The following is a 115,343-nucleotide window of genomic DNA, read 5'->3' on the forward strand; positions in this document are numbered from 1 at the left end:
ATTGAGGATTAAATTAAATTTAATCGATTAGTTAATTTCAATTAATTGCTTTCGTCTGCAACCTTTGTAAGATGAATATTCTTTGGCTAATTCAACCAAAACCGATGCGGCTTTTTTAATACGATAGTTTTTTGACCATATTGCGGCGTAGCGCGCAATGGGTAACGATTCTTCAACAGGGAGAGTAATAAACTGGTTCGAACCAAAAGGTGCCGCCATATCGCACGGAATCACTGTCAGAAAATCAGCATTGAGAACAAGATTATAAATGGTCACAACAGAGTCGGTTTTAACGATGTTTTCGATGCTGATGCCATTTCGTTGCAGGGTGGTGAGGAGTTCGCTGTAGTAGCCCATATTCGTTTGTGGCAACACCCACTGTTCGTTCTGCAACGATTCCAGTGTGGTGGTGCCGGTGCATGTTCGGGACTTATTCGCCACCAGCACGAACTCCGACTCAAAGAGCGGCTCGACGTGCAGATCCTGCAATTTCATTTCATCGCTGAGCGTACCAATCGCAAAGTCCAGTCGCCCGTCCCGGATCGCCGGCAGGAATGAGGAGAGCTGCGCCTCATACATGGAGACCTGCGATTTTGGGTAGACCTCTTTGAACTTCTGGATCATATCGGACATAAAGGTAAAGCCAATCAGCGAAGGAAACCCGAATGAGATATCAACCACCGTGTTGTCGGTCATGCTGTTCATCTCATTCACCATGTTTTTCATCTCACGGGTGATGGATTCGGACCAGGAGAGTAAAACCTGCCCGGCATGGGTTAAGGTGACGCCAGTATTTTTGCGAACCACCAACTCAACGCCGAAATAAGCTTCAATATCGTTAATGATTTTACTCACAGCCGGCTGAGTTAACCCTAATTCTTTTGCCGCAGAACCGATAGAACCACTTCTGATGACTTCCTGAAAGACCACTAACTGCTGTGTTTTAGGGAGAGCGAACGTATTCATATCGACCTGCGTTAATAACTTTGTTGACGGCGTGAAGTGTAACAAATTACGTGAAGCAGGATATGTGCGACCACTCACAAATTGCCTGACCTTATATTTCAAGTGGTTATTGAAAAATAAATAAATCGTTCTAATTCAATGCGCTACATAAATACTATGTCACTTTAGTCTGATTTTTGTCAAAAAAAGAGGGGGGGATAACAATATTTTATGGCGATAACACCCGTTATTTTCACCTCCTGTTTTAAAATGAGGAATGACGATATTTCAAGCAATTATCGAGCAGTTAATGGTCAAATTGTTCATTAAATTTAATAAGTAATTTATCAAATATAATTATATTCAGAGCATAAGTTGGGTTAAATAACGTTATACATCACGTTTTTTTGCCTTATTTGTTTGTAAAGAAACATTGGATTTATCATTAATTAAATATTAACACACAAATAGCTATCATTTTCAACAACACATTAACACTGACGTTTTCCATTTTTGCAGCAAGTAATTTCACCTAAGAGAACGTTTGCTTTTCATTTCTTTCGCCAAAATAACCACTGGCAGCGTTTTGTGTTGCCGCTCACAGAACCAGAATTATCTTATCTGCGAGCAGCTCAATACCATGCCGGATGGCGATGCTGTCGCATCTTATCCGGCCTACAGGATTCCGTGTGCTGCTCGTAGGCCTGATAAGCGAAGCGCCATCAGGCAACAGCGTTGTCGCAGCCTGTAAAAGCAAAAACCCGCCGCAGCGGGTTTATACATAAAGAGGTGAAGCTGACCGATAAGCCGCTTTCTTTTTGGTATAGCGTCGTGGACAGTCATTTTGCGAGCAACTCAACACCATGCCGGATGGCGATGCTGCCGCATCTTATCCGGCCTACAGCAGCGGGGTCGATGTTCGTAGGCCTGATAAGCAAAGCGCCATCAGGCAACAGCGTTGCCGCTACCTGTAAAAGCAAAAAACCCGCCGCAGCGGGTTTATACATAAAGAGGTGAAGCTGACCGATAAGCCGCTTTCTTTTTGGTATAGCGTCATGGACAGTCATTCTTGCGAGCAGCTCAAAACCATGCCGGATGGCGATGCTGTCGCATCTTATCCGGCCTACAGGAGCGGGTTCGATGTGCGTAGGCCTGATAAGCGAAGCGCCATCAGGCAACAGCGTTGCCGCTACCTGTAAAAGCAAAAAACCCGCCGCAGCGGGTTTATACATAAAGAGGTGAAGCTGACCGATAAGCCGCTTTCTTTTTGGTATAGCGTCGTGGACAGTCATTTTGCGAGCAACTCAACACCATGCCGGATGGCGATGCTGCCGCATCTTATCCGGCCTACAGCAGCGGGGTCGATGTTCGTAGGCCTGATAAGCAAAGCGCCATCAGGCAACAGCGTTGCCGCTACCTGTAAAAGCAAAAAACCCGCCGCAGCGGGTTTATACATAAAGAGGTGAAGCTGACCGATAAGCCGCTTTCTTTTTGGTATAGCGTCGTGGACAGTCATTTTGCGAGCAACTCAACACCATGCCGGATGGCGATGCTGTCGCATCTTATCCGGCCTACAGCAGCGGGGTCGATGTTCGTAGGCCTGATAAGCAAAGCGCCATCAGGCAACAGCGTTGCCGCTACCTGTAAAAGCAAAAAACCCGCCGGAGCGGGTTTATACATAAAGAGGTGAAGCTGACCGATAAGCCGGGTTCTGTCGTGGACAGTCATTCATCTAGGCCAGCAATCGCTCACTGGCTCAAGCAGCCTACCCGGGTTCAGTACGGGCCGTACCTTATGAACCCCTATTTGGCCTTGCTCCGGGTGGAGTTTACCGTGCCACGGACTGTTGCCAGCCGCGCGGTGCGCTCTTACCGCACCCTTTCACCCTTACCTGATCCCACTTGCGTGGGCCATCGGCGGTTTGCTCTCTGTTGCACTGGTCGTGGGTTTCCCCCCCAGGCGTTACCTGGCACCCTGCCCTATGGAGCCCGGACTTTCCTCCCCTCCGCCTGTCTCCCCCGAAAGGGACGACGACGAAGCGGCGACTGTCTGGTCAGCTTCGGCGCGCAGTATAGAGGGTTTGCACGCCCTTGTCACCCCGCACTGCGCATTCCCACCGCCAGCGTCGCCGCAATGTTTCGCGATGCCCGGTAAATGTTGTCAAATGCGCCGCGAAAAGCCTCTTCCAGAGTACCAATACTGGTTAATACGCTGAACACGGCATCAATTCCATATTGATGCACCACGCCGACATCCCGCGTCAGACTGCCCGCAATACCAATCACCGGCTTGTGATATTTCTTCGCGACGTTCGCCACGCCAACCGGCACTTTGCCGTGAATGCTCTGGCTGTCGATACGCCCTTCGCCGGTAACAACCAGCGTACAGTCGTGAATATGTTCTTCCAGGTTGAGCGCCTGGGTGACTATCTCAATCCCGCTTTTTAACTCCGCGCCGAGGAATGCCGTCAGCGCCGCCCCCATACCGCCTGCCGCACCTGCGCCAGGCACGTTTTTCACATCCACACCCAGCGACTTTTTAATGATGTCCGCGTAGTGAGCCAGATTGCGGTCCAGTTCGAGAATCAACGCCTCCGTCGCCCCTTTTTGCGGACCAAAGATCCGCGAAGCTCCCAGCTCGCCCACCAGTGGATTAGTCACGTCACAGGCGACGCGAATAGCACAGTGTTTTATGCGCGGATCCAAGCCAGACACATCAATGGTGTTGAGACTATTCAGGCTGCCGCCGCCGTAGCCAACTTCAGTGCCGTTGGCATCACACAATTTCGCCCCCAGCGCCTGAACCATCCCGGCCCCGCCGTCATTGGTCGCACTGCCGCCAATGCCGATAATAATATTGCGCGCCCCACTGTCCAGCGCCTGCAAAATAAGCTCCCCGGTGCCGCGCGAAGTGGTAATCAGTGGGTTACGTTTTTCGGGGGGAACCAGCGCCAGTCCGCTGGCGGCCGCCATTTCAATAAACGCGGTCTTTCCATCGCCTGACATGCCCCAGCTGGCATTCACTTTTTCACCCAGCGGTCCGGTCACCAGAGCGGAATGTGCAGAACCGTGCGTGGCGGCAATCATGGCTTCAACCGTCCCCTCTCCCCCATCGGCGAGCGGAACGGAAACATACTGCGCATCGGGGAAAATTTCCCGAAATCCTTTTTCTATCGCCTGAGCTACCTCAGTAGCAGAAAGGCTTTCTTTATAAGAGTCTGGGGCAATTACGATTTTCATGATGATCGCCTGTTACTGCACAACGCCGGATGGCGTTTTACTTATCCGGCCTACAATCCAGGCCCGGATCGCGATGCGCCATCCGGGCACAAGGTCATTAGCGAGTGACTTCCACTTTCGCCAGTTTTTCGTAATAACATGCCAGCGCACTGTGGTCGGCGGTTCCCAGGCCGTCAGCACGCAGCGCCTGCATCATTTCCATAACGGCTGCGGTTAGCGGAAGCTGAGCGCCAACCCCGTGAGACGTATCCAGCGCGTTAGCCAGATCTTTAATGTGCAGGTCGATACGGAAACCTGGCTTGAAGTTACGATCCATCACCATCGGCGCTTTCGCATCCAGTACGGTGCTGCCCGCCAGGCCGCCACGAATCGCCTGATAGACCAGGTCCGGATTCACACCGGCTTTGGTTGCCAGCGTCAGCGCTTCGGACATCGCCGCAATGTTCAGCGCCACAATCACCTGGTTTGCCAGCTTGGTGACGTTACCCGCACCGATATCACCGGTATGCACAACGGAACCCGCCATGGCTTTCAGCATCTCGTAGTACTTATCGAAAATCGCCTTGTCGCCGCCAACCATCACCGACAGCGTGCCGTCGATAGCCTTTGGTTCACCGCCGCTCACCGGCGCGTCCAGCATATCGATGCCTTTGGCTTTCAGCGCGTCGCTGATCTCACGGCTCGCCAGCGGCGCGATGGAACTCATGTCGATCAGCACCGTACCCGGTTTCGCCCCTTCGATAATGCCGCCTTCGCCCAGCGCAACCTCTTTCACATGCGGAGAGTTCGGCAGCATGGTGATGATCACATCGCACTGCTCAGCAATCGCTTTAGCGTTAGGAGCGGTTTCTGCGCCTGCCGCGATGACGTCAGCGATCGCTTCAGGATTACGGTCAGAAACCACCAGCGAGTAACCTGCTTTCAGGAGGTTTTTACTCATTGGTTTACCCATGATACCCAGACCAATAAAACCAACTTTCATAGTCATATCAATTATCTCTCTTGTTTCGGTGGTGGTTATTTCTTAAAGGAATCAGCCAGTTTCTGCGTGGCGGAACGGAACACGCCCAGGTCGCTGCCGACGGCAACAAACGTGGCGCCCCACTCCAGATAGCGACGCGCGTCGGCATCAACCGGCGCCAGAATGCCACTCGGTTTGCCGTGCGCTTTCGCGCGGGCAAAGATGTGCTGAATGGCTTTTTGCACCTCAGGATGAGACGCATTGCCGAGGTGGCCTAACGCCGCCGCCAGATCGCTTGGGCCAACGAAAATGCCGTCGACACCTTCGGTGGCAGCGATGGCATCGACGTTATCCACGCCCTGCTGGCTCTCAATCTGCACAATAATGGTGATGTTCTTGTTGGACTGCGCGAAGTAATCCGGGACGGTGCCAAACATGTTGGCGCGATGCGATACGGACACCCCGCGGATCCCTTCTGGCGGATAGCGCGTTGACGCAACAGCATTCACCGCCTCTTCTTCCGTTTCAACAAACGGGATCAGGAAGTTGTAAAAACCGATATCCAGCAGGCGCTTGATAATGACCGGCTCATTGGTCGGCACACGCACAACCGGCGCGCTGGCACTGCCTTTCAGCGCCATCAACTGCGGAATAAAGGTGGAGACATCGTTTGGCGCATGTTCGCCATCCAGCACCAGCCAGTCGAAGCCCGCCAACCCTAAGACTTCGGTGCTGATTGGGCTTGCCAGCGCTGACCAGCAGCCAATCTGAATCTGATGTGCAGCCAGCGCTGCTTTGAATTTGTTCGGGAAGATGTCGTTATTCATCACTTTTACCTTGTCACTTAACCGTTAATTATTTCTGCAGTTCCATACGCTTGATGTCACCGACAATAAACAGGTAGCACACCATTGCCATCAGCGCGGAACAACCAACGAAGACCAGCGCAGCGTTGAAAGAGTGCAGTTCACTTACCAGGTAACCGATAACCAGTGGCGTAACGATAGACGCCACGTTGCCAAAGACGTTAAATACCCCACCACACAGACCAACAATCTCTTTCGGCGCGGTATCCGAGATAACCGGCCAGCCCAGTGCGCCAAATCCTTTACCAAAGAAAGCCAGCGCCATCAGCGTCACCACCAGCGCGGTGTTGTCGGTGTAGTTGCACAGAATGATGGTGGAGGCCAGCAGCATTCCCAGCACAATCGGCAGCTTACGTGCAACGGTGATAGAAAAACCGCGCTTAATCAGGTAATCCGAGAACACACCGCCCAGCACGCCGCCAGCGAAACCACACAGCGCCGGAATCGAGGCCACCAGACCCACTTTCAGGATCGACATCCCTTTTTCCTGTACCAGGTAAATCGGGAACCAGGTCAGGAAAAACCAGGTGATGGTGTTGATGAAATACTGTCCGAAGAACACGCCAAGCATCATGCGGTTGGTCAATAACTGCTTGATGTAATGCAGTTTCGGACCACTGGCCACTGCGCTGCCAGGTTTTTTGTGGTCCATATCCACGACCGCACCGTTGTCAGAGATGAACTTCAACTCTTCTGCGGACATTCGCGGGTGGTCAGTCGGGTTATGAATCAGTTTGACCCACAGCGCCGTCAGGACAAACCCGATAACGCCCATCACGGTAAAGACGTGTTCCCAGCCCCAGGCAAAGGTCAGCCAACCCAGCAGCGGCGAGAACAGTGCCAGTGAAAAATACTGGGCAGAGTTAAAGATGGCCGACGCGGTTCCACGCTCTTTGGTCGGGAACCAGGCCGCCACGATACGGGCGTTTGCCGGGAATGAAGGCGCTTCCGAGAAACCCAGCATAAAGCGCATAAAGAACATCGACACTCCCGCCCAGGCCAGCGGGAACATATCCACGAAGCCTTGCAGGAAGGTGAACAGCGACCAAAAGAACAGGCTGTATGTGTAAACTTTTTTCGAGCCAAACTTATCGAGCAGCCAGCCGCCAGGGATTTGCATCAGCAGGTAGGCCCAGCCAAATGCAGAGAAGATGTAACCCATTGACACGGCGCTCAGTTGCAACTCTTTGGCGACTTCGGTTCCGGCAATGGATAGCGTCGCCCGATCCGCATAGTTAACCGCTGTGACAATAAAAATTATCAGCAGAATTAAATAGCGTGTATGCATACCTTTCTTTTTTTCTTCAACTGTATCCATGATCATTTTATTTACCTCAGGAACTTAAGCAGACATATTTATTATTATTGGTTGATGACAGACGCTATCGCTTATTAATTAATGCAGATACTCATTTCGTGATTCAGTATAATCAGGCGGGAAGCATTAAGCATTGTGCAGATGCTCATTAACAATACCTATTACAAATAATATCTTGAGCATATGCACATAACGCTGGGCGCTGATGCACATATTTACGCTTTACTACCCTTGATAGCAGGGCTTTCGCCATAACGAGTGATCTGGATCACATTCTTAATTTTGAACTCCTGACATCCTTATTTCACGACAGGACATCCTTATTTTAATAATCAGATTCGTAGAACTCTCTATATTAATATCACCCCCGGCTGGAGAATACTGGACAATGGCCAACATCGAAATCAGACAAGAATCGCCGAGCGCATTTTATATAAAGGTCCACGAGACAGATAATGTGGCGATCATTGTTAATGACAATGGTTTAAAAGCCGGGACTCGATTCCCGGATGGACTGGAGCTTATTGAGCATATTCCACAGGGACATAAAGTCGCGCTGGTGGATATTCCGGTTCATGGCGAAATCGTACGTTATGGTGAAGTGATTGGCTACGCCATGCGCGACATTCCGCGCGGAAGCTGGATTGATGAATCCATGGTTGAGCTGCCGAAAGCCCCACCGTTGAACACGCTGCCGCTGGCGACCAAAGTCCCGGAACCCCTGCCGCCGCTGGAAGGCTATACCTTTGAAGGGTATCGCAACGCCGATGGCAGCGTGGGCACCAAGAATCTGCTCGGCATCACCACCAGTGTGCATTGCGTGGCGGGCGTGGTGGATTATGTCGTCAAAATCATCGAGCGCGATCTGCTGCCCAAATACCCGAATGTCGATGGCGTGGTTGGACTAAACCATCTGTATGGCTGCGGCGTCGCCATTAACGCCCCGGCAGCCGTGGTGCCAATCCGCACCATTCATAACATCTCACTGAACCCAAACTTTGGCGGCGAAGTGATGGTCATTGGCCTGGGTTGCGAAAAGCTGCAACCGGAACGTTTACTGGAAGGCACCGACGATGTGCAAAGTATTCCCGTAGATAGCGCCAGCATCGTCAGCCTGCAGGACGAGAAGCACGTGGGCTTTCGCTCCATGGTCGATGATATCCTGCAGGTTGCTGAGCGCCATCTGGCTAAGCTGAACCTGCGCCAGCGCGAAACCTGTCCGGCCTCTGAACTGGTCGTCGGGATGCAGTGCGGCGGCAGCGATGCGTTTTCCGGCGTGACGGCGAACCCGGCGGTGGGCTACGCCTCTGACCTGCTGGTACGCTGCGGTGCCACGGTGATGTTCTCTGAAGTCACCGAAGTACGTGATGCGATTCATCTGCTGACACCGCGCACCATCAACGAAGAGGTGGGTAAACGTCTGCTGGAAGAGATGGCCTGGTACGACAACTATCTCGATATGGGGAAAACCGACCGCAGCGCTAACCCCTCTCCGGGTAACAAAAAGGGCGGTCTGGCGAACGTCGTGGAAAAAGCGCTGGGCTCGATTGCGAAATCTGGCAAAAGCGCGATTGTCGAGGTGCTCTCTCCGGGCCAGCGTCCGACCAAACGCGGTCTGATTTATGCCGCGACGCCCGCCAGCGATTTTGTCTGCGGCACACAGCAGGTGGCTTCCGGGATCACCGTGCAGGTGTTCACCACTGGTCGTGGTACCCCGTATGGCCTGATGGCCGTGCCGGTGATTAAGATGGCGACCCGTACCGAACTGGCAAACCGCTGGTACGACTTAATGGATATCAATGCGGGCACCATCGCCACAGGCGAAGAGACGATTGAGGACGTCGGTCAGAAGCTGTTCGAATTTATTCTCGATGTCGCCAGCGGCCGTAAGAAAACCTTCTCCGACCAATGGGGACTCCACAACCAACTGGCGGTGTTTAACCCGGCGCCAGTGACCTGATATTTTCGAAACGAAAGCCACCGGGAAAACGGGGAGCCCTCCCCGTTTTTCTTTTCTGTCCGCGAAAGATAAAGTGATAGTGCTCGCAGTTTTGAAGGTTAATTTTTCACCCGCCCTTTTTCGATTTTCCACGCTAGAAAAAACCTAACTCCTTGAAAGAAAGAGCAACACCTGAAGTCGCCCTTTCCGCCCTCTTTTCGTTTTGATAAAAGAGAAACCTACCGAAAGTACCTCCGGTTTTAATGCGATAATTCCCTTATTTTTCCCCCTTTGACTTTCCCCTTTGTTAAACAGACTATTCAATGGCTTCTGTAATTTACCTCACCGACATTCTGACCCGAATAAAGAGGGAAGTTATGTATACCTTGAATAAGAATAATGTCGCCCTGGCATGCCTTTTTTCCTGTTTACTGACAGCACCGGCTATCGCCAGTGCTGAAGGCCAGACGACAGATAAACCTGTTAAATTACGCTACACGCTGTGGGATCGAAATCAACTTCCCGGCGAACAGCAACTGGTTAATGAGTTTGAAAAAAATAACCCCGGAGTAAAAATTGAAATCGAGTTAACGCCTTATGATCAATATTTCATAAAACTCAGTTCAGCGGTCGGGGGAAATGTTGCACCGGATGTATTCTGGATGAATATGCCGAATTTTCAGCAATACGTTAAGAACGGTATGCTGGAACCACTGACCCCTTATTTAAACGATAAATCATCACCGAACCTTGATGACTTTGTGAAAAGCTCCGTTGATGCTTATCAGTACCAGTCTACGCAATATGCTATACCGCGTGATATCGATGCGATTGCCGTCTGGTATAACAAAAAAATATTCGATCAGGCGGGCGTAGCCTATCCCGATAAAAACTGGACGTGGGACGATTTAAAACAGAAATCAGAACAGCTACGTAAAAAACTGGATCAGCAGTCTTATCCACTGGCGATGGAATTCAGCAGCGGTCAGGACAGCTATTTTAACCTGCTGCTCCAGGCCGGCGATAAGATAGTCCTGCCCGAGGGAAAAACGGATGTTGCCAATGACAACGCGATCGCCATGTATCGCGACGTTCAGGGGATGTTGAAAGCAGGACTGATCCAGCCACCAGGTGAAATGGAAGCATCCGATGTCTTCCAGTCCAGCAGAGTCGCAATGGTCTACGCAGGCTCATGGTGGGCGCTGCCGTTCTCGCAGAACGAACTGATCAAAGATCATATTGGCGTAGTGCCGATGCCTAAGATGGCGGAGCAGGCAGGCGTCTCCCACAGTCTCGCCTTTGCGATGTCGGCCAAAAGCCAACATAAAGAAGCGGCCTGGAAGTTTATTGAATTTATGAGTTCTGAACATGCACAGCAAACGCTGGCCGCGGGCAAAGTGGTGATTCCGGCCAATCAGAAAGTCGCCAAAGCGTGGGCTGAAGGCTTTAAGGATATCGATGTTTCCGCCTATATCGATTCACTGGCGTTTTCCCATAAATATCCCACAGCCGGTTCCAATACCGCGAAATGGAATAGCATTCTCAATGACGGGCTGAAGAAAGTCTGGATGGGGAATGATCCGCAACAAGTCATGCCCGGTGTCGCAAAACGTGTTGAGCGTGAAATGCAGAAATAATATTGAGGGAGCCTTGCTCCCTCTCACCTCTCCTGCGTTAACCATTTATTGTTTGTAAAGTGAGCATCCCGGAGTCTGTATGAGCTATTCAGATGAAGCGACATCTCCGCCGTTATCGGCCAGGGAACCCAATAAGAAATCGCTGACCCGACTGGAAAAAGAAGAACGTTTCTGGGGGTGGATAATGATTCTGCCGCTGCTGGCGGGATTAGTTATTTTTTACTTTACGCCATTCTTCCAGAACGTATTTTATAGTTTTACCGATCTGGGCGAGTTTCAAATCTGGACGACAATCAGTCTGGATAATTACATTAATTTATTCAGCGACGATGAATTCCGCTCGGCGATATTTAATACGCTGGTCTACGTCTTTATTTGTGTCCCGGTGATCACGGTACTGTCTTTACTGCTGGCCATTGGTTTAAACCAGGCGATTCGCGGTCAATGGTTGTTCCGTACGCTGTTATTTCTTCCGGCCGTCACGATGCCTGCAGCCATTGCGATGGTCTGGCAATGGTTGATGAATCGTAATTTCGGTTTGCTCAATCAGATCCTGGCCTATTTCGATATCCCCGCCATCGGTTGGTTGTCTGATCCGGACATTGTCCGCCTGAGCGCTTCGCTGGTCATTATCTGGTCGGCTATCGCCCTGAAGATGATCATTCTGCTCGCCGGATTGCAGGGGATCCCGAAGCAGATCTATGAAGCCATGTCTCTGGATGGCATCAGCAAACTGCGTGGCTTCTGGTCGATCACCCTGCCGTTGATGATCCCGACGCTGTTCTTCGTTCTGGTGATCTCGTTCATCGAAACGCTGCAAATATTCGATGTGGTGTATCTGCTGTTTGGCAGTTCTTCCATGGTGGACGATCAGACCATGACCATCGCTTATCTCTTTTATAAATATGCCTTTATCTACCATGAAAAAGGGTACGCCTCAGCGATTGCCGTGGTGATTTTTGTTATCACGATGGTACTGACCCTGCTGCAAATATGGATAGGCAAACGGCTTAAAGCACAGTAAGGCAACCACTATGTTCATGACAAAACGTGAAAAATGGCTGATTTATGGCCTGATGATCCTGGCGACGCTGGTCACGGTGGTTCCCTTTATCTGGATGGTCATCACCTCGTTTAAAACCCAGGCGGAAAGTATTGCCTTTCCGCCGATCCTGCTGCCCGCCAATCCGGGGTTTCAGGCGTACGATAAAATCTTGCATGAGATGCCGTTTGGCAGCTTTTATTTTAACTCGATCGTCTCGACGCTGGTGATCGTCATTTTGCAGACGCTGATTGCCGCGATGGCGGCGTATGGTTTCTCCCGCCTGCGTTTTAAAGGGCGCGATCTCCTCTTTACGCTCTGCATTTCGATTCTGATGGTGCCAGGACAGATCTTTTTGATCCCGCAGTTTTTAACGATCGAAAAAATAGGCCTGCTGAACTCGATTCCAGGTCTGGTGCTGCCGGGGTTATTCAGTATTTATAGCGCCTTTTTATTGCGTCAGTTTTTTCTGTCTGTACCGAAAGAACTGGAAGAAGCAGCAATTATGGATGGTTATAACCATTTAACGATCTTTTTCAAAATCATGCTGCCGCTGATTAAACCCGGGCTTATCGCCTGCGTCATTATTAACGGGTTGTGGAGCTGGAATAACTTAATGTGGCCGCTCATCGTCAATACCTCGATGAACAAAATGACGCTGCCAGTCGGGCTGGCCTCGCTTTCCGGCCGTTCAGGAGTGGAGTACCCCATGCTTATGGCGGGGGCGTTACTCGCGATTATCCCTATGTTGTTACTTTATATTTTCTTCCAGCGCTATTTCATTCGTGGCATCGCCGGTGCCGGAATTAAAGGATAAGGGGCATTGTTATGTCAGGCATTCAATTACAGTCAGTAGGCAAAATCTATCCGAATGGCTTCCAGGCGATTCATGGCGTTGATCTTGAAATTCACGATGGCGAATTTATGGTTTTTGTCGGGCCATCCGGCTGCGCAAAATCAACGTTACTGCGCATGATCGCCGGGCTGGAAGAGATTACTCATGGCCATATTTCTATTGGCGAACGCTGCGTTAACGATCTGCTGCCAAAAGAGCGCGGCGTGGCGATGGTCTTTCAAAATTACGCCCTCTATCCCCATATGACTATCTACAAAAATATGGCGTTCAGCCTGCAGGGCAAAATGAACAAGCAGGAGATTGATGTTCGCGTACGGGATGCCGCACGCAAACTGGAAATCGAAACGCTACTCGACAAAAAGCCCGGTCAACTTTCGGGGGGACAGTGCCAGCGCGTTGCCGTTGGCAGGGCCATTGTTCGTAAGCCTGAAGTGTTTTTGTTTGATGAGCCGCTGTCCAATCTCGACGCCAAACTGCGCGTATCGATGCGCGTGCGTCTGACAGAACTTCATCGCCAGTTGCGTCACGAAGGGGTGAACGCGACGATGGTGTACGTCACGCACGATCAGATTGAAGCGATGACCATGGGTGACCGCATTTGTGTGCTCAACGGCGGACGGATTATGCAGGTCGACACCCCGGGCAATATCTACCATCAGCCAAAAAATAAATTCGTGGCGGGTTTCATCGGTAACCCGGCAATGAACATTCATCTGCTGGCACTCGACCCCGATACGCACGGGCTCCGTCTGGATGACGCGCTGACCCTGCCCTTAACCGCACGACTCGCCTCCCAACTGACAAATTATCCGCATGACAGCGTCTGGTTTGGCATCCGGCCAGAGGCGATTCAACTGGCGCAGCACAACGATCCTGCGGCCTTCGACGCCCGGATAACCAACGTGGAAAGAATGGGCAATGAAGATCTCCTGCATTTCGACATCGGCGCACAGCCAATGATCCTGCGAGTCAATTCGTCACCGGACTGGAGCCCTCTCCCCGGCGAATCGATCAGGGTGAAATTCAATCTTGACGCCGCTTTTTTATTCGACAAGCAGGATGAAGAAAATTTAGCCGGGTCCTGATGTCGCGAACGTCATCGGCAGGCGCAAAAAATAACAGTTTGTTTTTTTCATGCCCCACGGCGCAGAACAATGCGAATTCAGGCGAGGGCAAAATGAGAGGTTTATATGTGTGCAAAGAAAGTGACCGTGTTAGTGGTTGGCGCAGGCGCGCGCGGCGAAATATATTCTCGTTACGCGCTTGAACATCCGGATCGCATGCAGGTTGTCGGTGTGGCAGAACCCAGAGAGGCGTACCGCCAACAATTTGTCACTCAGCATAAGATTGTTCAGGAAAACATCTTTAGCGACTGGAAGGAGGCCGCGGCCCGCCCGCGAATGGCGGACGTCGTGCTGATCTGTACTCAGGATACAATGCACAAAGAGCCCGCCGTCGCGCTTGCCGATCTCGGCTATCACATCCTACTGGAAAAGCCTCTCGCCCCCACGCCGGAAGATTGCCGCACCATCATTGCGGCGGTGAAACGCAACAACGTTTTATTGGGTGTCGCTCACGTTCTGCGCTACACCCGTTACACGCAAAAACTCAAGTCCCTGCTCGACAGCGGAGTGATTGGCGACATCGTCAGCATGCAGCATCTCGAGCCCGTAGGTTACTGGCACCAGGCGCACTCCTTCGTTCGCGGTAACTGGCGTAATGAAGCAGAATCGTCGTTTATGCTGCTACAGAAATCCTGCCACGATATGGACTGGATCCGCTACATCATGGGCGACCACTGTCAGGATGTGACCTCATTCGGTAACCTGAGCCATTTCGTGAAGGAGAACCAGCCGGAGGGCGCCGCCGATCGCTGCCTGGATTGCCAGGTTGAAGCGACCTGCCCCTGGTCAGCCTGTAAGATTTACCTCGGCGAGGATCACAAATGCACGCCGCACTTCCGTCGCGTGCTGACGGCGGATCCCACGGAGGAAAACGTTCGCCAGGCGCTGCGCGAAGGTCCGTATGGCCGCTGCGTTTATCGCTGTGATAACGACGTGGTGGATCATCAGGTGGTGAACTTACGCTTTGCCCATCAGCAAACCGTCACGTTCACCATGACCGCCTTTACCCGCATGGAAGATCGAAAGACGCGGCTTTTCGGTACGAAAGGCTATCTCGAGGGCAATGGCGAGCAGATCCGGGTGTTTGATTTTCTGACGGATAGCGAGACAGTTTACGCGATCGAAGAGATCGCCGCTGGCACACAAACCCAGATGGGAGGCCACGGCGGTGGTGACTACTATCTGATGGATCGCTTTATCCACGCCGTGATGGCAGGCGATCAAAGTATGATTCTCTCCGGCCCCGATGAATCACTGGAAAGTCACTTAATGGTCTTTGCCGCTGAGCGCGCTCGCAAGGAAAACTGTCTGGTTACACTGTGAAATTCGAGGAGATGTGGCATGTTTTACGGTGTTGATATTGGCGGCACAAAAACTGAAATTGTCGCCTTTGATAAGGAAATGCAGGTTTGCTGGCGCAAGCGCGTGGCCACGCCGGTTCAGGATTACGAACTCTTTCTCTCGACGTTTACCTCGCTTATCGATACAGCCGACTGGGCAACGGGGATGCAGGGCAAAATCGGCATTGGTATGCCCGGATTGATGGACAGGCATACCGGAAAGCTGCTGTCGTCGAATGTCCCCTGCCTGACCGGGCGTCAGGTAATGAACGATCTGGCGCATCGACTCAACCGCTCGGTGGCGCTGGATAATGACTGCTGCTGCTTCGCGCTGTCGGAAGCGCATACTCATCAGGCTCGTCAGTTCTCACGAATTTTTGGGGCGATTATCGGCACCGGCATGGGCGGAGGACTGGTGATCGACGGACAGTTGTATCGTGGGCGCAACCGGATGGCCAGCGAGTTTGGTCATTTACCGCTACCGGCCACCTTTATGCGTCGCTATAACCTGCCGGAAATCAAGTGCGGCTGCGGCCTTCAGGGCTGTCTGGAGCGCTACCAGTCCGGGCCAGGCTTACTCTGGCTGCATAAGCACTTAAGCGGTGAGTCGCTCAAAATGGAGACGCTGCTGGAAAACTATCGTCATGGCAACGCCAGCGCCGTCGCCACCGTTGAGGCGTGGATTGACATGCTGGGCTGTACGCTGGCGCAGTTGCAACTGATTCTTGACGTCGACGCCTTTGTACTGGGGGGAGGCGTCTCTAACATTGAGGAAATTTACACCCTACTGCCGGGCGCCATGTCGCGCTACCTCTTCCCCGGCCTAGCCCCCGCGAATGTCTTCCCGGCCGTGCATGGCGCGTCCAGCGGCGTACGCGGTGCCGCCCTGTTGCTGGTCGAACAGGATGCGTTAATGCACTAAGACATCGCCGGCAAAAACGCGTTTTGCCGGCGATGTTCCTCATTCATCCACGATAACGACATCCACCCCCATCTGGCTGAGCGCCTGATGGTAATGCGCCGGGATACCGCTGTCGGTAATCACCCGATCAATACCGTTGATTTCACTGATCATGCAAAAACTCTTGCGGCCAAACTTACTGGAATCCGCAACCACCGTGACCTCCTGCGCCACCTGGCACATCACCTGGTTAAGGTGCGCTTCTCCCGGATGTGGCGTGGTGATCCCGGCTTCCAGACAAAATCCATCGACGCCCAAAAAGAGCTTATCAAACCGATACTGTCTGAGCTGATGTTCCGCCGAAGGGCCATACAGCGAGTAAACGCTTTGCCTGACATTTCCCCCCAGGATCATGACATCCACGCGTTCAAAATTGGCAAGTTCCCAGGCAATGTTAAGCGCATTGGTCATCACCACCAGATCGCGGCGGCTTTTCAGCAGCGGTGGAATAAGCGTGGTGGTCGAGCCGGAATCGAGAATCAATGTGTCGCCATCTTTCACAAAGCTGGCCGCTTTTTCCGCAATGCGCGATTTCACATCGCGATTCAGTCGGTCTTTGTCCTGTAAGGGACGATCGAGGGCAAAGTGTTGATTTAACACGGCTCCGCCATAGGAGCGCATGACGCAGCCTTTCTGCTCGAGATAACGTAAGTCATTGCGGATCGTGACGCTTGAGACGCCGAAATGCACACTCAGGGGTTCGACACGAACGCTGCCTTGATCGCATAACAGGTCAATTATTTGTTCGCGACGTCTTAAGTTATCCAGCATTGCTTTTGCTCCATTGCATATTGTTATGTTTTAGCGATTTATCGCTTTCGTTTTCTTTTAAATATATTAAATCAGAAGACTTAAGGCGAATTTGTGAACACGTCTACAGCGCGGATTTTGGCAAAAACACCTCGTTTTCTTTCGTTTTATCTAAACTGAAAATGGGAAAGGCGAAAGATCGAAAAGCGTGCAGGACAGGTGAGCGGGAGTCTGGGACGAAAAATCAGTGAAAAAACGAAAGCGGGTTCGTAAAAAACCCGCTGGCATTTTTCTTTTTGTTTAATTGAAGGACATCACAATTTTGAATTTTAACGACGCCGCCTAAACGATAATGACCTCAACGCCGCTGCGATGAAATTCCTTCAGGCTCTCTTCCGGGATACCTTCATCGACGATGATGGTATGAATACGCTGGGTATCAATAATTTTATGCAGGCTCGAGCGGTTAAATTTGCTGGAGTCGGTGACCACGATAATCCGTTCCGCCACTTCACACATCCGGCGATTCAGTCGGGCTTCGTCCTCGTTATGGGTACTGACGCCCCGCTCTAAATCAATGGCGTCGACGCCCAGGAACAGCATATCGAAGTGATAATTCTGCAACGATTGTTCGGCCTGATCGCCGTAAAACGACTGCGACTGCCGACGCAGATGACCACCGGTCATCAACAACTCCACGCCCTCCGCTTCCAGTAAGGCATTAGCGACGTTCATTCCGTTAGTCATCGCAATCACATCGGTATGCTGGCGCATCAGGCACGCAATCTCATACGTCGTCGTGCCGGAGTCCAGGATCACGCGGTGACCCGGTTTGATAAGCCCCACGGCCGCTTTGGCGATACTGCGTTTCACCGCCGTGTTCAGCGAACTTTTATCTTCGACGGAAGGCTCCGCGCCCGGGGTATTGCTGTCGCAAATCAACGCGCCGCCATAGGCGCGAACGGCGATCCCCTGCTTTTCCAGGAACGCCAGATCGTTGCGGATCGTCACCGTGGAAACGCCAAACAATCCCGAAAGATCGCTTACCTGCACGCTTCCTTGCTGCCGCAACCGCTGGATAATCTGCTCACGCCTTTCGCTGGTGCCTGACACTCGCTTGTCTCCAGAAGCATCGGTATTGCTCATAAGAAATCCTTTGGCTAATTCTTTCGTTTCATTTCGTTTCGCCTATTAACGCCTTTCTTTTGTCGGAATGCAAGCCGAAAAAAGCCGACAAGAAGGGCAAAAACGTCGGCTGAATGCTTTCATTATGTTTCTTTTGTGAAACAGATCGGAAAACTATTATCTTTCGTTTTATTTTTATAAGACCATGATGCAGTATCAATTGAAACAAAACGAAAGATTGCAAGTCGCAGTTACCTGATCTGGAGAGGAAAGTGAAACATCTGACTGATATGGTGGAGCAGCATAAACGAGGTAAGGCAAACGGAATTTACGCCGTTTGTTCCGCGCATCCGCTGGTACTGGAATCCGCAATACGTTACGCGCAGGCAAATCACTCGCCGCTGCTGATTGAAGCAACCTCGAATCAGGTTGACCAGTTTGGCGGTTACACCGGCATGACCCCAGCCGATTTTCGCCATTTTGTCTGCCAACTGGCCGACTCGCTTGATTTCCCTCAGGAGCAGTTGATTCTGGGGGGTGACCACCTTGGGCCCAACCGTTGGCAAAATCTGGCCGCAGAACCGGCAATGGCCCATGCCGACGAACTGATCAGAAGCTATGTCGCCGCCGGATTCAAAAAAATTCACCTTGATTGCAGCATGTCCTGCCAGGGCGATCCCGTGCCATTGACCGATGCCATCGTCGCGGAACGCGCCGCGCGTCTGGCGAAGGTAGCCGAAGAGACCTGCATCGCCCACTTTGGTGAGTCAGATCTCGTCTATGTGATTGGCACTGAAGTACCGGTACCGGGCGGTGCCCATGAGACGTTAACCGAACTGGCGGTCACCACGCCTGAAGCCGCGCGCACAACGCTGGAAGCCCATCGCCACGCCTTTGAAAAACAGGGACTCGACAATATGTGGTCGCGCATCATCGCGCTGGTGGTGCAACCCGGCGTTGAGTTCGATCATACCCACATCATTGATTATCAACCGCAGAAAGCCGTCGCGTTAAGCAAGATGGTTGAAGCCTATGACACGCTGGTCTTTGAAGCGCACTCCACGGATTATCAAACGCCGCAGTCACTGCGCCAGTTAGTGAAAGATCACTTTGCCATCCTGAAAGTCGGTCCGGCCCTAACCTTCGCCCTGCGCGAAGCGCTGTTCTCGCTGGCCGCTATCGAAGAAGAGTTGCTCCCGGCAAAAGCCTGTTCCGACCTGCGTCATGTCCTTGAGAGCGTCATGCTCGATCGTCCGGAATACTGGCAAAGCCACTACCACGGCGATGGCAACACCCGTCGTCTGGCACGCGGCTACAGCTATTCCGATCGTGTTCGTTACTACTGGCCGGACAGCCAGATTGATGACGCGTTTGAACGACTGGTGCGCAATCTGGCGGATGACCCGATTCCGCTGCCGCTCATTAGCCAGTATATGCCGTTACAGTACGTGAAAGTGCGCGAGGGAGATCTCAATGCCACACCGCGAGAACTCATCATCAACCACATTCAGGACATACTGCAGCAGTACCATGCCGCCTGCCAGGGCGTAACGTCCCAGAACGGATAACAAAAAAGAGGAATACGCTATGCCAAATATTGTACTCAGCCGTATCGACGAAAGGCTCATTCATGGTCAGGTCGGGGTGCAGTGGGTCGGATTTGCGGGGGCGAATCTGGTACTGGTCGCCAACGATGAGGTGGCGGAAGACACCGTGCAACAGAACCTGATGGAGATGGTGCTGGCGGAAGGGATTGCCGTGCGTTTCTGGTCACTGCAAAAAGTGATCGACAACATTCACCGCGCCGCTGACCGACAGAAGATTTTGCTGGTCTGCAAGTCCCCCACCGATTTCCTCAGGCTGGTCGAAGGTGGGGTTCCTGTGACACGGATCAACGTAGGAAATATGCACTACGCCAATGGCAAGCAGCAGATTGCCAAAACGGTCTCTGTCGACGCGACCGATATTACGGCGTTTAACGGCCTGAAAGCCGCCGGGGTGGAATGTTTCGTTCAGGGCGTTCCGACAGAACCCGCGCAGGATCTCTTTAAACTCATCTGAGGCCTTCACCATGGAAATTAGTCTGTTACAGGCTTTTGCATTAGGTATCCTCGCCTTTATTGCCGGCCTGGATATGTTCAACGGATTAACACACATGCACCGCCCGGTGGTGCTTGGGCCGCTGGTCGGCCTGATTCTGGGCGACTTGCATACCGGTATTTTAACCGGCGGTACGCTGGAGCTGGTGTGGATGGGGCTCGCACCGCTCGCGGGCGCACAACCGCCAAACGTCATTATCGGCACCATCGTGGGCACGACGTTCGCCATTACGACAGGGGTGAAACCGGATGTCGCCGTGGGCGTCGCCGTGCCGTTTGCCGTCGCAGTACAGATGGGGATTACGTTCCTGTTCTCCGTGATGTCTGGGGTGATGTCCCGCTGCGATCGCATGGCGGCGAATGCCGATACCGCCGGCATTGAACGGGTTAACTATCTGGCGTTACTGGCTCTGGGGATTTTCTATTTTCTGTGCGCGTTCCTGCCGATCTACTTCGGTGCAGAGCACGCGAAAACGGCCATTGATGTCCTGCCGGAACGTCTGATTGACGGTCTCGGCGTCGCAGGCGGCATCATGCCAGCCATCGGCTTTGCCGTACTGCTGAAAATCATGATGAAAAACGTCTATATCCCTTACTTTATCATCGGTTTCGTGGGGGCCGCCTGGCTCAAACTACCGGTACTGGCTATCGCCGCTGCCGCGCTGGCAATGGCGCTGATCGACCTGCTGCGTAAATCGCCAGAACCGACCCAACCTGAGGCCCAGAAAGAGGAATTCGAAGATGGCATCTAATCAACAAACTCTTCCGACTGTTTCCGACAGCGAAGAAACGCTGCTTTCCGGCGTAAACGAAAACATCTATGAAGATCAGAGCATTGGCGCCGAGCTGACCAAAAAAGATATCAACCGGGTCGCCTGGCGTTCCATGCTGTTGCAGGCGTCGTTTAACTACGAGCGTATGCAGGCTTCCGGTTGGTTGTACGGTCTACTGCCAGCGCTGAAAAAAATCCACACCAATAAACGCGACCTGGCGCGCGCCATGAAAGGCCACATGGGGTTCTTCAATACCCATCCCTTCCTGGTGACGTTTGTCATTGGCATCATCCTGGCGATGGAGCGCTCAAAGCAGGACGTTAACAGTATTCAGAGCACCAAAATTGCCGTTGGCGCACCGCTCGGCGGGATTGGTGATGCGATGTTCTGGCTGACACTCCTGCCTATTTGCGGCGGCATCGGGGCCAGTCTGGCCTTGCAGGGTTCCATCCTCGGCGCGGTGGTCTTTATTGTACTGTTTAACGTGGTCCATCTGGCTCTGCGTTTTGGCCTGGCGCACTATGCTTATCGTATGGGGGTCGCCGCTATTCCACTCATCAAGGCCAACACGAAGAAAGTGGGCCACGCGGCGTCTATCGTCGGGATGACGGTGATTGGCGCGCTCGTCGCGACCTATGTGCGCCTGAACACCACGCTCGAAATCAAGGCGGGTGATGCCGTCGTCAAGCTCCAGGCTGACGTTATCGATAAGCTGATGCCCGCTTTTTTACCGCTGGTCTATACCCTGACGATGTTCTGGTTGGTCCGTCGCGGCTGGAGTCCGCTGCGCCTCATCGGTATCACCGTGGTGCTGGGTGTCGTCGGCAAGTTCTGTCACTTCCTGTAAAGCAAAGAGGTTTTCGATGTTAGGTATTATTTTGACGGGGCACGGTGGGTTTGCCAGCGGTATGGAAAAAGCGATGAAACAGATCCTTGGCGAGCAGTCGCAGTTTATCGCCATCGATTTTCCGGAAACGTCCACTACCGCGCTGCTCACCTCGCAGCTTGAGCAGGCGATTGAACAACTGGACGGCGAGGAAGATATCGTTTTCCTGACCGACCTGCTCGGCGGCACACCGTTTCGCGTCGCCTCAACGCTTGCGATGCTGAAACCCGGCCGGGAGGTGATCACCGGCACTAACCTGCAACTGCTGCTGGAAATGGTGCTGGATCGCGAAGGGCTCAGCAGCGAAGCATTTCGAGTGCAGGCGCTGGAGTGCGGGCATCGCGGTCTGACAAGCCTGGTGGATGAACTGGGCCGCTGCCGCGAGGAGCACCCCATCGAGGAAGGAATATGACGCAGGTTTTGCGCGCCAGACGCCTGCTCACCGAGCAGGGCTGGCGGGACGATCACCAGTTGCGCGTTGAAGAAGGTGTCATCACGGCCATCGAACCGATTCCGGCAGGCGTCACCGCGCGCGATGCCGAGCTACTGTGTCCCGCCTATATCGACATTCACGTCCACGGTGGCGCGGGGGTCGATGTGATGGACGATGAACCGGATGCGCTCGATAAGCTGGCGATGCACAAAGCACGTGAAGGGGTTGCCAGTTGGCTCCCCACCACCGTCACCGCGCCGCTAAAGACGATTCACCGCGCGCTGGAGCGTATTGCTCAGCGCTATCACTGCGGTGGACCTGGCGCACAGGTGCTGGGAAGCTACCTGGAAGGGCCGTACTTCACGCCGCAGAATAAAGGCGCCCATCCCCCGGAGCTGTTTCGGGAACTGGACCTTGCGGAGCTGGATGAACTGATCGCCATTTCACGACAGACCCTGCGCGTGGTGGCGCTGGCACCGGAAAAACCGGGGGCATTGCAGGCGATTCGCCATCTCAGGCAACAGGGTGTGCGGGTGATGCTGGGACATAGCGCGGCAAGCTGGGCGCAAACCCGTGCCGCCTTTGACGCGGGCGCGGATGGACTTGTGCACTGCTACAACGGCATGACCGGGCTTCATCACCGGGAGCCCGGGATGGTCGGCGCAGGACTCACCGATCCCCGTGCGTGGCTGGAACTTATTGCCGATGGACACCACGTCCATCCGGCGGCCATGAAGCTCTGTTGCTGCTGTGCAAAAGAGAGGCTGGTGTTGATAACCGATGCGATGCAGGCCGCCGGTATGCCCGACGGAAACTACACGCTGTGCGGTGAACAGGTCGAAATGCACGGAGGAATCGTGCGAACGGCATCCGGTGGACTGGCGGGCAGCACGCTATCGGTTGATGCGGCAGTGCGCAATATGGTCGAACTGACAGGGACAGCCCCCGAGGATGCTATCCATATGGCTTCGCTTCATCCAGCGCGTCTGCTGGGGATCGACAGCCACCTGGGATCGTTAGCCCCAGGCAAACGCGCCAGCGCGATCGCCCTCGACGGCGGACTGCATTTACACCAGATTTGGATTCAGGGTCAGATCCTCCCCCTTTGACCCTTTTTTTCCTCTCAGGCCTTCGATCATGAATCGCGAGGCCTTTCTTTTCCTTTCGATTAAGAAAACCCGTACTCCAGAGAGATAACGGGGAATCTTTACTAATCAGTAAGATAAAAAACCTCTCCGTACAATTGATCACACTTTTCGTTTTATTTCATTTTGCATTGTTGAACTTTCGATTTCTTTCCTATAAATTTTAATCAATCGATCATGTGAACAAGTGAAACGAAACGAAAGATAGCGACATTTTGCCAGCGTCTGATGTGGAATTCACAAGACTAAGGACTTACGTTATGCCAGAAACCTATACCCCTGCTGCTGCAACAACCGGAACCTGGACTGAAGAAGAGATCCGCCAGCAGCCTGCCAGTTGGATCCGCTCGCTGACGAACATCGACGCGATTCGTACCGCGATCGACAATTTTCTCGCGCCACTGCTGCGTAAAGACGATCTGCGGATCGTCCTGACCGGGGCAGGCACCTCGGCATTCATTGGTGAGATAATCGCTCCCTGGCTTGCCAGCCACACCGGGCAAAACATCAGCGCAGTACCGACCACCGATCTGGTCACCAATCCGATGGATTATCTGAATCCGGCGCATCCGCTGCTGCTGGTTTCGTTTGCCCGTTCCGGCAACAGCCCGGAAAGCGTTGCCGCAGTGGAGCTTGCAAATCAGTTCGTCCCTGAGTGCTACCACCTTTCGATCACCTGCAATGAAGCGGGCAGCCTGTACCAGAACGCCGCGGCGAGCGATAACGCCTTTGCCCTGCTGATGCCGACAGAAACGCACGATCGCGGTTTTGCGATGACCAGCAGTATTACCACCATGATGGCCAGTTGCCTGGCGGTGTTCGCACCGAAACTCATCAACAGCCGGACCTTCCGCGATGTTGCGGATCGCTGTCAGACGATCCTGTCGTCACTGGGTGATTTCAGCCACGGCGTGTTTGGCAATGGCGCCTGGAAACGGATCGTCTATCTCGGCAGCGGCGGATTACAGGGTGCTGCGCGTGAATCGGCCCTGAAAGTACTTGAGCTGACCGCCGGTAAGCTGGCCGCGTTTTACGACTCGCCAACCGGCTTCCGCCACGGCCCGAAATCACTGGTGGATAACGAAACGCTGATCGTGGTGTACATCTCCAGCCACCCTTACACACGGCAGTACGATCTCGATCTGCTGGCGGAGTTACGCCGCGATGGTCAGGCAATGCGCGTTGTTGCGATTGCGGCCGAAAGCGATTCGATCATCGAAGCTGGCCCGCACATTCTGCTGCCACCCGCGCGTCATTTTATCGATAGCGAACTGGCATTCTGCTACCTGATGTATGCCCAGGTCTTTGCGCTCACCCAGTCCATTAATGTCGGTAATACGCCGGATACCCCTTCCCGCAGCGGTACAGTCAACCGCGTCGTGCAGGGCGTCGTTATTCACCCGTGGCAGGCCTAAGAGGATCCGATCATGAGCATCATTTCCACGAAGTATCTCCTGCAGGATGCCCAGGCAAAAGGCTACGCTGTACCGGCCTTCAACATCCATAATGCTGAGACTATCCAGGCGATCCTCGAAGTGTGTAGCGAAATGCAATCACCGGTGATCCTCGCCGGTACGCCTGGCACCTTTAAACATATCGCGCTGGAAGAGCTTTACGCGCTGTGCACCGCCTACTCCACCACCTACGGCATGCCGCTGGCGCTGCATCTCGATCATCATGAATCGCTGGACGACATTCGCCATAAAGTGAACGCCGGGGTACGCAGCGCCATGATCGACGGCAGCCATTTCCCGTTTGAGGAAAACGTGAAGCTGGTGAAATCGGTGGTGGATTTTTGCCACGCCCGCGATTGCAGCGTAGAAGCAGAACTGGGACGACTGGGTGGCGTCGAAGACGACATGAGCGTTGATGCAGAAAGCGCCTTTCTGACCGATCCGCAGGAGGCCAAACGCTTTGTTGAGCTGACCGGCGTCGACAGCCTTGCTGTCGCTATCGGCACCGCACACGGCCTCTACACCAAAAAACCGAAAATCGATTTCCAGCGCCTGGCTGAAATCCGTGCAGTGGTGGATATTCCGCTGGTGCTGCACGGCGCGAGCGATGTGCCTGACGAGTATGTACGCCGCACGATTGAACTGGGCGTCTGTAAGGTTAACGTCGCCACCGAACTGAAAATTGCCTTCGCCGATGCCGTGAAAGCGTGGTTTGCTGACAACCCACAGGGCAACGATCCGCGCTATTACATGCGTGTCGGTATGGATGCAATGAAAGAGGTCGTGAGAAGTAAAATCACGGTTTGCGGTTCAGCCAACAAATTAGTGGCTGATTCCGATTTAACTTAAAAACATACTGTTTCAACATTATATTCAGAAGCGTTATCTGATTAATATCAGGTAGCGCTTTCTGACCAGATAGCGGGGGAGAATAACGAGATTACATCACGCTGAATAAATTCATGAATGCGATATGTAACAATAATATATTTCAACAAGTTCTGTCATTCTATTATTTTATGGTGAGGATTTAAGAATGGGTAGTCCAAATATCCTGTTAACGCGTATTGATAACCGACTGGTGCATGGTCAGGTGGGTGTCACCTGGACATCGACAATCGGAGCCAATCTGCTGGTTGTCGTGGATGATGATGTCGCTCAGGATGAGATTCAGCAGAAATTAATGGGCATCACCGCAGAAACCTACGGTTTCGGCATCCGTTTCTTTTCTATAGAAAAAACCATCAATGTCATCGGTAAGGCCGCGCCGCACCAGAAGATATTCCTGATTTGCCGCACCCCGCAAACGGTCAGAAAACTGCTCGAAGGCGGTATCACGCTCAACGACGTGAATGTCGGCAATATGCACTTCTCGGAAGGCAAAAAGCAGATCAGCAGCAAGGTTTATGTCAATGAGCAGGATCTTCAGGACCTGCAGTTCATTAAGAAACACGGCGTAAACATTTTTATTCAGGATGTCCCTGGCGATCAAAAAGAAGCGATCCCGGAGTAAATAACAAGCCAATGTTTTCATATTAAAGGGACTTATTTATATGAGGTGTCAAAATGCATGAAATAACACTTTTACAAGGGATATCCCTTGCTGCATTAGTCTTCTTTCTGGGAATCGATTTTTGGCTGGAAGCCCTATTCTTATTCAGACCGATAATTGTCTGTACGCTCACTGGCGCCATTCTTGGCGACATTCATATTGGTTTGATCACCGGCGGTCTGACCGAGCTGGCTTTTGCCGGTCTGACGCCCGCTGGTGGCGTACAACCGCCAAACCCCATCATGGCGGGGCTGATGACCACGGTGATCGCCTGGTCTACCGGCGTGGATGCCAAAACCGCCATCGGCCTCGGCTTGCCGTTCAGCCTGCTGATGCAATATGTGATTCTGTTCTTCTATTCCGCCTTCTCCCTGTTTATGTCCAGGGCCGACAACTGCGCTAAAGAAGCCAACACCCGCGCATTTGCCCGTCTGAACTGGCTGACAACGCTGATTGTCGCCTGCTCATACGCCATTATTGCGTTTCTGTGTACCTATCTGGCGCAAGGTGCCATGCAGGCGCTGGTGAAAGCCATGCCGGCCTGGCTTACTCATGGTTTCGAAGTCGCGGGCGGTATTCTGCCTGCCGTCGGTTTTGGTCTGCTGCTGCGCGTGATGTTCAAAGCGCAGTACATTCCTTACCTGATCGCTGGCTTCCTCTTTGTGTGCTACATCCAGGTCAACAACCTGCTCCCGGTCGCCGTCCTCGGCGCGGGTTTCGCCGTGTACGAATTTTTCAATGCCAAAGCTAAACAGCAGGCACAACCCCAGCCTGTCGCCCGTAAAAATGATGATGAAGAGGATTACAGCAATGGGATCTGAAATCAGTAAAAAAGACATTACCCGTCTCGGCTTCCGCTCTTCCCTTCTTCAGGCGAGCTTTAACTATGAAAGGATGCAGGCGGGCGGCTTTACCTGGGCGATGCTGCCGATTCTGAAAAAAATCTATAAAGATGATAAGCCGGGCCTGAGTGCGGCCATGAAAGATCATCTGGAATTTATCAATACCCACCCGAACCTCGTCGGTTTCCTGATGGGCTTGCTTATCTCAATGGAAGAGAAAGGAGAAAACCGCGACACCATTAAAGGTCTGAAAGTGGCGCTGTTTGGCCCCATCGCCGGGATTGGCGATGCTATTTTCTGGTTCACCTTGCTGCCGATTATGGCGGGGATTTGTTCCTCTTTCGCCAGCCAGGGCAACTTACTGGGGCCGATTCTGTTCTTCGCCGTCTATCTGATGATCTTTTTCCTGCGCGTCGGCTGGACTCACGTCGGTTATTCGGTCGGGGTAAAAGCCATTGATAAGGTGAGGGAAAACTCGCAGATGATCGCCCGTTCGGCGACGATCCTCGGGATCACGGTGATTGGCGGTCTGATCGCCTCCTATGTCCATATTGATGTCGTGACCTCTTTCGCCATCGACAGTACGCACAACGTGGCCCTGCAAAAGGACTTCTTTGATAAGGTCTTCCCGAACATTTTACCGATGGGCTACACGCTGCTGATGTACTACCTGCTGCGGGTGAAAAAAGCGCATCCGGTATTGTTAATCGGCGTCACCTTTGTGCTTTCTATCGTCTCTTCCGCACTGGGCATTTTGTAAACCGAACGGGCGCGACGGTACGTGCGCCCCTCGTCAAAAGGATGACTGACAAATGCAATGCATACAGTACTGCGACCATTATGACGCACTCAGCGATCGCGCCAGCGAACGGTTAATTCAGGTCATACAGGACAAACCTGACGCGACGATCTGCCTGGCGACCGGCGCGACACCTGAACTGACCTATCGTTTCTTTGTCGAGAAAATACAGCAGCATCACGTTGATATCCGCAACGTGACCTTCGTGAAGCTCGATGAGTGGGTGGGGATTCCCTTACACGCGCCGGGTACCTGTGAATCCTTCCTGCAACAGCACATCGTGCAGCCGCTTGGTCTGCGCCCGGAACAGCTGATCGGTTTTCAGTCGGAAAATATCGACGAGGCAGAGTGCGAGCGCGTGACGGATTTGATTGCCAGTCGCGGTGGTCTCGATTTATGCGTATTGGGCATCGGCAAAAATGGTCATCTGGGGCTGAACGAACCGGGGACCGCGCTGGAACCGTTTTGCCATATCAGCAGGCTTGATGAACAAACGCGTCACCACGACATGCTTAAATCGGCCGGTCGTCCGGTGACGCACGGTATCACGCTGGGCCTGAAGGAGATCCTCAATGCAAAGGAAATTTTGCTGCTGATTGCCGGAGAAGGAAAACAGGCTGCTGTCGAAAAATACCTGACCACTGCCGTGACGACCGCCATTCCAGCCTCATTTTTATGGCTGCATGACAATACAACATGTTTACTGGATGGTTCGCGTTATTCAGATCGGTAACACCCCATCTCATCTGGCACGCTGCAGTTTTTCTTTTGCTGCAGCGTGTTTCCAGGATTACCCCTGCTGCTCCAGCGCATATTTGTACAGCGCGTTCTTTTTCACGCCGTGGATTTCCGCCGCCAGCGCCGCGGCTTTCTTCAGCGGCAACTCGGCCTGTAACAACCCGAGGGTGCGCAGGGCATCGGCAGGCAGGTCGTCCTCCTGCGCTTTGTGCCCTTCCACAATCAGCACCATTTCGCCTTTACGCCGATTTTCGTCCTCTTTAACCCACGCCAGCAGTTCACCCACCGGTGCGCCGTGAATCGTCTCCCAGGTTTTGGTCAGTTCACGCGCCAGCACCACATAGCGGGATTCGCCCCACACCGCGACCATATCTTCCAGACTGTCCAGCAGGCGATGCGTGGATTCATAGAAAATCAGCGTGCGCGGTTCAGTTTCGATAGCTTTCAGCGCGTCACGACGTCCTTTTGATTTCGCGGGTAAAAAGCCTTCATAGCAGAAGCGATCGGACGGCAACCCCGCCGCGCTTAAGGCGGTAATCGCCGCACAGGGCCCCGGCAACGGCACGACACGGATACCCTGCTCACGGCAGATGCGTACCAGGTGGTAACCCGGATCGTTGATCAGCGGCGTCCCGGCATCGGAGACCAGCGCGATGTTCTGCCCTTCTTTCAACTTCGCCACCAGCGTTTCTGCTTTTTGCTGCTCGTTATGATCGTGCAGGGCGAACAATCGGGCATTAATCGCGAAATGCTGCAATAATAATCCGGTATGGCGAGTATCTTCAGCGGCAATTAAATCAACAGCTTGTAACACTTCGAGCGCACGCTGGGTAATATCAGACAAATTCCCGATAGGAGTAGGTACAATAAAGAGTTGGCCGCGAGAATTATCCGCCGATTCGTGTTGTGTCATTGTGTCGTCCGTATTGCCGATTTAATATTGAGCACTGCGTATAAAAAATATCACTGGATACAGTATGGTACCCTTAACATTCTCTCGTTTAAAAGCCGCGCGCTGTCTGCCCATCGTTCTGGCAGCCCTGATTTTCGCCGGCTGTGGCACCCAGGCGCCCGATCAGAGCACTGCCCATATGCAGGGCACAGCGCAAGCTGATTCCGGCTTTTATCTGCAACAGATGCAGCAAAGCGCAAATGATAGCAAGACCAACTGGCAATTACTCGCCATTCGTGCGCTGCTGAAAGAAGGCAAAAGCCAGCAGGCTATCGAACTGTTTAACCAACTGCCGCAGGATCTGAATGATACCCAGCGTCGGGAACAGTCGCTGCTGTCGGCAGAAATAAAAATCGCCCAGCAGGATTATGCGGGCGCACTCAAGGCGTTGGGCAATATTGACGTTGCCGCACTGGATAAAAACCAGCAAATCCGCTTCTGGCAAATGGGCATCGCCGCTGAGCAAGGTCGTCCTTCTCTGGCCCTGCTTCGCGCCCTGATTGCGCAGGAACCGCTGCTTGACGCGAAAGAGAAACAAGCCAACATCGACGCCACCTGGCAAGCGTTGTCTGCCATGACGCAGGAGCAAGCTCAGGCGTTGGTTATCAATGCCGATGAAAACGTGTTGCAGGGCTGGCTGGATCTGCAACGTGTCTGGTTTGATAACCGTAGCGATCCGGACATGATGAAAGCGGGCATTGCCGACTGGCAAAAGCGCTATCCGCAAAATCCGGGAGCAAAACTGCTGCCAACCCAACTGGTCAACGTGCAGAGCTTTAAACCCGCCTCGACCAGTAAAATCGCCCTGCTGCTGCCGCTGAACGGTCAGGCTGCCGTATTTGGTCGCACCATTCAACAGGGCTTTGAAGCAGCCAAAAATCTTGGTACGCAGCCTGTCGACGCGCAGCCCGCCGCACAACCGGCTCCGGTCGCAGCCCCTACGCCGGCGGATCCACAGCCGCAGGCGACCGATGGCGTCGCCAGTCCTTCCCAGGCTTCGGTGAGCGATTTGACCCACGACGAGCAGGCCGAACAGCCCGCGCCGGTCAGCGCACCGCAGGCAACGCCTGCGCAGCCAGCCACCGCAAGCGCGGCGGCAAATCCTTCCGCTGAGCTGAAAATTTATGACACCAGCGCACAACCGCTCGATCAGATCCTGACGCAGGTTCAGCAGGACGGCGCGAGTATCGTGGTCGGTCCGCTGCTGAAAAACAACGTCGACGAACTGCTTAAAAGCAACACCCCGTTGAACGTGCTGGCGCTTAACCAGCCGGAATCGGTGCAGAGCCGCGCAAACATCTGCTACTTCGCCCTCTCACCGGAAGATGAAGCGCGTGATGCGGCGCGCCATATCCGTGAACAGGGCAAACAGTCGCCACTGCTGCTGATCCCGCGTAGCGCGCTTGGCGATCGTGTTGCTAACGCCTTTGCCCAGGAGTGGCAAAAACTGGGTGGCGCGACGGTGCTGCAACAGAAATTTGGCTCGACGGCGGAACTGCGCATGGGCGTCAACGGCGGTTCCGGGATAGCGTTAACCGGTAGCCCGATCGCTGCCAGCACACCATCTCAACCCGGCGTCACTATTGGCAATTTAACCATTCCGGCGCCGCCAACGGATGCGCAAATCAGCGGTAACGGTGGTCGCGTGGATGCCGTGTATATTCTGGCGACACCCAATGAGATCGCCTTCATCAAGCCGATGATCGCCATGCGCAATGGCAGCCAGAGCGGTGCAACGCTGTACGCCAGTTCACGTAGCGCGCAGGGAACTGCCGGTCCTGACTTCCGTCTGGAAATGGATGGCCTGCAATACAGCGAGATCCCGATGCTGGCGGGCGCGAACCCGTCGCTGATGCAACAGGCGCTCGGCGCCGTGCATAACGACTACTCGCTGGCGCGCATGTATGCGATGGGCGTGGACGCCTGGTCGCTGGCGAACCATTTCTCCCAGATGCGTCAGGTGCAGGGCTTCGAAATTAATGGGAATACCGGCGCGCTGACCGCCAGTCAGGACTGTGTGATTAACAGGAAGTTATCATGGCTCCAGTACCAACAAGGGCAGATTGTCCCCGCCAGTTAACGAGCAAACAGGCCGGTGACGCGTGGGAAACCACCGCGCGTCGCTGGCTGGAGCGCAAGGGACTGCATTTTATCGCCGCCAACGTGCATGAACGCGGCGGCGAAATTGATCTGATTATGCGTGATGGCAAGACGACCGTCTTTATTGAGGTCCGCTACCGACGCTCTACCACGTTCGGTGGCGCCGCTGCCAGTGTGACGCGCAGCAAGCAACGTAAATTATTACAAGCTGCCCGCTTGTGGCTCGCGCGCCACAATGGGAGTTTTGATACTGTGGATTGCCGGTTCGATGTGTTAGCCTTCACCGGAAATGATGTTGAGTGGTTCAGGAATGCCTTTACTGACTGCTCATAATTGAAGATTCAGAGCAGACCCATTGGGCAAATAAAATAGCCTAATGGGTCAACTCTTAAGGATTAGCGTGTTAGACAGAATTAAAGTCTGCTTTACCGAAAGCATTCAAACTCAAATTGCAGCAGCAGAAGCCCTTCCGGATGCTATCTCTCGCGCCGCCGTGACGCTGGTTCATTCACTGCTTAATGGCAACAAAATTCTCTGTTGTGGTAATGGGACATCCGCTGCCAACGCACAGCATTTTGCTGCCAGCATGATCAACCGCTTTGAGACAGAACGCCCCAGTTTACCTGCGATTGCACTAAATACGGATAATGTGGTCTTAACAGCGATTGCTAACGACCGTCTGCATGACGAAGTGTATGCAAAACAGGTTCGGGCGTTGGGTCATGCGGGCGATGTCTTACTGGCCATCTCGACGCGCGGCAACAGCCGCGATATCGTTAAGGCCGTGGAAGCAGCGGTCACGCGAGACATGACGATTGTAGCACTGACCGGGTATGACGGCGGTGAACTGGCTGGATTATTAGGGCCACAGGATGTAGAGATCCGCATCCCTTCGCACCACAGCGCACGCATTCAGGAAATGCATATGCTAACGGTAAACTGCCTGTGCGATCTGATCGATAACACGCTTTTCCCCCACCAGGATGATTAAGGAGTACACATGAAGGCTTTATCGCCAATCGCAGTCCTTATTTCTGCTCTGCTATTGCAAGGTTGTGTGGCCGCCGCGGTTGTCGGTACCGCCGCCGTTGGCACCAAAGCAGCAACAGACCCACGTAGCGTAGGCACTCAGGTGGACGATGGAACCCTGGAAGTGCGCGTCAACAGTGCGCTGTCGAAAGATGCGCAGATCAAGAAAGAAGCCCGCATTAACGTGACGGCTTATCAGGGTAAAGTATTGCTGGTCGGTCAGTCGCCGAATAGCGAACTTCCTTCACGCGCCAAACAGATTGCAATGGGCGTCGATGGAACCACCGAAGTCTATAACGAGATCCGTCAGGGCCAGCCGATTGGCATGGGCACCGCGTCAAACGACACCTGGATCACCACTAAAGTGCGCTCTCAGTTGCTGACCAGCGACCAGGTTAAATCATCAAACGTGAAAGTGACGACCGAAAACGGCGAAGTGTTCCTGTTGGGTCTGGTGACCGAACGTGAAGCGAAAGCGGCTGCGGATATCGCCAGCCGGGTTAGCGGCGTGACGCGCGTCACCACGGCATTTACCTTCATCAAGTAATCCCCGTAGGCCTGATTAGACGCTTTTGCGTCGTCATCAGGCCGAATTTGCCGGATGGCGGCGTGACCGCCTTACCCGGCCTACAGAGTGTATTATCGTAGGTCGGGCAAGCGAAGCGCCCCCGGCATTCCTGTTTATATCAACGCAAGACTTCCCACTATCACGCCCGAGATGACCACCAGCACCGCCGTTAACCACAGCGCTTTTGCCGGGAACGCTTTACGCAGCATAATCAGCGACGGCAAGCTGACGGCGGGTAATGTCATCAACAGTGCAAGCGCGGGTGCTGTCCCCATCCCTGCCAGCATCATCGTCTGCACAATCGGGATTTCTGCCGCCGTCGGGATCACAAACAGACAGCCGGCCACCGCTAGCGCAACCACCCACAACAGGCTGTTATCAATCGCCCCATCCGCATGTGGAAACAGCCAGACGCGCGCAGCACCCAGGACCAGCACCGCCAGGATGTAGACCGGAATGGTGCTCCAGAACAGCGTCCACAGCGCGCGGCCCCAACGGACAAAGAACCCATCCTGCGCGTCCGGTTGCGTGATTTCCACTGGCAACTCAGTCTGCGCAGACTCTTTCACCCATTTTTGCACCAGCGTCGCCACCACCAGCACCATTGCCAGCCCGGCGACCAGACGGATCGCCGCGAAATGCCAGCCGAGGACAAAGCCCATAAACACCAGCGTCGCCGGGTTTAACAACGGATTTCCCATCCAGAATGCCAGCGCCCCACCCATCGAAACCTGCTGGCGACGCATCCCCGCCGCCACGGGTGCGGCACAGCAGGTGCACATCATGCCAGGCAGAGAGAAAAGCGTGCCGAACAGCGTGCCGCGAAAACGCGTTTGCCCAAGCGTACGTAACAACCAGTCGCGCGGGATCAGAACCTGAATCAGCGAACCGAGGATCACCCCCAGTACCGCTGCCTTCCAGACCGCAATGAAATAGACCATTGCATAGTCCCAGGCCGCCTGCCACGGGTTCGCATCCGCCTGTGCCAGAATGGATTTACCAATACTGTGAGTTTCTGCGGCAGTGAAGGCTTTCCCGTAATAAGGCTGCCATTTCACATACCAGAGACCGACGATGACGACGAGAAAGAAAAGAGCGGGCTTCCACCATTGAAACGGTGTTGCCGCCTGAGATGAAGACTGACCAGCCATAGCATTCCCCAGGGCGTTTGAGAGTAATAAGCCGGGAATATACGCCTTTGGGAAATGTTTGGAAATGCTAAATTGGCCGGGTGAATTGTCAGGCGGCCCTCTCCCGCAGCCGGGACGAGGTCAGGATCGTTACACCTTCATGTTCAGGCGCCAGCGCGTCTGCCAGCATCGCGCGCGCCACGTCCCGCGCATCAATCGACTTCCAGTTGCCGGGCAGCAGCCGGAATAACGGCGCAAAAAGGGTTTCGCTGAACCGCTGTCTGGCGCGGTCGCCGAGCAGCATCGACGGGCGCGCAATCGTCAGCTTTGGCCACGCCTGCGCAATCAGCGCCTCTTCCATCTCCCCTTTTACACGGTTGTAGAAAAACGGCGAGTGGGCGTTGGCCCCCATCGAACTCACCACCAGCATATGCTGCGCGCCCAGACGGCGGCCGGTCAAGGCGGTGTCGACCACCAGCGTATAGTCGGCATGAATAAACGCCTCTTTGCTGCCGGCTTCGCGCCGGGTCGTGCCCAGACAGCAAAAAACGATATCGACAGGATCGGTGACCTGCGCCAGCGCATCGCTCAGTTGCGGATCGTGAGGATTATAGACGCCAGGCATGTCTGCCAGCGGACGTCGCGTTGGTGCGGCAATCGAATGGATCTTCGGTTCATTAAGCAGCATCCGCAGCAAATGCCCGCCAACCAACCCGGTCGCCCCGGTAATCAGTACCTGACTCATCGCCTTCTCCTCGTCCTGGACTCTTCTAACTATACAACACCGAGTGCGTCGCGCACCCACACCAACTTTTTGCCAAAACCCAGAGTGTTGTCGGTGAATTTGAGTTCATCCAGGCGGATTTCCCATACCGGCGCGGACAACATTCTGGCGACCGGGAAGCGGCGAAGATAGGCCTGTCGCGCCGCGTCGCTCTCTTCTCCTGCCAGTAGACGGATCTCGCCTTTAAACTGCACGCCGCGAATCAAGGCGACCGTTTTTGGTTGACCGTTGACGGTTCCGGCAACGGGTGCTCGCGGGCCTGACATCTGCGCATGACGCGTTTTCTCTTCCGTCAGCAGATAAAAAACCACTTTTTTGGCGTCGAAGAGATAAAACGCATTTGCACACCACAGTTCGCCTTCGTGATGCACGCACCAGGTCACAACGTGTTGTTTTGTCAGCCAACGACCGATCGCAGTGAGTGTTTCCATCTCGGTTCTCTTTTATACTGGATGCCAGAAACGTAACACGCCGAAGGCTATGATGACACCCTGGTATCTTTATCTGATCCGCACCGCCGACAATGCCCTGTATACCGGTATCACGACCGACGTGGCTCGCCGCTACCAGCAGCATCAATGTGGCAAAGGCGCGAAGGCGCTACGCGGAAAAGGGGAGTTGACGCTGGCGTTTTCCGCACCGGTTGGCGATCGCTCACTGGCGCTACGCGCAGAATACCGGGTCAAAAAACTCACCAAGCAGCAGAAAGAACGACTCGTCGCGGAAGGCGAAGGGTTTGCAGCGTTACTGAACGATCTGCAAACCCCGGCGCTTAAAAACGATTAAAGTGATCGTGATACTCGACCAGTCCCGTGACGCCGCTTAGCGCGTCTTCCGCTAAACGATGCACCTGGAACGCGCTTTCGGTGCCCGGCCAGCGGCAATGCAGATCGTAATGGGCGGCCAGTTCGAAACCAAAGCGGCTGTACAGTGCCGGATCGCCCAGGGTGACCACAGCGGCATAGCCAAATTCGTTGAGTGAATCCAGCCCTTCATAGACCAGCTGGCGCGCCAGACCTTGACCACGGTAGCTTTCATCGACAGCCAGCGGCGCCATGCCGACCCACTGCAGATCTTCGCCCTGCACATCGACGGGGCTGAATGCCACGTAACCCACCACCTGACCTTCATCGTCGGTGGCGACCAGACCGAGCGTCAGAAAACCATCTTCACGCAGGGAATGTACCAGCTTCGCTTCCGCATCGCTTTCGAATGAACGACGCAGCAGGGCATCAATACCGGGTGCGTCAATGGGAATTTCTACTCGAATCAGCATGGTTCACCTACCGATGTCTGTTTGGTTTCTGGCGAGTATTTCATGCCCGCCTCAACAAAATCCGCCAGTTGCAGCAGCATGACGCGCAACGCTTTGGGCATCTGCTCCAGCTCAATGGCATCCATCAGGTTCTTCACATACAACCCTAACTCCGTATCCCCTTCGATCACCAGACGGCGCTGGAAGAAGAGCGTATCCGGATCCTGCTTACGCGCGACGATCATCAGCAGATCGCTGGCGTCAGCGCTAAAACTCACGTCGGCTTGCGCATCCTTGCTGACGATCAGTTTGTCATTCTCAACTGAGGTATACCACTTCAGGCCGATATCACGAACCGTAATGCTTAGCCAACGGCCTTCAAGGAACTCCAGCTCCCCGTCAGCCAGGGCCTGGCGAAACTGCCAGCTCAGGACCTGTTCCAGAACCTGGCGCTGCAGTGCAAAGGGCGTCAGTTTAACTGGCACACTCATCAGAGACGGACCGAAATGTACTAAGCGTGAACGCAGCTTATCTAACACGAGCTTTACTCCCTGTTTCAATTATCCTGCTATTTTGCCATATCAGATAAACGACATAGCGGCGTAAATCAACAATTGCGTACGAAATCCCTACCTCTTTATTACTGATATCAATACGACTTTAACTGCCTTAAATCAAAAATTGTCGCAGCAAGGTTAACTAAAATCCTTGTTCGTTAACAATTATGCGTCCCAGGCGGCGCAATCTTCAGGATAAATTATGGAGCTGCTCTGCCCTGCCGGAAATCTCCCGGCGCTTAAGGCGGCCATCGAAAACGGCGCTGATGCCGTTTATATCGGGCTTAAAGATGATACCAACGCCCGTCACTTCGCCGGCCTTAACTTTACCGAGAAGAAATTGCAGGAAGCGGTGAGTTTTGTCCATCAACACCGCCGAAAATTGCACATCGCCATTAACACGTTTGCGCATCCCGATGGCTATGCCCGCTGGCAGCGTGCGGTGGATATGGCCGCGCAATTGGGGGCGGATGCGCTGATCCTCGCCGATCTCGCTATGCTCGAGTATGCCGCAGTTCGTTACCCGCATATTGAGCGCCATGTCTCTGTTCAGGCCTCGGCGACCAATGAAGAAGCGATCAACTTTTATCATCGCAATTTTGATGTTGCTCGCGTCGTCCTGCCGCGCGTGCTCTCAATCCATCAGGTGAAACAGCTTGCCCGCGTGACGCCGGTGCCGCTGGAGGTTTTTGCTTTCGGCAGTCTGTGCATTATGGCCGAAGGCCGCTGTTATCTCTCGTCCTATTTGACTGGTGAATCACCCAATACGGTAGGGGCCTGCTCTCCTGCCCGTTTTGTGCGCTGGCAGCAGACGCCGCAGGGGCTGGAATCACGCCTGAATGAAGTCTTGATCGACCGCTATCAGGACGGGGAAAACGCCGGTTATCCGACGCTGTGTAAAGGTCGCTATCTGGTCGACGGTGAGCGTTACCACGCGCTGGAAGAACCCACCAGCCTGAACACGCTGGAACTGCTACCAGAACTGCTGGCAGCGAATATTGCCTCAGTGAAAATCGAAGGCCGTCAGCGCAGTCCGGCCTATGTCAGCCAGGTCGCGAAAGTATGGCGTCAGGCGATCGACCGCTGCATAGCCGACCCGCAGAACTATGCGCCGCAGGCCGTCTGGATGGAGACGCTCGGCGCGATGTCCGAAGGCACTCAGACGACGCTTGGCGCCTATCACCGTAAATGGCAGTGAGAGAAGCAATGAAATATTCCTTAGGGCCGGTGCTTTACTACTGGCCGAAAGAGACGCTGGAAGACTTTTATCAGCAGGCCGCCACCAGTAGCGCGGATGTTATCTATCTCGGCGAAGCGGTGTGCAGCAAACGCCGCGCCACCAAAGTCGGTGACTGGCTGGATATGGCGAAATCGCTCGCCGGTAGCGGTAAGCAGGTGGTGCTTTCGACGCTGGCGCTGGTGCAGGCCTCTTCTGAGCTGAATGAGCTGAAGCGCTATGTCGAAAACGGCGACTTTCTGCTGGAGGCCAGCGATCTTGGCGTGGTGAACATGTGCGCCGACCGCAAGCTACCGTTTGTCGCCGGACACGCGCTGAACTGCTACAACGCTGTCACGCTGCGCCTGCTACTCAAACAGGGGATGGTGCGCTGGTGCATGCCGGTGGAGCTTTCCCGCGACTGGCTGATGAACCTGCTCAATCAGTGTGATGAACTGGGGATTCGCCGGCAGTTTGAAGTGGAAGTCCTGAGTTATGGACATCTGCCGCTGGCTTACTCCGCCCGCTGCTTTACCGCTCGCTCGGAAGATCGTCCGAAAGACGAGTGCGAAACCTGCTGCATTAAGTATCCTAATGGCCGCAACGTACGCTCTCAGGAAAACCAACAGGTGTTCGTCCTCAATGGCATTCAGACCATGAGCGGCTATGTCTACAACCTCGGCAACGAACTGACGTCAATGCAGGGGCTGGTGGATATCGTGCGCCTGTCACCGCTGGGAACGGAGACATTTGCGATGCTAGACGCCTTCCGCGCCAACGAAACGGGACGCGCGCCGTTGCCGCTCACCGCGCACAGCGACTGCAACGGCTACTGGAAACGTCTGGCTGGTCTGGAATTGCAGGCCTAATGCCTCTCTGCCGGATGGCGGCATAACTGCCTTATCCGGCCTACTCCAGGCCTGATCATCAGGTATTTTCTGTCCGCCACGCGTTTTATAAAGCTCACTTTGTTAACTACGGTTATCATTTTTTAATGCACTATTAAAAAATATGCCGATGACAAAGTGAGCCATTATGACTGACAAAACCATTCCTTTCTCGGTGCTGGATCTGGCACCGATCCCCGACGGTTCCTCAGCAAAAGAAGCGTTCTCACACTCGCTGGATCTCGCACGCCTCGCAGAAAAACGGGGTTATCATCGCTACTGGCTGGCGGAGCATCACAACATGACCGGTATCGCCAGCGCAGCAACCTCAGTGCTGATTGGCTATCTGGCCGCGAACACCCAGACTTTGCATCTCGGTTCCGGCGGCGTCATGCTCCCTAACCATTCACCGCTGGTGATCGCCGAGCAGTTCGGTACGCTGAATACGCTCTATCCGGGACGTATTGATCTCGGCTTAGGACGCGCGCCGGGTAGCGACCAGCCGACGATGCGGGCGCTGCGCCGTCATATGGGCGGTGATATCGATAATTTCCCTCGTGACGTCGCTGAACTGGTGGACTGGTTTGATGCGCGCGATCCCAATCCGCAGGTGCGCCCGGTTCCTGGCTACGGCGAGAAGATCCCGGTCTGGCTGTTAGGTTCCAGCCTCTATAGCGCGCAGTTAGCCGCACAGCTTGGCCTGCCATTCGCTTTTGCCTCCCACTTCGCGCCGGATATGCTGTTCCAGGCGCTGCATCTGTACCGCACTCAGTTCAAGCCGTCAGCGCGGCTGGAAAAACCGTATGCGATGGTGTGCATCAATATCATTGCCGCCGACAGTAACCGTGATGCGGAGTATCTGTTCACCTCGATGCAGCAAGCCTTCGTGAAGTTGCGGCGTGGCGAAACGGGCCAACTCCCGGCGCCGATTCAAAATATGGATCAGTTCTGGTCGCCGTCAGAGCAGTACGGTGTGCAGCAGGCGCTGAGTATGTCGCTGGTGGGTGATAAAGCGAAAGTAGCCCACGGGCTGGCGTCTATTTTGCGTGAAACTCAGGCGGACGAGATCATGGTTAACGGACAGATCTTTGACCATCAGGCACGTTTGCATTCGTTTGAGCTGGCAATGGATGTGAAAGAGGAACTGTTGGGATAGTTTTTTGCCCGGTGGCGCTATGCTTACCGGGCCTACAAATCCACGTAGGCCGGATAAGGCGCAGCCGCCATCCGGCAACATGTTTTACTGATAAACCGGCAACAGATTAAAGCTCGACAGGATGTGTACCAGCGCGTTACCCACACCGAAAACCAGAATCAGGACAATCATCGGCTTACCGCCCCATACGCGGAATTTTGGGCTACCGAAGCGCTGACGTGATTTGCGTGCCAACAACGCGGGCACAATCGCGGCCCAGATGGTCGCCGCCAGTCCTGCATAGCCAATGGCGTACAGGAATCCATTCGGCCACAGCAGCCCCCCGACGATCGGCGGAACAAAGGTGAGCAGCGCCGTTTTGAAGCGTCCCAGCGCCGAATCGTCAAAACCAAACAGATCGGCCAGATAGTCAAACAGTCCCAGCGTGACGCCGAGGAACGAACTCGCTACCGCAAAGTTAGAGAACACCACCAGCAGCAGATCCAGACTTCGACTGTTCAGCACGCCGCTCAGCGCCTGCACCAGCACATCAATATTGCCGCCCTCTCGCGCGATGCCGATAAACTCTGGACGCGGAATGTTCCCCATCGTCCCCAGCAACCAGACGGTGTACAGCACCAGCGCCAGCAGCGTCCCGTAAACCAGGCACTTCACAATCGTGCGGGGGTCTTTACCGTAATATTTCATCAGGCTCGGGACGTTACCGTGATAGCCAAACGATGCCAGACAGAACGGCAGTGTCATCAGCAGATACGGCGTATAAGAGGCGTTACTTTCCGCGACGTTAAACAGCGTGGTCGGCGTGACGTGCCCTAGCAGACTGCCGAAAGTCAGGAAGAAAGTAATGACCTTCGCACCCAGCACGATCGCCGTCATGCGACTTACCGCTTTGGTGCTCAACCACACCACAAACGCCACCAACAGCGCAAAGCCAAAACCTGCCGCACGGGCGGGCACGTTCAGTGACATCTCGCTAAACGTATGGTGCAGAATCGAACCGCTCGCCGAAATATAGGCATAGGTCAGGATATAGAGTACGAAGGCAATAGAGATACCGTTGACCACGTTCCAGCCTTTGCCCAGCAGATCTTTGGTGATGGTATCGAAGCTTGAACCAATCCGGTAGTTGAGGTTTGCTTCAAGGATCATCAGACCGGAATGCAGCATGCAGAACCAGGTAAAGACCAGCGCTGCCATTGACCAGAAAAACCAGCTACCTGCCATAACCACCGGTAAAGAAAACATCCCTGCGCCGATAATAGTGCCGCCGATAATCACCACGCCACCGAGCAGCGAAGGTGATGTCTGGGTGGTGGTTAGTGTTGCCATTTAGCGATTTCTCCAGCGAATAATGTTGTGACCGCATTTTAATGTGTTGCACTGTACCAGTACAATAGTACAAATGAAATAAAAAAAGCCCCGATGGTTTTATCGGGGCTGTACCTATTACTTTACGTCAGTAAACGAGAGGTTTACGCGTCACGACGACGGCTGGGACCGTCTTCACGACGTGGCGCACGGCTACCTTCACGACGTTCGCCGCTGAAACGACGACCATCACCACGACCGCCTTCACGACGCTCACCGCCGAAACCGCGACCGCCTTCACGACGTTCGCCGCCGAAGCTACGACCACCGCCACGACGTTCAGTGTGCGGCTGTGCATCGCCCACCAACTGCATGTTCATCGGTTTGTTGAGGATGCGGGTACGCGTAAAGTGCTGCAGTACTTCACCCGGCATACCTTTCGGCAGTTCGATGGTGGAGTGCGAAGCGAACAGCTTGATGTTACCAATGTAACGGCTGCTGATGTCGCCTTCGTTGGCAATCGCGCCAACGATATGACGAACTTCCACGCCGTCATCACGACCCACTTCAATGCGGTACAGTTGCATATCGCCAACGTCACGACGTTCACGACGCGGACGGTCTTCACCGCTGCGTTCTGGACGGTCGCCGCGCGGGCCACGATCGTTACGCTCACGCGGACCACGATCGTCACGGTCACGGAACTCACGCTTCGGACGCATCGGCGCATCTGGCGGAACGATCAGAGTACGTTCGCCCTGTGCCATTTTCAGCAGAGCGGCAGCCAGGGTTTCGATATCCAGCTCTTCGTCTTCCGCTGTCGGCTGCAGTTTAGCCAGCAGCGCACGGTACTGATCCAGATCGCTACTTTCCAGCTGTTGCTGTACTTTAGCCGCAAATTTTTCCAGACGACGTTTGCCCAGCAGTTCTGCGTTCGGCAGTTCAACTTCCGGAATGGTCAGCTTCATGGTGCGTTCGATGTTACGCAGCAGACGACGCTCGCGGTTCTCAACGAACAGCAGCGCACGGCCTGCACGCCCCGCACGACCGGTACGGCCAATACGGTGAACGTAAGACTCGGAATCCATCGGGATATCGTAGTTTACCACCAGGCTGATACGCTCTACGTCCAGGCCACGGGCCGCAACGTCGGTCGCAATCAGGATATCCAGACGACCGTCTTTCAGACGTTCCAGCGTCTGCTCACGCAGCGCCTGGTTCATGTCGCCGTTCAGCGCTGCACTGTTATAGCCGCTACGCTCCAGCGCTTCAGCCACTTCCAGCGTCGCGTTTTTGGTACGAACGAAGATAATCGCCGCATCAAAATCTTCTGCTTCCAGGAAACGCACCAGCGCTTCGTTCTTACGCATGCCCCAGACAGTCCAGTAGCTCTGGCTGATGTCCGGGCGAGTAGTGATGCTGGACTGAATGCGCACTTCCTGCGGCTCTTTCATAAAGCGGCGGGTAATGCGACGAATCGCTTCCGGCATCGTGGCAGAGAACAGAGCGGTCTGATGACCTTCCGGGATCTGCGCCATAATGGTTTCAACGTCTTCGATGAAGCCCATGCGCAGCATTTCGTCGGCTTCATCCAGAACCAGACCGCTCAGTTTAGAGAGATCCAGGGTGCCGCGTTTCAGGTGATCCAGCAGACGACCCGGCGTACCGACGACGATCTGCGGCCCTTGACGCAGGGCGCGTAACTGCACGTCATAACGCTGGCCGCCGTACAGGGCAACCACGTTCACGCCGCGCATATGTTTAGAGAAATCCGTCATGGCTTCAGCTACCTGAACCGCCAGTTCGCGGGTCGGTGCCAGCACCAGGATTTGAGGTGCTTTCAGCTCAGGATCAAGATTTTGTAACAGCGGTAAGGAGAACGCTGCAGTTTTACCGCTGCCGGTCTGGGCCATGCCCAGTACGTCACGACCGTTCAGCAAGTGCGGGATACACTCAGACTGGATCGGTGATGGTTTTTCGTAACCCAGATCGTTAAGGGCTTCAAGGATAGGAGCCTTCAGGCCCAGATCTGCAAAAGTGGTTTCGAATTCAGCCATGTAGTACGTGTGCCTCAAAATTAATGGCGGCCAGTCTACATAACTCATCATGAAATTGATCTGCAATTTTCATTGAAAAGTGTGAACCGGCTCAAAGTAGGTGTATTAACGAACAACAACGCCCTCACCCGTGAAGGTGATGGCAATCAAAAAAGATTACGGGCTGATGTGTACGTCAGCTATTGCTGGTCCGATTCTGCCAGGTCATCTTGGTCCTGGCCCAGGAGCGATAATTCCAACAATGCGTATCGGTGCTCAACAAAGTTATGAACGTTGTTAGCCACCGCCAGTTTGAACAATGCCGTAGCGTTGTCCAAATCCCCCAGACTTAGGTAGTACTTACCTAAATAGAAGTTGGTTTCACTGAGATGCTCAGCGAGCGAGGTGTTATCCGTTGCGTCCGCCTTGAGCTTTTCCATCAGCGATGCTTCGCTCATGTTGCCCAGGTAGAACTCGACAATGTTCCATCCCCATTGTTCTTTATCCGATTTCTCGAAGCGCTGTTTCAGCGCGACTTTCGCCTGCTTCTCATCGAGCTTCTGCTCAGCGAGATAAAGCCACAGGCTGCGGAAAGGATCATTGGGATCGTCTTGATAAAACGCCAGCAGATCATCTTGCGCTAACTTGTCGCGACCGCCGTAATACAATGCGATTCCGCGATTTAAGTGCGCGTAGTTGTAAGTTGGATCAAGCTCAAGTACAGAATCAAACGCTTCATAGGCAGCATCAAAATTGCCTGCCTGCGTTAAATATATACCTAAGTAATTGAATACTTCAGGCATATCGGGTCGGATTGCCAACGCTTGTGAAAAATCATTTCGCGCTAATGCCCTCAGACCGAGACTATCATACAACACTCCGCGCTCATATAAAAGCTGTGCGCGTTCGTCATCGGTTAAAGCCCGACTGGCAAGAATTTGTTCCATGCGTGCCAGAATCACTTCCTGCTGCAAAGTCGGTTGCAATGGTACTGCGAGGACTTCACTCTTACGCCAGGCGGAATTACTGCATCCAGCCAGCGTGAGTGCGGTTGCCACGAAACACCAGCGCAAAAAAGGCGTCATTTCCCACTCCCGAAGACAACGATTAATTGAACGTCCTGTTCCCCGGTTGCTAACAAGGCGTCCTGCCAGGTTAAAAGCCCTCCGCAACCGCGGAGGGCAAATGGCAACCTTACTCGCCCTGCTGGCTAGCCGGAGCTTCCGGTGCAGCCGCTGGCTGAGATTGTTCAGTTGCTTCTTTAATGCTCAAACGTACACGGCCCTGGCGATCAACTTCCAGAACTTTAACCGGTACTTCCTGGCCCATCTGCAGGTAATCGGTCACTTTCTCTACACGCTTATCCGCGATCTGCGAGATGTGAACCAGACCTTCTTTACCGCCGCCGATGGCAACAAATGCGCCAAAGTCAACGATACGGGTCACTTTACCATTGTAGATACGACCGACTTCGATTTCTGCGGTGATCTCTTCGATACGACGGATAGCATGTTTCGCTTTCTCACCGTCAGTCGCCGCGATCTTCACAGTACCGTCATCTTCGATTTCGATGGTGGTGCCAGTTTCTTCGGTCAGCGCACGGATCACAGAACCGCCCTTACCGATCACGTCTTTGATCTTGTCCGGGTTGATCTTGATGGTGTGGATACGCGGAGCAAACTGAGAAATGTCGCCGCGCGGCGCGTTGATCGCCTGTTCCATCACGCCCAGGATGTGCAGACGCGCACCTTTAGCCTGGTTCAGTGCAACCTGCATGATCTCTTTGGTGATGCCTTCAATTTTGATATCCATCTGCAGTGCAGAGATACCGTCGCGGGAACCTGCCACTTTGAAGTCCATATCGCCGAGGTGATCTTCGTCACCCAGGATGTCAGACAGTACGACAAAGTTGTCGCCTTCTTTCACCAGACCCATTGCGATACCCGCAACGGCAGCTTTGATCGGCACACCTGCGTCCATCAGGGCCAGAGAAGCGCCACAGACGGAAGCCATGGAAGAAGAACCGTTAGATTCGGTGATTTCAGACACCACGCGAACGGTGTACGGGAATTTGTCTGCTTCCGGCATAACAGCCAGCACGCCGCGCTTCGCCAGACGACCATGACCAATTTCACGACGCTTCGGAGAACCGACCATGCCGGTTTCACCTACGGAGTACGGAGGGAAGTTGTAGTGGAACAGGAAGTTGTCAGTACGCTCGCCCATCAGTTCGTCAAGAACCTGTGCGTCACGTGCGGTCCCCAGCGTTGCGGTAACCAGCGCCTGAGTTTCACCACGGGTGAACAGCGCAGAACCGTGAGTACGCGGCAGCACGCCAGTACGCACGTCCAGACCACGGATCATGTCTTTTTCACGACCATCGATACGCGGCTCACCGGCCAGTACACGGCTACGCACAACGTTTTTCTCGATTGCGTGCAGAATTTCACCCAGTTCGTTAGCGTCCAGGGTTTCATCTTCAGCAACCAGAGTCGCGATGGTTTCAGATTTGATCACGTCAACCTGAGCATAACGCTCTTGTTTGTCGGTGATACGGTAAGCATCGCTCAGGCGAGATTCAGCCAGTGCCGCAACGCGCGCGTTCAGCGCAGCGTCTACGACTTCCGGCTGCCAGTCCCAACGCGGTTTACCAGCTTCTTTCACCAGATCGTTGATCGCCTGGATAACCACCTGCTGCTGATCGTGGCCGAACACGACTGCGCCCAGCATCTGATCTTCGCTCAGCAGTTCCGCTTCGGATTCAACCATCAGTACGGCCGCTTCAGTACCGGCAACCACCAGATCCAGCTTGCTCTCTTTCAGCTCGTCCTGAGTCGGGTTCAGTACGTACTGGTCATTGATATAACCAACACGTGCCGCACCGATTGGGCCGTTGAACGGAATACCAGACAGAGACAGCGCAGCAGAGGCACCAATCATTGCCACGATATCCGGGTTAACCTGCGGGTTAACGGAAACAACGGTCGCGATGACCTGAACTTCGTTCACGAAACCTTCCGGGAACAGCGGGCGAACCGGGCGGTCAATCAGACGCGCGATCAGGGTTTCGCCTTCGCTTGGGCGGCCTTCACGACGGAAGAAGCTACCTGGGATACGACCAGCAGCGTAGGTACGCTCCTGATAGTTTACGGTCAGCGGGAAGAAGTCCTGACCCGGCTTCGCTTTTTTCTGGCCGACAACGGTAACGAATACCGCAGTGTCGTCCATGCTAACCATAACAGCGGCAGTAGCCTGACGGGCCATCATGCCGGTTTCCAGCGTGACGGTATGCTGACCGTACTGGAATTTACGAACGATCGGATTAAGCAAAATAATATCCTTTCAAATTTTTGGCGACACAAACTGTATCGCCGTTAATACCCGATCTTCTGCGCATCCTCGCGACTAATGACAACCCTAACCCATACGATATTGGGTAAAGCCTCTCATTAGCCGCGCGAACCTCTGCAACGGAAGATCATTCATAGCAACAATACAATAGTTTCCAGTGAATTGCTGCCATCTGCTTGAAAAAAGGGGCCATGAAGGCCCCCTTTTACGAAACTCGCAAGAGTTAGCGACGCAGACCCAGACGCTCAATCAGCGCGGTGTAGCGTGCAACATCTTTACGTTTCAGGTAGTCGAGCAGTTTACGACGCTGAGAAACCATGCGCAGCAGACCACGACGGCTGTGGTGATCTTTTTTGTGCTCTGCAAAGTGGCCCTGCAGGTGGTTAATCTGTGCAGTCAACAGAGCAACCTGAACATCGGTAGAACCGGTGTCGTTTGCATCACGACCGAACTCAGAAACGATTTTAGCTGTAGCTTCAGTACTTAGAGACATTTTAAAACTCCAAAGTATTAAGTATGAAAGGACGCCGATCTCTAATTCAGCGTTCCCAGTGTACGCCGCGTGAACTGTTAAAAAATTCACACAACGTTAAGCGGCAGTATTCTACTCGTAGCGCCTTCTTATCGCAAGACGAACCCGTGCTACGCCGGATACTCCACCACTAACCGGCGAGGAGCCACGCGACCTTCGTCGTCGATCTCACCCATGCCGATAAACTTACCGTCATCCCCTTCCGTAACACGAACCAGCCCTTCCAGCGGTGCGCCGTTCGTACGTACCGGGTTACCATTTTTGAAGTAAACTGAAGAGGTTAACGGCAAATTAACGATGGGATAGTCCGAAGCCGGACTATCCATTGGCATCAGCAGCGGATCAAGCAACTCTGCTGCCGGTATCCCCTGCTGTTCCGCCTGTTCGACCATTTCACGCAGACGTTCCAGCGTGACCATACGATCCACCGGATATTTGCTGACCGTCAGACGACGCAGGAAGATCACGTGCGCGCCGCATCCCAGCTTTTCACCCAGATCGTCAATAATGGTGCGAATATAGGTGCCTTTTGAGCAGTGTACTTCCAGCTCCAGTTCATCCCCTTCATGACGGATAAACAGCAACTCGTAAACGGTAATCGGTCGGGCTTCGCGCGGCACTTCAATGCCCTGGCGCGCGTATTCGTACAGCTTTTTACCCTGATACTTCAGCGCCGAGTACATCGACGGCACCTGTTCGATATCGCCGCGGAACGTGTCCAGCGCGGCAGCTAACTGTTCAGGGGTGAAGGTGACCGGACGTTCCTGCACGATTTGCCCATCGGCATCGGAGGTGTCTGTACGCTGTCCCAGACGGGCAATCACCCGATAACGCTTGTCGGAATCCAGCAGATACTGCGAAAACTTGGTCGCTTCCCCGAGGCAAATCGGCAGCATGCCGGTCGCTAACGGATCCAGCGCCCCGGTATGCCCGGCGCGGTTGGCGTTATAGAGGCGTTTCACTTTTTGCAGTACGTCATTACTGGACATGCCCTGCGGCTTATCCAGCAGCAGGACACCGTGAATGTCGCGACCACGACGACGAGGACGACTCATCAGTCCTCCTTGCTGTCGTCCGGGTTTACACGACGTTCTTCGTCATGTTTAACCACGTTGGTCACCAGGTTGGACATGCGCATCCCTTCCACCAGCGAGTTATCGTAGAAGAAGGTCAGTTCCGGCACGATACGCAGACGCATCGCTTTACCCAACAGGCTACGGATGAAGCCGGATGCTTCCTGTAATGCTTTGATGCCCGCTTTGATCGCGTCTTCATCTTTGTCATTGAGGAAGGTGACATACACTTTGGCATATGCCAGATCGCGGGACATTTCGACACCCGAAACGGTGGTCATCATGCCCAGACGCGGGTCTTTAATTTCGCGCTGCAGGATGATTGCGATCTCTTTTTGCATCTCCTGTCCCACGCGCTGTGGGCGACCGAATTCTTTCGCCATAATAAATTCTCCAGACAAAAAAGGGGCCTTGAGCCCCTTTTAAAATTATTGCCGGGTGGCGCTTTGAAGCCTGATGGCGCTACGCTTATCAGGCCTACAACCCGGACGTAGGCCCGGTAAACGGTGTGCCACCGGGCATAACGAAGATTATGCGATGGTACGCTGAATCTCGATGATCTCGAACACTTCGATCATATCGCCAACGCGAACGTCGTTGTAGTTCTTCACGCCGATACCACATTCCATACCGTTACGGACTTCGTTAACGTCATCTTTGAAGCGGCGCAGAGATTCCAGCTCGCCTTCGTAGATAACCACGTTGTCACGCAGTACGCGGATTGGGTTGTGACGCTTGATCGTCCCTTCGGTAACCATACAGCCCGCGATGGCACCAAATTTCGGCGATTTGAACACATCACGAACTTCAGCCAGACCGATGATCTGCTGTTTCAGTTCCGGAGACAGCATACCGCTCATCGCCGCTTTCACTTCGTCGATCAGGTTATAGATGACGGAGTAGTAGCGCAGATCCAGGCTTTCAGATTCAATCACTTTACGTGCAGAGGCATCCGCACGAACGTTGAAGCCAACCAGAATCGCGTTGGACGCCGCGGCCAGGGTCGCGTCGGTTTCGGTGATACCACCGACACCAGAACCGATGATCTTCACTTTCACTTCGTCAGTAGACAGTTTCAGTAAGGAGTCGGAGATCGCTTCCACAGAACCCTGAACGTCGGCCTTCAGCACGATGTTCACTTCGTGAACTTCGCCTTCGGTCATGTTGGCGAACATGTTCTCGAGCTTAGATTTCTGCTGACGAGCCAGTTTCACTTCACGGAATTTGCCCTGACGATACAGCGCAACTTCACGCGCTTTCTTCTCGTCACGTACGACAGTCACTTCGTCACCGGCAGCCGGAACACCGGACAGACCCAGGATTTCCACCGGAATGGACGGACCCGCTTCCAGCACTTCCTGACCCAGTTCGTTACGCATCGCACGAACGCGACCGTATTCGAAGCCACACAGTACGATGTCGCCTTTGTGCAGCGTACCTTCACGCACCAGTACGGTAGCAACCGGACCACGACCTTTATCCAGGAAGGATTCGATAACCGCACCGCTTGCCATCCCTTTACGGACCGCTTTCAGTTCCAGAACTTCGGCTTGCAGCAGGATCGCATCCAGCAGTTCGTCGATACCAGTACCTGCTTTTGCAGACACGTGTACGAACTGGCTTTCACCGCCCCACTCTTCCGGCAGGATGCCGTACTGGGACAGTTCGTTTTTAACGCGATCCGGATCGGCTTCCGGCTTATCGATTTTGTTCACCGCAACCACAACCGGCACACCCGCCGCTTTCGCGTGCTGGATAGCTTCGATGGTCTGCGGCATCACGCCGTCGTCTGCAGCCACAACCAGAACCACGATATCCGTGGCCTGCGCACCACGAGCACGCATGGAGGTGAACGCGGCGTGACCCGGGGTGTCAAGGAAGGTGATCATACCGTTGTCGGTTTCAACGTGGTAAGCACCGATGTGCTGGGTAATGCCACCCGCTTCGCCAGAGGCCACTTTCGTTGAACGAATGTAGTCCAGCAGAGAGGTTTTACCGTGGTCAACGTGACCCATGATGGTCACAACTGGCGCACGCGGTTCAGCCGCAGCACCCGTATCACGGTCGCTCATTACCGCTTCTTCCAGCTCGTTCTCACGACGCAGGATAACTTTGTGGCCCATCTCTTCGGCAACCAGCTGTGCGGTTTCCTGGTCGATCACCTGGTTGATGGTCGCCATTGCGCCCAGCTTCATCATCGCTTTGATGACCTGAGAGCCTTTAACCGCCATCTTGTTCGCCAGATCGCCAACGGTGATGGTTTCGCCAATCACAACGTCACGGTTAACCGCCTGCGCTGGCTTCTGGAAGCCCTGTTGCAGTGCGGAACCTTTACGCTGTTTGCCGCCTTTACCACCGCGAACCGCGGCACGCGCTTCTTCACGGTCAGCTTTGGATTCAGCGTGTTTGTTGCCTTTCTTCGCCGGACGCGCCGCTTTCGTGCTGCGGCCACGGCCACGACCGCCTTCCACTTCACGATCGTTTTCGTCTTCGGCCTGGCGAGCATGCTGAGAAGTGGTGACGTGATAATCGCTCTTATCTTCTTCCACTTTTTCCTGCTCGGCCCACACGCCTGCGTTCTCTTCCGCCATACGGCGAGCTTCTTCCGCAACGCGGCGCGCTTCTTCTTCAAGCTTGCGACGTGCTTCTTCTTCCGCTTTACGCTTCAGCTCTGCAGCTTCATTCTCACGGCGGGCTTTCTCGGCCTGGGCGGTTTTGGTCATATCGTCAGTCTGTTGATTGCTCACTTTGTCTTTTTCCGCAGCTTCACGTTTCGCTTTATCAGCGGCGTCACGCTTAGCTTGTTCTGCGGCCTCACGGTCAGCTTTTTGTTGCGCCTCGCGTTTGGCCATTTCTTCTGCCTCACGACGGGCTTGCTCTTCCGCTTCACGCTGCGCTTGCTCTTCCGCAGCAAGGCGTTCGGCCTCTTGCGGATCACGTTTCACAAAGGTGCGCTTCTTGCGGACTTCGATTTGTACCGATTTGCTTTTTCCACCGGTACCTGGAATGTTCAGGGTGCTACGCGTTTTACGCTGCAGCGTAAGCTTATCCGGGCCAGAACCATTTTCACGGTTCAGGTGCGCCAGTAAAGTCTGTTTTTCTTGTGCGGACACAGAGTCATCAGCAGACTTCGGGATACCGGCATCAGCAAATTGCTGTACCAGGCGATCCACGGAGGTCTGTATCTCTGCGGCCAGCGCTTTTACGGTTACATCTGTCATGCTGTTCCTTCCTGCTACAGTTTATTACGCTTCGTCGCCGAACCAGCAAATATTACGGGCAGCCATAATCAGCTCACCGGCTTTTTCGTCGGTCAACCCTTCGATATCAGCCAGATCATCAATGCCCTGTTCGGCGAGATCTTCCAGCGTACAAACACCACGGGCAGCCAGTTTGAAGGCCATATCGCGATCTAATCCTTCCAGATTCAGCAGATCGTCAGCCGGCTTGTTATCACCGAGGCTTTCTTCCTGGGCCAGTGCCAGAGTGGTCAGTGCGTTTTTAGCACGCTCGCGCAGTGCTTCAACGGTCGGCTCATCAAGGCCGTCGATTTCCAGCAGTTCTTTCATTGGCACGTAAGCCAATTCTTCCAGGGTTGCGAACCCTTCTTCAACCAGAACTGTGGCGAACTCTTCATCAATATCGAGATATTTGGTGAAGGTATCGATCGCGGCATGTGCTTCAGCCTGATGTTTAGCCTGGAGGTCATCAACGGTCATCACGTTGAGTTCCCAGCCGCTTAATTGCGAAGCCAGGCGGACGTTCTGACCATTACGTCCAATTGCTTGCGCCAGGTTACCGGCTTCAACGGCGATATCCATGGTGTGTTTATCTTCATCCACCACGATAGACGCAACGTCAGCAGGCGCCATAGCGTTAATCACGAACTGCGCCGGGTTATCATCCCACAGAACGATATCGATGCGCTCACCGCCCAGTTCGGTCGAGACCGCCTGAACGCGCGCGCCGCGCATACCGACACACGCACCGACCGGGTCGATTCGTTTGTCGTTGGTTTTCACCGCAATTTTCGCGCGAGAACCCGGATCGCGAGCAGCGGCTTTAATTTCAATCACTTCTTCGCCAATTTCCGGCACTTCAATGCGGAACAGTTCGATCAGCATTTCCGGCTTGGAGCGGGTGACGAACAGTTGCGCGCCGCGTGCTTCCGGGCGAACGGAGTAGAGAACGCCACGGATACGGTCGCCAGGACGGAAGTTCTCACGCGGCAGCATATCTTCACGCAGGATCACGGCTTCAGCATTGCTGCCCAGATCCAAAGAGATATTGTCGCGGTTCACTTTCTTCACCACGCCGGTGATGATTTCACCTTCGTGTTCACGGAACTGATCGACAACCATCGCGCGTTCAGCTTCACGAACCTTCTGCACGATAACCTGTTTTGCCGTCTGGGTCGTGATACGGTCAAAGGTCACAGATTCAATCTGATCTTCAACGTAATCGCCCAGGTTCAGGCTTTCATCTTCATAACGCGCAGCTTCCAGCGTGATTTCTTTCGTCGGCTGGGTCACTTCTTCAACGATCACCCAGCGGCGGAAAGTATCAAAATCACCGCTTTTACGATCGATTTCTACGCGAACGTCAATCTCTTGTTCATATTTTTTCTTTGTCGCTGTAGCCAGCGCACTTTCCAGCGCTTCAAAAATTTTCTCGCGTGGCAGCGCCTTTTCATTGGATACGGCTTCAACAACAGCCAAAATTTCTTTGTTCATCGCGGGCTTTTCACCTCATCCAGACTGTTAAAAGTGGGGAACCAGGTTCGCCTTCTGGATATTACTCAGCGCGAACACTTCATCTTTTCCTTCGACTGTGACAGTGATCATTTCACCGTCTACCGCTTTGATAACGCCCTGCCATTTACGACGGTTCTGTACCGCCATGCGGAGTACCAGCGAAACTTCTTCACCCAGGAAACGCACATAGTGTTCAGCAGTGAACATTGGGCGGTCGAGACCCGGTGAGGAGACTTCCAGGTTGTAAGCCACAGTAATAGGATCTTCGACGTCCAGTACTGCGCTCACCTGATGGCTCACATCAGCACAATCATCAACATTGATGCCATCTTCACTATCAATATAGATGCGCAGTGTGGATGTGCGACCGCGAATAAATTCGATGCCGACCAGTTCATAACCTAAGGCTTCAACTGGTGCTGTAATCATCTCTGTTAATTTTTGCTCTAATGTGGACAAGCCCACCCCCAAGACATAAAAAAAGGGCCTAAAGCCCAGTTATTCTGTAGTCAGATAACAAAAAACCCCGATAAATCGGGGCTTTAGATAACTGAACCCTATAACCGCAACTGCGGTCTGGAGAACCTTCCGAAAGAATTTTTTTCAAATCCAGCTACGAAGGCCATAGTCTTCACTAGTATATTTGAAAAAGAACTCTAAGGGAAAGTGGTTGCGGGGGCCGGATTTGAACCGACGACCTTCGGGTTATGAGCCCGACGAGCTACCAGGCTGCTCCACCCCGCGCCTGAAACGTGGCAAATTTTACTCGTTTTGGGTAAAAGATGCAAATACTGTTGGGATTTGGTACCGAGGACGGGACGTAAAATCTGCGCGCATTATATTGATTAACCCCCCATTGTGTCAACCTTGTTAACGACATAACCTGAGATGGCGTCGTCAGCGTTATTTGTGGAAAAAAACACGAAACTCTTCCTGTCTCCGTAAAAAGATGATTAAATGAAAACTCATTTATTTTGCATAAACATGCACTGAGAGCAGAAAGCCGATCTCACCATCAGTCTATCAAGCAGGGTTTTATTTTATGACGACGATTCTCAAGCATCTCCCGGTAGGTCAACGTATTGGTATCGCTTTTTCCGGCGGCCTGGACACCAGCGCGGCACTGCTGTGGATGCGACAAAAAGGGGCTGTACCATATGCATATACTGCGAACCTGGGTCAGCCAGACGAGGAGGACTATGATGAGATCCCTCGTCGTGCAATGGAATACGGTGCAGAGAACGCTCGCCTGATCGACTGCCGTAAACAACTGGTTGCTGAAGGTATCGCCGCGATTCAGTGCGGTGCATTCCATAACACCACCGGCGGGCTCACCTATTTCAATACGACGCCGCTGGGTCGTGCAGTCACCGGCACCATGCTGGTTGCGGCAATGAAAGAAGACGGCGTCAATATCTGGGGCGACGGCAGCACCTATAAAGGAAACGATATCGAGCGTTTCTATCGCTATGGCCTGCTGACCAACGCCGAATTGCAGATTTACAAACCATGGCTGGATACCGACTTCATCGATGAACTGGGCGGTCGCCATGAGATGTCCGAGTTTATGATAGCCTGCGGATTCGACTACAAAATGTCCGTCGAAAAAGCCTACTCCACGGACTCCAACATGCTCGGCGCGACGCACGAAGCCAAAGACCTCGAGTTCCTGAACTCCAGCGTTAAGATAGTCAACCCGATCATGGGCGTGAAGTTCTGGGATGAGAACGTGAAGATCGCGGCGGAAGAAGTCACCGTGCGTTTCGAACAGGGCCACCCGGTCGCGCTGAACGGTAAAACTTTCAGTGACGATGTGGACATGATGCTGGAAGCGAACCGTATCGGCGGACGTCATGGTCTGGGAATGAGTGACCAGATTGAAAACCGTATTATTGAAGCCAAAAGCCGTGGCATTTACGAAGCCCCGGGTATGGCGCTGCTGCATATCGCCTACGAGCGTCTGCTGACCGGCATTCACAACGAAGATACCATCGAGCAGTATCACGCCCATGGTCGTCAACTGGGCCGCCTGCTGTATCAGGGTCGTTGGTTCGACTCTCAGGCGCTGATGCTGCGTGATGGTCTGCAGCGTTGGGTCGCCAGCCAGATTACTGGTGAAGTGACGCTGGAACTGCGTCGCGGCAATGACTACTCGATCCTGAATACCGTGTCCGACAACCTGACCTACAAGCCAGAGCGTCTGACCATGGAAAAAGGCGACTCCGTGTTCTCACCAGACGATCGTATTGGGCAACTGACCATGCGTAACCTGGATATCACCGATACCCGCGAGAAGCTGTTTGGTTATGCACAGTCCGGCCTGCTTTCCGCCTCTTCGACAACAGGTTTGCCTCAGGTTGAAAACCTGGAAAACAAAGCGAAGTAACAGATTGAAAATCTGAAAAAGGCCGCGAAAGCGGCCTTTTTTATGGGGCATGGTAAAAAAGTGTCATGTGTCATTCCATTTTGATGGTATTTCACTGGAATTACACAAAATGCCTGATACGCCTGAATTTATAGAACAAAAAGCATATCCTGGATTTTAATAAAACCACATTTTACTATTTTTGACGAAATGAAATACAGGTGATTTGTCATATATTCAGATTGTATTATTTCATACTCGTATTTTCATTCAGGACCAATTTTCGGATTAGTATATTTGCGCTGAATAAAACATTCCCGATACTATATTCATCAGTGATAAGAATTAAAATAATTTGGTAATTATCCTGGTCAATTGTTAATTAAAATGCAAAAGGATGTTGCTCATGTACAAATTTGATGAAAAGAATGGTCTAAGAATAAAATTTCTGACTATAACGATCATGCTGGCAATAGCGCCGTGGAAGGCAGTTGCGGTCAACAATGGTACCGTTATGGCAGGAGTTAACCAACTAATAACCTTAACTCCAGGAGGACAATATACTAATACCGGCGCCCCCATCGTTCTGGACGCCTACAATACGGGGGGGAAAATTAGCGGTGACAACGTGGATGTTTATGCCGACCGGACTATTTATGGTGCTACATATACTCTTTTGAGAGCGTATCGCGGTGGGCAAATATGGCTGACGAACGCCAGAGCCAGCCTGACGTCTCCCCCACAAGTCGGTTCCTATCACGATCGGCTTTTCCTGGTTCAGGATGCCGGATCAGTATTGAACATTGCCAATTCAACACTGTCTGGTTATGCCCGCCTCGGCGACATCAGCAATGGCGCATCTGCGATTATCAGCAACACCACGGTCTCGACAGGACGCGGGGTGAATGTGACGGGCACAGGATCATACCTTAATATTACCAATGGTTCTGATATCACTATTCGCGGAGATAGTTACGGCTTACAGGATACAGGAATTACGGTGGAGGCCGGTGCCACACTGAATATTGAGAACAGCCGGATTACCGTTCTGGATAATGGGGATGATGCAGGCTCATCATCGCCACCGAATCCAGCAGCCATTACCGTCACGAATACGCTTAACCCATCTGAGCTTGAAACCAGAGCCATCTTAAATAACCTCTCGATTGAAACGAGAGGTTATCAGTCAAATGCTATTACTGTCACACACGGGAACGTCTCCGCAGCGATGGATAATCTTACAATTGTTACGCGTGGTCAGGGTTCAGACGGGCTCTATATCGATGATACCGCTAACGTTGCGTCCTCAATATCAAATTCTTCTATTGAGACGTTCGGTTACGCAAACGTGGGGATATTCGCCATTGACAATACCGAGGTGACCCTAAATAACGTCAATATCACGACCCATGGATACCGGTCGACCGGTCTCATCGCGAAAGAGAGGGGGAGCAGTGATCCCCAGACAGCGATCATGACCGCTTCAGACATCGACATTACCATGAGTGGCAGAGACAGCATCGGTGTGGAAAATGGTCAGTCCGAAATGTATCTGAACGACATTCGACTCACTCTCAGCGGCGATAACTCGACGGCCCTCACCGTAGGGTCCCTGGAACCTGATGGGATCGCCCATATTGATAACCTGACAGCTCAGGTTTCCGGGAATAACTCGACGGGTATGTTTCTCGGAGGAAGCCCGGATATCAGGTTCAACAATAGCAGCATAAACATGACAGGTAATAATAGTCATGGGCTAAAGGCCGGTTATCTGTCAATAGCCTCCAGTGGTGCTTTACCGATGGTTGACAGTCATATTGAAACCCGGGATGGCTACGCGCTGCAAACCATCAATGCCAATTTTAATCTTGACTTGACCCGCTCGACGCTGACCGGGCGTAGCGGCGGTGAGACCGGTATCGCGGTCAGTGTCGAAGACAACGGCGCACACCAGTCCGGAGTGGTGAACGTCACTGCCAGCGATCATTCGCATATTTTCGGCGATGCGGTGTCGCAATCCGCGAATACGCAGGCGCTTAATATCGCGCTGAATGCATCATCAACCATGACCGGGCGCATTGTTCGTGGACACAGTATGGCGCTGGACAATACCAGTCACTGGAATGTTACGGGTGATTCCGACACGGCTACCCTCAGTAATGCAGGTACAGTGGCATTTGCTGCGCCGGGGGAGAACAACGTCTTCAAAACCGTTACCGTCAGCAATTATCTCGGCGGTGGCACGCTAATCATGAATACCGCGCTGGGTGATGACAGCTCTGCAACGGACAAACTGGTGGTTACGGGTGATACTGCAGGGACAACCCGACTGTATGTCAATAACGTCCATGGGTCAGGCACCACAACGGTAAACGGTATAGAAGTGATAAGTGTTGGCGGACAGTCCAATGGTCTGTTTACTCTTGGAAACCGCGCCCTGGCCGGAGCATATGAATATTTCCTGCATCAGGATGCTGGCGACTGGTATCTGCGCTCGGCGTTGGTACCAGAGCCAGAAGTCCCCGCGGAGCCAGAAATACCAGTGGAACCGGAAGTCCCGGAGGAAGAAATACCGTCACCTGATCAACCAGACATTAACACGCCGGCTACGCCACAACGGCCGACACCTGAGCAAAAACCACAAATTTATCGCCCGGAAGCAGGGGCCTATCTTGCTAACATGACTGCGGCAAATCGTCTTTTCAGCCATAGTCTGAAAGATCGTGAAGGCCGGGCACAAGATTCCAGTATGTGGCTGCGGCAACAGGCATTTCGTACTAAGTCACAAGATGGCAGCGGTCAGTTGCAGATGCGCGGCAACAGCTACGTCATTCAGGGTGGAGGTGAAGTGTGGAACAGACGATTCAGCGAACAGGACCGGCTTGGCGTGGGCATCATGGCGGGCTATGGCTACAGCAGCGGGAATACGCAATCCGCCAAAACACACTATGACGCGAAAAATAGCCTCCATGGCTACAGTGTTGGCACTTACGCGACCTGGTATCAGAATGCAGAGTCCGGCAATGGACTGTATGTCGACAGTTGGCTGCAATACAGCAGGTTCCGCGCATCGGTGAATGGTGAAGGACTGGAGAGTGAACATTATGACATCAGCGGCCTGAGCGGGTCACTGGAAAGTGGCTATCGTCAACCGCTGCATCAAAGCGAAAGTGGCTCACTTTTCATCACCCCGCAGGCACAGATAATCTGGAATGGAATTAAGGCCGATCGCCATCAGGAAGTGAACGGTACGCGGGTCGATGGAAGTACCAGTACTCAAACGCGTCTTGGTCTGAACCTGTCGTACGACAGGTTGAATACGCAAACCAAGGAACCGTTCACCATTTACGGTGAAGTCAACTGGCTGCACAATACTCAGAATGTCGATGTCACGCTGGACAACGTCAGGGTTGAGCAGGCTGGAAGCCGTAATGTGGGTGAAGTGAAACTGGGCCTTGAGGGACAGGTAACCGACTCACTCACCATCTGGACCAACCTCGCACAACAAATTGGCACAAAGAGCTACAGCGACACCTCGGCCAATGTGGGTATCAAATACCATTTTTGAGTCGGTGATGACGCGCCGGAGTGCCCTATTCTGGTAAGCAACTTCGGTTAGCACTGAGAGGCCTTTTCGAAGGCCTCCGGGCTGACCATCTCCGGAATGTCTGCAACACCAGGGACGGTTGTCAGTAGTCACCTTTATCTATCAGTATCAGTGTGTTATTTCCGGTCTGCACCATGAGTTGCCCTGCAACTGGATTCGTTGCGGGAGGCGAATTTAAGTGCATGGTCAACGTGCATTAAAAAATCCGGAAACGGGTGAGCATTTCCGGATCTTTGTACAACCACTGGATCGTTCAACAGAACCTTAACCGATCGGCCTGATTCCCAGGCGAGTGCTTTTTCGTCGTGTCACACCTATCAGAATGTATATTGCAGCCCTAAACGATATCGACTTTCACGATCGTCTCGTATCGGGGATACCGCAACATTTCCCACCTCGACATAGGGCGTCCACTGCGCAGAAGCTTTCCATGCAATTCGGCCATTATATTCATAATCCTCTTTCTTATTATCGTACTTGATGACGTCGCTTTGCTTATAGACGTAGTTGGCTTCGAAGGTGAGCGTGTTCCACCGATATCCCAGCCAGATATCGCCTCGGTTAATATGCTCGTCATCTTTGCCTGCGGTGGTATCCCGCGCATACTCATAACGATACCGTGCGGAAAGATATAACCCCGAATCAAATTTATACCAGCCACGTAAGTACGGTTTATAGATTGTTTTAGACGACGTGGTTTCGAACTCCACCCCTGGCTGTAAATCAATTGCCGGTGTCAGTTTGTACATGTAGTTGAGCGAGTATTCACTACCGTTGTCGACAACATCGGAAAACGGTTTATCCGTTGAATCGCCGCCCGATTTAAATTTCCCTTCGACAAAGAATCCCACACCATTCGCAAATCGATGTGAGACCTGAATCCGGTCACGGTGAACTTTATTATCGTCGAGATACTCATGTCTGAAATCAATCATGACCGCCGTTGCAGAAAATGCTGTCGTGAATAAAAAGAGGCTTAAAACAATATTCCTTTTCATAATATTACCCTGTGATATTTATTTTAAAAAATCCCAATTTCTGAATTGGTTGCAGGGGAAATACGCAGCCGAAATGAAACCGTTGCCAGATAACGTCAATAATTCTATTGACTCACGTTTTTAAACGACCAGGCGTATTTATTCTTATCGTCATTCAATAAGGAGACGTTTCCTTTACAGCAATAACCGCTAACGCCAGATATCTTCAATAATTTCACATTGTTTACTGGCGAGATCCCTGTCCACCCAGCTGCGGTCAGCGTTGCCCGCCCGGGTTGCCAGCAATTTTTTACTGTCAAAAAGCTGATATTTTTCAGCTTCTGCCAGAAGTGCTTGCGCATCTTGTCGGGCAATAACAATAACGCCATCACCATCGCCGACAATAATATCCCCCGGCATGACTGACATACCGCCGCAGGATATCGGCACATTAATCTCCCCCGGTCCGTCCTTAAAGGGACCCGCAGGCGTACTTCCCGTCGCGTAAACCGGAAATTCCATTGCCTGAATACTGTATAAATCACGCACTGGGCCATCCAGAACGATCCCACTGGCCTTACGCGTTTGGGCATACGTAATCATGATTTCACCCATCAGCGCCTGGCTATTACCGCCATCATTGGAGACCACCAGCACATCACCCGGTGTCAGGATATTTAATGCTTTATGGACCATTAAGTTATCACCGGCACGGGCTTTCACTGTCAGTGCCACCCCAACCATATTGTCTTTACAGGGCAAAGACAGTCGACGGATAGTGCTGTTCATCGCACTGAGTCTTCCCATGCAGTCGGCAATATTCGCGGCCGGGATAGCTTTAAATGCCGTAATCAGCTCCGGGTCCGGAAGACAACGTTGCGTAAATACTCTGAATCCATTGCTCATACTCTTTCCTCCTTTTATTTGAGGGTCTCAGAGCGATATTCCACCGCTGAAGTTTTTGACTGCGCCTTAAGCGCCTGGCGCATTTGTTCTTTATCAAGAACACCGTCCCATGCAGACACCGCGATGGCTGCAATGCCGTTGCCGATCAGATTGACAATCGCCAGCCCGGTTCCGACAAAACGGTGGATACCCAGAATAAGAACCATCCCGGCGACAGGCACGACGGGCAGAACAATCAGGGTACTGGTCAGCATGACAAATGCCGCCCCCGTCACGCCTGCTGCGCCTTTCGAGGTCAACATCGCAACAAGGATCAAGATCATCTGGCTGGAGAAGGAAAGTTCCGTATTCGTCGCCTGCGCGATAAACAGGATAGCCATCGTCATATACAGGTTGGTGCCATTAAGATTGAACGAATACCCTGACGGTATGACAAGCGCCACCACCGGTTTTGGACACCCCATTCGTTCCACTTTTTCCATCAGGTGAGGCAAGACGACCGATGAAGAGCCCGTACCCAGAATGATCAACAGTTCCTCTTTGATAAACCGGAGATAAGCGAACAGGCTGAAACGACAGACGCTGGCGACAGCGCCATAAACGACGACCACAAAAACAATCAGCAGCAGATAGAAGCCTAAGACCATTTTGATCAGTGGGATCAACGACTCAAGCCCATAGGCGCCGATGGTATACGCAATGGCGCCAAATGCCCCGATTGACGACAGTTTGGAGATCAGATGCACGTTATGGAAAAAGACGCGGGACGCACTTTCAACAAACTGAAATACCGGACGCCCTTTCTCACCGATGGCTGACAAAGAATAGCCAAACAGAATAGACACCATCAGAATGGCCAGCACATTCCCCGAAGAGAAGGCGCTTACAAAGGTTGATGGAATAATACCCATCACGAAAGTCACCACGTTCACATCTTTGGCGCTCTCGGTATATTTGCTTATCGCTGAGGTATCCAGAGTGGAAAGCTCAACATTAAATCCGGCGCCAGGCTGGATAATATGACCGCCAATCAGACCGATAATTAAGGCGACAATCGACATGACCGCAAAATAGATCAATGCCTTGCCGCCCACCCGACCCAGTTCTTTCATATCGCGCATCCCGGCAATGCCGGTGACGACGGTACAAAAAATGATCGGGCCAATGATCATGGCGATCAACTTAATAAAGCCATCGCCTAATGGCTTCATTTTTACTGCCAGATCCGGAAAGAAATAGCCAAGAGAGACACCAATCACAATCCCTACTATTACCTGAAAATAAAGTTCTTTATAAAATGGTTTGCTGGTCATCTTATTCACCTCCACATTTCAATGTGGCTTCAGTAACCTCTGAACATTCAAATCCGTATAAAAAATCACACGCCTGTAGTCGAGCTTATGCTTCAACAGGCGCAAATCCATAGATACGGACGGGGTTTTCGACGAGCAGTTTGCGGCGCATGTGCTCATCCTCACAGAAATCCAGCATCAGATTGACCAGTTCACCGTCGTTAGGCATGTCGTTACTGATATTGGGATGTGGCCAGTCGGTTCCCCACAACACCCGATCCGGGGCGGTTTCAATCAATGCGCGGGCAAAAGGAATGGCATCATTGAACGGGCGCACACCGGCAGAAATACGCTCCGAGCCGCTGACTTTAACCCATGCAAACGGATTGTCTCGCATGAGATGCAGTAACTGCTGGAAGGGCTTTTGCTCAAGACCTGACGCAGTTTTCGCCCGACCCATGTGATCGATAATGAACGGAAGATCAATTTTGCTAATCACATCGGAATAAGTAACGATATCCTGCGCGTCTAAATGAAGCACGACGTGCCAGCCCAGGTCCTTAACACGGTGCAGAACCGAGAAAAAACGAGGGAGATCGGGTGCGCCGCCAAGATGTTGAACGAAATTAAAACGAACCCCTCGCACCCCACCAGTATGAAGCCGTTCCAGTTCGGCATCACTTTCATCGCCATTGACCATGGCAACGCCGAGATAACGACCTTTGCTTCGGGCGATAGCATCCAGCATCGCACTGTTATCAGTGCCGTGGCAGCTGGCCTGGACAATCACGGCCCGGCTGATGCCCAGCCAGTCATGCAATGCCATCAGCGTTTCAAACGGGGCATCTTCCGGGGTGTATTTCCGGTTTGGCCCGTAGGGAAAGATGCTGCCAGGACCAAAAACATGGCAATGCGCATCACACGCACCGGGCGGTAATATCTCCCTCGGCTTTATCGGACTGGGATCGGGTGATTTACAACTTTTCATGTGACCTCCTTGGTCATTGTTTTTCATCAAGAAAACTGGGCGGTAACCTGCGGGAAAATGCGCTGGTAACCTTCGGCGTATTTGATTTTCAAATCTGAATTTCTCGACGCCTGCACGCCGCGCTGCAACGCGACTCGGGTGTAGTACTCCCAGAGATGTTCCTGCGCCGCCATAGACTCCATCGCTTCACGCTTGGTTTGCCAGACGTCGCTGATATCCAACAGCACTTCTGGCTTCCATTCGCATTGCTCGGGCTGATGAGGTTCAAACAGAAAGACGGGCGGTGCGCCAATCACGGGCTTTTCAGGATGGTGGCCGTGCGCCTGGGCGACGATGCGGGCTTCCTGAGCAATATGTGTCGCCATTGGGTGATCGAAGTTGTAGGGATCTTTCAACGAATGCGTCAGCACAAACTCAGGTTTGAGTTCACGATACACATCAGCCAGGGCAAACAGAACGTCATCACTGACTCGCATGGGATAGTCACCGACATCCATAAAATGAATCGTTCTGGCCCCCAGGATCCCAGCAGCCTTACGCGCTTCCTTCTCCCTTTCCTGTTTTACGATGCTCATCTCCATGCCAGGCTGACGCCAGAGTTTGGCGGATTCACCACGTTCACCAAACGACAGGCAAACAATGTGCATGTCCCAACCACGAGCGGCATATAGCGCAATAGCACCACCGGCACGCCAGACAAAATCAGCGGAGTGCGCGCTGACAACCAACGCGGTTTTAGGTTGCGTATTCATATTTCTTCCTTTTGTGAGAACTAACAAATCAAGGCACCAGCACGTCGCCACGCATGATCAACCGCGCCGTTCGCATCAATGCGGCCTGCGCCACAGAGCCATCCTCATTCAGGCGCAGATACACCGTTAATTCGCCAGAAGGATGCTCGATAGACAGACGTTGTTCGGTGCCACCGGAAAGTTGTGACACGGCGTGAGCGACGGAGCCCGGCATCACTGCCGCGGTGGCAACGGTGACGGCGCCGAGGACGCCAATAGCGGCATGGCAGGTACGAGGGATGAAGGTTCGGGTGCAGAGCGCGCCGCCAGATTGCGCTCTGGCGACCATGCTGATTTTAGGTACCGACTTATTGGCTAAATCAGTGATACCCATCAGCTTGCCGGCTTTTAAGCGCAGGTTTTCAATACGCGCCGCCAGCGCGTTATCCGCATTAAGCTGATCTTTCGTCTCATAGCCTGTTATTCCCATATCGCTGGCAGCAACAATAATGACCGGCATGCCGTTATCGATGCAGGTCACCCGGATGCCATCAATGACATCACACAGTTGACCCGTGGGGAGTAAAGCGCCGCAGACCGAACCTTCTGTATCAAGAAAATTCTGCAACACCGGGGCGGAGGTTCCCGGAACGCCGTCAATACTGACATCCCCTTCGTAACAAGGATGTCCACCGGGGGTTTGTAGCGTCACTTCAGCGATCATGTTGGTATTGAGTGTACGGATACGCAGCACCGTTTGATCGCCCTGCGCGGCAATCAAACCTGCCTCCAGCGCCGCCGGGCCTGCCGCGGCCAACATGTTTCCGCAATTGGGCGTGGTATCCACACGCCGTTCATTGATGGCGACCTGGGCAAACAAAAAGTTGATATCAGCCTCTGCATCGGGGGCCAGCGAGATAATGCCGACTTTACTCGTCAGCGTCGTGGCACCGCCAAGACCATCAATTTGTCTTTCATCAGGAGAGCCCATCACTGACAGAATTAAACGATCGCGTTCGGCAATCTCCTCCGGCAGATCTTTCGCCAGGAAAAACGGTCCTCTTGATGTGCCACCGCGCATAAACCAGCAGGGTAATGTCTTCATGATCTTCTCGCTTCGTCATAACCATCAGGTCTGTGAGGACTAAGCTAACAACGAAGATGGCTATGAAAAAGATGCAAACGGTCATAGCTGAATTGCATTTTTTGCATAGAAGCCAGGAAGCGTAACGGTGTGATAACCCGAACGTCGGCAAGAGAAGATTCAGGACAATCGCTGGCTAATAATCCGTTGCTGCACAAGCAGTTCCATCGTCCGCTGGGCGAGAGAAGAGAAATGATGCTGGTTCGATGTGGCCAGGATGACCCGGTTCAGGATCGGAGGCGTAATGGGAACGGCGGTCAATCCTTCGGGGCGGTAATCGACCTCCAGTGAATTCGCGGGTAATACCGCGTACCCAAATCCTCTGGATACCAGTCCCAGCATTGAGGGAACCGTGTCAATTTCCAGAACGACATTCAGACTGACATCATGACGGGCGCATTCTATTTCGACCAGATTGCGCAGCATTTGCTGCCGGTTAGGAATAATAAGGGGATAGGTACTGAGTTCACGCAGTGGAATGTTCTTGTTGCTGGCAACCGGCGAATGACTCGGCGCGATAAGACATAATTTCTCAGTCCAGAGATGCTGATATTTCAGGCTGCGTTCAGGAGAGGGGTTATAAAGTATCGCAATATCCAGTTCTCCCAAAATCAAACGTTTTTGCAGCCAGTACGTCAGGTTCTCGGTAATCGCCAGAGAACAGTCAGGAAATTCAGCAAGGAAATCGGTGACCAGACCCACGGTCAGGAGTTTCCCCAGTGTGGGAGGCATACCAACCGTCACTTTGCCCTGGTAGATCCCATCACCGGTACTCAACGCCTGCTCGGCGATTTCAACCTGCCGCAGAATACCTTTTCCGTGCTCCAACAGTTGTCGGCCTTCCGCGGTCAGCGTCACGCCGCGACCGTTACGTTTAAGCAAGGTTTTCCCCAGTTCCAGTTCTAACTGACGTACCTGCCGGCTGACCATCGACTGAGACTGATCAAGCGTCTGGGCCGCCTGGCTGAAACTACTTTGCTCCGCTACCCGGATAAAACTGCGTAATTTCTTTAAATCCACACATCCCTCCTGCGCAGTGTCATGTCATTCTGAAAAGAAAACAGCGAATTAAAGCCACAAAGGTCATCCAGACAATCGACTAACATACCTCAGCGCGAAGGTTGCGCCGCTGAAAAAATCAGGATTCTCCGACGTATCAGGCCATCCTCTTGCTCTCTGATGGCACCATGATCCCAAACGTGAAGCCGTCATCATGTGATCTATCACTGATACTGATGATCCTCCTTCTTTTGATAACCATTGCACGATCTGCGATCAAAATCACAGACGATCCTTCATCTGCCTGTATATTTAGGTAATCGATTACCTAAAATTAAAAACAATGAAAAAGAAGCTACTAATTAAAGATGTTGCAAACATGGCTGGTGTATCAACAGCTACGATCTCCCGTTTTCTCAATGGGAAATATCAGTCGATGAGCGAAACCACCCGTCAGAAGATTGCCAGCACGATCGAAAGCATTGGTTACCAACCCAATAACATTGCCAGGTCGTTACGCCGTCAGGAAAGTAAAACCATTGCTGTCATTATGGCAGATATTTTTAACCCATACTCTATGGACGTATTACGAGGCATTGAGGAATATTGCTCACAGGAAGGATATAAAATATTTATTTGCGATGCGAAAAACTCAGGCGCCAGAGAGCGTACCTATATTGAAGAGATGGTTAACCGGGGAGTTGATGGGTTTATCCTCAATACCACCGGCGAAAACGATCTTTTTATTAAAGGCATTTCTTTAGAACACCCTGTCGTATTAATCGGCAGAAAAATAAAAAACAGCAACATCAGCAGTGTCGCGGCAGATAACGCCCAGGGGGTTAAACTTGCCCTTGAACATCTGCTGAATACGGATTGCCGTCGTGTCAGTTATTTAACACCAACACCAGGGAATGTCTCACCGCGTATTGAAAGAGTTGACACTTTTGAACGTTTTGCCGCATCGGGCGCTTATTCGCATATTGCCTTTGAATGCATCCCGTTCGATGTCGTCGATCGCGAGCACGTGGCAAAAGCACTGGAAACATTGACCTCCCGTTCCTCACCAAGCCACACCATCATCACCGGGAACGGGTTGCTGTCACTGTATGTAGTGCAGGCAGCTAAAGCGCTGAGTAAGCGGATCCCAGAGGATTTTTCGTTGATCGGTTTTGACGAGACCGAATGGTCGGAGATCCTCAAAAACCCGCTAACTGTCGTGGCGCAACCGACCTATGACATTGGCTGTCGTGCCGCGAAAAAAATAATCACCACGCTCAGAAAAGAAAATGAGAGCAATGAAGAAAGGATCACTCTCTTGCCATTTTCACTGATTGTCAGAGAAACCGCCTGACGGATGAGAGGATATGATGAAAATTAGATCGATCAATACCCGGGTAATTACTGACGAGTTGCCAGAGAAATTTGGCATGTCACAATGGTTCTGGAATAAACGAGCAATATGCATCGTTGAAGTCGAAACTGATGAAGGTATCACCGGCTGGGGTGAATGTTTTGGTCCGGCGCAGGCGAATGCCGCATTGATTAACGAGCTATTCGCTCCGTTATTAAAAGGTAAGAATCCGCTACAACGCCGGGTAATATGGGAAGAGATGTACAATCGTACGCGAGAATTTGGCAGAAAAGGCATTGCCATTACCGCATTGTCAGGCATTGATATCGCACTGTGGGATATTTTTGGCAAAGCCACCGGCAAACCCATCGCTGAACTGTTGGGCGCAGATCTTGAAACGCCAATTACCGCTTACGCTTCCAGCTTTTATTATTCGCCCACGGATGATTTCCAGCAAATTGCAATAGATGCCCAAACCGGACTGGATGAAGGCTATCAACATTTCAAAATGAAAGTCGGCGCCCTGACGCTGCCAGAAGATATTAAGCGCGTTGCACGCGTGCGCGAACTCATTGGCCCTGACGCCACGCTCGCCGTGGACGCTAATCGTGCCTATACCACCCATGAAGCGCTGAAATTCGCCCAGGCGATTGAGCAATACGACATTAGCTGGTTTGAAGAACCGATTTTGCCCGACGACACGGCGGCATATCACCAACTTAAACAGCAGTTCCCAATGAAACTCGCAGCAGGAGAATCGGAATTCACCCGTTTTGGTTTCCGTCGTTTCCTTGAGGCCGATTGTGTAGATATCGCGCAACCTGACGTTGCCGCCTGCGGTGGTATCAGCGAAATCCTTAATATCGCCGCCCTTTCCACCGCCTATGGCGTTGAGTGCTATCCGCATCAGTGGGGATCAGGCATCTCGCTTGCGGCCACACTGCACGTGATGGCGTCGCTTCCCGCTGCGGTTCCACGGATGGCGAAAGAACCGGCACGGCTGGAGCTCGATCGCGCACCCAATATTTTCCGTGACAAGCTAACCGATCTGAATATTGGTCCCGTCATGACAGTGCCGCATAAACCCGGGCTGGGTATCGAGATCGATCCTGACATGCTTGACCATTACGCGCTGAAATAAAAGGTAGAGAACATGTTTAAATCAAAATGGTTCAGAATTGGCGTCACGCTGATGGTAGGGCTATTTGTTGCCTACCTTGATCGTTCAAACCTCTCTATCGCACTGCCGGGCATGGAGAAAGAACTCGGCATTGATGGCGCAGCCACAAAGAGTCTCGCGTTAACGGGTTTTCTGATTGGCTATGCGCTGGCGAACTTTTTTGGCGGCTTTCTGGCGAATCGCCTGAATCCCAAAATTACCATTGTCACCATGGTGTTCCTGTGGTCGGTGGTACAGATTATGACCGCCTGGATCTCCTCAGCAGCACTCCTGATTGCATTCCGTATTATTCTGGGTATTGCCGAAGGCATTTACTGGCCACAGCAGTTCCGCTTCGCCAGGGCCTGGTTTAATAAAGATGAAATCACCCGCGGCACAAACCTGATCCAGTTTTACGGTCAGTTCCTGGCGCTGAGTCTGGGCTTTATCATTCTGACCCCGATTTTCGATCACCTCGGCTGGAAATGGGTGTTTTACATCACCGGCGGCATGGGTGTCTTTATTGTGGTGCCAATGTTCCTCGCGTTCCTGAAAAACAGCCCGGACAAGGCTTCTGCCCCGGACGAACCCGTGGAAGAACCAGAACCCGCAGGAGGGAAAATAAGCTTCAGCGATCTCGGCGGTGCCCCGTTCCTGCTGCTGGTGTTCAGTTATTTTGCTAATGGCATGCTGTTCTGGGGGATCACACTGTTTATTCCAATGGCTGTGCTGTCACTGGGGTTCAGCGGATTTTCACAAGGTGTGGCAAGCGCACTGCCTTATTTTCTGGCGATTGTGCTGGCGATCCCGGTGTCGTGGTACAGCGATAAAACACAAAAACGCGGGCTCATTGCGGCCTGCGGGCTTGGCTCCGCCGGGCTGTTTTTAATCGCGCTGCCATTTATCGACAGTCCGTTCGGCAAACTCGCGCTAATCACCTTAGCCATCGCCTGGTTCACCAGTTGCTACACCACCAATATCTGGTCAATTATCACTTCCAGCGTGAAGAAATCAGCGGTGGGGCCAGCGGCAGGGGTCATAAACGGTGTGGGAGCAGGCCTCGGAGGAACGACCGCCGGGTTTGTTGTACAGTATCTGCAATCCTGGAGCGGATCGTATGTGCCAGGGTTTACGGTGCTTGGCGTTGTCGCGATCCTGGGCGGACTCAGCGTTTACACCTACAGCCGGATTATGGCGGCGCGTCCGGTTATCACATAATGGTAGAAATATAAAGCGGCAGTCGTGATACCACGGCTGCCGCTTATTTCTTTTCAGAACGCCCCAGATTCACGACATTCCCGGCAAAAACACGAAATGATTTATCCGCCGCGATGCGCTCCACACTCGATATCATTGAACACGGTCGTTCGCATTATTTCCCGCGTTGCAGGATGTTAAGCGCCAGCAACATCAATACCAGCCCGGTCACCAGCGTCAGCGTTGCCATTGCCATCCCCTGCCCGACCGATCCCTGCTCAAACTGACGCCAGATAAATACCGACACCGTCTGCGTACCGGCAGGTGTCAGCAACAACGAGGTCACCAGCTCGCGGGAGGCAATGGCAAAGACCATTAGCATGGCGGCGAGCATGGCGGGGAATATCAGCGGCAACACGATAAAACGCAACGCCTGGAACGGTGAGGCACCATGCACGCGTGCAGCGGGCTCCAGGCTGCCACCGAGCTGGCGCAGCGCGCTGCCGATGTAGCGAACCGGCCATGGCAGCAACAAACAACAATAAGAGAGCAGCAGGATAACCCAGCTGTTATAAGGAGAAATCGGCCAGAACGAACGGTTCCAGAGCAGTATCAACCCCACTCCAACCACAATACCCGGCAGCGCCGCCGGGATCAGCGATAGCGCATCGATCACCACACGCCCTTTTATCTTCTGCACCACCACCAGCCACGAAGCGAGCAATCCCACCATCCCGGTGATGCAGGCGGCCCCCAGCGCCAGCGCCAGGCTGGTCCCTAACGCCGACAGCGCATCGCCATGCTGGTTGAACAACGCGGCATAGTGCGAACCGGTCACATTCTCCAGCGCCACGCCTCCCGACAATGTCGACAGCACGCCAGACAACGCCATCGACGCGCCAGGCAACACCACGGCCAGCAGTCCAACGACGGTCATCAACATGACCATCGGGATCGCCAGCAGACCTGGCTCCACCCCACTGTTCTCTGTGGGCTTACCGGTAATGCTCGTGACGTCTTGCTTGCCAGTGAGCGCACGTTGCAGCCACCAGGCACAAAGCGCGATCGCAACCAGTACGACAGAAAGCAGCGATGCGCCGGAGAGATCGATGGGCCAGTCCGCGAGCTTTTTCTCAATGCCAGTAGTCAGCATCAGGACACCCGATCGTGTTCCCAGCGCCGCAGGGACGCCGAACTCTTCAATCGCCAGCGTAAAGGCGAGCAACATTCCCGCCGCCAGCGCCGGAGCAATCATCGGTAGCGTGATATGCCAGAATGCCCGCCCCGCGCTGGCACCATGAACCCGGGCGACCAGCGCCAGCCGTTGCCCGCTGGCCAGCAGGCTGCGTGATACGGCGAAATAAACCACCGGGAAAATATTCAGCGCCATCACCAGCACGATGCCGGTTTTGCTGAACAGCAGATCATTCAGGTCGATGCCGGTTAATTGCTCAAGATACCCCCTGCGCTGTAACACCAGCATCCAGGAGAGCGCGGAGATGTAAGGCGGTGTCAGAAATGGGATCAGAAAAAGCAGATCCCACAGCCGCGGACAGGGCAAGGTAAACAGTCCCCGCGCAACGCCCAACGGAAAACCAATCAATGCGCTGGTCAGCGCCACGCCCAGTGCAATCTGTAAGGTCCCGCCGAGCATGCCCGGCAGTTGCGGCTCCGCCAGCAACGCTGAAACGCCACTGAACGCACGGGTAAACGATCCGGCGCTGAACTGAGGAAACACGGCCTGTAGCAGGATAAACGACAGCGGTAGCGCCACCAGAACCACCAGCAGCGCCAGCGTCGTCGCAGAAAGGATTTTCTGTTTCACGAAGTAACCCTGAAAACGGGGTTGCCCCCGTTATCGTTATAAGGTGAAAAGTGCGCTGAAGCGCTTGAGGACTTCACCGCGCTCGCTGGTACCATCGCTTTTCGTTGGCAGGATATTCAACTCGTTGAAGAGCGGACGTTTCGCCGGGATATCGCTACGGGCAGGCATCAACCAGGCGTCAGCCACCATGGTCTGGCCTTCCGGCGACAGCACATAGTCAACAAAGGCTTTGGCATCATCGCTGTGCTGTGTGGATTTGAGGATCATCATCGGGCGCGGAGCAATGACCGTGCCGCTGGCCGGGAAAATAACCTTCAGCGACTCACCCTGGCTGATATTGCCGTAGGAAACATAATCCACTGCGCCAAAGACCGCCGCTTTCGCGCCCTGCATCACCGGTGTTACCGCCTGTGCGTTCGGGCCACTCACCACCATGCCGTTCTTTTTCAGCGCATCAAACAGCGCCCAGGCTTTGTCGCCCATTCCGTTTTGCAGGCCAATCAGCAGATCCAGTGATGCGCCGGAAAGCGACGGATCGGGCGTGGTGACGTTGTCTTTAAATGCCGCAGTGGTCAGATCCTGCCACTCTTTCGGTTCTGGTGTTCCGCTTTTGGTATTCCAGACGATACCCAGCGCCGACACCCCCTGAGCGATATAATCCGTCGATTTCAGTTGCGTCGGTACCTTGTCGGCATTGGCGCTCTGATACGGCAGCAACCAGCCACGGTTATGCAGATCTTCCGCGGTATCCACAGAGGCGGAAATCAGAATATCGGCCTGCGGATTGGCCTGTTCGGCTTCCAGACGCGCCATCACTTTGCCGGTGGTCGCCTGAAAAATATTGACCTTCACGCCGGTTTTTTTCTCAAACCCGGTCGCCAGATTTTTCGCCAGCGAGCCGGGGCCCGCCGTGTACACCGTCAGCGCCTGCGCGCTGGACATCATGACGGAAGACAGCACCATCGCTAACAGAACTCCTTTTTTCACGGACATTATGGTTTTCATGCGAACTCCCCTGAGGATGAAGTAACAAGGCGGTCAACAGCGACGCTGCCAGCCGATAAATGCACAATCCGGTCAGCGAGAATTTCCGCTTCCCGGCGGTCGTGGGTGACATAAACGGCCGTGGTGCCGAGCTGGCGTAATAATCCGGCCATCTCAAGGCACAGCGATTCGCGAAGCTCGCTGTCGAGGTTAGAGAGCGGTTCATCGAAAAGCAGCACGCTGGGTTCCGCAACGATGGCGCGCGCCAGTGCCACACGCTGCTGCTGCCCGCCGGAGAGTCCTGACGGTTTACGATCGAGGAACTCAGCCAGCCCAACCCGCGTCAGCGCCTGCGCGACGCGTGCGTCTCGTTCACGGCGTGGGACATTGCGCATCTTCAGCGGGAAAGCCACGTTCTGGGCGACGGTCATGTGCGGCCACAGCGCGTAATCCTGGAAAACCATGCCGATATCGCGCGCTTCCGGCGGCAACGACCATCCTGCTCTGGCAACCAGACGCTCGCTAAAATGGATTTCACCGGCGTCGGGAGGCGTCAGTCCGGCCAGCAGACGCAACAGCGTGCTTTTGCCGCAACCTGACGGGCCAAGCAGCGCGACAACGCTACCGGCATCAATGTGCAGATCGATATCATGCAGAACGCGGTGCTGACCAAAGGCATAGGAAATGCCCTGGAGATTAATTGCAGTGAATGCGCGCATTATCGCCCTCCCACAACGGGAAGCCGACAACACCCGTGGTCTTCATCCAACGGAGCGCACTCACCCGGGATAAAACCAGGAGAGCCAACATATTGTTATCCTCTTTGGGATTTAATGACCGCCACTGTAGACCGCGTTTGTGACCATGCAATGACAGGTCTGTGACACCCTGATTTCAGAAGAGAGTTGAGTTCAACACATAAGCCTACGTCGAAAAGAGTTGTTGTTGTGAACTGACTCCACCAGCACTTATACCAAAAAGGTTGATTGATATCGATTGAACCAGGTTGACGTCGGGAGTGTATAAAACGGGGAAAAAACCAATAATGAGGCGGATTTTAAATGCAAAAATGGACGTCTATTGACGTCCATTCTTTAAATATTGGTACCGAGGACGGGACTTGAACCCGTAAGCCCTATTGGGCACTACCACCTCAAGGTAGCGTGTCTACCAATTCCACCACCTCGGCACTGAAATCTTACTGCGGGATATCGCTGGTCGGCTTAGCCGGAGCAGCTGGCTGAGGCTGTTCGGTTTTCGCCGGCGCACTCAGATTTTCCCACTCACTTCCTTTATTGGTTTTGTTACTGTTGATATTGCCCAGCACCAGACTGATGATAAAGAACAACGTCGCCAGCACAGCCGTCATACGGGTCATGAAGTTACCAGAACCACTTGAACCAAACAACGTCCCGGAAGCGCCTGCTCCGAAGGAGGCTCCCATATCAGCGCCTTTACCTTGCTGCAGCATGATCAAGCCCACAAGGCCAATTGCCACAATAAGGAAAACTACCAAAAGAGCTTCGTACATAATCAACCTGTTCCTTGCGGAGTTGCCGCATACCAATGCTTCTAACCAATAACGCGGGATTTTTACTGTTTCCCACTGAAGCGGGTGTGAATACTAACCAAAGCGAATGACCTTCGCAAGGGCAATTTTAGTGCATTGTATCAACTGCGGAAAAAAACAGCAAAAGCCGGTTTTCTCGTGAGTAAAAGGCGGCAAATACCGCCTTTTTATGCAGTTAAGTCTCTCTCACACCGCTTTGACTGCATCCGCGATGCGATGGGCAAACTCGGTCACCTGCGCTTCATCTTCGCCTTCAACCATCACGCGAATTAACGGCTCAGTGCCCGATTTGCGCAACAGCACGCGCCCACGCGTTCCCAGCGCAGATTCCACTTCCGCAGTCACCGCTTTCACCGTGTCATTTTCCAGCGGGTCGCCGCTGCCAGCGGTGTAACGCACGTTCACCAGAATCTGTGGGAACATTTTCATGCCACTGCACAGATCGTGCAGGCTCATGTGATTACGCACCATCGCAGCCACCACCTGCAGACCAGCAACAATGCCGTCACCGGTCGTGGTTTTATCCAGCAGAATGACGTGACCGGAGTTTTCCGCACCGATACGCCAGCCTTTCTCCTGCATTTTTTCCAGCACGTAGCGGTCACCCACTTTCGCGCGGGTAAACGGAATGCCGAGTTGCTTGAGCGCCAGTTCCAGCCCCATGTTGCTCATCAACGTTCCGACAGCACCACCGCGCAGTTGTCCCTGACGCAGCGCTTCACGGGCGATGATATACATGATCTGATCGCCATCGACTTTATTACCTTCATGGTCAACCATGATCACACGGTCACCGTCGCCATCCAGCGCGATACCCAGATCGGCTTTTTCCGCGATCACACGGGCCTGCAAGGCACGCACATCGGTAGCGCCGACTTCTTCGTTAATGTTCACGCCATTTGGCTCACAGCCAATAGTAATCACCTTCGCACCCAGCTCACGTAACACGTTCGGCGCAATGTGGTAGGTTGCCCCGTTGGCGCAATCCACCACGATTGTTAATTCATTCAGGCTCAGCTCGTTCGGGAATGTGCCTTTGCAAAATTCAATGTAGCGACCCGCTGCATCGACAATACGGCTGGCTTTGCCAAGCTCCGCCGAGTCCACACAGGTGATCTCTTTTTCCATCTCGGCTTCAATGGCCTCTTCGACGGCATCAGGCAGTTTGGTCCCGTCGATGGAGAAGAATTTGATACCGTTGTCATAGAACGGGTTATGCGATGCGGAGATCACAATCCCGGCTTCAGCGCGGAAGGTACGCGTCAGATAAGCGACCGCAGGAGTCGGCATTGGGCCCGTAAACGATGCGGACAACCCTGCCGCCGCCAGGCCCGCTTCAAGCGCTGACTCCAGCATGTAACCGGAAATACGGGTGTCTTTGCCGATAATGATTTTTCGCGAGCCGTGGCGCGCCAGCACCTTACCCGCCGCCCAGCCCAGCTTCAGCACAAAATCAGGCGTAATCGGCGCATCGCCCACGCGTCCACGGATCCCATCAGTTCCAAAATATTTACGGTTACTCATAGCGTTTTTTTTCCTTTGCGGACAATGTGGCTTCCACCACACGCATCGCTTCTACGGTTTCTTTGACGTCATGGACACGAATGATCTGCGCCCCCTGCATAGCAGCAATGACCGCACAGGCAAGGCTGCCGCTCAGACGCTCCGATGGCCCCACGTTGAGCAGTTGGCCCACCATCGATTTACGTGACATTCCCACCAGCAGCGGCAGGTTAAAATGGTGAAATTCAGCCAGTCGCGCCAGTAATGTATAGTTGTGGGAGAGATTTTTACCGAAACCGAATCCCGGGTCGAGCAACAATTTCTCTTTTGCGATGCCTGCCCTTTCACAACGTGCTATTTGCTCAATAAAGTAGCGATTCACATCCGAAAACACGTCCTCATATTTGGGCGCTTCCTGCATGGTCTTCGGCTGACCCTGCATGTGCATCAGGCAAACCGGCAAACCGGTTTCCGCAGCAGCTTCCAGTGCACCGGGTTCAGAGAGCGAGCGAATATCGTTAATGATGTGAGCGCCCACTCTTGCCGATTCGCGGATCACCTCAGGCTTTGAGGTATCGACAGAAATCCAGACTTCAAAACGCTGGGCAATTGCCTCAACGACCGGAATAACACGCGCCAGTTCCTCTTCCACACTCACATCCGCCGCACCGGGGCGCGTAGACTCACCGCCGACATCAATGATGGTCGCGCCGGCATTAATCATCAGATTGGCATGTTTCACGGCTTCAATTAGCGTGTTATGCGTTCCACCATCTGAGAAGGAGTCAGGTGTGACGTTAAGGATCCCCATCACATGAGGATGGCTGAGATCCAGTGAGGTGCCCTGGGCATAGAGTTTCATGGTGTTATCCCTGGTATGAATTGATAAGAAAAAACCCCGGAGCAAGCCCCAGGGTTTTCAATAAAACACAGTCATCAACAACGGTAACTTATTTGTCGCCTAACTGCTCTGACATGGTATTACCTGGGTTCGGCGTGCGCGGTTCATCAACCGGGCGCGGCGCACGAGGTGTGCCATTGTTGTCAGAATTGTTAGAGCCCGGTTCTTCCCAGCCAGCAGGCGGGCGAACATCGCGGCGAGCCATCAGATCATCAATCTGCGGCGCATCGATGGTCTCATATTTCATGAGCGCATCTTTCATGGCGTGCAGGATGTCCATGTTGTCATTCAGGAGCTGACGCGCACGATTGTAGTTACGTTCAATCAGTGCTTTCACTTCCTGGTCGATGATACGCGCGGTTTCATCGGACATATGTTTCGCTTTTGCCACGCTACGACCGAGGAAAACTTCACCCTCTTCTTCCGCATACAGCAGCGGACCGAGTTTGTCGGAGAAGCCCCACTGGGTCACCATGTTACGCGCCAGGTTGGTTGCAACCTTGATATCGTTCGACGCACCAGTAGAAACATGTTCAACACCGTAGATGATCTCTTCCGCCAGACGACCGCCGTACAGCGTGGAGATCTGGCTTTCCAGTTTCTGACGGCTGGCGCTGATCGCGTCGCCTTCAGGCAGGAAGAAGGTCACCCCCAGCGCACGTCCGCGCGGGATAATCGTCACTTTATGCACCGGATCGTGTTCCGGTACCAGGCGACCGATAATCGCATGGCCTGCTTCGTGATAAGCGGTCGATTCTTTCTGCGCTTCCGTCATCACCATGGAGCGACGTTCCGCACCCATCATGATTTTGTCTTTCGCTTTTTCGAACTCAACCATCGACACGACGCGCTTGTTGCCACGCGCGGCGAACAATGCCGCTTCGTTCACCAGGTTCGCCAGATCGGCACCAGAGAAGCCCGGCGTACCGCGGGCAATGATTGCCGCATCGACATCCGGCGCCAGCGGTACACGGCGCATATGCACTTTCAGGATCTGTTCACGACCACGCACATCCGGCAAGCCGACCACAACCTGACGGTCGAAACGGCCTGGACGCAGTAGCGCAGGGTCAAGAACGTCCGGACGGTTAGTTGCCGCGATAACGATAATACCTTCGTTACCTTCAAAACCATCCATCTCAACCAGCATCTGGTTCAGGGTCTGTTCACGTTCATCGTGACCACCACCCAGACCGGCGCCACGCTGGCGACCTACGGCATCGATTTCATCGATGAAGATAATGCACGGTGCTGCTTTCTTGGCCTGTTCGAACATATCACGCACACGAGATGCACCGACACCGACGAACATTTCCACGAAGTCAGAACCTGAAATCGTAAAGAATGGAACCTTTGCTTCACCTGCAATGGCTTTCGCCAGCAAGGTTTTACCGGTACCCGGAGGACCGACCATCAGGACGCCTTTCGGGATTTTACCGCCCAGTTTCTGGAAGCGGCTCGGCTCGCGCAGGTATTCAACCAGTTCCGCCACTTCTTCTTTTGCTTCGTCACAGCCTGCAACGTCGGCAAAAGTGGTTTTGATCTGATCTTCCGTCAGCATGCGCGCTTTGCTCTTACCGAACGACATGGCACCTTTGCCACCGCCGCCCTGCATCTGACGCATAAAGAAGATCCAGACGCCGATCAACAGCAGCATCGGGAACCAGGAAATGAAGATGGAAGCCAGCAGGCTCGGTTCTTCTGGTGGTTCACCAACAACCTTGACGTTCTTAGTCAGCAGGTTATCAAGCAGCTTCGGATCGTTTACCGGAATGTAAGTCGTGTAACGGTTACTATCTTTCTTGGTAACGTTGATCTCACGTCCGTTGATACGTGCTTCACGAACCTGGTCGTTGTTGACCTCTTGCAGGAAGGTAGAGTAATCCACCTTACGGCCATTAGACTCGCTGGGCCCAAAGCTCTGGAATACTGACATCAGCACAACGGCAATGACCAGCCAGAGTATTAGGTTTTTCGCCATGTCACTCAAGGGATTAACCTCTTATTACAACTGTGTTAAAAACAGCGTCAGGATACTCTATATCCAGCGTCTTTCAAACTTTCGTCTGAAATCGACCAGTTATGGTTTACGCCCGGTCGCTACAATATACACTTCACGCGAACGTGCGCGAGAAGAGTCCGGCTTACGAACTTTCACCTTCGTAAACAGGGAGCGAATTTCCCTTAGATACTCATCGAAACCTTCGCCCTGGAACACCTTCACTACAAAACTGCCACCCGGCGCTAGCACATCACGACACATTTCTAACGCCAGTTCCACCAGATACATGGCACGGGGGATATCCACCGCCGGTGTTCCGCTCATGTTTGGTGCCATATCGGACATGACAACCTGAACTTTACTGTCACCCACGCGTTCCAGCAGCGCCTTCATGACAAGTTCATCACGAAAGTCGCCCTGAAGAAAGTCCACACCAACGATAGGATCCATAGGTAAAAGATCGCAAGCGATGATACGGCCTTTACCGCCAATCTGCGAGACCACATACTGTGACCAGCCTCCTGGCGCAGCACCGAGATCGACTACCGTCATCCCCGGCTTAAAAAGTTTGTCACTTTGCTGTATTTCATCAAGTTTAAACCAGGCACGGGAACGCAACCCCTTTTTCTGTGCCTCTTGAACATATTTATCGCTAAAGTGTTCCTGAAGCCAGCGACTCGAGCTGGCAGAACGCTTCTTACCTGTCATTTAACTTTCCCATCGGGGCAGAACATCGTTGCCGTATGGCGTAAATTTCCACGCACTATTTGGCGATATATGGGAGATGGCGGTAGAATGACCCGTTTTCAATCCCAACGTAAGCAAAAATATACGATGAATCTGAGTACTAAACAAAAACAGCACCTGAAAGGTCTGGCACATCCGCTCAAGCCGGTCGTTATGCTTGGCAATAATGGTTTGACCGAAGGGGTACTGGCCGAGATTGAACAAGCGTTAGAGCACCATGAACTTATCAAGGTGAAAGTCGCGTCTGAAGATCGCGAAACAAAAACCTTGATCGTGGACGCTATCGTGCGCGAAACCGGCGCCTGTAATGTACAGGTCATCGGTAAAATGCTGGTGCTTTATCGCCCGAGTAAAGAACGCAAAATCTCGCTGCCACGCTAAGAATATCCTAAAGTCGAACACAAAACCTGTGTAAAACGAGGGATTTCCCGCAGGCAGGAGAGCAAAATGCCACGCTCTCTTCGTTGATAAAAGGCCGCTATGCGGCCTTTTTCCTTTCTTTACAATACATCAACATCTTGAGCACTTACAGGTATTCTACCTTAGTGACTTCATATTCCACTTCGCCGCCTGGGGTTTTGATCACCACGACGTCATCCTGTTCTTTGCCAATCAGGCCACGTGCAATCGGCGAGTTGACGGAAATCAGGTTCTGTTTGAAGTCCGCTTCGTCATCACCCACGATACGCCAGGTCTGCTCTTCGTCGTTATCAAGGTTCAGAACGGTGACCGTCGCGCCAAAGACAACGCGACCGTTATTCGGCATTTTGGTGACATCGATGACCTGCGCATTCGACAGTTTCGCTTCGATGTCTTTGATTCGACCTTCGCAGAAGCCCTGCTGTTCGCGCGCCGCGTGATATTCCGCATTCTCTTTCAGATCGCCATGCTCGCGCGCGTCGGCAATCGCGGCAATAATTTCAGGACGGCGCACAGATTTCAGAAAATCCAGCTCTTCGCGTAATTTTTCTGCACCACGTAAGGTCATCGGAATCGCTTGCATTTGTTATACCTCTTGAACATTCCTGTAGGGGGCGATCGCTCCGCCCCGGCTGTTAAGCCTGTCCCGGTATGGCGTCATACCCGGACCAGAAGCAAAAAAATACCGACCCGGACGCAAGGTCCAGGTCAGCTACAATTCTTAATTTGATGACCATTTTACCCTGGAGTTCCCTATGGGTCATCGTTTACTTTGCAGGGCATTGCGCCGTAGTATGACGGCTTGTTTCCAGGTTGTTAGCGCGAGATTATGCGATTTTCCAGATTTATCATCGGATTGACTACCAGCGTAGCGTTCAGCGTCCAGGCCGCGAACGTTGACGAGTACATCAACCAGCTCCCTGCCGGAGCCAACCTTGCCCTCATGGTCCAGAAGGTCGGCGCCCCGACTCCCGCGATTGATTATCATAGTCAGCAAATGGCGCTTCCTGCCAGTACGCAGAAAGTGATTACCGCGCTGGCGGCCCTAATTCAACTTGGCCCGGACTTCCGCTTTACCACCACGCTGGAGACCAAAGGCAGCGTTGATGCGGGTGTTCTGAAAGGTGACTTAGTCGCGCGATTCGGCGCCGATCCGACGCTAAAACGCCAGGATATTCGGAATATGGTAGCGAACCTGAAAAAATCAGGCGTTACGCAAATTACCGGAAACGTCCTGATTGATACCTCTGTTTTTGCCAGCCACGATAAAGCGCCAGGGTGGCCCTGGAACGACATGACCCAGTGCTTCAGCGCGCCGCCTGCGGCCGCGATTGTCGACAGGAACTGCTTCTCAATTTCGCTCTACAGCGCGCAAAAAGCGAACGATTTGGCCTATATTCGCGTGGCGTCTTACTACCCGGTCACCATGTTCAGCCAGGTTCGCACCCTCGCACGCGGCTCGGCAGAGGCGCAATATTGCGAGCTGGACGTGGTTCCGGGCGATTTAAACCGCTTCACGTTGACCGGTTGTCTGCCGCAGCGTGCCGACCCTCTCCCGCTGGCGTTTGCCATTCAGGACGGTGCAAGTTATGCCGGGGCGATCCTGAAAGATGAGTTAAAACAAGCCGGCATCAGCTACAGCGGGACATTATTGCGCCAGACGCAGGTCAATGAGCCGGGCACTGTAGTAGCAAGCAAGCAGTCTGCACCGCTGCACGATCTGCTTAAGATTATGCTGAAAAAGTCGGACAACATGATTGCCGATACCGTCTTCCGGATGATTGGCCACGCGCGGTTTAATGTGCCGGGAACGTGGCGCGCGGGCTCCGATGCCGTGCGGCAGATCCTGCGCCAGCAGGCGGGAGTGGATATTGGCAACACGATTATCGCCGACGGCTCCGGTCTGTCACGCCATAACCTGATTGCCCCTGCCACCATGATGCAGGTGCTGCAATACATTGCGCAGCACGACAACGAACTGAACTTCATCTCAATGCTCCCGCTGGCGGGCTATGACGGCTCTCTGCAGTACCGTGCGGGCCTGCATCAGGCAGGCGTCGACGGTAAGGTCTCGGCGAAGACGGGGTCGTTACAGGGCGTATACAACCTGGCGGGCTTTATTACCACCGCAAGCGGGCAGCGAATGGCGTTTGTCCAATATCTGTCGGGTTATGCGGTAGAACCTGCCGATCAACGTAACCGTCGCATTCCGCTGGTTCGCTTTGAAAGCCGGTTGTACAAAGATATTTATCAGAATAACTGAGTGGTTTTTGCCGGATGACGGCGCTGTTGCGCCTTATCCGGTCTACGACCAGGACGCAAAACGGGCCGCTGATGCGGCCCGTTCTTATGTGACAATGCGAATTAACGCTTATAGATGAACTCGACGCCTTCTTCGTCGTCTTCGTCCCAGTCGTCATCCCAGTCGTCTTCTGCTTCTTCTTCCACTTCCGCGATTTGCTGGCGATGATAATCATCCCACATGAACTCGACTTTCTCTGGCTGCTTGGCTTCTTCTACCTGAGTAATCGGGTTCTCGATGATAAAGGTCATCACATCCCAGCAGAGATCTTTCACGCCCAACTGGCTGGCGGCAGAGATCAGATAATATTTATCTTCCCAGCCCAACGCCTGCGCAATGGCTTTGGCTTTCTCTTCCGCTTTGGCTTTCTCTTCCGCTTCGGCTTTATCCAGCAAATCGATCTTGTTGAACACTAACCAGCGCGGTTTGGCAGCCAGATCCTGACTGTATTTTTCCAGCTCGCCAATGATGATCCGCGCATTCTCAACCGGATCAGAACCGTCGATCGGATCGATATCAATGAGGTGCAGCAGTACGCGGCAACGCTCAAGGTGTTTCAGGAAGCGGATCCCCAGACCGGCACCTTCCGCAGCGCCTTCAATCAGTCCCGGAATGTCCGCAACCACGAAGCTCTTTTCGTTATCCATACGGACAACGCCGAGGCTCGGCACCAGCGTGGTAAACGGATAATCCGCGACTTTAGGTTTCGCCGCAGAGACCGCACGGATAAAGGTTGATTTACCGGCATTTGGCATCCCCAGCATACCGACATCAGCCAGCAGCATCAGTTCCAGCAGCAGGTCACGCTTGTCACCCGGCGTCCCCATCGTTTTCTGACGCGGTGTACGGTTGACTGAAGATTTAAAACGGGTGTTACCCAGACCGTGCCAGCCGCCTTTGGCGACCATCAGACGCTGACCGTGTTTGGTCATATCGCCCATGGTTTCGCCCGTGCCCTGGTCGATCACACGTGTACCTACCGGTACTTTAATGGTGACATCTTTCCCACGTTTACCAGTACAGTCACGGCTGGCGCCATTCTGTCCCCGCTCTGCGCGGAAAGATTTCTCAAAACGGTAGTCGATCAGGGTGTTCAGGTTTTCGTCGGCTTCCATCCAGACATCACCACCATCACCCCCGTCGCCGCCGTCCGGGCCACCTTTCGGGATGTATTTCTCACGGCGGAAGCTTACACAACCATTACCGCCATCGCCTGCAACGACCAGAATCGTTGCTTCATCAACAAACTTCATTTTACTCTCCGTAAATCATTCGCCTGAGCGGGGCTGCGATACCACCGATTCATGCTTACGTAATCCGCCCCAAATACGATGACCAATGGCGGAGTACATCGCGCCCGCAACCACGACAAACGCACCGAGATAACCTAGAAGGTTTAACATCGGTCTGGCGAAGAAATCGGGCCAGGCCATAGATAAAAGATCTGAAAATAACAGCGTAAACAGCGGCGTGAGCGTGATTAATGCGCTCACCTGCGCTGCCTGCCAACGCGCCATCGCTTCCGCCAGGGCGCCATATCCTACCAGCGTATTCAGCCCACAGAAAATCAAACAGGCAAGCTGCCAGTCATTGAGCTGAGCTATCACGCCGGGCTTCGCCAGCGGCAATAGCGCTATCGTACATAAAGTGTACAGTAAAAACAGGATCTGCGGTGATGCCAGACGCCGCAATAACACCTTTTGCGCGACGCCATAACTGACCCAGACCATCGCCGCCCCGACGCCAAAAATGACACCCCAGGTGTAATCGGTCAGTTTGGTAAAAATTTCGATTAGACTGGAGTTGAAAAACATCACCAGCCCGCTCAACAGCATTATTGCGCCAACAATCTGCGTACCGCGCATTTTCTCTTTAAGGATAAATACGCTAGCAACCATCATACCCACAGGCGACAGTTGACCGATCACCTGCGAAGCCGTCGGGCTTAAATACTGCAGGGAAGAGCTGAACAGGATGAAGTTCCCAAAGAGTCCAGCGGTGGCAATCGCCAACAGGATCAGCCAGCGCGACTTACGAAAAATTCGCAGCGGCGGAAGCTTACGCTTCGCAGCCAGAATCGCCCCGAGACCAACACTGGCGATTAAAAAACGGTAAAACACGATGGTAGGAGGTTCCATCACCTCCAGCACCTGCTTCATAGCAATTGGCAAAGCCCCCCAACACACTGCGGTTGTGAGCGCCAAAAGAATACCAATGCCAGCCTGCTGCTTCATGCCCGTTTTCCCTGCAAGGGCTCGTTATCCGGTGCAAAACGGTTTCACGAGCATATTTACCGGTCGTCGAATGTAAAAAGCCCCGCAACAGGGTGCGGGGCTTTTATCCGTTACCGGACCACGAAAAACTTACTCAGCAACGATGCTGATGTATTTACGGTTGTTCGGGCCTTTAACTTCAAATTTCACTTTACCGTCTGCTTTAGCAAACAGAGTGTGGTCACGACCGCAACCTACGTTGGTACCTGCGTGGAACTTGGTGCCACGTTGACGAACGATGATGCTACCCGCCAGAACAGATTCGCCACCGAAACGCTTAACGCCCAGGCGTTTAGCTTCTGAATCGCGACCGTTACGAGTTGAGCCGCCAGCCTTTTTATGTGCCATTTAAATCTCTCCTCAGGTCTTAGGCGCTGATGCCAGTAATTTTCACATCAGTGAACCACTGACGATGGCCCTGCTGCTTACGATAGTGTTTACGACGACGAAACTTAACGATTTTAACTTTCTCGCCACGACCGTGAGCAACAACTTCAGCTTTGATTACGCCGCCATCAACGAAAGGAACGCCGATTTTGACTTCTTCACCGTTTGCGATCATCAGAACTTCAGCGAATTCAATAGATTCGCCAGTTGCGATGTCCAGCTTTTCCAGGCGAACGGTCTGACCTTCGCTTACTCGGTGTTGTTTACCACCACTTTGGAAAACCGCGTACATAAAAAACTCCGCTTCCGCGCACAACTTTCAATGATTCAGAGTGCGCTATAAATATTCACAATAGGGCGCGAATATTACGCAAAACGTGAGCCTTTGACAAGTGCTACAGTCAATACATGAAGAAAAAAAACACAACGTGTATGGTAACGTTTATCTGCGGCGTTTTTTCAGTACAATCAGCATATATTTCTAACCCTAAACCCTAAGTTACCTTGCCGCATGATGAGGTAAACGGGGCGAAAAGCCCGGCTTTTGCGATGAATTTAGAAAAAATCAATGAGTTAACCGCGCAAGATATGGCGGGTGTCAATGCGACAATCCTTGAACAGCTTAATTCCGACGTCCAACTGATCAATCAGTTAGGCTATTACATTGTGAGTGGTGGCGGTAAACGCATTCGCCCGATGATTGCCGTACTCGCGGCGCGCGCCGTTGGCTATCAGGGAAATGCCCATGTCACGATCGCGGCATTGATCGAATTTATCCACACGGCCACCCTGCTTCATGACGATGTGGTGGATGAATCCGATATGCGTCGGGGTAAAGCCACGGCGAACGCCGCGTTTGGCAATGCCGCCAGCGTGCTGGTTGGCGATTTTATCTATACCCGATCTTTCCAGATGATGACCAGCCTCGGCTCGCTGAAGGTGCTGGAAGTGATGTCTGAAGCGGTGAACGTCATTGCTGAAGGTGAAGTCCTGCAGTTAATGAACGTTAACGACCCGGACATTACCGAAGAAAGCTACATGCGCGTGATCTACAGTAAAACGGCGCGACTGTTTGAAGCGGCGGCGCAGTGTTCCGGTCTCCTCGCGGGCTGTAGTGAAGCCGAGGAAAAAGCGTTGCAGGACTACGGTCGCTATCTGGGAACGGCTTTCCAGTTGATTGACGATCTGCTGGACTACAACGCCGACGGCGAACAACTGGGGAAAAATGTCGGTGATGACCTGAACGAAGGCAAACCTACGTTACCGCTGCTGCATGCGATGCGTAACGGCACGCCAGAGCAGGCGCAAATGATTCGTCAGGCCATTGAGCAAGGAAATGGCCGACACCTTCTGGAGCCGGTACTGGAGGCGATGAACGCCTGTGGTTCGCTGGAATGGACACGCCTGCGCGCAGAAGAAGAGGCCGACAAAGCCATCGCCGCACTGCAGGTACTTCCTGATTCCCAATGGCGCGAGGCGTTGATCGGCCTGGCGCATATTGCCGTACAGCGTGACCGCTAATGACGACATCATCATCCCGCCGTATCGCGCGGGGTGATTCACAAAAGCTCCAATAAAATCCGCGCAACCTCTCTTTTTCTTTGCAATCCACGCAACAAATCTTAATAAATTCTGAATATATAAACTCTTTACATGAACATATTAGAACATCAATTCTCTGAGCGTATAGTGTCTACTGCAAGTTGATTGTGCAAATCAACGATGAATGACCATGAGCGAGGGGATAAATGGAGAGCAAATTCATTGACTGGCATCCGGCAGATATCATTGCCGGATTACGTAAAAAAGGGACATCGATGGCTGCCGAATCACGCAAGCATGGATTAAGTTCCTCCACACTGGCAAACGCCTTAACCCGACCGTGGCCGAAAGGCGAGCTGATCATAGCGAAAGCGCTCGGAACGGAACCCTGGATTATCTGGCCGTCACGCTACCATGATGCTAAAACACATGAATTCATCGACAGAACGCGTCTGATGCGATCGGCGCGCCGGGAAAAGCAGGATGTAAAGTAACTCGCGAAGCAGCAGCCCCGACACAGCGTATCGGGGCTGCTCAATGACGTAATTATTCGGCTTTCACGCGCTCGATGTTAGCGCCCAGCGCACGCAATTTATCTTCGATGCGCTCATAACCGCGATCGATATGATAAATACGATCAACGACCGTCGTCCCTTCCGCAATACATCCCGCCAGCACCAGACTGGCAGAAGCACGCAGATCCGTCGCCATCACCTGCGCACCGGAGAGCTTATCGACGCCGTGACAAATCACGGTATTGCTTTCGATTTCCGCGTGGGCACCCATACGACTCAGCTCAGGCACGTGCATAAAGCGGTTTTCAAACACCGTTTCCGTGATGAATCCCGTCCCTTCCGCCACCAGGTTCAGCAGCGTGAACTGAGCCTGCATGTCTGTCGGGAACGCCGGATGCGGGGCGGTGCGCACATTGACCGCTTTCGGACGTTTGCCGTGCATATCGAGGCTAATCCAGTCTTTACCCACTTCGATATCCGCACCGGCATCGCGCAGTTTCGCCAGCACCGCGTCCAGCGTATCCGGCTGCGCGTTACGGCAGATGATTTTGCCGCGAGAAACCGCCGCCGCCACCAGGAATGTCCCGGTTTCGATGCGGTCTGGCAATACGCGATAGACGCCGCCACCCAGACGTTCTACGCCTTCGATGGTGATACGGTCGGTCCCCTGGCCGGTAATTTTTGCCCCCAGCGCAATCAGGAAGTTGGCGGTGTCGACAATTTCCGGTTCACGAGCCGCGTTTTCAATGATGGTGGTGCCTTCCGCCAGCGTCGCGGCACACATAATGGTCACCGTTGCGCCAACACTGACTTTATCCATGACGATATGCGCGCCCTTCAGACGACCATCAACGGAAGCTTTCACATAGCCTTCTTCCAGCGTGATCGTCGCGCCCAGTTGCTCCAGACCGGTGATATGCAGATCAACCGGACGTGCGCCAATAGTACAACCGCCTGGCAGAGAAACCTGACCCTGACCAAAACGGGCAACCAACGGCCCCAGCGCCCAAATCGATGCGCGCATGGTTTTCACCAGCTCATACGGTGCGCAGAAGACATTAACGTCACGGGCATCTATGTGCACGGAACCATTGCGTTCCACTTTCGCACCGAGCTGGCTCAGCAGCTTCATCGAGGTATCAACGTCCTTCAGTTTCGGGACGTTCTGGATCTCTACCGGCTCTTCCGCCAGCAACGCCGCAAAAAGGATCGGCAGAGCGGCGTTTTTCGCGCCAGAAATTGTGACTTCGCCCTGGAGCCGGGTAGGCCCCTGTACACGAAATTTATCCATGATGTTGTTCTCAGTTAAAATTCATCGTCGTTACCGGTGATTCACCCGTAACTCAAAAACCGTTTAGTTTACGATCGCGCGCCCACTCTGCGGGGGTATACGCTTTGATCGACAGGGCATGAATGCGGTTGTCCGCAATGTACTCCATCAGCGGCGCATAAATCGACTGCTGCTTCTTCACCCGGCTCATGCCGTCAAACATCTCACCCACGGCAATAACCTGAAAGTGGCTGCCATCGCCAGAGACGTGGACTTCCTGGAGGGAGAGTGCGTTCATCAGCACGCTCTGAATTTCATTATTTTCCATGGGCTCTTCATTCGTCAGATTGTGAAAACAGCCCAACATCTTAGAGCAAAGTTGCGCTGTCATAAATAAGCAAAAAACCTCGCGGGTAAATCCGGCGAGGCTGTAGATAATAACGTACTGATATTACTGACGCGGAAGCACGTCGGCAGGTAAGTTATAGAGTTCCGCCAGGGTGAAGACTTTGTCGTTCACCCCCGTCAGAGACACGTTGTTGCCCTGCGTTTTCGCCAGACTGATAAGATGGACCAGCAGCGCCAGTCCCCCGGTATCCACGCGGGAAACCTGGCTGAGATCGATGCAGGTCACGCCGGTCATTGCCTCAACGCGCGCGTCCCACAAGGGATTCAGCACGTCCTGGTCCAGCTCACCCACGAGCGCCAGTTTGTCTCCGTCACGCATCCAACTGAGTGACTGAGTCATTACTTCTTCTCTTCCAGCGTGATTTTATGCTGAGCGATAGATTTCAGCTGCGCCGTCAATCCATCGATTCCTTTAGTCCGCAGCAGATCGCTCCACTCGTTCTGTTTGGTGGTGATCATGCTGACGCCTTCGGCGATCATGTCATAGGCCTGCCAGTGACCCGTCTGGGTATTTTTACGCCACTGGAAGTCCAGACGTACCGGAGGACGACCATGCGGATCAAGAATCGTCACGCGGATCGGAACGATGGTCGCATCACCCAACGGTTGTTCCGGGGCAATCTCATACGTCTGACCGTGATACATCGCCAGCGCCTGGCCGTAAGCCTGTTTCAGGTATTCACGAAACGCGGCGAAGTAGGCGTCACGCTGGGCTGGAGTGGCCTCTTTATAGTAACGACCCAGCACCAACGCGCCGGCGTATTTCACCTGCACATACGGCAGCAGTTCCTGGTCAACCACATCGCGCAGATAGTCCGGATTAGAACGGATTTTCGGCTGTTCGTTTTTCAGGCGGTCGAAGGTTTTCTGCGCCGCTTCATCCATCAACTTGTAAGGGTTGGTCTGATCGGCTGCAATGGCGGTACTCAGCGGTGCAATCACCAGCAGAGCCACCATCATTAAACGCTTAAACATAATTCGATTCTCCTGAGATTAATTCGTTGTGCCCGCAGGCCCAGTGGCTTCATTATGACCTTCGGCCGGCGCCGACGCATCGCCAGAATTCTTATTGTCATCGCCTTTACTGTTGCTGTTGTAAAGGAACTGACCAATCATATCTTCCAGCACCATCGCGGATTTGGTGTCCTGGATCGTGCCGCCATCCTTGAGGATAGACGTTCCCAGCTCAGGATCTTCAAAACCGACGTTCAGCGCCAGATACTGTTCCCCCAGCAGACCGGACGTCCGGATGCTCAGTGAACTGGTATCAGGAATGTTGTTATAGCGCTCTTCGATGTCCAGCGTCACACGCGGTAAATAGGTCTTCGGGTCTAAGGAGATATCCGCCACGCGACCAACCACCACGCCACCGATGCGCACCGGCGAACGCACTTTCAGGCCGCCGATATTATCGAATGTCGCATAAATCGTGTAGGTCGGTTCCGTGCGCATAGAGGTCACGTTGGCCGCCTTCAGGCAGACAAACAGCGCGGCCAGCAATGCAGCTAACAAGAAGATCCCCACCCAAATTTCATTTTTTTTCGTTTGCATGAACTCAATTCCCAAACATCAATGCGGTCAGTACAAAGTCCAGACCCAGAACGGCCAGCGACGAGTGCACAACGGTGCGTGTGGTTGCCCGGCTAATTCCCGCCGAGGTCGGAATCGCATCATACCCATTGAACAATGCAATCCAGGTTACCGTAATGGCGAACACCACGCTTTTGATCAAACAGTTGACCAGATCCAGACGCCAGTCGACGGCATTCTGCATCGCGGCCCAGAAGAAACCGGCGTCAATCCCCTTCCAGCTTACGCCGACCAGAGAACCGCCCCAGATCCCTACGGCCACAAACAAAATCGTCAGCAGCGGCAGCGAGATCACCCCCGCCCAGAAACGTGGGGAGATCACCCGACGCAGTGGGTCGACGGCCATCATTTCCATACTGGAAAGCTGCTCCGTCGCACGCATCAGGCCAATTTCAGCGGTCAGTGCGGAACCCGCGCGACCCGCAAACAGCAGCGCGGCGACGACCGGACCGAGTTCACGCAGCAGCGACAGCGCCACTAACATCCCCAGACTGGTTTCCGCACTATAGGTGGTGAGTACCAGATAGCCCTGCAACCCCAGCACCATGCCGATAAACACGCCAGAAACAATAATGATCAGCATCGACAAGACGCCCACATTATAAAGCTGGCGCACCAGCAGCGGCGCGTGTTTACGAAATTCCGGTTTGCCGACCAGCGCATTGAACAACATTAACCCGGCGCGCCCGAACGTTCTGAGGGTTTTAATCCCCTTGTGTCCCAGCGTCGCCAGTGCATTTAACAGCATGAGTGGCTTAACTCCCTGTTCCGAGTAAATCAGAGTGATAATCGCCCGCAGGATAGCGGAACGGGACGGGTCCGTCTGCAATGCCATCCAGGAACTGACGCACGCGCGGGTCGTCATTCTCTTGCAGCGCCTGTGCGCTGCCGTGGGCCACAATCTTTTTGTCCGCCATAATCCAGGCGAAATCCGCAATGCTCAGGACCTCCGGCACATCGTGAGAGACCACGACGCAGGTCACGCCCAGCGCATTGTTTAATTCTGAAATCAGTTTGACCAGCACGCCCATGGTGATCGGATCCTGCCCGACAAACGGCTCATCAAACATGATGAGATCCGGCTCCAGCGCAATAGCACGCGCTAACGCCGCCCGGCGAGCCATCCCTCCGGACAGTTCTGAGGGCATCAGTTTTGCTGCCCCGCGCAGACCAACGGCTTCCAGTTTCATCATCACCGTGCTTTTCAATAACGACGGGGGAAGCGTGGTATGTTCGCGTAACGGATACGCCACGTTATCAAATACGTTCATGTCAGTGAACAGCGCCCCCGACTGAAACAGCATACTCATCCGTTTACGTACCGTGTAGAGGCGCGAGCGGGACATCGCGGGGATGTTCTCGCCATCAAACAGGATCTCGCCCTTGTCGGGCTGAATTTGTCCGCCAATCAGGCGCAGCAGCGTCGTTTTACCGATCCCCGATGGCCCCATGATCGCGGTGATCTTGCCACGCGGTACGGTCAGAGAGATGTTATCGAAAATGCAGCGATCGCCGCGCGTAAAGCTGACATCGCGCATGTCGACTAAATTCGCCACAGACTGACCCATTGATTCATCCTTCGTGTTGCTTGTTGATCTCAGCATGGCGTGGAATTTAGCCATGAACCCAACATATTTACAGAATATTACCCGCGCTGGTTAGCGAAAGCTGGCATTTGTTTTACTTTTTAGCTGCATAAAGTCAAAATTAAGACTTCGTAACGGTTTCCAGACAATCCCGGTGGACCGGCGAGTATACCTGAAGAAAGGACTTTAGATGCTTTTAGCCACGGCGCTGTTAATTATTGGTTTATTATTGGTCGTCTACGGCGCCGACCGCCTGGTATTTGCCGCGTCAATCCTCTGTCGAACCTTCGGGATCCCGCCGCTGATTATTGGTATGACGGTAGTCAGTATAGGCACATCTCTGCCTGAAATGATTGTTTCTGTCGCCGCCTCCCTGCACGGGCAGTTAGATTTAGCCGTCGGCACCGCGCTCGGATCCAACATGACCAACATATTGTTGATCCTCGGACTGGCCGCGCTGATCCACCCTTTTACCGTGCATTCCGATATTCTGCGTCGCGAATTACCGCTAATGTTACTGGTTAGCGTCGTGGCCGGATCCGTACTGTATGACGGACAACTCAGCCGTAGCGATGGTATCTTTCTTCTACTGTTAGCCGTGTTATGGCTGTTGTTCATTGTTAAAATCGCTCGTCTCGCTGAGCGTCAGGGCAATGACAGCCTCACCCAGGAGCAGGTTGCTGAATTGCCGCGCGAAGGCGGACTGCCGGTGGCGTTTTTATGGCTGGGCATTGCGCTGATTATCATGCCAATGGCCACCCGAATGGTGGTGGATAACGCCACCGTGATTGCCAATTACTTCGCGATGAGCGAACTGACGATTGGCCTGACGGTAATCGCGATCGGCACCAGCCTGCCTGAACTGGCAACCGCCATCGCTGGCGTGCGCAAAGGTGAGAACGATATCGCGGTGGGCAATATCATCGGCGCGAACATTTTTAACCTCACCATTGTCCTCGGTCTCCCCGCCCTGATTACGCCGGGTGACGTGAACCCGTTGGCGTTCAGCCGTGATTACAGCGTGATGCTGCTGGTGAGCGTTATCTTTGCATTACTCTGCTGGCGGCGTCCCCGCCAGTCCGGTCGCGGCGCGGGCGTGCTGTTGACCGGCGGTTTTATCGTATGGCTGGCGATGTTGTATTGGCTGTCGCCGCTTCTCGTTGGATAACTGGAAACAGACATATGTCGCACTTAGCGTTACAACCGGGTTTTGACTTTCAGCAAGCTGGCAAAGAGGTTCTGGCGATTGAACGTGAAGGCCTGGCGGAGCTTGATCAGTACATCAATCAGGATTTCACTCTCGCCTGTGAAAAAATGTTCAACTGCACCGGCAAAGTGGTGGTGATGGGCATGGGGAAATCGGGGCACATTGGCCGCAAAATGGCCGCGACCTTTGCCAGTACCGGCACCTCTTCCTTCTTCGTCCATCCGGGGGAAGCCGCCCACGGCGATCTGGGAATGGTGACATCGCAGGATGTGGTGATTGCCATCTCCAACTCCGGAGAATCCAGCGAGATAGCCGCCCTGATTCCGGTCCTTAAGCGACTGCAGGTTCAGCTTATCTGCATCACCGGTCGACCAGAAAGCAGCATGGCACGTGCTGCGGATGTCCATCTGTGTGTTAAAGTACCGCAAGAAGCCTGTCCGCTTGGTCTGGCACCAACGAGCAGCACTACCGCCACGTTAGTGATGGGCGATGCGCTGGCGGTGGCGTTATTGAAGGCGCGCGGCTTTACCGCTGAGGATTTTGCCTTGTCGCATCCGGGCGGTGCGCTGGGGCGTAAACTGCTGCTGCGCGTTAACGATATTATGCATACGGGCGATGAAATCCCGCATGTCACCAAAGATGCCAGCCTGCGCGATGCGCTGCTGGAAATCACCCGCAAGAACCTCGGGATGACCGTGATTTGCGATGATGCGATGAAGATCAACGGTATCTTCACCGACGGTGATTTACGTCGCGTCTTTGATATGGGTGTTGACGTACGCCAACTCGGTATTGCCGACGTGATGACGCCGGGGGGCATTCGCGTGCGTCCAGGAATTCTGGCGGTCGATGCCCTGAACTTAATGCAGTCCCGCCATATCACCTCCGTGATGGTTGCCGATGGCGACCAGTTACTCGGTGTGTTACATATGCATGATCTCCTGCGTGCAGGCGTTGTGTAGAAATTCAAGGATAAAGAGAAATGAGCAAAGCAGGTGCGTCGCTTGCGACCTGTTATGGACCCGTCAGCGCGGACGTCATCGCCAAAGCAGAGAATATCCGTCTGCTGATTCTTGATGTCGATGGCGTGCTGTCGGATGGCCTGATTTATATGGGCAACAACGGTGAAGAGCTGAAGGCTTTCAACGTCCGTGACGGTTACGGGATTCGTTGTGCGCTGACGTCTGATATCGACGTCGCCATCATTACCGGACGAAAAGCTAAACTAGTAGAAGATCGGTGTGCCACACTGGGGATCACGCATCTGTATCAGGGGCAGTCGGACAAACTGGTCGCCTTTCACAGTCTGCTGGCAAAACTGGCGATTGCGCCGGAAAACGTGGCCTACGTCGGTGACGATCTGATCGACTGGCCGGTGATGGAAAAAATTGGCCTGAGCATTGCCGTTGCGGATGCGCATCCGTTACTGCTTCCGCGCGCGGATTACGTCACGAAAATCGCGGGCGGACGCGGCGCGGTACGAGAAGTCTGTGATTTATTATTACTGGCGCAGGGTAAGCTTGATGAGGCCAAAGGGCAATCGATATGAGTAAAGCCAGACGTTGGGTTATCATTCTACTGTCGTTGGCCGTGCTGGTGCTGATTGGTATTAACCTGGCCGATAAAGACGACACGGCTCAGGTGGCGGTGAATACAAGCGATCCGACCTACAAGAGCGAGCACACGGACACCGTTGTCTACAGTCCGGAAGGCGCGCTGAGCTATCGTTTGATCGCCCAACATGTTGAATATTATTCCGATCAGGCCGTTTCGTGGTTCACGCAACCCGTGTTAACGACCTTTGATAAGGACAAGATCCCGACGTGGTCAATCAAGGCTGATAAAGCCAAGCTGACCGAGGATCGGATGCTGTATCTTTATGGTCACGTTGAAGTCAACGCGCTGGTGCCTGACGCTCAACTTCGCAGAATTACCACCGATAACGCGCAGATCAATCTGGTGACGCAGGATGTTACCTCTGAAGACCTCGTCACGTTATACGGAACAACATTTAACTCCAGCGGACTGAAAATGCGCGGCAACTTACGCAGCAAGAACGCCGAGCTGATTGAAAAGGTTAGAACCTCCTATGAAATTCAAAACAAACAAACTCAGCCTTAATCTTGTGCTTGCCAGCTCACTTCTGGCCGCCAGTATTCCGGCGTTCGCCGTCACCGGCGATACCGAACAGCCGATTCATATTGAATCGGATCAGCAGTCTCTGGACATGCTGGGCAACGTCGTGACCTTCACCGGTAATGTCATTGTGACCCAGGGCACCATCAAAATTAACGCCGATAAAGTGGTCGTTACCCGTCCGGGCGGTGAAGAGGGTAAAGAGGTCATTGATGGCTTCGGCAACCCGGCCACCTTCTATCAAATGCAGGACAACGGTAAGCCGGTAAAAGGCCACGCGTCGAAAATGCATTATGAGCTGGCGAAAGACTTTGTCGTACTCACCGGCAATGCGTACCTGGAACAGCTCGACAGCAACATCACCGGGGACAAAATTACCTATCTGGTGAAAGAACAGAAAATGCAGGCCTTCAGTGAGAAAGGCAAGCGTGTGACCACGGTTCTGGTTCCGTCGCAGTTGCAGGACAAAAACCAGGCCCCGGCTCAGAAGAAGAGTAACTAATTCGCTATGGCAACATTAACTGCAAAGAATCTGGCGAAGGCCTACAAAGGCCGCCGCGTCGTGGAAGATGTCAGTCTGACCGTCAACTCGGGTGAGATTGTCGGTCTGCTTGGGCCAAATGGTGCGGGTAAAACCACCACCTTCTACATGGTCGTCGGTATTGTGCCGCGCGACGCCGGTAACATCATCATTGATGATGAAGACATCAGCCTGCTGCCACTGCACGCCCGCGCGCGCCGCGGGATTGGCTATCTGCCGCAGGAAGCATCGATTTTCCGCCGTCTGAGCGTGTTCGATAACCTGATGGCAGTACTGCAAATTCGTGACGATCTCTCCAGCGAACAGCGTGAAGATCGGGCGAACGAGCTGATGGAAGAGTTCCACATTGAGCATCTGCGCGACAACATGGGCCAGTCGCTCTCCGGGGGGGAACGCCGCCGTGTGGAAATCGCCCGCGCGCTGGCCGCTAATCCGAAGTTTATCCTGCTGGATGAACCGTTTGCCGGCGTTGACCCCATCTCCGTTATCGATATCAAACGCATTATTGAGCATCTGCGTGACAGCGGTCTCGGCGTGTTGATTACCGACCATAACGTCCGCGAAACGCTGGCCGTGTGTGAGCGAGCCTATATCGTGAGCCAGGGACACCTGATCGCGCACGGTACGCCGACAGAAATCCTGCAAGACGATCACGTTAAGCGCGTATACCTTGGGGAAGACTTCAGACTCTGATAGGGTAGAAGTTTGCGACGTCATAGCGGGAGAAAACGACTCTGAACATGAAGCAAGGTTTGCAACTCAGGCTGAGCCAGCAACTGGCGATGACGCCGCAACTACAACAGGCGATTCGTCTGTTGCAGTTGTCCACGCTGGAACTGCAGCAGGAACTCCAGCAGGCGCTGGAAAGTAATCCGTTGCTGGAGCAAACCGACCTTCACGACGAAGTTGATACCCACGAAACGCAGGACAGTGAATCCCTGGATACTGCCGACGCCCTCGAACAAAAAGAGATGCCGGAAGAGTTACCGCTCGACGCCAGTTGGGATGAAATCTACACCGCCGGGACGCCATCGGGCACCAGCGGTGACTACATCGACGATGATCTGCCCGTTTATCAGGGTGAAACCACGCAAACCCTACAGGATTACCTGATGTGGCAGGTGGAGCTCACCCCGTTCTCTGATACCGACCGCGCAATTGCCACCTCGATTGTTGATGCCGTTGACGACACCGGCTATCTCACCGTTTCGCTGGACGATATCCTTGAAAGCATGGGCAATGAAGAGGTGGGTCTTGACGAGGTTGAAGCCGTTCTCAAACGTATTCAGCGGTTTGATCCTGTTGGCGTGGCGGCAAAAGATCTGCGCGATTGCCTGCTAATCCAGCTCTCACAGTTCGACAACGCGACGCCCTTCCTTGAAGAAGCCCGACAGATCATCAGCGATCATCTCGATCTGCTGGCGAACCACGACTTCCGTACCCTGATGCGCGTCACGCGCCTCAAAGAAGAGGTACTCAAAGAAGCGGTCAATTTAATTCAGTCGCTCGATCCCCGCCCTGGTCAGTCGATCCAGACTGGCGAGCCGGAATACGTGATCCCGGATGTGCTGGTGCGTAAGCATAATGGTCACTGGATGGTTGAGCTCAACGGCGACAGCGTTCCCCGCCTGCAAATCAATCAGCACTACGCTGCAATGTGCAACGGTGGGCGCAATGACGCCGACAGCCAGTACATCCGCAGTAATTTGCAGGACGCAAAGTGGTTGATTAAAAGTCTGGAGAGCCGCAACGATACCCTGCTGCGCGTCAGTCGCTGCATCGTTGAACAGCAGCAAGCCTTCTTTGAGCAAGGCGAAGAGTTTATGAAACCGATGGTGCTGGCGGATATCGCCCAGGCCGTTGAGATGCACGAGTCGACCATTTCTCGTGTGACCACGCAGAAGTATCTGCACAGTCCACGCGGCATTTTTGAACTGAAGTATTTTTTCTCCAGCCATGTGAATACCGAGGGGGGTGGCGAAGCGTCCTCCACGGCGATCCGCGCACTGGTGAAGAAGTTGATTGCGGCGGAAAACCCCGCGAAGCCTTTGAGCGACAGCAAGCTAACATCAATGTTGTCGGAACAAGGCATCATGGTGGCGCGCCGCACCGTTGCGAAGTACCGAGAGTCTTTATCCATTCCGCCGTCAAACCAGCGCAAACAACTGGTTTGACCCAACCGATAAGGAAGACACTATGCAGCTCAACATCACTGGAAACAACGTCGAGATCACAGAAGCCCTGCGTGACTTTGTGAATACCAAGTTCGCTAAACTCGAACAGTATTTCGACAGGATCAATCAGGTCTATATTGTGTTGAAAGTGGAGAAAGTCACCCACATCTCGGATGCAACACTGCATGTAAACGGTGGCGAAATTCACGCCAGCGCGGAAGGTCAGGATATGTACGCGGCCATTGATGGCCTGATTGATAAGCTGGCAAGACAGCTCACTAAACACAAAGATAAATTGAAACAACACTAATTGTCCGGGCAGTTAGCGGGTGCAGGACGGCCTGTTGTGCAGAACAACAGGCCATTTGTACAGTTAGCGCTCCGAACTTGTCCCACCGTTGTGCGGCAGGTTCTTAGGTGAAATTATGATAAATAACGATACGTCTCTACAATTGAGCAGTGTACTTAACCAGGAATGTACTCGCAGTGCCGTTCACTGCCAGAGCAAAAAACGCGCGCTGGAAATCATCAGTGAACTGGCGGCAAAACAGCTTAGTTTACCGCCGCAGGTTGTTTTTGAAGCGATCCTGACGCGCGAAAAAATGGGCAGTACCGGCATCGGCAATGGGATAGCCATCCCACACGGCAAGCTGGAAGAAGATACCCTGCGCGCCGTCGGCGTGTTTGTGCAACTGGAAACGCCCATCGCCTTCGACGCGATTGATAATCAACCCGTCGATCTGCTTTTTGCCCTGCTGGTGCCTGCGGATCAAACCAAAACGCACCTGCATACGTTATCACTGGTGGCTAAGCGTCTGGCGGATAAAACCATCTGCCGTCGACTGCGCGCCGCACAAAGCGATGAAGAGTTGTATCAAATCATCACTGACACCGAAGGCGGTCAGGATGAAGCGTAACTCCCCTTTTGCCGTGGTGAGGAGAAACAGTACATGGTACTGATGATCGTCAGCGGTCGTTCAGGGTCAGGTAAATCTGTTGCCCTGCGCGCGCTGGAAGATATGGGCTTTTACTGCGTGGATAACCTCCCCGTGGTGCTGTTACCCGATCTGGCACGCACGCTTGCCGAACGCCAGATTTCGGCAGCCGTCAGCATTGACGTACGCAATATGCCAGAGTCGCCAGAAATTTTTGAGCAGGCAATGAACAACCTGCCCGAGGCGTTCTCGCCGCAGCTGCTGTTTCTTGATGCCGATCGCAACACGTTGATTCGTCGCTATAGCGATACGCGTCGTCTGCACCCCCTCTCCAGCAAAAACCTGTCGCTGGAGAGCGCCATCGATCAGGAAAGTGACCTGCTGGAACCGCTGCGTTCTCGCGCCGACCTGATTGTCGACACCTCAGAAATGTCGGTGCACGAGCTGGCAGAAATGCTGCGGACTCGCCTGCTGGGTAAACGCGAGCGTGAACTCACGATGGTGTTTGAGTCCTTCGGCTTTAAGCACGGGATCCCCATTGATGCCGATTACGTCTTCGACGTACGCTTCCTGCCGAACCCGCACTGGGACCCGAAACTGCGTCCAATGACCGGCCTCGACAAACCTGTTGCCGCCTTCCTCGACAGGCACACAGAAGTACACAATTTTATCTACCAGACTCGCAGCTATCTTGAGCTATGGTTACCCATGCTGGAGACCAACAACCGTAGCTATCTGACCGTTGCTATCGGTTGTACCGGCGGGAAACACCGTTCGGTGTATATTGCAGAACAGCTGGCAGACTACTTCCGCTCACGCGGTAAAAACGTACAGTCACGCCATCGTACGCTGGAAAAACGCAAAACATGACCGTGAAGCAAACTGTTGAAATCACGAACAAGCTGGGCATGCATGCCCGGCCAGCAATGAAGCTCTTTGAACTCATGCAGGGATTTGATGCGGAAGTCCTGCTACGAAATGATGAAGGCACCGAAGCGGAAGCCAACAGCGTCATCGCATTGCTGATGCTGGACTCCGCCAAAGGCCGACAAATTGAGATTGAAGCCTCGGGTCCACAAGAGGTCGAAGCGCTGGCCGCCGTCATCGCCCTGTTCAATTCAGGATTCGACGAAGACTAAGCGTTCACGTCCGACGGACATCGTCACAGAAAACGCCATCCGGCGTTTTTTTTATTTTTTACCCTCCTGCCTGTGCAATTCGTGCGCTTTTTAGATTAAGGATTACCTTAAGAAAACCTTAAGCAAAGTTGTTTAGGTTTCATTTAACCTGAGTGTTCATACTGGATTATTGTCAGTAAATATTTCCAGGATATCACTCATGATTCGTTTATCAGCAGAGACTCCCCTGGGCACCGGACGACATCGTAAGTGCTATGCGCATCCGGATGATGCTCAGCGTTGTATTAAGATTGTTTACAACAGTGGCCAGGGCGGCGACAAAGAGACACAGCGCGAGCTGAAGTACTATGCGCATCTCTCTCGCTACCTGAAAGACTGGAGCGGTATCCCACGCTATTACGGCACGGTAGAGACCGACTGCGGAACGGGTTACGTTTACGATGTGATTGCCGATTACGACGGCAAGCCGTCCGTCACTCTCACCGAGTTTGCCAAACAATGTCGTTACGAAGACGACTTTGCCGTGCTACGTCAGATGCTGAAGAAGCTAAGACGCTACCTGCGTGACAACCATATCGTTACCATGACGCTGAAACCACAAAACGTTCTCTGTCACCGTATCAGCGAATCGGAAGTGGTGCCGGTGGTTTGCGATAACATTGGTGAAGGGACGTTAATCCCGCTGGCGACCTGGTCAAAATGGTTCTGCCGTCGTAAGCAGGAAAGATTGTGGCAGCGTTTTATCGCCCAACCGGTCCTGGCCGTCGCGCTGGAAAGAAACGCCCAACCGAAAGAACACGGCAGTTTGTCGCTCTCTTCGCGCGAGGCTTAATGCAGATTTAATGCAGGTGGTGGCGGGTCATAAACGACTCCCCGCCCAACTGCCGCATTTGACGCAGTATCCACGCCTGACGGCTACGTACATAGCCTGAGGGCGCAGCGGCCTTAAAGCGCAGAGGATTGGGCAATACGGCAGCAAGCAGCGCCGCTTCTGACTGGGTTAATCGGCTGGCCGGTTTGCCAAAATAGCGCTGTGCTGCGGCTTCCACGCCAAATACGCCATCACCAAACTCCGCGATATTCAGGTAAACGGTGAGGATCCGCTTCTTGCTCCAGACGGTCTCAACGCCGACCGTAAGCCCGGCTTCCAGCCCTTTACGCAGCCAACTACGACCATCCCAGAGAAAGAGATTCTTAACGGTCTGCTGTGACAACGTCGAGGCACCGCGAATACGGTTTTCATTACGCTCGTTATGTGACAACGCCTTCTCGATGGCGGCGACGTCAAAACCCCAGTGGTCCGGGAAGGTCTGGTCTTCTGCGGCAATCACCGCGAGTCCCATCCACGGTGAGATCTCATCCATGCTCACCCAGTCGGAATGGGCAACATAGCCAAAATCGCCCTGTAACCAGGCACCAATCTGCCGCTCGACCATCACCGCCGAAAAGGGAACGGGCACCACGCTGAACAGCGCAATGCCACCTCCCCAGAACACAGCGAGAACGATCACAACACGCCACATCACCTGCCGCAGAAAGGCGAAAACCCCTTTTTTCATTCCGCCAGAACCAGCACGCGTGATACCAGTTTTTCGATACCCATTGCCGCCTGAGCGATATCCTGCGCCAGCATATAGGCAGGCGTAGTGACGATTTTATTGTCTTCATCAACGACAATATCATCAACCGGGCACGGCACATGCTCCGCCCCCATCTCTTCCAGCACTTCTGCCGTATCAATATCGGTGCCGATCGTCAAACGCAGCGGGAAGTCGAAGATTTTCGGCAGCATGGCCGGGGCGATACACATAAAACCCAACGGCTTACCAGACTGGTGCATCGCCAACGCGAGCCCGGCTAAATCCGGATCCACCCGGCATTCGCTGCCGAGGCTTGCAAAGTTGCTCAAATTTTTGGCTGCGCCAAAACCACCAGGGACAATCAGCGCATCAAGGTCCGTCGAAACGGCCTGAGAAAGCGGACGAATATTGCCGCGCGTAATGCGAGCCGCTTCGATCAGCACATTGCGGGTTTCCGCCATCGGATCGCCCGTCAGATGATTAATCACATCAACCTGCGCTTTGTCGGGCGCGAAGCAGACGGCCTGCGCACCGCTGCGGGCAATGGCCAGCAACGTCAGTACGGCTTCATGAATTTCAGCACCGTCATACACACCGCATCCGCTAAGAACTACGCCAATTTTTTTCATTCAAATGTCCTTTTCACCACTGTCTGCAGCACATTAATAATTGTGATTAAAATGCTACGCTTCACACATTTAACTGATTCATGTAACAAAGCATTTAAGATTTGCTATCTTAACTGCGTGCGGCCCGAATTTAAGCGCTGCGCCTTTTAAATCACAATTATAACTTACGGCGCAGCCACGATTTCCCTGGTGTTGGCGCAGTATTCGCGCACCCCGGTCAAGCCGGGGTCATTTTTTTCCAGCGTTTGCCACCCAGGCCTTTAATACCGCAACGTCGTGTTGCCACTCTTGTTTCATCTCTTCAATCCATTCACCCACGTTATCTTCCCAGGCAGGAAGATCGGGTGACTGGATTTGCTGTCCCAACTGTTGCAGGTGACGAAGGCCAACAGAACCGGCAGCCCCTTTGATTTTGTGCCCTTCTTCAACCACACCTTTCTTGTCACGCGCGGTCAGATTGGATTCCAGAACGCTTAAATAGCCTGGCATCATCTTCTCGAACACGGCCAGCCCATCGGTAATCAGCTTCGGCCCCACCAGCTCTATGTACTGTTCCAGCATCGGAATATCTAATAGCGCTTGCGATTTACTGCTCTCTTCAGATTTCACCGTGCACTCCTCTTCGTCTTGGGTATCCCAGTACTTCTTAATCATGGCGGTTAACGCCGGTACCGATAGCGGCTTGCTCAGCACGTCATCCATACCCGCATCCAGATACTCTTTTTTATCTTTCAGGACGTTCGCCGTGAGCGCCACCAGCGGCGGCAGATCGTCACGCGCATAGCGCTGGGTCAGCTCACGTGAAATATCGAGACCGGTCATATCCGGCAACTGAATGTCCAGCAGCACCAGGTCATACTCACCCGGCGTGAACATCTCCAGCGCCGCTTTCCCGGTCATGGCGACATCCACGCTGTTGCCGAGTTTTTCCAGTACCGAACGCGCCACAATGACGTTCAGCTCGATATCTTCCACCAGCAGGACGTTCAGCGCTGGCAGCGGCAAATCATCATCCTCAAATGCATCTTCAACTTCTTCCGCCACCGCTGGCGCATTGACGGTCAGGGTAAAGATTGAGCCTTTGCCAGGCTGGCTTGCCACGGTGATATCCCCACCCATGTTTTTCGCCAGACGACGCGAGACCGCCAGACCGATGCCCGTACCGGTCGCCGGTTTACCGCCGTGGCTGTCTTTCACCTGATAATACATAGCGAAGATTTTGTCCTGCTCATCCTGTGGAATGCCGATACCGGAGTCTTCCACTTCAAAGTGCAGGGTACTGCCTGCGTCGTAACGTACGCGCACGGTCACCTGACCCTGCTGGGTAAATTTCACCGCGTTGCTGATCAGGTTCCACAGGATCTGCCGCAGACGTGTTCCGTCGGTCACCACTTTATGTGGCAGCGGCAAGGTCGGCTCAAGCACAAAACGCAATCCTTTCTGCTGCGCCTGCAGGCCAGAGAGATTCTCCAAATCGGCCATGAAGCTGGTGAAATCCACCGGCTGGTTATCCAGTTGAACCTTACGCCGCTCCATCTTATCCATATCAATGATATCGTTGAAAATATTCCCCAGCGTCACCGCGGAGACATGGATAGTCTTCAGGTATTTTTCCTGCTCGGTCGTCAGGTCTGTGTCCAGCAGGATACGGCTCAGGCCAACAATCCCGTTCAATGGCGTACGCAGTTCGTGACTGATGGTGGAAATAAAGGTCGTTTTATCGCGACTGGCGCGTTCAAGTGCATCCTGATAGCGCTTGCGCTCGGTAATATCACGACCAAAACCCATCAGGCCATGACGTTTACCCACGCGATCGTAATAAGGTACTTTGCGGATCTCAAAACAGGCTTTGCGCCCGTCCGGATAATCGAGCCATTGCTCATAGGTCAGCGACACATTATGACGGAAGACTTTCTCGTCGGTCTCAATGACCTTTTCGGCCGCTTCCGGCGAGTACACATCGGCAGGCTTTAAATGCACCAGCTGCTTTTCGCTTTTGCCGGTAAGCAATTCCATCGCCCGGTTACAGCCGGAAAACTCTTTATCTTCATTGCGATAAAAAACCAGATCCGGCGAGGCATCCAGGAAGGAACGTAAGAAAGAGGATTGCTGTTCAAGCTGAATCTGCGCCTCTTCGCGCTCTTTGATCTCAACTTTGAGCTGCTCAAACGTTGACTGGCGTTCTGCCTCCGCCTTTTCGCGATCGGCAATCTCCTGATTCAGCTGCGAAATATTATCTTTCAACTGGACGTTAAGCTTGAGGTCGCGCTCTCGCATCTCTTCGAGCTTTTGCACCAGTCGGGATAATCGCTGACGGGACTCCTCCAGTTGCTCCACCACCACCGACAAAAAATAGACCGCCCAGGGGGTAATTAATAAACCAAAGAAAATGGAGCGAATGACATCGATCTGTTCGACCCGACCATGCAGCACCATGGTGACCGCCATCTGCACCACAATTGCCAGCACAACGAGCGCTAACGCCAGCAACATCGAAAAGCGCACCAGACCCAATTTCATCATCAGGTCCACATAGTACTGCGCCAGCATACGAATTTGCTTCATCAAGGATTTCCTTTACGACAACCTGGCACAATAATACTCAATTCTGCGCAAGACGTTAGAGAATGTGCAAGAAATCCATGGCCCGTCATAGTTCAGGCGTCAGGCGGAACCCATGCCCGTCCGAGCGCAGAACCCTGAACACCATGGGCATTGAGATAACGATCCAGCTCGACCATCCCGGTCCAGCGGTTTTCGCACCATAGCGGTGCCAGCAGCGTGGGGCGACGTGCGCTGGCGGAAATACGATGATAAATCACCTCTGGCGGCGTATGACGGATCATCTCGCCTGCGGTGTGCGTGTAATCATCCAGTTCAATCCCGTTCAGACGCCCCGCCTCCCAAGCCCTGGCCATAATGCTGCCCTTCACAATGTGCAACGGGTGCAGTTTGATGCCATCTACTCCCGTCTCCACCACCTGCTCAAGCGTTTGCAGGCATTCCGCCTGCCCTTCTCCCGGTAGGCCAACAATAAGATGTGAACAAACTTTCAGGCCGCGCTCACGCGCAAGGCGGGTTGTGCGCTGATAACAGGCAAAATCGTGCCCGCGATTAATACGATGCAGAGTTTTGTCATGCGCGGTTTGCAATCCCAGCTCCAGCCACACTTCATAACCCTGATCGTTATATTCACAGAGCAAATCAAGAACCGCTTCCGGTACGCAGTCGGGACGCGTTCCCACGCACAGGCCGACAATACTGGCCTGACTGACGGCCTGCTGATACATCGAGCGCAACACCTGCACTTCAGCAAAGGTACTGGTGTAGGCCTGAAAGTAGGCCAGATAGCGCTTCGCACGATTAACCAGATGCGCCTGGTGCGCGAGCTGTTCCGCGATCGAATGCTGCTGCTGCGCTTCATCCGCAAAAGAGGCAACATTACAGAAGGTGCAGCCGCCGCGTCCGATAGTGCCATCGCGATTTGGGCAGCTAAATCCACCGTGGAGCGTCAGTTTATGAACCTTTTGTCCATAACGACGAGAAAGATCCCCACCAAACATATTGACTAATTTCTGTAACTGCATAATCTGATAGACCGCGCCTTGAAAAGAGGCCAAAGCCTGCCACTTTTAGCCCTTGTCGGCGATGACCTGGATCAATCGCCCCGGCAGGCTTTTATCAATTGCATATCCAGTCAAAATAAACGATATTTCATTCACAACCCAGCCAATTACTTTTCCTTATCTCCGGCCATTTTTTTTATCTTCTGACGTCGATTGCGCAAAAACAGTATCATGAAACGCCACTTCGCAATAAACCAGCACAAAACACTACTTATAACGGTGAATAAAGCGGAGACATGAGCTAACAGGCGGTTATGACAGTGAGACAGATCACACTCCCCGTCTCGTTTCCAGTACGTTAATTCAATGTCAAAATGATATTATTCTTAATACTTTCATCAAGATATATGCTCTATAGCACATTATTAGATAAATAAGATTGCCATTTGACCTGTGTGTGGATTCCCGATAACGTGGAAATCCGCTGGAAGCTTTCTGGATGAGCGGTGTGCTCATCATATTTATGCAGTAATTGAGATTCCCTCTGACAGCAAGTCCTCAAACTTGTTTGACCTAAGCGAAATGGATAAAGAGGGCGAATGCGAGGTAAGCGTATGACACGCAAACCCCGTCGCCATGCTCTTGGTGTGCCCGTGCGCAAACGGTATCGGAAGGGGGTCCCGCAGAGCCTGGGGAGGTTCACTGATATGTTGTACGATAAATCCCTTGAGAAGGATAACTGTGGTTTCGGCCTGATCGCCCACATAGAAGGCGAACCTAGCCACAAGGTAGTGCGTACCGCCATACACGCACTGGCCCGAATGCAGCACCGTGGCGCAATCCTCGCGGATGGTAAAACAGGCGATGGTTGTGGTCTTCTGCTGCAAAAACCTGACCGCTTTTTCCGCATCGTTGCCGAAGAGCGCGGCTGGCGTTTAGCCAAAAACTACGCGGTTGGTATGATCTTCCTGAACAAAGATCCTGAACTGGCCGCAGCATCTCGCCGTATTGTTGAAGAAGAGCTTCAGCAGGAAACGCTGTCGATTGTGGGCTGGCGCGATGTACCAACCAACGAAGGTGTACTGGGTGAAATCGCCCTCTCCTCCCTGCCGCGTATTGAACAAATTTTTGTGAATGCCCCTGCGGGCTGGCGTCCGCGCGATATGGAACGTCGTCTGTTCATCGCCCGTCGCCGTATTGAAAAACGACTGCAGGAAGACAAAGACTTCTACGTCTGTAGCCTGTCAAACCTGGTCAACATCTATAAAGGTCTGTGTATGCCGGCGGATCTGCCGCGCTTCTACCTGGACCTCGCGGACTTGCGCCTGGAATCGGCCATCTGTCTGTTCCACCAGCGCTTCTCCACCAACACCGTGCCGCGCTGGCCGCTGGCGCAGCCGTTCCGCTACCTGGCGCACAACGGCGAGATCAACACCATTACCGGTAACCGTCAGTGGGCCCGCGCCCGTACCTATAAATTCCAGACCCCGCTGATCCCGGATCTGCACGACGCCGCGCCGTTCGTTAACGAAACCGGCTCCGATTCCAGTTCCATGGATAACATGCTGGAACTGCTGCTGGCGGGCGGGATGGACATTATCCGCGCCATGCGCCTGCTGGTACCGCCAGCCTGGCAGAACAACCCGGATATGGATCCGGATCTGCGCGCCTTCTTTGACTTTAACTCCATGCACATGGAGCCGTGGGATGGCCCGGCGGGTATCGTCATGTCCGACGGGCGTTTCGCCGCCTGTAACCTCGACCGTAACGGTCTGCGTCCGGCGCGTTATGTCATCACTAAAGACAAGCTGATCACCTGCGCGTCTGAAGTAGGGATCTGGGATTACCAGCCTGACGAAGTGGTCGAAAAAGGTCGCGTCGGCCCGGGTGAACTGATGGTTATCGACACCCGTGGCGGCTGCATTCTGCACTCCGCCGAAACGGACGACGACCTGAAAAGCCGCCATCCGTATAAAGAGTGGATGGAGAAAAACGTCCGTCGCCTGGTGCCGTTTGAAGATCTGGCTGACGATCAGGTGGGCCAGTGTGAACTGGACGACGACACGCTCGCCAGCTACCAGAAACAGTTTAACTACAGCGCTGAAGAACTGGATTCCGTACTCCGCGTGCTCGGTGAAAACGGTCAGGAAGCGGTCGGTTCAATGGGTGACGATACCCCGTTTGCCGTGCTCTCCAGCCAGCCACGCATTATTTACGACTACTTCCGCCAGCAGTTTGCCCAGGTGACGAACCCCCCTATCGATCCGCTGCGTGAGGCACACGTCATGTCGCTGGCGACCAGTATCGGTCGCGAGATGAACGTCTTCTGCGAAGCCGAAGGTCAGGCGCACCGTCTGAGCTTTAAATCGCCGATTCTGCTGTACTCTGATTTCCAACAGCTCACCACGATGAAAGAAGAGCACTATCGCGCTGACCGTCTGGATATCACCTTCGATGTGACGCAAACCACGCTGGAAGAAACGGTTAAAGCGTTGTGCGATACCGCCGAGCAGATGGTACGCAGCGGCACCGTTCTGCTGGTGCTGACGGATCGAAATATCGGTAAAAATCGTCTGCCGGTACCCGCTCCCATGGCGGTCGGCGCGGTACAGACGCGGCTGGTAGAACAGAGCCTGCGCTGCGATGCCAACATCATCGTCGAAACCGCAAGCGCCCGTGACCCGCATCACTTCGCCGTGCTGCTGGGCTTTGGCGCGACGGCCATCTATCCGTACCTCGCGTACGAGACGCTGGGTCGTCTGATAGACACCCAGGCGATCGCCAAAAACTACCGTACCGTGATGCTGAACTACCGTAACGGCATCAATAAAGGGCTGTACAAGATCATGTCCAAAATGGGCATTTCGACCATCGCCTCCTACCGCTGCTCCAAACTGTTTGAAGCGGTGGGTCTGCATGATGATGTCGTTGCGCTGTGCTTCCAGGGCGTGGTCAGCCGCATCGGCGGCGCGGGCTTTGCCGACTTCCAGCAGGATCTGCTAAACCTGTCCAAACGTGCCTGGCTGGCGCGTAAACCGATTACGCAGGGCGGCCTGCTGAAGTATGTGCACGGCGGCGAATACCACGCCTACAACCCGGACGTAGTTCGTACTCTGCAACAGGCGGTTCAGAGTGGTGAATACAGCGACTATCAGGAATACGCGAAACTGGTCAACGAACGTCCCGCGACGACGCTGCGCGATCTGCTGGCGATTAATCCCGGCGACGAGGCGGTCAGCATTGAGGCGGTTGAACCGGCAAGTGACCTGTTCAAACGTTTTGATACTGCGGCAATGTCGATCGGCGCACTGAGCCCGGAAGCGCATGAAGCACTGGCCGAAGCGATGAACAGCATCGGCGGTAATTCTAACTCCGGTGAAGGCGGCGAAGATCCGGCGCGCTACGGCACCAATAAAGTGTCGCGCATCAAACAGGTGGCTTCCGGTCGTTTCGGCGTTACGCCGGCGTACCTGGTTAACGCCGATGTTATTCAGATTAAAGTCGCTCAGGGCGCGAAGCCCGGCGAAGGCGGTCAGTTACCGGGTGACAAAGTGACCCCGTACATCGCTAAACTGCGCTACTCGGTGCCGGGCGTGACGCTGATCTCCCCGCCGCCGCACCACGATATCTACTCTATCGAGGATTTAGCACAGCTGATTTTCGACCTTAAACAGGTCAACCCGAAAGCGATGATCTCCGTGAAGCTGGTGTCTGAACCGGGTGTCGGCACCATCGCCACCGGCGTGGCGAAAGCCTATGCGGATCTCATCACCATCGCCGGTTATGACGGCGGCACCGGCGCGAGCCCGCTCTCTTCGGTGAAATACGCGGGCTGTCCGTGGGAACTTGGGTTGGTGGAAACCCAGCAGGCGCTGGTCGCTAACGGCTTGCGTCACAAGATCCGTTTGCAGGTCGATGGCGGTCTGAAAACCGGCGTGGATATCATCAAAGCGGCGATTCTTGGCGCAGAAAGCTTCGGCTTCGGAACCGGTCCGATGGTGGCGCTGGGCTGTAAATACCTGCGTATTTGCCATCTGAACAACTGTGCAACCGGTGTGGCTACCCAGGACGACAAACTGCGTAAGAACCACTATCACGGTCTGCCATTTAAAGTGACTAACTACTTTGAGTTCATCGCACGTGAAACTCGCGAGCTGATGGCTCAGCTTGGCGTGACGCGCCTGGTGGATCTGATTGGCCGTACCGACCTGCTGAAAGAGCTGGACGGGTTTACCGCTAAACAGCAGAAGCTGGAGCTGTCTCGCCTTCTGGAGACCGCAGAACCGCATCCTGGCAAAGCGTTGTACTGCACCGAAAACAACCCGCCGTTTGATAATGGCGTGCTGAACGCGCAGTTACTGCAACAGGCGAAGCCGTATGTCGACGATCGCCAGAGCAAAACCTTCTGGTTCGATATTCGCAACACCGACCGTTCTGTTGGCGCGTCGCTCTCGGGGTATATCGCTCAGACTCACGGCGATCAGGGGCTGGCCTCTGATCCGATTAAAGCGTACTTCAGCGGCACGGCAGGTCAGAGCTTTGGCGTCTGGAACGCAGGCGGCGTGGAACTGTATCTGACCGGCGATGCCAACGACTATGTCGGTAAAGGCATGGCGGGCGGCCTGCTGGCAGTACGTCCTCCGGTTGGTTCCGCTTTCCGCAGCCATGAGGCAAGCATCATCGGTAACACCTGCCTGTATGGCGCGACCGGTGGTCGTCTGTATGCCGCAGGGCGGGCGGGTGAGCGTTTCGGGGTACGTAACTCTGGTGCTATCACCGTGGTAGAAGGCATTGGCGACAACGGTTGTGAATACATGACCGGCGGGATCGTCTGTATCCTCGGCAAAACCGGGGTCAACTTCGGCGCAGGCATGACGGGCGGGTTCGCCTACGTGCTGGACGAAGACGGCGAATTCCGTAAACGCGTGAACCCGGAACTGGTCGAAGTGCTGGGCGTTGATGAACTGGCTATCCACGAAGAACATCTGCGTGGCCTGATCACCGAACACGTGCAGCATACCGGTTCACAGCGCGGAGAAGAGATTCTGGCCAACTGGTCAGCCTTCGCCAACAAATTCGCGCTGGTTAAACCGAAGTCCAGTGATGTGAAAGCACTGTTGGGTCACCGTAGTCGTAGCGCAGCAGAGCTGCGCGTGCAGGCGCAGTAAGGGGTAGCAACAATGAGTCAGAACGTATACCAGTTTATCGACCTGCAGCGCGTTGATCCGCCGAAGAAGCCGCTGAAGATCCGCAAAATCGAGTTTATTGAAATCTACGAACCGTTTTCAGAAGGTCAGGCAAAAGCGCAGGCGGACCGCTGTCTATCCTGCGGCAACCCGTACTGTGAGTGGAAATGCCCGGTTCATAACTACATTCCGAACTGGCTGAAGCTCGCCAATGAGGGACGAATCTTTGAAGCGGCGGAACTGTCTCACCAGACCAATACGCTGCCCGAAGTGTGCGGTCGCGTGTGCCCGCAGGACAGACTCTGCGAAGGTTCCTGTACGCTGAACGATGAGTTTGGCGCCGTCACCATCGGCAACATCGAGCGTTATATCAATGATAAAGCGTTTGAAATGGGCTGGCGTCCGGATATGACCGGCGTTCGCCAGACCGACAAACGGGTGGCGATCATCGGCGCTGGCCCGGCTGGACTGGCCTGTGCCGACGTGTTAACCCGCAACGGTGTGAAGGCCGTGGTGTTTGACAGGCATCCGGAGATAGGCGGCCTGCTGACCTTTGGCATTCCGGCCTTCAAGCTGGAAAAAGAGGTGATGACCCGCCGCCGTGAAATTTTCACCGGTATGGGAATCGAGTTCAAACTGAACGTGGAAGTGGGCCGTGACGTACAGCTCGACGACCTGCTGAAAGAGTACGATGCAGTATTCCTCGGCGTCGGCACCTATCAGTCCATGCGCGGCGGGCTGGAAAACGAAGATGCCGATGGCGTATTCGATGCCCTGCCGTTCCTGATCGCCAACACGAAGCAGATCATGGGCTTTGGTGAAACCACCGACGAGCCGTACGTCAATATGGAAGGAAAACGCGTGGTGGTGCTGGGCGGTGGCGATACTGCCATGGACTGCGTGCGGACCTCCGTTCGTCAGGGCGCAACGCACGTCACCTGTGCCTATCGTCGTGATGAAGAGAACATGCCGGGCTCCCGCCGCGAAGTGAAAAACGCGCGCGAGGAAGGCGTTGAGTTCCAGTTCAACGTGCAACCGCTGGGCGTGGAAGTGAATGCGAATGGCAAGGTTTGCGGCGTGAAAATGGCACGTACCGAAATGGGCGCGCCGGATGCGAAAGGCCGCCGTCGCGCGGAGATCGTTGCCGGTTCCGAGCACGTTGTTCCGGCAGATGCCGTGGTCATGGCGTTTGGTTTCCGTCCTCACAACATGGAGTGGCTGGCAAAACACAGCGTCGAACTGGATTCTCAGGGTCGTATCATCGCCCCGGAAGGCAGCGACAACGCCTTCCAGACCAGCAACCCGAAAATCTTCGCCGGTGGTGACATTGTGCGTGGTTCGGATCTGGTGGTTACTGCTATTGCCGAAGGCCGCAAAGCAGCTGATGGGATCATGAACTGGCTGGAAGTGTAGTAAACCTTTCTGACTCCCCTGCCCCCGAGTACTCGCTCAGGGATGGGGAGTCACCCTTGTTCCTCGCAATATCCCATCTCCATTCGTCGAAAGCGGCTCGCAAACTTTGCCGTAAGTGGATGTAATGGGCTGAGAAGAATTGACCGCCTGCCCTCTTAAGTATACTGATATCGATATATTTTCAATTCGTAACTATCATGTCAGGGATAATATGATGGCAACAACATCAGCACAACACGCTGGCGGTTATCAGCAAATCCACGACGGCATTATCCATCTGTTGGATACCGCCAGGACAGAGACCGTTCGCAACATCAACGCGATCATGACGGCAACGTACTGGGAAATTGGCCGACGCATTGTCGAGTTTGAGCAGGGCGGTGAAGCGCGAGCAGCTTATGGTACTCAACTGATTGAGCAACTGTCCGTTGATTTAACCCGGCGCTATAAACGTGGGTTTTCTACAAGAAATTTATGGCAAATACGAAATTTTTATCTTTATTTTCAGCATGTTGAAATTCCGCAGACACTGTCTGCTGAATCTCCTCTTCTGATACAACTCGCCAGGATATTCCCGCTTCCCTGGTCAGCCTATGTTCGGCTCCTGTCGGTTAAAAACGCCGATGCCCGTACCTTTTACGAGAAAGAGACATTACGCAACGGTTGGTCGGTACGACAACTCGATCGGCAAATCGCTTCTCAGTTTTATGAACGGACACTGCTGTCTCATGATAAACCCGCGTTGCTGCAACAGGCCGCACCCACCGCGCCCGAAGTCTTACCAGAACACGCAATACGCGATCCCTTTATTCTCGAATTCCTCGATCTGAAGGATGAGTATTCGGAATCCGATCTGGAAGAAGCGCTGATTAACCATCTGATGGAGTTTATGCTTGAGCTCGGTGACGATTTCGCTTTTGTCAGCCGCCAGCGCCGATTACGCATTGACGATAGCTGGTTTCGCGTCGACCTGCTTTTCTTCCATCGCCGCTTGCGCTGTCTGTTAGTTGTTGACCTGAAAGTCGGCAAATTCAGCTATGCCGACGCAGGACAAATGAACATGTACCTTAACTACGCCAAAGAGCACTGGACAATGCCTGGAGAAAATCCGCCAGTCGGGTTAATCCTGTGTGCGGGGAAAGGGGCTGGAGAAGCCCACTACGCGCTGAACGGTTTACCAAATACCGTGATGGCAAGCGAGTACAAAGTGCAATTACCTGACGAAAAATTACTGGCAGATGAACTCATCCGTTCACAAATAGCACTGACAGCGCAGAAAATTGAATCCTCAGAAACGTCTTTGACGCAATTTTCAACGGACGGAATATGAAAACGTAAATCCGGATGGTAAAAACCATCCGGCATTTTCATGCGGCTAACAGGCTGGCGCGAACCTTGACGACAACTTTCTTAATCTCTTGCGGTTCACCCACACTGCATCCCGGTTTGTGGGGCTCTCCTGGCATAAACACCGCGAACATACCTGGCCGTAGGGTAATGGTCTGGCAATCAGCAATCTCACGACAAAGCTGATAATCCTCCTCTACATGCCTCTCTTCACACTGGCGCGCGGAATCGACCACGCCGAACTGAATCCGCTCCTCCCCGGTCAGTAACCACTGGATATCGATGTACTGCTCGTGCTGTTCTGCCTTTTTCTCTGTGAGCGATTGCGTCGCAAACTGCATCACATTCATAAAGACATCATCTCCGCGTAGCTCAACGCGACCAGGAGCTTGTTCCTGTGGTCTGGCGGTTAACGCCAGCGTCAGCGCCTCTTCCAGCACCGGGTGCAGACCCGTTACAGACAACGAACGAACGTCACCCAATATCATCCTTTCTCTCCTTGTGCTAACAGTGCCGCACCCAACAGTCCCGCGTCATGACGGTAGTGTGCCGCGCTTAATTCTACGTGATAAACCGGGGGCATCTGTTCGAGACAGGCCCGGACCTGCGTCAGATACCCTTGTGCCAGTCCCACGCTGCCGCCAACAACCACCCGCTGGCAATCGGTGGCCGCTTTCGTATCGGCAATCAGCCGCGCCAGCACCTGTGCGGAGTATGCAACCAGGCGAGTGGCCTGTTCATCACCCTCTACCGCGCGGGAAAAAATAGTTTTCGCATCACATCCGGCGAGCGCCCCTTGTGCTGCGGCGGCAATCCCACGTCCTGACGCAATAGCCTCGACGCACCCCACCCGCCCACAGCCGCACATCGGCCCATTAGGGTCCGCGAGAGTATGTCCCAGATGTCCAGCCAGGCCGCCGATGCCAGTGACTAACTGGCCGCCGCTGACCACACCGCCGCCCACCCCGGTTGAAACGGTGATAAACACCATATCGCGCGTATCATCGGCGACCGCGTGATACTCCGCCCAAGCGGCGGCCTGTGCATCGTTGACCGCCAGCGTCGGCAAACCGGTGAGGGCTTCTAACGTCTGCACCAGCGGAAAGTGAAGCAATCCGCCCAGATTTTTCGGGTTAATCGCCAGCAGGTTTCCTTCACGAATAATCCCTGTCGAAGCAATTGCCACCCGATGCGCCTGTGCCTGCAACGGTTGCACCAGCGTTTTCAGCGCATCACGCAGTGCCTGCGACGTTTTACTGGCGGGCGTGGGCAGCTCGCGACGTTCGCGAATCTGCAAACCCTCCTCTACCAGCGCGGCGGCAAGTTTTGTGCCGCCAATATCAATTGCCAGTGTCGTCATAGCACCGCCTTTTTCAGCGCCGTGTTATACCACTCACAGATGTGCTCCAGCCGGGTAATGGCCGATCCGACCGT

At 53.5% G+C, this 115,343-nt stretch carries 110 protein-coding genes, 2 tRNA genes and 1 other RNA gene (1 of these 113 only partly in view); 51 read left to right on the forward strand and 62 right to left on the reverse strand.

Annotation, left to right across the window (positions count from 1 at the left end; translation table 11 throughout):
- Window positions 1–27: 27 nt before the first annotated feature.
- The 7 genes from tdcA to garP all read right to left on the reverse strand — a co-directional run bounded on the left by tdcA (window position 28) and on the right by garP (window position 7,335).
- Window positions 28–966: a transcriptional regulator TdcA gene (gene tdcA / locus F384_RS17150; protein WP_042325209.1), complete on the reverse strand. Its 939-nt coding sequence runs from the start codon at window positions 964–966 to the stop codon at window positions 28–30.
- A gap of 818 nt (window positions 967–1,784) precedes the next feature.
- Window positions 1,785–2,237: a hypothetical protein gene (locus F384_RS29980; RefSeq protein ID WP_046487566.1), complete on the reverse strand. Its 453-nt coding sequence runs from the start codon at window positions 2,235–2,237 to the stop codon at window positions 1,785–1,787.
- Between the two features lie 392 nt (window positions 2,238–2,629).
- An RNA gene (gene rnpB / locus F384_RS28295) (RNase P RNA component class A) lies at window positions 2,630–3,006 on the reverse strand.
- Window positions 3,007–3,038: 32 nt separating this feature from the next.
- A complete protein-coding gene (gene garK / locus F384_RS17170) occupies window positions 3,039–4,184 on the reverse strand; it encodes a glycerate 2-kinase (RefSeq protein ID WP_046487578.1) in 1,146 nt (381 codons plus the stop codon).
- Between the two features lie 97 nt (window positions 4,185–4,281).
- Window positions 4,282–5,172, reverse strand: coding sequence for a 2-hydroxy-3-oxopropionate reductase (gene garR / locus F384_RS17175; RefSeq protein ID WP_046487580.1), 891 nt, complete (start codon window positions 5,170–5,172; stop codon window positions 4,282–4,284).
- A gap of 29 nt (window positions 5,173–5,201) precedes the next feature.
- A complete protein-coding gene (garL, locus tag F384_RS17180) occupies window positions 5,202–5,972 on the reverse strand; it encodes a 2-dehydro-3-deoxyglucarate aldolase (protein ID WP_046487582.1) in 771 nt (256 codons plus the stop codon).
- 28 nt (window positions 5,973–6,000) lie between these two features.
- Window positions 6,001–7,335 (reverse strand): galactarate/glucarate/glycerate transporter GarP, encoded by a 1,335-nt coding sequence (gene garP, locus F384_RS17185; RefSeq protein WP_046487585.1) that lies wholly within the window; start codon window positions 7,333–7,335, stop codon window positions 6,001–6,003.
- Between the two features lie 382 nt (window positions 7,336–7,717).
- Here garP and garD point away from each other — a divergent pair, with 382 nt between their 5' ends.
- The 7 genes from garD (at window position 7,718) to F384_RS17220 (ending at window position 16,189) form a co-directional block, all read left to right on the forward strand.
- On the forward strand, window positions 7,718–9,289 hold the full coding sequence (garD, locus tag F384_RS17190; RefSeq protein WP_046487588.1) for a galactarate dehydratase: 1,572 nt from the start codon (window positions 7,718–7,720) through the stop codon (window positions 9,287–9,289).
- Window positions 9,290–9,645: 356 nt separating this feature from the next.
- Window positions 9,646–10,905 carry an ABC transporter substrate-binding protein gene (locus F384_RS17195; RefSeq protein WP_046487590.1) on the forward strand — a complete coding sequence of 420 codons (1,260 nt, stop codon included), beginning with the start codon at window positions 9,646–9,648 and terminating at the stop codon, window positions 10,903–10,905.
- A 79-nt stretch (window positions 10,906–10,984) separates the two neighbouring features.
- Window positions 10,985–11,929: a carbohydrate ABC transporter permease gene (locus F384_RS17200; RefSeq protein ID WP_046487593.1), complete on the forward strand. Its 945-nt coding sequence runs from the start codon at window positions 10,985–10,987 to the stop codon at window positions 11,927–11,929.
- 10 nt (window positions 11,930–11,939) lie between these two features.
- The gene (locus F384_RS17205) at window positions 11,940–12,764 is read left to right on the forward strand and encodes a carbohydrate ABC transporter permease (RefSeq protein WP_080949971.1); all 825 of its coding nucleotides are present in this window, start codon (window positions 11,940–11,942) and stop codon (window positions 12,762–12,764) included.
- Between the two features lie 11 nt (window positions 12,765–12,775).
- Window positions 12,776–13,888: an ABC transporter ATP-binding protein gene (locus F384_RS17210; RefSeq protein ID WP_046487596.1), complete on the forward strand. Its 1,113-nt coding sequence runs from the start codon at window positions 12,776–12,778 to the stop codon at window positions 13,886–13,888.
- A gap of 105 nt (window positions 13,889–13,993) precedes the next feature.
- Window positions 13,994–15,250, forward strand: coding sequence for a Gfo/Idh/MocA family protein (locus F384_RS17215; RefSeq protein WP_046487602.1), 1,257 nt, complete (start codon window positions 13,994–13,996; stop codon window positions 15,248–15,250).
- An 18-nt stretch (window positions 15,251–15,268) separates the two neighbouring features.
- On the forward strand, window positions 15,269–16,189 hold the full coding sequence (locus F384_RS17220; protein ID WP_046487605.1) for an ROK family protein: 921 nt from the start codon (window positions 15,269–15,271) through the stop codon (window positions 16,187–16,189).
- 39 nt (window positions 16,190–16,228) lie between these two features.
- On the opposite strand, the gene agaR is transcribed toward F384_RS17220, so the two are convergent.
- Both agaR and F384_RS17230 read right to left on the reverse strand, forming a co-directional pair.
- The gene (gene agaR / locus F384_RS17225; RefSeq protein ID WP_046487608.1) at window positions 16,229–16,999 is read right to left on the reverse strand and encodes a transcriptional repressor AgaR; all 771 of its coding nucleotides are present in this window, start codon (window positions 16,997–16,999) and stop codon (window positions 16,229–16,231) included.
- Window positions 17,000–17,320: 321 nt separating this feature from the next.
- The gene (locus tag F384_RS17230) at window positions 17,321–18,124 is read right to left on the reverse strand and encodes a DeoR family transcriptional regulator (protein WP_046487611.1); all 804 of its coding nucleotides are present in this window, start codon (window positions 18,122–18,124) and stop codon (window positions 17,321–17,323) included.
- A 251-nt stretch (window positions 18,125–18,375) separates the two neighbouring features.
- Between F384_RS17230 and kbaZ the strand changes: the two genes are divergently transcribed.
- The 12 genes from kbaZ to F384_RS17290 all read left to right on the forward strand — a co-directional run bounded on the left by kbaZ (window position 18,376) and on the right by F384_RS17290 (window position 28,819).
- Window positions 18,376–19,671, forward strand: a complete 1,296-nt coding sequence (gene kbaZ, locus F384_RS17235; protein WP_080949972.1) for a tagatose-bisphosphate aldolase subunit KbaZ — start codon at window positions 18,376–18,378, stop codon at window positions 19,669–19,671.
- A gap of 19 nt (window positions 19,672–19,690) precedes the next feature.
- Window positions 19,691–20,164 (forward strand): PTS N-acetylgalactosamine transporter subunit IIB, encoded by a 474-nt coding sequence (gene agaV, locus F384_RS17240; protein WP_046487614.1) that lies wholly within the window; start codon window positions 19,691–19,693, stop codon window positions 20,162–20,164.
- 10 nt (window positions 20,165–20,174) lie between these two features.
- Window positions 20,175–20,954, forward strand: coding sequence for a PTS N-acetylgalactosamine transporter subunit IIC (gene agaW, locus F384_RS17245; protein ID WP_046487618.1), 780 nt, complete (start codon window positions 20,175–20,177; stop codon window positions 20,952–20,954).
- Window positions 20,944–21,822 carry a PTS N-acetylgalactosamine transporter subunit IID gene (gene agaE, locus F384_RS17250; RefSeq protein WP_046487621.1) on the forward strand — a complete coding sequence of 293 codons (879 nt, stop codon included), beginning with the start codon at window positions 20,944–20,946 and terminating at the stop codon, window positions 21,820–21,822. The genes agaW and agaE overlap by 11 nt, the downstream gene beginning before the upstream one ends.
- A 16-nt stretch (window positions 21,823–21,838) precedes the next feature.
- Window positions 21,839–22,273, forward strand: a complete 435-nt coding sequence (gene agaF, locus F384_RS17255; protein ID WP_042325173.1) for a PTS galactosamine/N-acetylgalactosamine transporter subunit IIA — start codon at window positions 21,839–21,841, stop codon at window positions 22,271–22,273.
- Window positions 22,270–23,403 (forward strand): N-acetylglucosamine-6-phosphate deacetylase, encoded by a 1,134-nt coding sequence (gene nagA, locus F384_RS17260; protein WP_046487624.1) that lies wholly within the window; start codon window positions 22,270–22,272, stop codon window positions 23,401–23,403. The genes agaF and nagA overlap by 4 nt, the downstream gene beginning before the upstream one ends.
- Before the next feature lie 296 nt (window positions 23,404–23,699).
- Window positions 23,700–24,854, forward strand: a complete 1,155-nt coding sequence (locus F384_RS17265) for an AgaS family sugar isomerase (protein WP_046487627.1) — start codon at window positions 23,700–23,702, stop codon at window positions 24,852–24,854.
- Between the two features lie 12 nt (window positions 24,855–24,866).
- Window positions 24,867–25,742, forward strand: coding sequence for a tagatose-bisphosphate aldolase subunit KbaY (gene kbaY, locus F384_RS17270; protein ID WP_046487629.1), 876 nt, complete (start codon window positions 24,867–24,869; stop codon window positions 25,740–25,742).
- A gap of 187 nt (window positions 25,743–25,929) precedes the next feature.
- Window positions 25,930–26,406: a PTS galactosamine transporter subunit IIB gene (gene agaB / locus F384_RS17275; protein WP_046487632.1), complete on the forward strand. Its 477-nt coding sequence runs from the start codon at window positions 25,930–25,932 to the stop codon at window positions 26,404–26,406.
- 53 nt (window positions 26,407–26,459) lie between these two features.
- On the forward strand, window positions 26,460–27,266 hold the full coding sequence (gene agaC, locus F384_RS17280; protein WP_046487635.1) for a PTS galactosamine transporter subunit IIC: 807 nt from the start codon (window positions 26,460–26,462) through the stop codon (window positions 27,264–27,266).
- Window positions 27,256–28,047: a PTS galactosamine transporter subunit IID gene (agaD, locus tag F384_RS17285; RefSeq protein WP_042325161.1), complete on the forward strand. Its 792-nt coding sequence runs from the start codon at window positions 27,256–27,258 to the stop codon at window positions 28,045–28,047. The genes agaC and agaD overlap by 11 nt, the downstream gene beginning before the upstream one ends.
- A 52-nt stretch (window positions 28,048–28,099) precedes the next feature.
- Window positions 28,100–28,819, forward strand: coding sequence for a galactosamine-6-phosphate isomerase (locus F384_RS17290; protein WP_046487638.1), 720 nt, complete (start codon window positions 28,100–28,102; stop codon window positions 28,817–28,819).
- Window positions 28,820–28,876: 57 nt separating this feature from the next.
- Here the strand turns inward: F384_RS17290 and rsmI are convergent, their stop codons facing one another.
- Window positions 28,877–29,737, reverse strand: a complete 861-nt coding sequence (rsmI, locus tag F384_RS17295) for a 16S rRNA (cytidine(1402)-2'-O)-methyltransferase (protein WP_046487641.1) — start codon at window positions 29,735–29,737, stop codon at window positions 28,877–28,879.
- A 64-nt stretch (window positions 29,738–29,801) separates the two neighbouring features.
- On the opposite strand from rsmI, the gene F384_RS17300 reads away from it, so the two are divergent.
- The 4 genes from F384_RS17300 (at window position 29,802) to dolP (ending at window position 33,452) form a co-directional block, all read left to right on the forward strand.
- Window positions 29,802–31,856: a penicillin-binding protein activator gene (locus F384_RS17300; RefSeq protein ID WP_046487644.1), complete on the forward strand. Its 2,055-nt coding sequence runs from the start codon at window positions 29,802–29,804 to the stop codon at window positions 31,854–31,856.
- Window positions 31,814–32,209: a YraN family protein gene (locus tag F384_RS17305; protein WP_046487646.1), complete on the forward strand. Its 396-nt coding sequence runs from the start codon at window positions 31,814–31,816 to the stop codon at window positions 32,207–32,209. The genes F384_RS17300 and F384_RS17305 overlap by 43 nt, the downstream gene beginning before the upstream one ends.
- Window positions 32,210–32,276: 67 nt before the next feature.
- Complete coding sequence (gene diaA, locus F384_RS17310; RefSeq protein WP_042325150.1) at window positions 32,277–32,867, forward strand: DnaA initiator-associating protein DiaA; 591 nt, start codon at window positions 32,277–32,279, stop codon at window positions 32,865–32,867.
- Between the two features lie 9 nt (window positions 32,868–32,876).
- Window positions 32,877–33,452, forward strand: a complete 576-nt coding sequence (gene dolP, locus F384_RS17315) for a division/outer membrane stress-associated lipid-binding lipoprotein (RefSeq protein WP_046487649.1) — start codon at window positions 32,877–32,879, stop codon at window positions 33,450–33,452.
- Window positions 33,453–33,586: 134 nt separating this feature from the next.
- On the opposite strand, the gene F384_RS17320 is transcribed toward dolP, so the two are convergent.
- The 3 genes from F384_RS17320 to F384_RS17330 form a co-directional block, all read right to left on the reverse strand.
- Window positions 33,587–34,624: a permease gene (locus tag F384_RS17320; protein WP_046487653.1), complete on the reverse strand. Its 1,038-nt coding sequence runs from the start codon at window positions 34,622–34,624 to the stop codon at window positions 33,587–33,589.
- An 88-nt stretch (window positions 34,625–34,712) separates the two neighbouring features.
- Window positions 34,713–35,348 carry an NAD-dependent epimerase/dehydratase family protein gene (locus F384_RS17325; protein WP_046487656.1) on the reverse strand — a complete coding sequence of 212 codons (636 nt, stop codon included), beginning with the start codon at window positions 35,346–35,348 and terminating at the stop codon, window positions 34,713–34,715.
- A gap of 29 nt (window positions 35,349–35,377) precedes the next feature.
- Window positions 35,378–35,818, reverse strand: coding sequence for a YhbP family protein (locus F384_RS17330; protein WP_046487659.1), 441 nt, complete (start codon window positions 35,816–35,818; stop codon window positions 35,378–35,380).
- A gap of 52 nt (window positions 35,819–35,870) precedes the next feature.
- Here F384_RS17330 and F384_RS17335 point away from each other — a divergent pair, with 52 nt between their 5' ends.
- Window positions 35,871–36,173, forward strand: a complete 303-nt coding sequence (locus F384_RS17335; protein WP_046487664.1) for a GIY-YIG nuclease family protein — start codon at window positions 35,871–35,873, stop codon at window positions 36,171–36,173.
- Here the strand turns inward: F384_RS17335 and F384_RS17340 are convergent.
- Window positions 36,160–36,663 carry a GNAT family N-acetyltransferase gene (locus F384_RS17340; protein WP_046487667.1) on the reverse strand — a complete coding sequence of 168 codons (504 nt, stop codon included), beginning with the start codon at window positions 36,661–36,663 and terminating at the stop codon, window positions 36,160–36,162. The genes F384_RS17335 and F384_RS17340 overlap by 14 nt on opposite strands.
- Window positions 36,657–37,181: a ubiquinone anaerobic biosynthesis accessory factor UbiT gene (gene ubiT / locus F384_RS17345; RefSeq protein ID WP_046487670.1), complete on the reverse strand. Its 525-nt coding sequence runs from the start codon at window positions 37,179–37,181 to the stop codon at window positions 36,657–36,659. Before ubiT ends, F384_RS17340 begins: the two co-directional genes overlap by 7 nt.
- 220 nt (window positions 37,182–37,401) lie before the next feature.
- Here ubiT and ubiU point away from each other — a divergent pair, with 220 nt between their 5' ends.
- The 3 genes from ubiU to F384_RS17360 all read left to right on the forward strand — a co-directional run bounded on the left by ubiU (window position 37,402) and on the right by F384_RS17360 (window position 40,458).
- Window positions 37,402–38,397, forward strand: coding sequence for a ubiquinone anaerobic biosynthesis protein UbiU (gene ubiU, locus F384_RS17350; protein ID WP_046487674.1), 996 nt, complete (start codon window positions 37,402–37,404; stop codon window positions 38,395–38,397).
- 8 nt (window positions 38,398–38,405) lie between these two features.
- Window positions 38,406–39,284, forward strand: coding sequence for a U32 family peptidase (locus tag F384_RS17355; protein ID WP_046487677.1), 879 nt, complete (start codon window positions 38,406–38,408; stop codon window positions 39,282–39,284).
- A gap of 166 nt (window positions 39,285–39,450) precedes the next feature.
- Window positions 39,451–40,458, forward strand: coding sequence for a luciferase-like monooxygenase (locus tag F384_RS17360; protein WP_046487679.1), 1,008 nt, complete (start codon window positions 39,451–39,453; stop codon window positions 40,456–40,458).
- An 84-nt stretch (window positions 40,459–40,542) separates the two neighbouring features.
- On the opposite strand, the gene mtr is transcribed toward F384_RS17360, so the two are convergent.
- The 12 genes from mtr to F384_RS17415 form a co-directional block, all read right to left on the reverse strand.
- On the reverse strand, window positions 40,543–41,787 hold the full coding sequence (gene mtr, locus F384_RS17365) for a tryptophan permease (protein WP_046487683.1): 1,245 nt from the start codon (window positions 41,785–41,787) through the stop codon (window positions 40,543–40,545).
- A gap of 143 nt (window positions 41,788–41,930) precedes the next feature.
- Window positions 41,931–43,823, reverse strand: a complete 1,893-nt coding sequence (deaD, locus tag F384_RS17370; RefSeq protein ID WP_046487686.1) for an ATP-dependent RNA helicase DeaD — start codon at window positions 43,821–43,823, stop codon at window positions 41,931–41,933.
- Window positions 43,816–43,896 (reverse strand): protein YrbN, encoded by an 81-nt coding sequence (yrbN, locus tag F384_RS29985; protein WP_010723222.1) that lies wholly within the window; start codon window positions 43,894–43,896, stop codon window positions 43,816–43,818. The genes deaD and yrbN overlap by 8 nt, the downstream gene beginning before the upstream one ends.
- 106 nt (window positions 43,897–44,002) lie before the next feature.
- Window positions 44,003–44,887, reverse strand: coding sequence for a lipoprotein NlpI (gene nlpI / locus F384_RS17375; RefSeq protein ID WP_046487689.1), 885 nt, complete (start codon window positions 44,885–44,887; stop codon window positions 44,003–44,005).
- A 109-nt stretch (window positions 44,888–44,996) separates the two neighbouring features.
- On the reverse strand, window positions 44,997–47,132 hold the full coding sequence (gene pnp / locus F384_RS17380) for a polyribonucleotide nucleotidyltransferase (protein WP_046487692.1): 2,136 nt from the start codon (window positions 47,130–47,132) through the stop codon (window positions 44,997–44,999).
- Between the two features lie 244 nt (window positions 47,133–47,376).
- On the reverse strand, window positions 47,377–47,646 hold the full coding sequence (gene rpsO / locus F384_RS17385) for a 30S ribosomal protein S15 (protein ID WP_000059465.1): 270 nt from the start codon (window positions 47,644–47,646) through the stop codon (window positions 47,377–47,379).
- 149 nt (window positions 47,647–47,795) lie between these two features.
- On the reverse strand, window positions 47,796–48,740 hold the full coding sequence (truB, locus tag F384_RS17390; RefSeq protein ID WP_046487981.1) for a tRNA pseudouridine(55) synthase TruB: 945 nt from the start codon (window positions 48,738–48,740) through the stop codon (window positions 47,796–47,798).
- Window positions 48,740–49,141, reverse strand: a complete 402-nt coding sequence (gene rbfA, locus F384_RS17395; RefSeq protein ID WP_042998283.1) for a 30S ribosome-binding factor RbfA — start codon at window positions 49,139–49,141, stop codon at window positions 48,740–48,742. The genes truB and rbfA overlap by 1 nt, the downstream gene beginning before the upstream one ends.
- Window positions 49,142–49,288: 147 nt before the next feature.
- On the reverse strand, window positions 49,289–51,979 hold the full coding sequence (gene infB / locus F384_RS17400; RefSeq protein WP_046487982.1) for a translation initiation factor IF-2: 2,691 nt from the start codon (window positions 51,977–51,979) through the stop codon (window positions 49,289–49,291).
- Window positions 51,980–52,003: 24 nt separating this feature from the next.
- Window positions 52,004–53,491: a transcription termination factor NusA gene (gene nusA, locus F384_RS17405; protein WP_046487985.1), complete on the reverse strand. Its 1,488-nt coding sequence runs from the start codon at window positions 53,489–53,491 to the stop codon at window positions 52,004–52,006.
- 27 nt (window positions 53,492–53,518) lie between these two features.
- Entirely contained in the window at window positions 53,519–53,971 is a 453-nt protein-coding gene (gene rimP, locus F384_RS17410; protein WP_043001756.1) for a ribosome maturation factor RimP, read from the reverse strand.
- 208 nt (window positions 53,972–54,179) lie between these two features.
- Window positions 54,180–54,256 (reverse strand) — tRNA-Met (locus F384_RS17415).
- Window positions 54,257–54,554: 298 nt separating this feature from the next.
- Here F384_RS17415 and argG point away from each other — a divergent pair.
- Complete coding sequence (gene argG, locus F384_RS17420) at window positions 54,555–55,898, forward strand: argininosuccinate synthase (protein WP_046487988.1); 1,344 nt, start codon at window positions 54,555–54,557, stop codon at window positions 55,896–55,898.
- A 493-nt stretch (window positions 55,899–56,391) separates the two neighbouring features.
- Window positions 56,392–59,445 (forward strand): autotransporter outer membrane beta-barrel domain-containing protein, encoded by a 3,054-nt coding sequence (locus tag F384_RS17425; RefSeq protein WP_162200248.1) that lies wholly within the window; start codon window positions 56,392–56,394, stop codon window positions 59,443–59,445.
- A 356-nt stretch (window positions 59,446–59,801) separates the two neighbouring features.
- On the opposite strand, the gene F384_RS17430 is transcribed toward F384_RS17425, so the two are convergent.
- The 7 genes from F384_RS17430 to F384_RS17460 all read right to left on the reverse strand — a co-directional run bounded on the left by F384_RS17430 (window position 59,802) and on the right by F384_RS17460 (window position 66,542).
- Complete coding sequence (locus tag F384_RS17430) at window positions 59,802–60,482, reverse strand: oligogalacturonate-specific porin KdgM family protein (RefSeq protein ID WP_046487993.1); 681 nt, start codon at window positions 60,480–60,482, stop codon at window positions 59,802–59,804.
- Between the two features lie 189 nt (window positions 60,483–60,671).
- Window positions 60,672–61,367, reverse strand: a complete 696-nt coding sequence (locus F384_RS17435) for an RraA family protein (RefSeq protein ID WP_046487995.1) — start codon at window positions 61,365–61,367, stop codon at window positions 60,672–60,674.
- A gap of 14 nt (window positions 61,368–61,381) precedes the next feature.
- Entirely contained in the window at window positions 61,382–62,680 is a 1,299-nt protein-coding gene (gene dctA / locus F384_RS17440) for a C4-dicarboxylate transporter DctA (RefSeq protein WP_046487998.1), read from the reverse strand.
- 85 nt (window positions 62,681–62,765) lie between these two features.
- Window positions 62,766–63,647 carry an amidohydrolase family protein gene (locus F384_RS17445; protein WP_046488000.1) on the reverse strand — a complete coding sequence of 294 codons (882 nt, stop codon included), beginning with the start codon at window positions 63,645–63,647 and terminating at the stop codon, window positions 62,766–62,768.
- Between the two features lie 26 nt (window positions 63,648–63,673).
- The gene (locus F384_RS17450) at window positions 63,674–64,399 is read right to left on the reverse strand and encodes a PIG-L deacetylase family protein (protein ID WP_046488003.1); all 726 of its coding nucleotides are present in this window, start codon (window positions 64,397–64,399) and stop codon (window positions 63,674–63,676) included.
- A gap of 28 nt (window positions 64,400–64,427) precedes the next feature.
- The gene (locus tag F384_RS17455; RefSeq protein WP_046488006.1) at window positions 64,428–65,483 is read right to left on the reverse strand and encodes a 4-oxalomesaconate tautomerase; all 1,056 of its coding nucleotides are present in this window, start codon (window positions 65,481–65,483) and stop codon (window positions 64,428–64,430) included.
- A gap of 159 nt (window positions 65,484–65,642) precedes the next feature.
- Window positions 65,643–66,542 (reverse strand): LysR family transcriptional regulator, encoded by a 900-nt coding sequence (locus tag F384_RS17460; protein ID WP_046488009.1) that lies wholly within the window; start codon window positions 66,540–66,542, stop codon window positions 65,643–65,645.
- Between the two features lie 322 nt (window positions 66,543–66,864).
- Here F384_RS17460 and F384_RS17465 point away from each other — a divergent pair, with 322 nt between their 5' ends.
- From F384_RS17465 to F384_RS17475, 3 genes are read left to right on the forward strand one after another with little or no spacing between them, the layout of a single operon-like run.
- The gene (locus F384_RS17465) at window positions 66,865–67,875 is read left to right on the forward strand and encodes a LacI family DNA-binding transcriptional regulator (RefSeq protein ID WP_080949976.1); all 1,011 of its coding nucleotides are present in this window, start codon (window positions 66,865–66,867) and stop codon (window positions 67,873–67,875) included.
- A gap of 13 nt (window positions 67,876–67,888) precedes the next feature.
- A complete protein-coding gene (locus F384_RS17470; RefSeq protein ID WP_080949977.1) occupies window positions 67,889–69,016 on the forward strand; it encodes a mandelate racemase/muconate lactonizing enzyme family protein in 1,128 nt (375 codons plus the stop codon).
- A gap of 12 nt (window positions 69,017–69,028) precedes the next feature.
- On the forward strand, window positions 69,029–70,252 hold the full coding sequence (locus tag F384_RS17475; protein WP_046488014.1) for an MFS transporter: 1,224 nt from the start codon (window positions 69,029–69,031) through the stop codon (window positions 70,250–70,252).
- Window positions 70,253–70,406: 154 nt separating this feature from the next.
- Here the strand turns inward: F384_RS17475 and F384_RS17480 are convergent, their stop codons facing one another.
- From F384_RS17480 to rlmE, 9 genes are all read right to left on the reverse strand, one after another.
- A complete protein-coding gene (locus F384_RS17480) occupies window positions 70,407–72,056 on the reverse strand; it encodes an ABC transporter permease (protein WP_046488017.1) in 1,650 nt (549 codons plus the stop codon).
- Between the two features lie 36 nt (window positions 72,057–72,092).
- Window positions 72,093–73,061, reverse strand: a complete 969-nt coding sequence (locus F384_RS17485; protein WP_046488018.1) for an ABC transporter substrate-binding protein — start codon at window positions 73,059–73,061, stop codon at window positions 72,093–72,095.
- A complete protein-coding gene (locus tag F384_RS17490; RefSeq protein WP_046488019.1) occupies window positions 73,058–73,759 on the reverse strand; it encodes an ABC transporter ATP-binding protein in 702 nt (233 codons plus the stop codon). The genes F384_RS17485 and F384_RS17490 overlap by 4 nt, the downstream gene beginning before the upstream one ends.
- Window positions 73,760–74,142: 383 nt before the next feature.
- Window positions 74,143–74,229, reverse strand: a tRNA-Leu gene (locus F384_RS17495).
- Between the two features lie 9 nt (window positions 74,230–74,238).
- Window positions 74,239–74,571, reverse strand: coding sequence for a preprotein translocase subunit SecG (gene secG / locus F384_RS17500; RefSeq protein WP_046488020.1), 333 nt, complete (start codon window positions 74,569–74,571; stop codon window positions 74,239–74,241).
- A gap of 225 nt (window positions 74,572–74,796) precedes the next feature.
- A complete protein-coding gene (gene glmM, locus F384_RS17505) occupies window positions 74,797–76,134 on the reverse strand; it encodes a phosphoglucosamine mutase (protein ID WP_046488021.1) in 1,338 nt (445 codons plus the stop codon).
- Window positions 76,127–76,975: a dihydropteroate synthase gene (folP, locus tag F384_RS17510; protein ID WP_046488022.1), complete on the reverse strand. Its 849-nt coding sequence runs from the start codon at window positions 76,973–76,975 to the stop codon at window positions 76,127–76,129. The genes glmM and folP overlap by 8 nt, the downstream gene beginning before the upstream one ends.
- Window positions 76,976–77,063: 88 nt before the next feature.
- Entirely contained in the window at window positions 77,064–78,995 is a 1,932-nt protein-coding gene (gene ftsH, locus F384_RS17515; RefSeq protein ID WP_046488025.1) for an ATP-dependent zinc metalloprotease FtsH, read from the reverse strand.
- Window positions 78,996–79,094: 99 nt separating this feature from the next.
- On the reverse strand, window positions 79,095–79,724 hold the full coding sequence (gene rlmE / locus F384_RS17520; RefSeq protein WP_042291855.1) for a 23S rRNA (uridine(2552)-2'-O)-methyltransferase RlmE: 630 nt from the start codon (window positions 79,722–79,724) through the stop codon (window positions 79,095–79,097).
- 126 nt (window positions 79,725–79,850) lie between these two features.
- On the opposite strand from rlmE, the gene yhbY reads away from it, so the two are divergent.
- Complete coding sequence (gene yhbY, locus F384_RS17525) at window positions 79,851–80,144, forward strand: ribosome assembly RNA-binding protein YhbY (RefSeq protein ID WP_041686369.1); 294 nt, start codon at window positions 79,851–79,853, stop codon at window positions 80,142–80,144.
- A gap of 145 nt (window positions 80,145–80,289) precedes the next feature.
- Here yhbY and greA read toward each other — a convergent pair whose 3' ends face one another.
- Window positions 80,290–80,766: a transcription elongation factor GreA gene (gene greA / locus F384_RS17530; protein WP_016154674.1), complete on the reverse strand. Its 477-nt coding sequence runs from the start codon at window positions 80,764–80,766 to the stop codon at window positions 80,290–80,292.
- 246 nt (window positions 80,767–81,012) lie between these two features.
- On the opposite strand from greA, the gene dacB reads away from it, so the two are divergent.
- Complete coding sequence (gene dacB, locus F384_RS17535) at window positions 81,013–82,446, forward strand: serine-type D-Ala-D-Ala carboxypeptidase (RefSeq protein WP_046488030.1); 1,434 nt, start codon at window positions 81,013–81,015, stop codon at window positions 82,444–82,446.
- A gap of 101 nt (window positions 82,447–82,547) precedes the next feature.
- Here dacB and cgtA read toward each other — a convergent pair whose 3' ends face one another.
- The 4 genes from cgtA to rplU form a co-directional block, all read right to left on the reverse strand.
- The gene (cgtA, locus tag F384_RS17540; RefSeq protein WP_046488033.1) at window positions 82,548–83,738 is read right to left on the reverse strand and encodes an Obg family GTPase CgtA; all 1,191 of its coding nucleotides are present in this window, start codon (window positions 83,736–83,738) and stop codon (window positions 82,548–82,550) included.
- Window positions 83,739–83,753: 15 nt separating this feature from the next.
- The gene (locus F384_RS17545; RefSeq protein WP_046488035.1) at window positions 83,754–84,719 is read right to left on the reverse strand and encodes a DMT family transporter; all 966 of its coding nucleotides are present in this window, start codon (window positions 84,717–84,719) and stop codon (window positions 83,754–83,756) included.
- A gap of 129 nt (window positions 84,720–84,848) precedes the next feature.
- Window positions 84,849–85,106, reverse strand: a complete 258-nt coding sequence (rpmA, locus tag F384_RS17550; RefSeq protein ID WP_003861831.1) for a 50S ribosomal protein L27 — start codon at window positions 85,104–85,106, stop codon at window positions 84,849–84,851.
- Window positions 85,107–85,125: 19 nt separating this feature from the next.
- The gene (gene rplU / locus F384_RS17555) at window positions 85,126–85,437 is read right to left on the reverse strand and encodes a 50S ribosomal protein L21 (protein ID WP_042325074.1); all 312 of its coding nucleotides are present in this window, start codon (window positions 85,435–85,437) and stop codon (window positions 85,126–85,128) included.
- Between the two features lie 257 nt (window positions 85,438–85,694).
- On the opposite strand from rplU, the gene ispB reads away from it, so the two are divergent.
- Window positions 85,695–86,666: an octaprenyl diphosphate synthase gene (gene ispB, locus F384_RS17560; protein WP_046488097.1), complete on the forward strand. Its 972-nt coding sequence runs from the start codon at window positions 85,695–85,697 to the stop codon at window positions 86,664–86,666.
- 227 nt (window positions 86,667–86,893) lie between these two features.
- Window positions 86,894–87,181 (forward strand): DNA-binding transcriptional regulator SfsB, encoded by a 288-nt coding sequence (sfsB, locus tag F384_RS17565; protein WP_046488101.1) that lies wholly within the window; start codon window positions 86,894–86,896, stop codon window positions 87,179–87,181.
- 52 nt (window positions 87,182–87,233) lie between these two features.
- Here sfsB and murA read toward each other — a convergent pair whose 3' ends face one another.
- From murA to mlaF, 7 genes are all read right to left on the reverse strand, one after another.
- On the reverse strand, window positions 87,234–88,493 hold the full coding sequence (gene murA / locus F384_RS17570; protein ID WP_046488104.1) for a UDP-N-acetylglucosamine 1-carboxyvinyltransferase: 1,260 nt from the start codon (window positions 88,491–88,493) through the stop codon (window positions 87,234–87,236).
- Window positions 88,494–88,545: 52 nt separating this feature from the next.
- Window positions 88,546–88,800 carry a BolA family iron metabolism protein IbaG gene (gene ibaG / locus F384_RS17575; RefSeq protein WP_046488106.1) on the reverse strand — a complete coding sequence of 85 codons (255 nt, stop codon included), beginning with the start codon at window positions 88,798–88,800 and terminating at the stop codon, window positions 88,546–88,548.
- 123 nt (window positions 88,801–88,923) lie between these two features.
- Window positions 88,924–89,220, reverse strand: a complete 297-nt coding sequence (gene mlaB, locus F384_RS17580) for a lipid asymmetry maintenance protein MlaB (protein ID WP_046488109.1) — start codon at window positions 89,218–89,220, stop codon at window positions 88,924–88,926.
- Window positions 89,220–89,855 (reverse strand): phospholipid-binding protein MlaC, encoded by a 636-nt coding sequence (mlaC, locus tag F384_RS17585; protein WP_046488112.1) that lies wholly within the window; start codon window positions 89,853–89,855, stop codon window positions 89,220–89,222. The genes mlaB and mlaC overlap by 1 nt, the downstream gene beginning before the upstream one ends.
- 18 nt (window positions 89,856–89,873) lie before the next feature.
- Window positions 89,874–90,431, reverse strand: coding sequence for an outer membrane lipid asymmetry maintenance protein MlaD (gene mlaD / locus F384_RS17590; RefSeq protein ID WP_046488115.1), 558 nt, complete (start codon window positions 90,429–90,431; stop codon window positions 89,874–89,876).
- Window positions 90,432–90,435: 4 nt separating this feature from the next.
- Window positions 90,436–91,218, reverse strand: coding sequence for a lipid asymmetry maintenance ABC transporter permease subunit MlaE (gene mlaE / locus F384_RS17595; RefSeq protein ID WP_046488118.1), 783 nt, complete (start codon window positions 91,216–91,218; stop codon window positions 90,436–90,438).
- Between the two features lie 7 nt (window positions 91,219–91,225).
- Window positions 91,226–92,038 carry a phospholipid ABC transporter ATP-binding protein MlaF gene (mlaF, locus tag F384_RS17600; RefSeq protein WP_046488121.1) on the reverse strand — a complete coding sequence of 271 codons (813 nt, stop codon included), beginning with the start codon at window positions 92,036–92,038 and terminating at the stop codon, window positions 91,226–91,228.
- 208 nt (window positions 92,039–92,246) lie between these two features.
- Between mlaF and F384_RS17605 the strand changes: the two genes are divergently transcribed.
- The 12 genes from F384_RS17605 to yrbL all read left to right on the forward strand — a co-directional run bounded on the left by F384_RS17605 (window position 92,247) and on the right by yrbL (window position 101,020).
- Complete coding sequence (locus F384_RS17605; protein ID WP_046488124.1) at window positions 92,247–93,224, forward strand: calcium/sodium antiporter; 978 nt, start codon at window positions 92,247–92,249, stop codon at window positions 93,222–93,224.
- Between the two features lie 14 nt (window positions 93,225–93,238).
- The gene (kdsD, locus tag F384_RS17610; protein WP_046488126.1) at window positions 93,239–94,225 is read left to right on the forward strand and encodes an arabinose-5-phosphate isomerase KdsD; all 987 of its coding nucleotides are present in this window, start codon (window positions 93,239–93,241) and stop codon (window positions 94,223–94,225) included.
- Window positions 94,226–94,245: 20 nt separating this feature from the next.
- Window positions 94,246–94,812, forward strand: a complete 567-nt coding sequence (kdsC, locus tag F384_RS17615) for a 3-deoxy-manno-octulosonate-8-phosphatase KdsC (protein WP_046488128.1) — start codon at window positions 94,246–94,248, stop codon at window positions 94,810–94,812.
- Entirely contained in the window at window positions 94,809–95,384 is a 576-nt protein-coding gene (lptC, locus tag F384_RS17620) for an LPS export ABC transporter periplasmic protein LptC (RefSeq protein WP_046488131.1), read from the forward strand. The genes kdsC and lptC overlap by 4 nt, the downstream gene beginning before the upstream one ends.
- Window positions 95,353–95,901 (forward strand): lipopolysaccharide ABC transporter substrate-binding protein LptA, encoded by a 549-nt coding sequence (gene lptA, locus F384_RS17625; RefSeq protein ID WP_046488132.1) that lies wholly within the window; start codon window positions 95,353–95,355, stop codon window positions 95,899–95,901. Before lptC ends, lptA begins: the two co-directional genes overlap by 32 nt.
- Before the next feature lie 6 nt (window positions 95,902–95,907).
- The gene (gene lptB / locus F384_RS17630) at window positions 95,908–96,633 is read left to right on the forward strand and encodes an LPS export ABC transporter ATP-binding protein (protein ID WP_046488135.1); all 726 of its coding nucleotides are present in this window, start codon (window positions 95,908–95,910) and stop codon (window positions 96,631–96,633) included.
- Between the two features lie 47 nt (window positions 96,634–96,680).
- Window positions 96,681–98,114, forward strand: a complete 1,434-nt coding sequence (rpoN, locus tag F384_RS17635; protein WP_046488137.1) for an RNA polymerase factor sigma-54 — start codon at window positions 96,681–96,683, stop codon at window positions 98,112–98,114.
- Window positions 98,115–98,136: 22 nt separating this feature from the next.
- Entirely contained in the window at window positions 98,137–98,424 is a 288-nt protein-coding gene (hpf, locus tag F384_RS17640) for a ribosome hibernation promoting factor (RefSeq protein ID WP_003025078.1), read from the forward strand.
- 115 nt (window positions 98,425–98,539) lie between these two features.
- Window positions 98,540–99,031, forward strand: coding sequence for a PTS IIA-like nitrogen regulatory protein PtsN (gene ptsN / locus F384_RS17645; protein WP_046488143.1), 492 nt, complete (start codon window positions 98,540–98,542; stop codon window positions 99,029–99,031).
- 33 nt (window positions 99,032–99,064) lie between these two features.
- On the forward strand, window positions 99,065–99,919 hold the full coding sequence (gene rapZ / locus F384_RS17650; RefSeq protein WP_012908509.1) for an RNase adapter RapZ: 855 nt from the start codon (window positions 99,065–99,067) through the stop codon (window positions 99,917–99,919).
- Entirely contained in the window at window positions 99,916–100,188 is a 273-nt protein-coding gene (gene npr / locus F384_RS17655) for a PTS phosphocarrier protein NPr (protein ID WP_042325034.1), read from the forward strand. The genes rapZ and npr overlap by 4 nt, the downstream gene beginning before the upstream one ends.
- A 199-nt stretch (window positions 100,189–100,387) precedes the next feature.
- The gene (gene yrbL / locus F384_RS17660) at window positions 100,388–101,020 is read left to right on the forward strand and encodes a PhoP regulatory network protein YrbL (protein ID WP_046488148.1); all 633 of its coding nucleotides are present in this window, start codon (window positions 100,388–100,390) and stop codon (window positions 101,018–101,020) included.
- A gap of 7 nt (window positions 101,021–101,027) precedes the next feature.
- Here the strand turns inward: yrbL and mtgA are convergent, their stop codons facing one another.
- From mtgA to F384_RS17680, 4 genes are all read right to left on the reverse strand, one after another.
- A complete protein-coding gene (gene mtgA / locus F384_RS17665) occupies window positions 101,028–101,747 on the reverse strand; it encodes a monofunctional biosynthetic peptidoglycan transglycosylase (protein WP_046488151.1) in 720 nt (239 codons plus the stop codon).
- Window positions 101,744–102,397, reverse strand: a complete 654-nt coding sequence (gene elbB, locus F384_RS17670; protein WP_046488154.1) for an isoprenoid biosynthesis glyoxalase ElbB — start codon at window positions 102,395–102,397, stop codon at window positions 101,744–101,746. Before elbB ends, mtgA begins: the two co-directional genes overlap by 4 nt.
- A 228-nt stretch (window positions 102,398–102,625) precedes the next feature.
- Window positions 102,626–104,962 carry an aerobic respiration two-component sensor histidine kinase ArcB gene (arcB, locus tag F384_RS17675; protein ID WP_046488158.1) on the reverse strand — a complete coding sequence of 779 codons (2,337 nt, stop codon included), beginning with the start codon at window positions 104,960–104,962 and terminating at the stop codon, window positions 102,626–102,628.
- A 92-nt stretch (window positions 104,963–105,054) separates the two neighbouring features.
- Window positions 105,055–105,984: a TIGR01212 family radical SAM protein gene (locus F384_RS17680; protein WP_052747012.1), complete on the reverse strand. Its 930-nt coding sequence runs from the start codon at window positions 105,982–105,984 to the stop codon at window positions 105,055–105,057.
- Between the two features lie 686 nt (window positions 105,985–106,670).
- On the opposite strand from F384_RS17680, the gene gltB reads away from it, so the two are divergent.
- The 3 genes from gltB to F384_RS17695 all read left to right on the forward strand — a co-directional run bounded on the left by gltB (window position 106,671) and on the right by F384_RS17695 (window position 113,892).
- Window positions 106,671–111,131, forward strand: a complete 4,461-nt coding sequence (gltB, locus tag F384_RS17685) for a glutamate synthase large subunit (RefSeq protein WP_052746955.1) — start codon at window positions 106,671–106,673, stop codon at window positions 111,129–111,131.
- Between the two features lie 12 nt (window positions 111,132–111,143).
- Window positions 111,144–112,562, forward strand: coding sequence for a glutamate synthase subunit GltD (gene gltD / locus F384_RS17690; RefSeq protein WP_046488175.1), 1,419 nt, complete (start codon window positions 111,144–111,146; stop codon window positions 112,560–112,562).
- Window positions 112,563–112,776: 214 nt separating this feature from the next.
- Window positions 112,777–113,892 (forward strand): PDDEXK nuclease domain-containing protein, encoded by a 1,116-nt coding sequence (locus F384_RS17695; protein WP_155404053.1) that lies wholly within the window; start codon window positions 112,777–112,779, stop codon window positions 113,890–113,892.
- 37 nt (window positions 113,893–113,929) lie between these two features.
- On the opposite strand, the gene nanQ is transcribed toward F384_RS17695, so the two are convergent.
- The 3 genes in view from nanQ to F384_RS17710 are tightly spaced (each overlapping or abutting the next) and all read right to left on the reverse strand, a layout consistent with a single transcriptional unit that may run on beyond the window.
- Window positions 113,930–114,397 (reverse strand): N-acetylneuraminate anomerase, encoded by a 468-nt coding sequence (gene nanQ, locus F384_RS17700; protein WP_046488184.1) that lies wholly within the window; start codon window positions 114,395–114,397, stop codon window positions 113,930–113,932.
- A complete protein-coding gene (gene nanK, locus F384_RS17705) occupies window positions 114,394–115,269 on the reverse strand; it encodes an N-acetylmannosamine kinase (RefSeq protein WP_046488187.1) in 876 nt (291 codons plus the stop codon). The genes nanQ and nanK overlap by 4 nt, the downstream gene beginning before the upstream one ends.
- Window positions 115,266–115,343, reverse strand: the final stretch of a protein-coding gene (locus F384_RS17710) for an N-acetylmannosamine-6-phosphate 2-epimerase (protein ID WP_046488188.1). The gene runs 612 nt beyond the window's last position; 78 of the gene's 690 nt are visible here — the last part of the coding sequence; its start codon lies off the right edge, out of view; it ends in the stop codon at window positions 115,266–115,268. The genes nanK and F384_RS17710 overlap by 4 nt, the downstream gene beginning before the upstream one ends.

The organism is Citrobacter amalonaticus Y19, from assembly GCF_000981805.1.
In the GTDB taxonomy this organism is placed as follows: Bacteria; Pseudomonadota; Gammaproteobacteria; order Enterobacterales; family Enterobacteriaceae; genus Citrobacter_A; species Citrobacter_A amalonaticus_C.

Bases quoted from the DNA above. Each gene is read 5' to 3' on its own strand.
- garK (WP_046487578.1), bottom strand. From the start codon at position 4,184: ATGAAAATCGTAATTGCCCCAGACTCTTATAAAGAAAGCCTTTCTGCT.
- argG (WP_046487988.1), top strand. From the start codon at position 54,555: ATGACGACGATTCTCAAGCATCTCCCGGTAGGTCAACGTATTGGTATC.
- truB (WP_046487981.1), bottom strand. From the start codon at position 48,740: ATGAGTCGTCCTCGTCGTCGTGGTCGCGACATTCACGGTGTCCTGCTG.
- elbB (WP_046488154.1), bottom strand. From the start codon at position 102,397: ATGAAAAAAATTGGCGTAGTTCTTAGCGGATGCGGTGTGTATGACGGT.
- F384_RS17290 (WP_046487638.1), top strand. From the start codon at position 28,100: ATGCAATGCATACAGTACTGCGACCATTATGACGCACTCAGCGATCGC.
- F384_RS17445 (WP_046488000.1), bottom strand. From the start codon at position 63,647: ATGAAAAGTTGTAAATCACCCGATCCCAGTCCGATAAAGCCGAGGGAG.
- hpf (WP_003025078.1), top strand. From the start codon at position 98,137: ATGCAGCTCAACATCACTGGAAACAACGTCGAGATCACAGAAGCCCTG.
- secG (WP_046488020.1), bottom strand. From the start codon at position 74,571: ATGTACGAAGCTCTTTTGGTAGTTTTCCTTATTGTGGCAATTGGCCTT.
- folP (WP_046488022.1), bottom strand. From the start codon at position 76,975: ATGAAACTCTATGCCCAGGGCACCTCACTGGATCTCAGCCATCCTCAT.
- agaV (WP_046487614.1), top strand. From the start codon at position 19,691: ATGCCAAATATTGTACTCAGCCGTATCGACGAAAGGCTCATTCATGGT.
- glmM (WP_046488021.1), bottom strand. From the start codon at position 76,134: ATGAGTAACCGTAAATATTTTGGAACTGATGGGATCCGTGGACGCGTG.
- F384_RS17330 (WP_046487659.1), bottom strand. From the start codon at position 35,818: ATGGAAACACTCACTGCGATCGGTCGTTGGCTGACAAAACAACACGTT.
- mlaD (WP_046488115.1), bottom strand. From the start codon at position 90,431: ATGCAAACGAAAAAAAATGAAATTTGGGTGGGGATCTTCTTGTTAGCT.
- rlmE (WP_042291855.1), bottom strand. From the start codon at position 79,724: ATGACAGGTAAGAAGCGTTCTGCCAGCTCGAGTCGCTGGCTTCAGGAA.
- lptC (WP_046488131.1), top strand. From the start codon at position 94,809: ATGAGTAAAGCCAGACGTTGGGTTATCATTCTACTGTCGTTGGCCGTG.
- rbfA (WP_042998283.1), bottom strand. From the start codon at position 49,141: ATGGCGAAAGAATTCGGTCGCCCACAGCGCGTGGGACAGGAGATGCAA.
- yrbL (WP_046488148.1), top strand. From the start codon at position 100,388: ATGATTCGTTTATCAGCAGAGACTCCCCTGGGCACCGGACGACATCGT.
- F384_RS17305 (WP_046487646.1), top strand. From the start codon at position 31,814: ATGGCTCCAGTACCAACAAGGGCAGATTGTCCCCGCCAGTTAACGAGC.
- F384_RS29980 (WP_046487566.1), bottom strand. From the start codon at position 2,237: ATGACTGTCCACGACGCTATACCAAAAAGAAAGCGGCTTATCGGTCAG.
- F384_RS17425 (WP_162200248.1), top strand. From the start codon at position 56,392: ATGGCAGGAGTTAACCAACTAATAACCTTAACTCCAGGAGGACAATAT.
- F384_RS17325 (WP_046487656.1), bottom strand. From the start codon at position 35,348: ATGAGTCAGGTACTGATTACCGGGGCGACCGGGTTGGTTGGCGGGCAT.
- agaR (WP_046487608.1), bottom strand. From the start codon at position 16,999: ATGCTGGATAACTTAAGACGTCGCGAACAAATAATTGACCTGTTATGC.
- garR (WP_046487580.1), bottom strand. From the start codon at position 5,172: ATGACTATGAAAGTTGGTTTTATTGGTCTGGGTATCATGGGTAAACCA.
- F384_RS17465 (WP_080949976.1), top strand. From the start codon at position 66,865: ATGAAAAAGAAGCTACTAATTAAAGATGTTGCAAACATGGCTGGTGTA.
- sfsB (WP_046488101.1), top strand. From the start codon at position 86,894: ATGGAGAGCAAATTCATTGACTGGCATCCGGCAGATATCATTGCCGGA.
- mtgA (WP_046488151.1), bottom strand. From the start codon at position 101,747: ATGAAAAAAGGGGTTTTCGCCTTTCTGCGGCAGGTGATGTGGCGTGTT.
- gltD (WP_046488175.1), top strand. From the start codon at position 111,144: ATGAGTCAGAACGTATACCAGTTTATCGACCTGCAGCGCGTTGATCCG.
- F384_RS17360 (WP_046487679.1), top strand. From the start codon at position 39,451: ATGACTGACAAAACCATTCCTTTCTCGGTGCTGGATCTGGCACCGATC.
- F384_RS17355 (WP_046487677.1), top strand. From the start codon at position 38,406: ATGAAATATTCCTTAGGGCCGGTGCTTTACTACTGGCCGAAAGAGACG.
- F384_RS17545 (WP_046488035.1), bottom strand. From the start codon at position 84,719: ATGAAGCAGCAGGCTGGCATTGGTATTCTTTTGGCGCTCACAACCGCA.
- ibaG (WP_046488106.1), bottom strand. From the start codon at position 88,800: ATGGAAAATAATGAAATTCAGAGCGTGCTGATGAACGCACTCTCCCTC.
- murA (WP_046488104.1), bottom strand. From the start codon at position 88,493: ATGGATAAATTTCGTGTACAGGGGCCTACCCGGCTCCAGGGCGAAGTC.
- kdsD (WP_046488126.1), top strand. From the start codon at position 93,239: ATGTCGCACTTAGCGTTACAACCGGGTTTTGACTTTCAGCAAGCTGGC.
- yhbY (WP_041686369.1), top strand. From the start codon at position 79,851: ATGAATCTGAGTACTAAACAAAAACAGCACCTGAAAGGTCTGGCACAT.
- F384_RS17340 (WP_046487667.1), bottom strand. From the start codon at position 36,663: ATGCTGATTCGAGTAGAAATTCCCATTGACGCACCCGGTATTGATGCC.
- agaE (WP_046487621.1), top strand. From the start codon at position 20,944: ATGGCATCTAATCAACAAACTCTTCCGACTGTTTCCGACAGCGAAGAA.
- F384_RS17490 (WP_046488019.1), bottom strand. From the start codon at position 73,759: ATGCGCGCATTCACTGCAATTAATCTCCAGGGCATTTCCTATGCCTTT.
- nanK (WP_046488187.1), bottom strand. From the start codon at position 115,269: ATGACGACACTGGCAATTGATATTGGCGGCACAAAACTTGCCGCCGCG.
- F384_RS17220 (WP_046487605.1), top strand. From the start codon at position 15,269: ATGTTTTACGGTGTTGATATTGGCGGCACAAAAACTGAAATTGTCGCC.
- F384_RS17605 (WP_046488124.1), top strand. From the start codon at position 92,247: ATGCTTTTAGCCACGGCGCTGTTAATTATTGGTTTATTATTGGTCGTC.
- F384_RS17485 (WP_046488018.1), bottom strand. From the start codon at position 73,061: ATGAAAACCATAATGTCCGTGAAAAAAGGAGTTCTGTTAGCGATGGTG.
- F384_RS17450 (WP_046488003.1), bottom strand. From the start codon at position 64,399: ATGAATACGCAACCTAAAACCGCGTTGGTTGTCAGCGCGCACTCCGCT.
- garL (WP_046487582.1), bottom strand. From the start codon at position 5,972: ATGAATAACGACATCTTCCCGAACAAATTCAAAGCAGCGCTGGCTGCA.
- agaB (WP_046487632.1), top strand. From the start codon at position 25,930: ATGGGTAGTCCAAATATCCTGTTAACGCGTATTGATAACCGACTGGTG.
- garD (WP_046487588.1), top strand. From the start codon at position 7,718: ATGGCCAACATCGAAATCAGACAAGAATCGCCGAGCGCATTTTATATA.
- F384_RS17320 (WP_046487653.1), bottom strand. From the start codon at position 34,624: ATGGCTGGTCAGTCTTCATCTCAGGCGGCAACACCGTTTCAATGGTGG.
- F384_RS17430 (WP_046487993.1), bottom strand. From the start codon at position 60,482: ATGAAAAGGAATATTGTTTTAAGCCTCTTTTTATTCACGACAGCATTT.
- kdsC (WP_046488128.1), top strand. From the start codon at position 94,246: ATGAGCAAAGCAGGTGCGTCGCTTGCGACCTGTTATGGACCCGTCAGC.
- garP (WP_046487585.1), bottom strand. From the start codon at position 7,335: ATGATCATGGATACAGTTGAAGAAAAAAAGAAAGGTATGCATACACGC.
- F384_RS17475 (WP_046488014.1), top strand. From the start codon at position 69,029: ATGTTTAAATCAAAATGGTTCAGAATTGGCGTCACGCTGATGGTAGGG.
- dolP (WP_046487649.1), top strand. From the start codon at position 32,877: ATGAAGGCTTTATCGCCAATCGCAGTCCTTATTTCTGCTCTGCTATTG.
- tdcA (WP_042325209.1), bottom strand. From the start codon at position 966: ATGAATACGTTCGCTCTCCCTAAAACACAGCAGTTAGTGGTCTTTCAG.
- rpmA (WP_003861831.1), bottom strand. From the start codon at position 85,106: ATGGCACATAAAAAGGCTGGCGGCTCAACTCGTAACGGTCGCGATTCA.
- npr (WP_042325034.1), top strand. From the start codon at position 99,916: ATGACCGTGAAGCAAACTGTTGAAATCACGAACAAGCTGGGCATGCAT.
- ptsN (WP_046488143.1), top strand. From the start codon at position 98,540: ATGATAAATAACGATACGTCTCTACAATTGAGCAGTGTACTTAACCAG.
- F384_RS17680 (WP_052747012.1), bottom strand. From the start codon at position 105,984: ATGCAGTTACAGAAATTAGTCAATATGTTTGGTGGGGATCTTTCTCGT.
- F384_RS17230 (WP_046487611.1), bottom strand. From the start codon at position 18,124: ATGAGCAATACCGATGCTTCTGGAGACAAGCGAGTGTCAGGCACCAGC.
- agaW (WP_046487618.1), top strand. From the start codon at position 20,175: ATGGAAATTAGTCTGTTACAGGCTTTTGCATTAGGTATCCTCGCCTTT.
- F384_RS17300 (WP_046487644.1), top strand. From the start codon at position 29,802: ATGGTACCCTTAACATTCTCTCGTTTAAAAGCCGCGCGCTGTCTGCCC.
- rpsO (WP_000059465.1), bottom strand. From the start codon at position 47,646: ATGTCTCTAAGTACTGAAGCTACAGCTAAAATCGTTTCTGAGTTCGGT.
- dacB (WP_046488030.1), top strand. From the start codon at position 81,013: ATGCGATTTTCCAGATTTATCATCGGATTGACTACCAGCGTAGCGTTC.
- F384_RS17695 (WP_155404053.1), top strand. From the start codon at position 112,777: ATGGCAACAACATCAGCACAACACGCTGGCGGTTATCAGCAAATCCAC.
- agaF (WP_042325173.1), top strand. From the start codon at position 21,839: ATGTTAGGTATTATTTTGACGGGGCACGGTGGGTTTGCCAGCGGTATG.
- F384_RS17265 (WP_046487627.1), top strand. From the start codon at position 23,700: ATGCCAGAAACCTATACCCCTGCTGCTGCAACAACCGGAACCTGGACT.
- ftsH (WP_046488025.1), bottom strand. From the start codon at position 78,995: ATGGCGAAAAACCTAATACTCTGGCTGGTCATTGCCGTTGTGCTGATG.
- kbaY (WP_046487629.1), top strand. From the start codon at position 24,867: ATGAGCATCATTTCCACGAAGTATCTCCTGCAGGATGCCCAGGCAAAA.
- F384_RS17200 (WP_046487593.1), top strand. From the start codon at position 10,985: ATGAGCTATTCAGATGAAGCGACATCTCCGCCGTTATCGGCCAGGGAA.
- F384_RS17455 (WP_046488006.1), bottom strand. From the start codon at position 65,483: ATGAAGACATTACCCTGCTGGTTTATGCGCGGTGGCACATCAAGAGGA.
- mlaF (WP_046488121.1), bottom strand. From the start codon at position 92,038: ATGGGTCAGTCTGTGGCGAATTTAGTCGACATGCGCGATGTCAGCTTT.
- rapZ (WP_012908509.1), top strand. From the start codon at position 99,065: ATGGTACTGATGATCGTCAGCGGTCGTTCAGGGTCAGGTAAATCTGTT.
- F384_RS17470 (WP_080949977.1), top strand. From the start codon at position 67,889: ATGATGAAAATTAGATCGATCAATACCCGGGTAATTACTGACGAGTTG.
- infB (WP_046487982.1), bottom strand. From the start codon at position 51,979: ATGACAGATGTAACCGTAAAAGCGCTGGCCGCAGAGATACAGACCTCC.
- F384_RS17435 (WP_046487995.1), bottom strand. From the start codon at position 61,367: ATGAGCAATGGATTCAGAGTATTTACGCAACGTTGTCTTCCGGACCCG.
- mlaB (WP_046488109.1), bottom strand. From the start codon at position 89,220: ATGACTCAGTCACTCAGTTGGATGCGTGACGGAGACAAACTGGCGCTC.
- deaD (WP_046487686.1), bottom strand. From the start codon at position 43,823: ATGGCTGAATTCGAAACCACTTTTGCAGATCTGGGCCTGAAGGCTCCT.
- nusA (WP_046487985.1), bottom strand. From the start codon at position 53,491: ATGAACAAAGAAATTTTGGCTGTTGTTGAAGCCGTATCCAATGAAAAG.
- F384_RS17195 (WP_046487590.1), top strand. From the start codon at position 9,646: ATGTATACCTTGAATAAGAATAATGTCGCCCTGGCATGCCTTTTTTCC.
- gltB (WP_052746955.1), top strand. From the start codon at position 106,671: ATGTTGTACGATAAATCCCTTGAGAAGGATAACTGTGGTTTCGGCCTG.
- ubiU (WP_046487674.1), top strand. From the start codon at position 37,402: ATGGAGCTGCTCTGCCCTGCCGGAAATCTCCCGGCGCTTAAGGCGGCC.
- dctA (WP_046487998.1), bottom strand. From the start codon at position 62,680: ATGACCAGCAAACCATTTTATAAAGAACTTTATTTTCAGGTAATAGTA.
- agaC (WP_046487635.1), top strand. From the start codon at position 26,460: ATGCATGAAATAACACTTTTACAAGGGATATCCCTTGCTGCATTAGTC.
- ispB (WP_046488097.1), top strand. From the start codon at position 85,695: ATGAATTTAGAAAAAATCAATGAGTTAACCGCGCAAGATATGGCGGGT.
- nagA (WP_046487624.1), top strand. From the start codon at position 22,270: ATGACGCAGGTTTTGCGCGCCAGACGCCTGCTCACCGAGCAGGGCTGG.
- F384_RS17205 (WP_080949971.1), top strand. From the start codon at position 11,940: ATGTTCATGACAAAACGTGAAAAATGGCTGATTTATGGCCTGATGATC.
- lptB (WP_046488135.1), top strand. From the start codon at position 95,908: ATGGCAACATTAACTGCAAAGAATCTGGCGAAGGCCTACAAAGGCCGC.
- mlaE (WP_046488118.1), bottom strand. From the start codon at position 91,218: ATGCTGTTAAATGCACTGGCGACGCTGGGACACAAGGGGATTAAAACC.
- rplU (WP_042325074.1), bottom strand. From the start codon at position 85,437: ATGTACGCGGTTTTCCAAAGTGGTGGTAAACAACACCGAGTAAGCGAA.
- lptA (WP_046488132.1), top strand. From the start codon at position 95,353: ATGAAATTCAAAACAAACAAACTCAGCCTTAATCTTGTGCTTGCCAGC.
- arcB (WP_046488158.1), bottom strand. From the start codon at position 104,962: ATGAAGCAAATTCGTATGCTGGCGCAGTACTATGTGGACCTGATGATG.
- rsmI (WP_046487641.1), bottom strand. From the start codon at position 29,737: ATGACACAACACGAATCGGCGGATAATTCTCGCGGCCAACTCTTTATT.
- F384_RS17210 (WP_046487596.1), top strand. From the start codon at position 12,776: ATGTCAGGCATTCAATTACAGTCAGTAGGCAAAATCTATCCGAATGGC.
- rpoN (WP_046488137.1), top strand. From the start codon at position 96,681: ATGAAGCAAGGTTTGCAACTCAGGCTGAGCCAGCAACTGGCGATGACG.
- mlaC (WP_046488112.1), bottom strand. From the start codon at position 89,855: ATGTTTAAGCGTTTAATGATGGTGGCTCTGCTGGTGATTGCACCGCTG.
- nanQ (WP_046488184.1), bottom strand. From the start codon at position 114,397: ATGATATTGGGTGACGTTCGTTCGTTGTCTGTAACGGGTCTGCACCCG.
- cgtA (WP_046488033.1), bottom strand. From the start codon at position 83,738: ATGAAGTTTGTTGATGAAGCAACGATTCTGGTCGTTGCAGGCGATGGC.
- F384_RS17335 (WP_046487664.1), top strand. From the start codon at position 35,871: ATGACACCCTGGTATCTTTATCTGATCCGCACCGCCGACAATGCCCTG.
- F384_RS17215 (WP_046487602.1), top strand. From the start codon at position 13,994: ATGTGTGCAAAGAAAGTGACCGTGTTAGTGGTTGGCGCAGGCGCGCGC.
- mtr (WP_046487683.1), bottom strand. From the start codon at position 41,787: ATGGCAACACTAACCACCACCCAGACATCACCTTCGCTGCTCGGTGGC.
- yrbN (WP_010723222.1), bottom strand. From the start codon at position 43,896: ATGAAAATTGCAGATCAATTTCATGATGAGTTATGTAGACTGGCCGCC.
- greA (WP_016154674.1), bottom strand. From the start codon at position 80,766: ATGCAAGCGATTCCGATGACCTTACGTGGTGCAGAAAAATTACGCGAA.
- agaD (WP_042325161.1), top strand. From the start codon at position 27,256: ATGGGATCTGAAATCAGTAAAAAAGACATTACCCGTCTCGGCTTCCGC.
- nlpI (WP_046487689.1), bottom strand. From the start codon at position 44,887: ATGACGCCTTTTTTGCGCTGGTGTTTCGTGGCAACCGCACTCACGCTG.